112 protein-coding genes and 1 tRNA gene (1 of these 113 only partly in view) are annotated in these 111,727 nt (G+C 62.8%); 59 read left to right on the forward strand and 54 right to left on the reverse strand.

All coding sequences use genetic code 11. From position 1 onward, the window contains the following. The 4 genes from NKH30_RS15990 to dapD form a co-directional block, all read right to left on the reverse strand. A protein-coding gene (locus tag NKH30_RS15990) for a diguanylate cyclase domain-containing protein (RefSeq protein WP_352996119.1) crosses the window boundary here: on the reverse strand, window positions 1-1,070 show its 5' portion. It extends 31 nt beyond the left edge of the window; only the first 1,070 of its 1,101 coding nucleotides appear in the window; the start codon lies at window positions 1,068-1,070; the stop codon falls past the left edge of the window. Window positions 1,071-1,405: 335 nt separating this feature from the next. Beyond that, window positions 1,406-2,194 carry a hypothetical protein gene (locus NKH30_RS15995; RefSeq protein ID WP_352455973.1) on the reverse strand — a complete coding sequence of 263 codons (789 nt, stop codon included), beginning with the start codon at window positions 2,192-2,194 and terminating at the stop codon, window positions 1,406-1,408. 21 nt (window positions 2,195-2,215) lie between these two features. Then, window positions 2,216-2,593, reverse strand: coding sequence for a DUF805 domain-containing protein (locus tag NKH30_RS16000; RefSeq protein WP_352996121.1), 378 nt, complete (start codon window positions 2,591-2,593; stop codon window positions 2,216-2,218). A gap of 30 nt (window positions 2,594-2,623) precedes the next feature. Then, window positions 2,624-3,478: a 2,3,4,5-tetrahydropyridine-2,6-dicarboxylate N-succinyltransferase gene (gene dapD, locus NKH30_RS16005; protein WP_352455975.1), complete on the reverse strand. Its 855-nt coding sequence runs from the start codon at window positions 3,476-3,478 to the stop codon at window positions 2,624-2,626. Between the two features lie 145 nt (window positions 3,479-3,623). Between dapD and NKH30_RS16010 the strand changes: the two genes are divergently transcribed. After that, window positions 3,624-4,463, forward strand: a complete 840-nt coding sequence (locus NKH30_RS16010; RefSeq protein WP_352455976.1) for an LOG family protein — start codon at window positions 3,624-3,626, stop codon at window positions 4,461-4,463. A 34-nt stretch (window positions 4,464-4,497) separates the two neighbouring features. On the opposite strand, the gene NKH30_RS16015 is transcribed toward NKH30_RS16010, so the two are convergent. Further along, window positions 4,498-5,205, reverse strand: a complete 708-nt coding sequence (locus NKH30_RS16015) for a pyrimidine 5'-nucleotidase (RefSeq protein ID WP_352455977.1) — start codon at window positions 5,203-5,205, stop codon at window positions 4,498-4,500. Between the two features lie 161 nt (window positions 5,206-5,366). Between NKH30_RS16015 and NKH30_RS16020 the strand changes: the two genes are divergently transcribed. Continuing rightward, entirely contained in the window at window positions 5,367-6,128 is a 762-nt protein-coding gene (locus NKH30_RS16020) for a GGDEF domain-containing protein (protein WP_023677477.1), read from the forward strand. A gap of 49 nt (window positions 6,129-6,177) precedes the next feature. Here the strand turns inward: NKH30_RS16020 and NKH30_RS16025 are convergent, their stop codons facing one another. Continuing rightward, complete coding sequence (locus tag NKH30_RS16025; RefSeq protein WP_352472352.1) at window positions 6,178-6,345, reverse strand: hypothetical protein; 168 nt, start codon at window positions 6,343-6,345, stop codon at window positions 6,178-6,180. 93 nt (window positions 6,346-6,438) lie between these two features. Here NKH30_RS16025 and NKH30_RS16030 point away from each other — a divergent pair, with 93 nt between their 5' ends. Further along, complete coding sequence (locus tag NKH30_RS16030; RefSeq protein ID WP_352996123.1) at window positions 6,439-6,939, forward strand: MarR family winged helix-turn-helix transcriptional regulator; 501 nt, start codon at window positions 6,439-6,441, stop codon at window positions 6,937-6,939. On the opposite strand, the gene phhA is transcribed toward NKH30_RS16030, so the two are convergent. Then, complete coding sequence (gene phhA, locus NKH30_RS16035; RefSeq protein WP_352615014.1) at window positions 6,934-7,767, reverse strand: phenylalanine 4-monooxygenase; 834 nt, start codon at window positions 7,765-7,767, stop codon at window positions 6,934-6,936. The two genes, NKH30_RS16030 and phhA, sit on opposite strands and share 6 nt — an antisense overlap. Before the next feature lie 140 nt (window positions 7,768-7,907). On the opposite strand from phhA, the gene NKH30_RS16040 reads away from it, so the two are divergent. Together NKH30_RS16040 and bchE are read left to right on the forward strand one after the other, a co-directional pair. Beyond that, entirely contained in the window at window positions 7,908-8,384 is a 477-nt protein-coding gene (locus NKH30_RS16040; RefSeq protein ID WP_352615012.1) for an Lrp/AsnC family transcriptional regulator, read from the forward strand. A 102-nt stretch (window positions 8,385-8,486) separates the two neighbouring features. Further along, complete coding sequence (bchE, locus tag NKH30_RS16045; RefSeq protein ID WP_352996125.1) at window positions 8,487-10,025, forward strand: magnesium-protoporphyrin IX monomethyl ester anaerobic oxidative cyclase; 1,539 nt, start codon at window positions 8,487-8,489, stop codon at window positions 10,023-10,025. 19 nt (window positions 10,026-10,044) lie between these two features. Here the strand turns inward: bchE and argB are convergent, their stop codons facing one another. Both argB and NKH30_RS16055 read right to left on the reverse strand, forming a co-directional pair. After that, window positions 10,045-10,938: an acetylglutamate kinase gene (gene argB, locus NKH30_RS16050; protein ID WP_352769623.1), complete on the reverse strand. Its 894-nt coding sequence runs from the start codon at window positions 10,936-10,938 to the stop codon at window positions 10,045-10,047. 96 nt (window positions 10,939-11,034) lie between these two features. Beyond that, a complete protein-coding gene (locus NKH30_RS16055; protein WP_352996128.1) occupies window positions 11,035-12,531 on the reverse strand; it encodes an amidase in 1,497 nt (498 codons plus the stop codon). Window positions 12,532-12,657: 126 nt separating this feature from the next. Here NKH30_RS16055 and NKH30_RS16060 point away from each other — a divergent pair, with 126 nt between their 5' ends. The 4 genes from NKH30_RS16060 to msrB all read left to right on the forward strand — a co-directional run bounded on the left by NKH30_RS16060 (window position 12,658) and on the right by msrB (window position 15,335). Then, the gene (locus NKH30_RS16060; protein WP_352540035.1) at window positions 12,658-13,197 is read left to right on the forward strand and encodes a sigma-70 family RNA polymerase sigma factor; all 540 of its coding nucleotides are present in this window, start codon (window positions 12,658-12,660) and stop codon (window positions 13,195-13,197) included. Further along, the gene (locus tag NKH30_RS16065) at window positions 13,194-13,898 is read left to right on the forward strand and encodes an anti-sigma factor (RefSeq protein WP_352472348.1); all 705 of its coding nucleotides are present in this window, start codon (window positions 13,194-13,196) and stop codon (window positions 13,896-13,898) included. Before NKH30_RS16060 ends, NKH30_RS16065 begins: the two co-directional genes overlap by 4 nt. Window positions 13,899-14,102: 204 nt before the next feature. Further along, the gene (locus NKH30_RS16070; protein WP_352539955.1) at window positions 14,103-14,660 is read left to right on the forward strand and encodes a fasciclin domain-containing protein; all 558 of its coding nucleotides are present in this window, start codon (window positions 14,103-14,105) and stop codon (window positions 14,658-14,660) included. 174 nt (window positions 14,661-14,834) lie between these two features. Further along, window positions 14,835-15,335, forward strand: a complete 501-nt coding sequence (msrB, locus tag NKH30_RS16075) for a peptide-methionine (R)-S-oxide reductase MsrB (protein ID WP_352615007.1) — start codon at window positions 14,835-14,837, stop codon at window positions 15,333-15,335. Window positions 15,336-15,461: 126 nt separating this feature from the next. Here msrB and NKH30_RS16080 read toward each other — a convergent pair whose 3' ends face one another. Together NKH30_RS16080 and NKH30_RS16085 are read right to left on the reverse strand one after the other, a co-directional pair. Then, on the reverse strand, window positions 15,462-17,015 hold the full coding sequence (locus NKH30_RS16080; protein WP_245274730.1) for a DHA2 family efflux MFS transporter permease subunit: 1,554 nt from the start codon (window positions 17,013-17,015) through the stop codon (window positions 15,462-15,464). Window positions 17,016-17,082: 67 nt separating this feature from the next. Further along, complete coding sequence (locus NKH30_RS16085; RefSeq protein WP_352539957.1) at window positions 17,083-18,261, reverse strand: HlyD family secretion protein; 1,179 nt, start codon at window positions 18,259-18,261, stop codon at window positions 17,083-17,085. Window positions 18,262-18,404: 143 nt separating this feature from the next. On the opposite strand from NKH30_RS16085, the gene NKH30_RS16090 reads away from it, so the two are divergent. Then, entirely contained in the window at window positions 18,405-19,154 is a 750-nt protein-coding gene (locus NKH30_RS16090) for a TetR/AcrR family transcriptional regulator (RefSeq protein WP_352539958.1), read from the forward strand. A 21-nt stretch (window positions 19,155-19,175) separates the two neighbouring features. Here the strand turns inward: NKH30_RS16090 and yihA are convergent, their stop codons facing one another. From yihA to rpmH, 5 genes are all read right to left on the reverse strand, one after another. Further along, entirely contained in the window at window positions 19,176-19,835 is a 660-nt protein-coding gene (yihA, locus tag NKH30_RS16095) for a ribosome biogenesis GTP-binding protein YihA/YsxC (RefSeq protein ID WP_031193748.1), read from the reverse strand. Beyond that, complete coding sequence (locus NKH30_RS16100) at window positions 19,832-20,470, reverse strand: CatB-related O-acetyltransferase (RefSeq protein WP_023677492.1); 639 nt, start codon at window positions 20,468-20,470, stop codon at window positions 19,832-19,834. Before NKH30_RS16100 ends, yihA begins: the two co-directional genes overlap by 4 nt. Window positions 20,471-20,614: 144 nt before the next feature. After that, complete coding sequence (gene yidC, locus NKH30_RS16105; protein ID WP_352539959.1) at window positions 20,615-22,438, reverse strand: membrane protein insertase YidC; 1,824 nt, start codon at window positions 22,436-22,438, stop codon at window positions 20,615-20,617. A gap of 13 nt (window positions 22,439-22,451) precedes the next feature. Then, entirely contained in the window at window positions 22,452-22,805 is a 354-nt protein-coding gene (rnpA, locus tag NKH30_RS16110) for a ribonuclease P protein component (RefSeq protein ID WP_352539960.1), read from the reverse strand. 23 nt (window positions 22,806-22,828) lie between these two features. Further along, window positions 22,829-22,963, reverse strand: a complete 135-nt coding sequence (gene rpmH / locus NKH30_RS16115) for a 50S ribosomal protein L34 (protein WP_008833937.1) — start codon at window positions 22,961-22,963, stop codon at window positions 22,829-22,831. A gap of 335 nt (window positions 22,964-23,298) precedes the next feature. Between rpmH and NKH30_RS16120 the strand changes: the two genes are divergently transcribed. The 3 genes from NKH30_RS16120 to NKH30_RS16130 all read left to right on the forward strand — a co-directional run bounded on the left by NKH30_RS16120 (window position 23,299) and on the right by NKH30_RS16130 (window position 26,134). Then, complete coding sequence (locus NKH30_RS16120) at window positions 23,299-24,786, forward strand: ATP-binding protein (protein ID WP_352455990.1); 1,488 nt, start codon at window positions 23,299-23,301, stop codon at window positions 24,784-24,786. Between the two features lie 310 nt (window positions 24,787-25,096). After that, window positions 25,097-25,173: transfer RNA gene (locus tag NKH30_RS16125), tRNA-Arg, on the forward strand. 646 nt (window positions 25,174-25,819) lie between these two features. Beyond that, window positions 25,820-26,134: an antibiotic biosynthesis monooxygenase family protein gene (locus tag NKH30_RS16130; RefSeq protein ID WP_352619465.1), complete on the forward strand. Its 315-nt coding sequence runs from the start codon at window positions 25,820-25,822 to the stop codon at window positions 26,132-26,134. 46 nt (window positions 26,135-26,180) lie between these two features. Here NKH30_RS16130 and NKH30_RS16135 read toward each other — a convergent pair whose 3' ends face one another. Both NKH30_RS16135 and NKH30_RS16140 read right to left on the reverse strand, forming a co-directional pair. Continuing rightward, a complete protein-coding gene (locus NKH30_RS16135; protein ID WP_352919930.1) occupies window positions 26,181-27,323 on the reverse strand; it encodes an alpha-hydroxy acid oxidase in 1,143 nt (380 codons plus the stop codon). A 69-nt stretch (window positions 27,324-27,392) separates the two neighbouring features. After that, entirely contained in the window at window positions 27,393-28,415 is a 1,023-nt protein-coding gene (locus NKH30_RS16140; protein ID WP_352996191.1) for a LacI family DNA-binding transcriptional regulator, read from the reverse strand. A 538-nt stretch (window positions 28,416-28,953) separates the two neighbouring features. Here NKH30_RS16140 and NKH30_RS16145 point away from each other — a divergent pair. From NKH30_RS16145 to NKH30_RS16160, 4 genes are all read left to right on the forward strand, one after another. Continuing rightward, complete coding sequence (locus tag NKH30_RS16145) at window positions 28,954-29,916, forward strand: sugar-binding protein (RefSeq protein ID WP_352614994.1); 963 nt, start codon at window positions 28,954-28,956, stop codon at window positions 29,914-29,916. 112 nt (window positions 29,917-30,028) lie between these two features. Continuing rightward, window positions 30,029-31,573 (forward strand): sugar ABC transporter ATP-binding protein, encoded by a 1,545-nt coding sequence (locus NKH30_RS16150; protein ID WP_352614992.1) that lies wholly within the window; start codon window positions 30,029-30,031, stop codon window positions 31,571-31,573. 23 nt (window positions 31,574-31,596) lie between these two features. Then, window positions 31,597-32,592 carry an ABC transporter permease gene (locus tag NKH30_RS16155; RefSeq protein WP_023677502.1) on the forward strand — a complete coding sequence of 332 codons (996 nt, stop codon included), beginning with the start codon at window positions 31,597-31,599 and terminating at the stop codon, window positions 32,590-32,592. Window positions 32,593-32,745: 153 nt separating this feature from the next. After that, complete coding sequence (locus NKH30_RS16160; protein WP_352472336.1) at window positions 32,746-33,276, forward strand: DUF2231 domain-containing protein; 531 nt, start codon at window positions 32,746-32,748, stop codon at window positions 33,274-33,276. Between the two features lie 91 nt (window positions 33,277-33,367). On the opposite strand, the gene phnN is transcribed toward NKH30_RS16160, so the two are convergent. The 9 genes from phnN to NKH30_RS16205 form a co-directional block, all read right to left on the reverse strand. Beyond that, window positions 33,368-33,997 (reverse strand): phosphonate metabolism protein/1,5-bisphosphokinase (PRPP-forming) PhnN, encoded by a 630-nt coding sequence (gene phnN / locus NKH30_RS16165; RefSeq protein ID WP_352472335.1) that lies wholly within the window; start codon window positions 33,995-33,997, stop codon window positions 33,368-33,370. Next, complete coding sequence (locus NKH30_RS16170; protein ID WP_352682268.1) at window positions 33,994-35,133, reverse strand: alpha-D-ribose 1-methylphosphonate 5-triphosphate diphosphatase; 1,140 nt, start codon at window positions 35,131-35,133, stop codon at window positions 33,994-33,996. The genes phnN and NKH30_RS16170 overlap by 4 nt, the downstream gene beginning before the upstream one ends. A gap of 79 nt (window positions 35,134-35,212) precedes the next feature. Next, window positions 35,213-35,920, reverse strand: coding sequence for a DUF1045 domain-containing protein (locus tag NKH30_RS16175; RefSeq protein ID WP_352996131.1), 708 nt, complete (start codon window positions 35,918-35,920; stop codon window positions 35,213-35,215). Window positions 35,921-36,068: 148 nt separating this feature from the next. After that, window positions 36,069-36,881: a 5-deoxy-glucuronate isomerase gene (gene iolB, locus NKH30_RS16180; protein ID WP_352832629.1), complete on the reverse strand. Its 813-nt coding sequence runs from the start codon at window positions 36,879-36,881 to the stop codon at window positions 36,069-36,071. 2 nt (window positions 36,882-36,883) lie between these two features. Further along, complete coding sequence (locus tag NKH30_RS16185; protein WP_352453009.1) at window positions 36,884-37,102, reverse strand: DUF3329 domain-containing protein; 219 nt, start codon at window positions 37,100-37,102, stop codon at window positions 36,884-36,886. Window positions 37,103-37,143: 41 nt separating this feature from the next. Next, the gene (gene iolE, locus NKH30_RS16190) at window positions 37,144-38,061 is read right to left on the reverse strand and encodes a myo-inosose-2 dehydratase (RefSeq protein WP_352996133.1); all 918 of its coding nucleotides are present in this window, start codon (window positions 38,059-38,061) and stop codon (window positions 37,144-37,146) included. 44 nt (window positions 38,062-38,105) lie between these two features. Beyond that, window positions 38,106-39,950, reverse strand: a complete 1,845-nt coding sequence (gene iolD / locus NKH30_RS16195; protein WP_352996135.1) for a 3D-(3,5/4)-trihydroxycyclohexane-1,2-dione acylhydrolase (decyclizing) — start codon at window positions 39,948-39,950, stop codon at window positions 38,106-38,108. 34 nt (window positions 39,951-39,984) lie between these two features. Next, the gene (locus tag NKH30_RS16200; RefSeq protein WP_352996137.1) at window positions 39,985-41,919 is read right to left on the reverse strand and encodes a bifunctional 5-dehydro-2-deoxygluconokinase/5-dehydro-2-deoxyphosphogluconate aldolase; all 1,935 of its coding nucleotides are present in this window, start codon (window positions 41,917-41,919) and stop codon (window positions 39,985-39,987) included. 199 nt (window positions 41,920-42,118) lie between these two features. Continuing rightward, on the reverse strand, window positions 42,119-42,847 hold the full coding sequence (locus tag NKH30_RS16205; RefSeq protein WP_352996139.1) for an SDR family oxidoreductase: 729 nt from the start codon (window positions 42,845-42,847) through the stop codon (window positions 42,119-42,121). A gap of 138 nt (window positions 42,848-42,985) precedes the next feature. Here NKH30_RS16205 and NKH30_RS16210 point away from each other — a divergent pair, with 138 nt between their 5' ends. Beyond that, window positions 42,986-43,876, forward strand: a complete 891-nt coding sequence (locus tag NKH30_RS16210) for an AraC family transcriptional regulator (RefSeq protein ID WP_352996140.1) — start codon at window positions 42,986-42,988, stop codon at window positions 43,874-43,876. On the opposite strand, the gene NKH30_RS16215 is transcribed toward NKH30_RS16210, so the two are convergent. Further along, window positions 43,873-44,718, reverse strand: coding sequence for a MurR/RpiR family transcriptional regulator (locus NKH30_RS16215; RefSeq protein WP_352540037.1), 846 nt, complete (start codon window positions 44,716-44,718; stop codon window positions 43,873-43,875). The two genes, NKH30_RS16210 and NKH30_RS16215, sit on opposite strands and share 4 nt — an antisense overlap. Window positions 44,719-44,871: 153 nt before the next feature. Here NKH30_RS16215 and NKH30_RS16220 point away from each other — a divergent pair, with 153 nt between their 5' ends. Then, window positions 44,872-45,981, forward strand: a complete 1,110-nt coding sequence (locus tag NKH30_RS16220) for a Gfo/Idh/MocA family protein (protein WP_352769550.1) — start codon at window positions 44,872-44,874, stop codon at window positions 45,979-45,981. A gap of 226 nt (window positions 45,982-46,207) precedes the next feature. On the opposite strand, the gene NKH30_RS16225 is transcribed toward NKH30_RS16220, so the two are convergent. From NKH30_RS16225 to NKH30_RS16255, 7 genes are all read right to left on the reverse strand, one after another. Continuing rightward, window positions 46,208-47,299: a 3-deoxy-7-phosphoheptulonate synthase gene (locus NKH30_RS16225; RefSeq protein WP_352996141.1), complete on the reverse strand. Its 1,092-nt coding sequence runs from the start codon at window positions 47,297-47,299 to the stop codon at window positions 46,208-46,210. 348 nt (window positions 47,300-47,647) lie between these two features. Next, window positions 47,648-48,442, reverse strand: a complete 795-nt coding sequence (locus NKH30_RS16230; RefSeq protein ID WP_352996143.1) for an SDR family oxidoreductase — start codon at window positions 48,440-48,442, stop codon at window positions 47,648-47,650. A 23-nt stretch (window positions 48,443-48,465) separates the two neighbouring features. Next, on the reverse strand, window positions 48,466-49,467 hold the full coding sequence (iolG, locus tag NKH30_RS16235) for an inositol 2-dehydrogenase (RefSeq protein WP_352970134.1): 1,002 nt from the start codon (window positions 49,465-49,467) through the stop codon (window positions 48,466-48,468). A 68-nt stretch (window positions 49,468-49,535) separates the two neighbouring features. Beyond that, window positions 49,536-50,303, reverse strand: coding sequence for an ATP-binding cassette domain-containing protein (locus NKH30_RS16240; RefSeq protein WP_023677519.1), 768 nt, complete (start codon window positions 50,301-50,303; stop codon window positions 49,536-49,538). A 2-nt stretch (window positions 50,304-50,305) separates the two neighbouring features. Then, window positions 50,306-51,382, reverse strand: a complete 1,077-nt coding sequence (locus NKH30_RS16245; protein WP_292655972.1) for an ABC transporter permease — start codon at window positions 51,380-51,382, stop codon at window positions 50,306-50,308. A 114-nt stretch (window positions 51,383-51,496) separates the two neighbouring features. Then, window positions 51,497-52,438, reverse strand: coding sequence for a sugar ABC transporter substrate-binding protein (locus tag NKH30_RS16250; protein WP_352451673.1), 942 nt, complete (start codon window positions 52,436-52,438; stop codon window positions 51,497-51,499). Window positions 52,439-52,747: 309 nt separating this feature from the next. Beyond that, window positions 52,748-53,779, reverse strand: coding sequence for a LacI family DNA-binding transcriptional regulator (locus NKH30_RS16255; RefSeq protein WP_352996145.1), 1,032 nt, complete (start codon window positions 53,777-53,779; stop codon window positions 52,748-52,750). Window positions 53,780-53,913: 134 nt separating this feature from the next. On the opposite strand from NKH30_RS16255, the gene NKH30_RS16260 reads away from it, so the two are divergent. The 3 genes from NKH30_RS16260 to NKH30_RS16270 are packed head-to-tail and all read left to right on the forward strand — an operon-like array spanning window position 53,914 to window position 56,631. After that, complete coding sequence (locus tag NKH30_RS16260) at window positions 53,914-55,044, forward strand: fatty acid desaturase family protein (protein WP_352615143.1); 1,131 nt, start codon at window positions 53,914-53,916, stop codon at window positions 55,042-55,044. Window positions 55,045-55,084: 40 nt separating this feature from the next. Next, entirely contained in the window at window positions 55,085-55,399 is a 315-nt protein-coding gene (locus NKH30_RS16265) for a MocE family 2Fe-2S type ferredoxin (RefSeq protein ID WP_023677524.1), read from the forward strand. Between the two features lie 2 nt (window positions 55,400-55,401). Further along, window positions 55,402-56,631, forward strand: a complete 1,230-nt coding sequence (locus NKH30_RS16270; protein ID WP_352832667.1) for an NAD(P)/FAD-dependent oxidoreductase — start codon at window positions 55,402-55,404, stop codon at window positions 56,629-56,631. 33 nt (window positions 56,632-56,664) lie between these two features. On the opposite strand, the gene NKH30_RS16275 is transcribed toward NKH30_RS16270, so the two are convergent. The 5 genes from NKH30_RS16275 to hslV form a co-directional block, all read right to left on the reverse strand. Continuing rightward, on the reverse strand, window positions 56,665-57,624 hold the full coding sequence (locus NKH30_RS16275; protein ID WP_023677526.1) for a DUF1402 family protein: 960 nt from the start codon (window positions 57,622-57,624) through the stop codon (window positions 56,665-56,667). Window positions 57,625-57,806: 182 nt separating this feature from the next. After that, window positions 57,807-59,120: an ATP-dependent protease ATPase subunit HslU gene (hslU, locus tag NKH30_RS16280; RefSeq protein WP_254815924.1), complete on the reverse strand. Its 1,314-nt coding sequence runs from the start codon at window positions 59,118-59,120 to the stop codon at window positions 57,807-57,809. A 4-nt stretch (window positions 59,121-59,124) separates the two neighbouring features. After that, window positions 59,125-59,721, reverse strand: a complete 597-nt coding sequence (locus tag NKH30_RS16285; RefSeq protein ID WP_352490480.1) for a DUF2585 domain-containing protein — start codon at window positions 59,719-59,721, stop codon at window positions 59,125-59,127. 4 nt (window positions 59,722-59,725) lie between these two features. Then, window positions 59,726-60,253, reverse strand: a complete 528-nt coding sequence (locus NKH30_RS16290) for a GNAT family N-acetyltransferase (RefSeq protein WP_352996147.1) — start codon at window positions 60,251-60,253, stop codon at window positions 59,726-59,728. Beyond that, window positions 60,243-60,794, reverse strand: a complete 552-nt coding sequence (gene hslV / locus NKH30_RS16295; protein WP_352472584.1) for an ATP-dependent protease subunit HslV — start codon at window positions 60,792-60,794, stop codon at window positions 60,243-60,245. Before hslV ends, NKH30_RS16290 begins: the two co-directional genes overlap by 11 nt. Window positions 60,795-61,019: 225 nt before the next feature. Here hslV and hisB point away from each other — a divergent pair, with 225 nt between their 5' ends. From hisB to NKH30_RS16365, 14 genes are all read left to right on the forward strand, one after another. Continuing rightward, entirely contained in the window at window positions 61,020-61,619 is a 600-nt protein-coding gene (hisB, locus tag NKH30_RS16300) for an imidazoleglycerol-phosphate dehydratase HisB (protein ID WP_352769582.1), read from the forward strand. Between the two features lie 4 nt (window positions 61,620-61,623). Then, window positions 61,624-62,097: a DUF2628 domain-containing protein gene (locus NKH30_RS16305; protein ID WP_352451667.1), complete on the forward strand. Its 474-nt coding sequence runs from the start codon at window positions 61,624-61,626 to the stop codon at window positions 62,095-62,097. A 1-nt stretch (window position 62,098) separates the two neighbouring features. Next, window positions 62,099-62,749, forward strand: a complete 651-nt coding sequence (gene hisH, locus NKH30_RS16310) for an imidazole glycerol phosphate synthase subunit HisH (RefSeq protein WP_023677533.1) — start codon at window positions 62,099-62,101, stop codon at window positions 62,747-62,749. Window positions 62,750-62,752: 3 nt separating this feature from the next. Next, complete coding sequence (locus NKH30_RS16315) at window positions 62,753-63,043, forward strand: DUF1330 domain-containing protein (protein ID WP_352472581.1); 291 nt, start codon at window positions 62,753-62,755, stop codon at window positions 63,041-63,043. 2 nt (window positions 63,044-63,045) lie between these two features. Next, window positions 63,046-63,795 (forward strand): 1-(5-phosphoribosyl)-5-[(5-phosphoribosylamino)methylideneamino]imidazole-4-carboxamide isomerase, encoded by a 750-nt coding sequence (gene hisA / locus NKH30_RS16320; protein WP_352996149.1) that lies wholly within the window; start codon window positions 63,046-63,048, stop codon window positions 63,793-63,795. Next, a complete protein-coding gene (locus NKH30_RS16325; protein WP_352996151.1) occupies window positions 63,792-64,628 on the forward strand; it encodes an arginase family protein in 837 nt (278 codons plus the stop codon). The genes hisA and NKH30_RS16325 overlap by 4 nt, the downstream gene beginning before the upstream one ends. Further along, the gene (gene hisF, locus NKH30_RS16330) at window positions 64,625-65,419 is read left to right on the forward strand and encodes an imidazole glycerol phosphate synthase subunit HisF (RefSeq protein WP_352454842.1); all 795 of its coding nucleotides are present in this window, start codon (window positions 64,625-64,627) and stop codon (window positions 65,417-65,419) included. The genes NKH30_RS16325 and hisF overlap by 4 nt, the downstream gene beginning before the upstream one ends. 36 nt (window positions 65,420-65,455) lie before the next feature. Continuing rightward, the gene (locus tag NKH30_RS16335; RefSeq protein ID WP_352451663.1) at window positions 65,456-65,782 is read left to right on the forward strand and encodes a phosphoribosyl-ATP diphosphatase; all 327 of its coding nucleotides are present in this window, start codon (window positions 65,456-65,458) and stop codon (window positions 65,780-65,782) included. A gap of 18 nt (window positions 65,783-65,800) precedes the next feature. After that, window positions 65,801-66,760 (forward strand): type I pantothenate kinase, encoded by a 960-nt coding sequence (gene coaA / locus NKH30_RS16340; RefSeq protein ID WP_352977525.1) that lies wholly within the window; start codon window positions 65,801-65,803, stop codon window positions 66,758-66,760. Between the two features lie 77 nt (window positions 66,761-66,837). Then, a complete protein-coding gene (locus tag NKH30_RS16345; protein WP_352454814.1) occupies window positions 66,838-67,845 on the forward strand; it encodes a glycosyltransferase family 2 protein in 1,008 nt (335 codons plus the stop codon). Continuing rightward, entirely contained in the window at window positions 67,845-68,615 is a 771-nt protein-coding gene (locus NKH30_RS16350; protein ID WP_352996153.1) for a class I SAM-dependent methyltransferase, read from the forward strand. Before NKH30_RS16345 ends, NKH30_RS16350 begins: the two co-directional genes overlap by 1 nt. A gap of 7 nt (window positions 68,616-68,622) precedes the next feature. Next, the gene (locus NKH30_RS16355) at window positions 68,623-69,018 is read left to right on the forward strand and encodes a GtrA family protein (protein WP_352682232.1); all 396 of its coding nucleotides are present in this window, start codon (window positions 68,623-68,625) and stop codon (window positions 69,016-69,018) included. Continuing rightward, window positions 69,008-70,606, forward strand: a complete 1,599-nt coding sequence (locus NKH30_RS16360; RefSeq protein ID WP_352996156.1) for a hypothetical protein — start codon at window positions 69,008-69,010, stop codon at window positions 70,604-70,606. Before NKH30_RS16355 ends, NKH30_RS16360 begins: the two co-directional genes overlap by 11 nt. Window positions 70,607-70,673: 67 nt before the next feature. Beyond that, on the forward strand, window positions 70,674-72,287 hold the full coding sequence (locus NKH30_RS16365) for a hypothetical protein (RefSeq protein ID WP_352996158.1): 1,614 nt from the start codon (window positions 70,674-70,676) through the stop codon (window positions 72,285-72,287). Here the strand turns inward: NKH30_RS16365 and NKH30_RS16370 are convergent. From NKH30_RS16370 to NKH30_RS16380, 3 genes are all read right to left on the reverse strand, one after another. Beyond that, window positions 72,250-72,867, reverse strand: coding sequence for an alpha-ketoglutarate-dependent dioxygenase AlkB family protein (locus NKH30_RS16370; RefSeq protein ID WP_352996160.1), 618 nt, complete (start codon window positions 72,865-72,867; stop codon window positions 72,250-72,252). The genes NKH30_RS16365 and NKH30_RS16370 overlap by 38 nt on opposite strands. 131 nt (window positions 72,868-72,998) lie before the next feature. Continuing rightward, a complete protein-coding gene (arfB, locus tag NKH30_RS16375) occupies window positions 72,999-73,436 on the reverse strand; it encodes an alternative ribosome rescue aminoacyl-tRNA hydrolase ArfB (protein ID WP_023677545.1) in 438 nt (145 codons plus the stop codon). A 79-nt stretch (window positions 73,437-73,515) separates the two neighbouring features. Continuing rightward, entirely contained in the window at window positions 73,516-75,126 is a 1,611-nt protein-coding gene (locus NKH30_RS16380; protein ID WP_352871947.1) for a phosphoenolpyruvate carboxykinase, read from the reverse strand. 342 nt (window positions 75,127-75,468) lie between these two features. On the opposite strand from NKH30_RS16380, the gene NKH30_RS16385 reads away from it, so the two are divergent. The 13 genes from NKH30_RS16385 (at window position 75,469) to NKH30_RS16445 (ending at window position 93,646) form a co-directional block, all read left to right on the forward strand. Continuing rightward, complete coding sequence (locus NKH30_RS16385; RefSeq protein WP_023677547.1) at window positions 75,469-76,170, forward strand: response regulator transcription factor; 702 nt, start codon at window positions 75,469-75,471, stop codon at window positions 76,168-76,170. A gap of 22 nt (window positions 76,171-76,192) precedes the next feature. Continuing rightward, the gene (locus NKH30_RS16390; RefSeq protein WP_023677548.1) at window positions 76,193-77,977 is read left to right on the forward strand and encodes a sensor histidine kinase; all 1,785 of its coding nucleotides are present in this window, start codon (window positions 76,193-76,195) and stop codon (window positions 77,975-77,977) included. Between the two features lie 31 nt (window positions 77,978-78,008). After that, window positions 78,009-78,455, forward strand: a complete 447-nt coding sequence (locus tag NKH30_RS16395; protein WP_352996162.1) for an HPr kinase/phosphorylase — start codon at window positions 78,009-78,011, stop codon at window positions 78,453-78,455. 164 nt (window positions 78,456-78,619) lie between these two features. After that, window positions 78,620-79,021, forward strand: a complete 402-nt coding sequence (locus NKH30_RS16400) for a PTS sugar transporter subunit IIA (RefSeq protein ID WP_023677550.1) — start codon at window positions 78,620-78,622, stop codon at window positions 79,019-79,021. Continuing rightward, on the forward strand, window positions 79,018-79,314 hold the full coding sequence (locus tag NKH30_RS16405; protein WP_023677551.1) for an HPr family phosphocarrier protein: 297 nt from the start codon (window positions 79,018-79,020) through the stop codon (window positions 79,312-79,314). Before NKH30_RS16400 ends, NKH30_RS16405 begins: the two co-directional genes overlap by 4 nt. A 411-nt stretch (window positions 79,315-79,725) precedes the next feature. Further along, window positions 79,726-81,126, forward strand: coding sequence for an adenosylhomocysteinase (gene ahcY, locus NKH30_RS16410; RefSeq protein ID WP_023677552.1), 1,401 nt, complete (start codon window positions 79,726-79,728; stop codon window positions 81,124-81,126). A 188-nt stretch (window positions 81,127-81,314) separates the two neighbouring features. Further along, window positions 81,315-83,876, forward strand: a complete 2,562-nt coding sequence (locus tag NKH30_RS16415) for a sensor histidine kinase (RefSeq protein ID WP_352996164.1) — start codon at window positions 81,315-81,317, stop codon at window positions 83,874-83,876. An 8-nt stretch (window positions 83,877-83,884) separates the two neighbouring features. After that, on the forward strand, window positions 83,885-85,396 hold the full coding sequence (gene tsaE, locus NKH30_RS16420; protein WP_352996166.1) for a tRNA (adenosine(37)-N6)-threonylcarbamoyltransferase complex ATPase subunit type 1 TsaE: 1,512 nt from the start codon (window positions 83,885-83,887) through the stop codon (window positions 85,394-85,396). Window positions 85,397-85,452: 56 nt separating this feature from the next. After that, the gene (locus tag NKH30_RS16425; protein WP_352996192.1) at window positions 85,453-86,196 is read left to right on the forward strand and encodes a nucleotidyltransferase family protein; all 744 of its coding nucleotides are present in this window, start codon (window positions 85,453-85,455) and stop codon (window positions 86,194-86,196) included. Next, complete coding sequence (gene addB, locus NKH30_RS16430) at window positions 86,193-89,330, forward strand: double-strand break repair protein AddB (RefSeq protein ID WP_352996168.1); 3,138 nt, start codon at window positions 86,193-86,195, stop codon at window positions 89,328-89,330. The genes NKH30_RS16425 and addB overlap by 4 nt, the downstream gene beginning before the upstream one ends. Further along, the gene (gene addA / locus NKH30_RS16435) at window positions 89,327-92,839 is read left to right on the forward strand and encodes a double-strand break repair helicase AddA (protein WP_352970103.1); all 3,513 of its coding nucleotides are present in this window, start codon (window positions 89,327-89,329) and stop codon (window positions 92,837-92,839) included. The genes addB and addA overlap by 4 nt, the downstream gene beginning before the upstream one ends. A gap of 73 nt (window positions 92,840-92,912) precedes the next feature. Further along, on the forward strand, window positions 92,913-93,236 hold the full coding sequence (gene trxA, locus NKH30_RS16440) for a thioredoxin (protein WP_023677558.1): 324 nt from the start codon (window positions 92,913-92,915) through the stop codon (window positions 93,234-93,236). Between the two features lie 128 nt (window positions 93,237-93,364). Next, entirely contained in the window at window positions 93,365-93,646 is a 282-nt protein-coding gene (locus tag NKH30_RS16445; protein WP_023718287.1) for a cupin domain-containing protein, read from the forward strand. A 48-nt stretch (window positions 93,647-93,694) separates the two neighbouring features. Here NKH30_RS16445 and NKH30_RS16450 read toward each other — a convergent pair whose 3' ends face one another. The 6 genes from NKH30_RS16450 to NKH30_RS16475 form a co-directional block, all read right to left on the reverse strand. Further along, on the reverse strand, window positions 93,695-94,114 hold the full coding sequence (locus NKH30_RS16450; RefSeq protein ID WP_352996170.1) for a VOC family protein: 420 nt from the start codon (window positions 94,112-94,114) through the stop codon (window positions 93,695-93,697). 61 nt (window positions 94,115-94,175) lie between these two features. After that, the gene (locus tag NKH30_RS16455) at window positions 94,176-95,501 is read right to left on the reverse strand and encodes a bifunctional folylpolyglutamate synthase/dihydrofolate synthase (RefSeq protein WP_352472565.1); all 1,326 of its coding nucleotides are present in this window, start codon (window positions 95,499-95,501) and stop codon (window positions 94,176-94,178) included. Between the two features lie 55 nt (window positions 95,502-95,556). Then, window positions 95,557-96,483: an acetyl-CoA carboxylase, carboxyltransferase subunit beta gene (accD, locus tag NKH30_RS16460; protein WP_352682217.1), complete on the reverse strand. Its 927-nt coding sequence runs from the start codon at window positions 96,481-96,483 to the stop codon at window positions 95,557-95,559. A 95-nt stretch (window positions 96,484-96,578) separates the two neighbouring features. After that, window positions 96,579-97,418 carry a tryptophan synthase subunit alpha gene (trpA, locus tag NKH30_RS16465; protein WP_352996172.1) on the reverse strand — a complete coding sequence of 280 codons (840 nt, stop codon included), beginning with the start codon at window positions 97,416-97,418 and terminating at the stop codon, window positions 96,579-96,581. A 2-nt stretch (window positions 97,419-97,420) separates the two neighbouring features. After that, window positions 97,421-98,671 carry a tryptophan synthase subunit beta gene (gene trpB / locus NKH30_RS16470; protein ID WP_352505958.1) on the reverse strand — a complete coding sequence of 417 codons (1,251 nt, stop codon included), beginning with the start codon at window positions 98,669-98,671 and terminating at the stop codon, window positions 97,421-97,423. A gap of 33 nt (window positions 98,672-98,704) precedes the next feature. Next, window positions 98,705-99,364, reverse strand: a complete 660-nt coding sequence (locus NKH30_RS16475) for a phosphoribosylanthranilate isomerase (RefSeq protein ID WP_352616834.1) — start codon at window positions 99,362-99,364, stop codon at window positions 98,705-98,707. 162 nt (window positions 99,365-99,526) lie between these two features. On the opposite strand from NKH30_RS16475, the gene NKH30_RS16480 reads away from it, so the two are divergent. After that, window positions 99,527-99,745: a hypothetical protein gene (locus NKH30_RS16480; protein ID WP_254815955.1), complete on the forward strand. Its 219-nt coding sequence runs from the start codon at window positions 99,527-99,529 to the stop codon at window positions 99,743-99,745. A 73-nt stretch (window positions 99,746-99,818) separates the two neighbouring features. Here the strand turns inward: NKH30_RS16480 and NKH30_RS16485 are convergent, their stop codons facing one another. From NKH30_RS16485 to NKH30_RS16500, 4 genes are all read right to left on the reverse strand, one after another. Further along, window positions 99,819-100,577, reverse strand: a complete 759-nt coding sequence (locus tag NKH30_RS16485; RefSeq protein ID WP_352996174.1) for a M48 family metallopeptidase — start codon at window positions 100,575-100,577, stop codon at window positions 99,819-99,821. Between the two features lie 97 nt (window positions 100,578-100,674). Further along, on the reverse strand, window positions 100,675-101,163 hold the full coding sequence (locus tag NKH30_RS16490; RefSeq protein ID WP_352451639.1) for a DUF2852 domain-containing protein: 489 nt from the start codon (window positions 101,161-101,163) through the stop codon (window positions 100,675-100,677). 116 nt (window positions 101,164-101,279) lie between these two features. Continuing rightward, window positions 101,280-102,422, reverse strand: coding sequence for a benzoate/H(+) symporter BenE family transporter (locus NKH30_RS16495; protein ID WP_352472562.1), 1,143 nt, complete (start codon window positions 102,420-102,422; stop codon window positions 101,280-101,282). Between the two features lie 4 nt (window positions 102,423-102,426). Continuing rightward, window positions 102,427-103,194, reverse strand: coding sequence for an alpha/beta hydrolase (locus tag NKH30_RS16500; protein ID WP_352996176.1), 768 nt, complete (start codon window positions 103,192-103,194; stop codon window positions 102,427-102,429). 215 nt (window positions 103,195-103,409) lie between these two features. Between NKH30_RS16500 and infC the strand changes: the two genes are divergently transcribed. The 9 genes from infC (at window position 103,410) to NKH30_RS16545 (ending at window position 111,128) form a co-directional block, all read left to right on the forward strand. Beyond that, entirely contained in the window at window positions 103,410-103,946 is a 537-nt protein-coding gene (gene infC / locus NKH30_RS16505; protein ID WP_023677573.1) for a translation initiation factor IF-3, read from the forward strand. A 202-nt stretch (window positions 103,947-104,148) separates the two neighbouring features. Next, window positions 104,149-104,790 (forward strand): methyltransferase family protein, encoded by a 642-nt coding sequence (locus tag NKH30_RS16510; protein WP_352996178.1) that lies wholly within the window; start codon window positions 104,149-104,151, stop codon window positions 104,788-104,790. 178 nt (window positions 104,791-104,968) lie between these two features. Further along, window positions 104,969-105,172 (forward strand): 50S ribosomal protein L35, encoded by a 204-nt coding sequence (gene rpmI, locus NKH30_RS16515; RefSeq protein ID WP_006201248.1) that lies wholly within the window; start codon window positions 104,969-104,971, stop codon window positions 105,170-105,172. Window positions 105,173-105,319: 147 nt separating this feature from the next. Further along, window positions 105,320-105,721 (forward strand): 50S ribosomal protein L20, encoded by a 402-nt coding sequence (rplT, locus tag NKH30_RS16520; RefSeq protein ID WP_006201247.1) that lies wholly within the window; start codon window positions 105,320-105,322, stop codon window positions 105,719-105,721. 96 nt (window positions 105,722-105,817) lie between these two features. After that, entirely contained in the window at window positions 105,818-106,903 is a 1,086-nt protein-coding gene (gene pheS / locus NKH30_RS16525) for a phenylalanine--tRNA ligase subunit alpha (protein WP_352451635.1), read from the forward strand. A gap of 106 nt (window positions 106,904-107,009) precedes the next feature. Continuing rightward, window positions 107,010-109,418 carry a phenylalanine--tRNA ligase subunit beta gene (gene pheT / locus NKH30_RS16530; RefSeq protein ID WP_352996180.1) on the forward strand — a complete coding sequence of 803 codons (2,409 nt, stop codon included), beginning with the start codon at window positions 107,010-107,012 and terminating at the stop codon, window positions 109,416-109,418. A gap of 12 nt (window positions 109,419-109,430) precedes the next feature. Beyond that, entirely contained in the window at window positions 109,431-110,015 is a 585-nt protein-coding gene (locus NKH30_RS16535) for a prolyl hydroxylase family protein (RefSeq protein WP_352996182.1), read from the forward strand. Between the two features lie 28 nt (window positions 110,016-110,043). Further along, complete coding sequence (locus NKH30_RS16540; protein ID WP_352996184.1) at window positions 110,044-110,394, forward strand: hypothetical protein; 351 nt, start codon at window positions 110,044-110,046, stop codon at window positions 110,392-110,394. A 131-nt stretch (window positions 110,395-110,525) separates the two neighbouring features. Next, window positions 110,526-111,128: a nucleotidyltransferase family protein gene (locus tag NKH30_RS16545; RefSeq protein WP_352501131.1), complete on the forward strand. Its 603-nt coding sequence runs from the start codon at window positions 110,526-110,528 to the stop codon at window positions 111,126-111,128. A 295-nt stretch (window positions 111,129-111,423) separates the two neighbouring features. On the opposite strand, the gene NKH30_RS16550 is transcribed toward NKH30_RS16545, so the two are convergent. Then, window positions 111,424-111,727, reverse strand: a 304-nt coding sequence (locus NKH30_RS16550) for a transposase (protein ID WP_352996186.1), incomplete at its 5' end; no start/stop codon positions are given.

Raw genomic sequence — 111,727 nt, forward strand, 5'->3', positions numbered from 1 at the left:
CGGCCCTTGCCGGTGCGCTTGGCTTCGTACAGCGCATGGTCGGAACAGGTGAGCAGGATTTCCGGATCGCCGCCGTCGGCGGGTGCGAAGGCGCTGCCGACGCTCAAGCCGACATGGATGGCGGAACCGACCCCGAGGTCGAAAGGCACCGAGACCTTTTCGATGGCCCGCTTTGCCAGGTAGGTGGCCTCGATCTCCGAGGTTGCGGGCAAAAGGATGACAAATTCATCGCCGCCAATGCGGAAGACCACGTCCCCCGGACGGAAGCCCCGCTTCAATCGTTCGGCCACCTTGCGCAGCAGCACGTCGCCGACGGCGTGGCCAAAACGGTCGTTGACGTGTTTGAAACCGTCGAGATCCATGCTGAGCACTGCAAACGGCTTGCCGCCATTAGCGGCCGGCGCCGCAAGGTCGCGGCACATGTCGCGCAATTTCTCCTGCAGGAAGATGCGGTTTGGCAGGCCGGTCAGCGCGTCCTTGATGGCCAGGTCGCGATTGTCCAGTTCGGCGCGGATCATGCGGGCATTGATTGCGTGGTTCTGAAGCAGCACGATGATGACGCCGACCACATAGAACGGCGTTTGAATTCCGACGATCGGCATTCCGGGCGCCGCAGAAAACAATGCACCGACCACGTAAGGCAGGCTTACGGCCAACATGACGAATATGGCGAAGCGCGGGGTCGCCGCATTGCGTGACGACACCACGCCGACGACGCCTGCGACATTCAAGGCGGCAAGTACGGAAAGCGCCATATTCCCGCTGGCAACACAGCCATAGCAGCCGAGGCCGAAAACGACCGACCAGACGCCGCTGGCTGCCATCAGGCCCGCCAGCGGCCCTTTCGAGCCGCGCCTGCGGGCCTGCTCGCATTCCCGCATCAGCAGAACGCGGACGGTGAAAAGCATCAGGTCGGCGGCAATCCAGGCGTAGGGCCACCAATCCCGGGTGGCAAGAGCGGCGCTGACTGCAACCAACAGAACGCTGATGGTGCCGAACAGGACTGCGAATTTGCGGTCGAAGGTGGTGTCGAGAAGCCGGGCGCGGACAGCTTCCGGTTCCAATTTCATCGGCGAAGAGAACCAGGCAAAGAGGCGAGCGGCGGCGCTCCACGTTTTGCGCGGCTCCTTGGTGATCAGGGATAGGTCGCTTGCCAGTCGAGCGCTCCGTGCCGGTCGACACAGTCTTCGCCGGCATGCTGGGCCAGGGTGATTAACATTCGCTTAGAGCATCCGGCGCAAACCGGGCTTTCGGAACTCCCCGCTCCGCCGCTCTGGAGCAATTCCAGGAAAAGTGTGGAACGGTTTTCCGTCTGGGATTGCGTCAAAACAAAAAAGATAGAGCGGTTCGGCGTTTCTGCGAAACGATGAACCGCTCTAGCGGATCTGCCGCCGGGTTGCCGGTTTTAGCTTGCCGGCCCCGGTCGTCTGCGGACTGCAGGCCGGCGCGGCGGGCCCGGCTCGGGATCGGTCTTCGCCGCACGTGCCGGCTGCCCATGAGGGGTTTCGATCAGCGTGATCTTCTGCCAGATCTTTCGCGAGAGGTTCGAAGCCAGGTTCTCGATGTCATTGACGCCGTCGATGACCACGGCGTCATTCACCGATTGCGCGAACAGCGCGGCGATCTTGCCGGTGATCGACAGCATTTCGGAGCAGTAGTCGAGATAGCGGGCAAGGTCGGCGGCGTTGGTGATGCGGGCTGGCGAATGCGCAGTCGGCTTGAAACTGGCTGAAAGCGTTGCCGGATCCTTGGTCAGCTGGTGCATGTCGATGACGTGGATCAGCGACCGCAGCCCGTGGAGCTGGCGAAACACCCGCTTGCGCTTGATCCGCTCCTCGGAGCGAATCAGGGCCAGGAAGCCCAGCACCGCGAGGATGATCATGTTGAGGGAGGCTTCGATGCCTTGCACCGACTGGAAGGCATCGTGGTTTCCCGAGATGCGGCCGAGCGGCAGGATTGTGCCGACGAACAGGAACATCAGCGCTCCGACGACGAAGGCGGCGATGATGAGGCCGCGCAGCCACCAGATCGGCGCCTCCAGCGCCTTGGCTGCCTTTGCCAGATCGCGCGACAGCGACACGAGCTCGGCGGCGACGCCGCGCAAGCCTGCATCGGGAAAGCGCTCGGCGACGCGCCCTTCCAGCCGTTCGGCGGTTTCGAGGATCAGTTTCGGATCAAGCGAGCGGTAGCGCATGACGAAATGTCCGATCGGTGCTCAGGGTTCGGCCGGGGCGTTGGTGCGCTTGCCGTAGCGGTTGGGGCCGGGTTGCCCTGGAAACAGGCAAAGCACGAGGAAAGCGATGATCGAGACAACCGGCACGAACAGCACCAGCGCCGCAACGCCCGGCTTGTCGAGGTCGTGCAACCGCTTGACCGCCAGCACCACGTTCGACCAAAGCGAGGCAATGAAGGCGATGAAGAAAATGAACGACCACATGTTGCTCTCGGTGGTGCCCTCCGGCACCAGCGTGAAACGGTAGAGCGGCAAGGCCTGTATGATGGCCACCAGCAGTCCTCCAAGAAAATAGGCCGCGCGGCTGACGCGGCCCGAAGCTTTGAAGAAAAGCCAGATGAGGTCGGATCTTTCAGGCAAGCGAATTCCGTCCGTGTTCGTTGAGAAAGATCAATCGCGAAGCAATTCGTTGATCGAGGTCTTGGACCGGGTCCTGGCGTCGACCCGCTTGACGATGACGGCGCAGTAGAGGCTGGGGCCGGGCTCGTTGTTTGGAAAAGGCTTGCCCGGCAGCGAGCCGGCGACGACGACGGAATTAGGCGGCACCTCGCCGTAGAAGATCTCGCCGGTGGCACGGTCGACGATCTTGGTCGACTGGCCGATGAAGACGCCCATGCCGAGCACCGAGCCTTCGCGAACGATGCAGCCTTCGACCACTTCGGAACGGGCGCCGATGAAGCAATTGTCCTCGATGATGGTTGGGCCGGCCTGCATCGGCTCCAGCACACCGCCGATGCCGACGCCGCCTGACAGATGCACATTCTTGCCGATCTGGGCACAGGAGCCGACCGAAGCCCAGGTGTCGACCATGGTGCCGCTGTCGACATAGGCGCCGACATTGACGAAGGACGGCATCAGCACGGCGCCGGGCGCGACGTAGGCGGAGCGGCGCACGATCGACGACGGCACGGCGCGGAAGCCCGCCTTCTCGAAATCGACGGCGCTCCAGCCGTCGAATTTTGAGGGCACCTTGTCCCACCATACCGCCTGACCGGGACCGCCCTCTATGATCTCCATCGGGGTGAGCCGGAAGGACAGCAGCACCGCTTTTTTCAGCCACTGGTTGACGTGCCATTTGCCGTCGGCCTGCCGCTCGGCGACGCGTGCGACGCCCCGGTCGAGCAGGTCGAGCGCCGATTGGATGGCCTCGCGCGTCTCGCCGCGGGTTGCGGTCGAAATCGTGTCGCGTTCCTCGAAGGCGTTCTCGATAATCTCCTCGAGGCTCGCGAGATCGGGCTTCGACATGAATTCGCTCCATTACCAAGCTGTTAAGGGCCGGCGCCTTAACCTGTTTGAAAGTCGCGCGGACCCTATGTGAAGGCTTGGGGAGGGTCAATCGCGGCAGCGTCACGGGACGGCGCAGGTGAATGATTGGACGGGTAAAGCAAATATGACTCCCATGGAAAAGGCGGGATGGACGCCGCTGCCGCATTCGGACGAGGATCTGGAGCGGTCGAGAAGCGTGCCGGACACGCCGCAAACGCGCGCGGAGACATATCGGCTGGCCTGGAACGATCCCGATTTCATGACGCGGCGCGAGTTGCGTGCGGTCAGACTGCAGCTCGAACTGCTTAAACCGGAGATGATCCTGGCCGAGCGCGGCATCCAATCGACCGTCATCCTGTTCGGCGGCGCCCGCATTCCCGAGCCCGGCGGCGAAGCCTGGGCGGCCAAGAACGAGACGCAGAAGAAGAACCTCGAGCAAAACAGCAAATATTACGAGGAGGCGCGCAAATTCGCCCGCCTCTGCTCACAGCAGTCGGCCACCTCGTACTATCGCGAATTCGTCGTGGTGACTGGCGGCGGGCCGGGTGTCATGGAGGCCGGCAATCGTGGCGCCGACGATGTTGGCGCGCCGTCGATCGGTCTCAATATCGTGCTGCCACACGAGCAGGCGCCAAACGCCTACGTGACGCCGGAACTCTGCTTCAACTTCCACTATTTCGCGGTCCGCAAGATGCATTTCGTCATGCGTGCCAAGGCCGTTGCGGTGTTTCCAGGCGGCTTCGGCACGATGGACGAGTTTTTCGAGACGCTGACCCTGATCCAGACCGGCCGCATGGAACGCGTGCCGGTCATTCTGTTCGGCAAGGCTTTCTGGGCAAAGGCGATCGACCTCGATTTCCTCGCCGAGCAAGGCACGATCACACCCGGCGATCAGGATATCATCGATTTCGTCGACACCGCTGACGAGGCCTGGGGGATCGTCAGCCGCTTCTATAAACTTTGACATGCAAGCAAGGACTTGAAGCGCGCCGGCTGCCTCAAGCAGGGACTTCCACGATCGCCGTGAGAAAGCTGGCGAGGTCGTCGGTGACGAAGTCCACATCGTCCTCGTTGGCCGGGTCGCGTTCCCAGATTTCCGAGAAGGTCGGCTCGAAATTGCGCGGCACCACCAGCACCGTAGTCATGCCCAGCGATTTCGGCACCGACAGGTTGCGGGCAAGATCTTCGAACATCACCGCATTTTGTCCGGTAACGGCGTGGAGTTCGGCAAATTTCTCATAGGATTGCCGCGCCGGCTTCGGGTTCAGTCCGGCTGCGACGATATCGAAAATATCATCGAAATGCTCGAGAATGCCCAACTGCCGCGCGGTGCGTTCGGCATGCCGGCGATCCCCGTTGGTGAAGATGAATTTACGGCCGGGAAGCTGGCGAATGGCGGTGCCTAGGACGGGATCTGGAACCAGCCAGGAATAATCGATGTCGTGCACTTTCTCGAGAAAATCGTCGGGGTCGATGCCGTGGCGCGTCATCAATCCGTTCAGCGTCGTGCCATATTCGCGGTAGAGCTCCTTTTGCAGCTTGCGTGCTTCCTCGCGCGGCAGCGTCAGCAATTCTCCGACGTAGGCGGTCATCTTCACATCGATCTGCGAGAACAGATTCGAATGATGCGGATAAAGCGTGTTGTCGAGATCGAACACCCAGTCGGTGACATGGGCAAAGCGGGCGGGGTCGGGAAGTGTCGTCATACGTCCTTATGGCACGAAACGATCTTTCTAACAGGAGGTTTATCCACAACCTATGCGCGCCCTGGGTGGTAAAAATGGCGCCATGATTAAAATCTTAAGCATCGCCGAAAGGTGACATTCAGCGCTTTGCTGGAACCAAGACGGACCAGTGGGAGCAAGCGATGAATCGCATATTTCTAAAGTCTGCCGCCATCGCTTTCGCCTCCGTCGCGGTCTCGCTTTTGCTGACGCTGATCGTCGTGCCGGCAATGGGGTTTCCGATCAATCGCACCATCTGGCTGACATCCACCGTGTGCCCGCTCGCGCTGGCCTGGAGCGTCGGCGCCTATACGTTCTGGCAGGGCGAAAGGTTGCAGACCGCGCATCGCGAGCTCGCCCGCGCCCATGCCCAACTCGCCGCCGCGCACAGGCGCTTGGCGGAAAAGGCGAGCCGCGACGACATGACCGGCATGCTCAACCGCGAAAGTTTCTTTGCCGCTCTCGACGGCTCCCGGCGCAAATCCGATCGCGGGGCATTGCTGATCGTCGATGCCGACCATTTCAAGACCATCAACGACAGCTACGGCCATCTGATCGGCGACGATGCGCTGCTCCTGATTGCAAACGCGATAGAGCGTGGCGTGCGCAGCGGCGACGTGCTTGGCCGCATCGGCGGCGAGGAATTCTGCGCCCTTCTGATTGGTGCCACCGAACACGAGGCCAGGCGCATCGCCGAGCGCATCCGCCGTGAAGTCGAGCGTATCCGTTTCCGGCCCGTCGACGAACGAACGGTTCCGCTGACAGTCAGTATTGGCGGCATCACCTGCGGCAGAGACGCCGCAGTGTCGGAGCTAATGCGCGCCGCCGACCAGCGGCTCTACGAGGCCAAGCATCGCGGCCGGAATCTGTCGATCATCGACCGCGATATTTCCGAAGCCGCCTGAGCTCGGCCCTAAGCCTTCTGCTGCATTCAACCGCGCCGCTGCCAGACTGTCAAAATCCGACGATGGCGATGCGGAACAGCAGGGCGGCCGCCGCCAGCGCCACCAGAGCGATGCCAAGGCCAATGGGAGAGCCCCAGCCATACCACTCCATCGCCAGCTTGGCATATCTGAACTCCTCGGCCGGTGTGAATGGGCCGCGCGTTGGGGTCTGATTCATGTTTCACTCCTTGCAGGCTGCGACAGGCCTTGCCTTGCGCCTGATGCAGCATATTACTATAATGGCCGTAATGTTAGGCAAATTGATAGTTAGATGATCGAAATAAATTCGTCAAGCATGAATCGGGCCGACATGAAGACCGCCATCAGCCTTGCCATTATGGGCTGGCAGGACGCGACGCAGGCTTATGACGAGGCAGTGGGCGATAGGCTTGGGCTGAGTATGGCGGAACGCCATTGCCTGGCGCTGCTCTATGGCGGCCCGCGATCGGCTGGCGAGGTCGCGGCCGCAACAGGGTTGACGCCGGCCGCGGTCACCGCGCTGATCGACCGGTTGGAGGCACGCGCCCTGCTGACACGAACGCGCAGCCTCGAGGACAGGCGCAAGGTGGTCATAGAGGCGACGGAACTCACGCGAGAACTATCGACGCGCTATTATGGCGCGATCGCGCAGGAGGGGGAAAAGGTGATCGCCACATTCAGCGACACTGAACTCGCCACGATCCTGCGCTTCGTCACGGCGTCGCTCGACCTTCAGCGCGACCAGCTGGCCCGGCTGAAGGCCGAGGCTTTGGAAACAGCCGACAGCCTATAGGCTCGCCGGGTCGAGCGCTGGCTCGCCTTTGCGGCGCGCCACGATCGCCGCAAGATCGGCGGTCTCGAAAGCATCACGCAGGGCGTCGAACGACGGCAGCACGAAATAGGCACGCTGGAACTTGTCGATCTCGTAGCCGGTGCGCATCACGGTTTCCAGGTCGAACGGGACATGGTGCGCCTCGCCGCCTTCGACCGCGAACTGAAGCTCCGTGAAGGATGACATCAGCCCGGCGCCGAAAGCCTTCAGCGGCTGGCCCGGCTCGCGTATCAGCCCGTATTCGACGGTGTACCAGTAAAGCCTGGTGATCATCTCGTCGCCGCCGAGCGCAATCACGCTATCGGCCTTTTTGCCATACATCTGCATGAAGTCGGCAAAGACCGGCTGCGTCAGGATCGGCACGTGACCGAAGAAATCGTGGAACATGTCGGGCTCGACGATGTAGTCGAGCTCCTTTTGGGTTCGCAGCCAGTTGGTGACCGGGAAGCGGCGGTTGGCGAGGTGGTCGAAGAACGGCTGGGCGGGGATGAGCCCCGGCACGGCGACGATCTCCCAGCCGGTGAACTTGCGCAGCTTCTCGCTGACCGCACCGAAATCCGGGATCTTGTCGAGAAGGCCGAGCGCCGCAACGCCATCGAGATAGGAATGATGGGCGAGCTTTCTGGTCAGCTTCGTCTGGCGGTCGCACAGTGTGCGCCACACCGCCTGTTCTTCGTCGTTATAATTGTAGCCCTGCGCCACGGTGAAATCGGCACGGCAGACCGAATAATCGCCGCGAAGACCTCGCGCCGCGCATTCGCGGGCATAGTCGGCAACGTTCATTGTCATGGCTTGCTCTCCCTGGAAATCATGATCAGCGGATTGCCGGAAATTCTAGCCGGATGGCGCGAGGCAAATCAGCTTTGATGGTGGCTCAAACGCAGGGTTGGAGGTAAAAGGCTCCACGATCGAGCTTTGGGAGAGTGAAAATGCCTCAGTTTGACGAATTCGAGATCAAGATGCTCGACATCCTGCAGCGCGACGGTCGCAAGCCGGTCTCCGAATTGGCGCATGAGATCGGCCTGTCGACGACACCTTGCGCGCGGCGCTTCGAGGCTCTTCAGCAGGCGGGCATCATCAAGGGCTTCGCCGCGGTGCTCAGCCGCCGCGCCGTCGGTCTGATGGTCGAGGTCTTCATCCAGGTGCGCCTCGTAACCCACAGCGACGGCTCGCCCGAAAACTTTATCGCCGCCGTGCAGCGAATGGACGAGGTGTCGTCGTGCTGGACGATGACTGGAGACTACGATTTCCTGCTGCATGTCATGGTGCCGTCGGTCGACGAACTCAATGCCTTCGTCATGCACCGGCTGATGCGGCTCGAAGGCGTGCGCGACGTACACACGCAGCTAGTGCTGCAGAACATCAAGGGGCCCGGCCATGTGCCGCTGGCACATCTCAGACGATAGGCATTTCTGCGGAAAAGCTGCACACAAACTGCTGAAGCGAGCCAATCTCCAGAGCTAGATCGCCGACTACGACATGCGGACCGCCATTGCATAAGGCCCGCCATGAAAATCGTCCTGATCAACCCGCCACATACAGCTATCGGCAGCCGCGTGCCGGACGACCATCTGCCGCCGCTCGGTTTGCTGGCACTGGGCGGTCCGCTGATCGACGCGGGACATCAAGTGCGGCTTGTGGACGCCGAATTCGGGCCGATGGCGCTTGCCACGCTGGTCCGGGACGCCTTGAGCGATCATCCCCACTGCATTCTGATCGGCCATTCCGGCTCGACCTCTGCGCATCCGACAGCCCTGCTGATCGCCGGCATGGTCAAGGACATCCAGCCAGCGACAATCCTGATCTATGGCGGCGTGTTTCCGACCTATCATTGGCGCGACATACTGGCTGAAACGAATGTCTTCGACTTCATCGTGCGCGGCGAGGGCGAGGCGACCATCGTCGCGCTGGTCGAAGCGCTTGAAAACCGCAAGCCGCTGTCGGATGTGGCGGGCGTCGCCTTTCCTGACGATTTGCGGCGGCCCTTCGCCACCAAGCCGGCAAGGACGATCGCCAACCTCGATGACTACCGCGTCGGCTGGGAACTGATCGATGTCAGCCGCTACAGCTATTGGGGAGGCAAGCGTGCGGTGGTCATGCAGTTCTCGCGAGGCTGTCCGCATCTGTGCAACTATTGCGGCCAGCGCGGCTTCTGGACGCGCTGGCGGCACCGCGACCCCGTGAAGTTCGCGCGGGAGATTGCCTGGCTATACCGCGAGCATGGCGTCGAACTGATCAACCTTGCCGACGAGAACCCGACGTCGTCCAAAAAAGCCTGGCGCGCCTTTCTCGATGCGATGATCGCCGAGAATGTGCCGGTGCTGATCGTCGGCTCCACCCGCGCCGACGACATCGTCCGCGACGCCGACAGTCTGCATCTTTATCGCCAGGCCGGCGTCATCCGCTGGCTGCTTGGCATGGAAAACACCGACGAGCAGACGCTTGCATTGATCCGCAAGGGCGGCAGCACCTCATCCGACCGCGAGGCGATACGGCTGCTGCGCCTCAACGGCATCTTGTCGATGGCGACCTGGGTGGCCGGTTTCGAGGACGAAGGCTTGCGCGACCTCTGGCGCGGCTTCCGCCAGCTGATCGCTTATGACCCCGACCAGATCCAGGCGCTCTATGTGACGCCGCATCGCTGGACGCCGTTCTTCAGGATTGCCAGGGACCGCAAGGTGATCCAGCTGGACGCCCGCCTGTGGGACTACAAGCATCAGGTCCTGCGGATGACCCGCCTCAAGCCGTGGATGCTGTTCTTCGCCGTCAAGCTGATCGAACTGGCGGTGCAGTCGCGGCCCAAGGCCTTGGCGCGCATCCTGTTCCACAAGGATCCGGAGCAAAGGCATTCGATGCGCTGGTACACCAGAATGGGCCGCCGCGTCTGGTTTCGCGAAGTCTGGGGCTTTCTGGTCCGCGACCGCCGCCTCAAAAATGGCCCGACGCTCGCCGAATTCTGGGGCGCGCCGCAAGACGAGGAAGAGGAATCGATGGTTGTCGAACGCCTGCCGCGTAAGTCCGTGACCGCTATTTCGTCAAACGCTTGAGCCCCTCAGACACCCGGCCTCACGGCACGATCAGCGTGCCGGCGCCGTGTTCGGTGAACAGCTCGAGCAGCACCGCATGCGGCGTCTTGCCGTTGAGGATGACGACGCCTGCGACGCCGCGCTCGATTGCCTCGATGCAGGTCTCGACTTTGGGGATCATGCCGCCCGAGACCGTGCCGTCCTTGATCAGGGCCTTGGCCTCGGCCACGGTCAGCTCGTCGATCAGCTTCTTGTCCTTGTCGAGCACGCCGGGCACGTCGGTAAGGAACAGCAGGCGCGTCGCCTGGCAGGCGCCGGCGATGGCGCCGGCAAAAGTGTCGGCGTTGATGTTGTAGGTATGGCCGTCGCGGCCGGGCGCCACCGGCGCCAGCACCGGGATCATTTCGGACCGCGCCAGGAGGTCGAGCAATGTGCGGTCGACCTCGACAGGCTCACCAACGAAGCCCAGGTCGAGCACCCGTTCGATGTTGGAATCCGGATCGATCATGGTCTTTCGCGCCTTTTCGGCAAACACCATGTTGCCGTCCTTGCCGCACAGGCCGATCGCCCACTCGCCCTCGGCATTGATCAGCGCGACGATCTCCTTGTTGATCGACCCGGCCAGCACCATCTCGACAATCTCGACGGTCTTCTGGTCGGTGACGCGCAAGCCGCCCTCGAATTTGGATTCGATGCCCATCTTGCTGAGCATGGCGCCGATCTGCGGCCCGCCGCCATGCACGACGATCGGGTTGACGCCGGATTGTTTCAAAAGTGCGATGTCGCGGGCGAAAGCCTTGCCGAGCGCGATGTCGCCCATCGCGTGGCCGCCATATTTCACCACGACCGTCTTGTTCTCGTAGCGCTGCATGTAGGGCAGCGCCCTTGAAAGCAGCGCGGCCTGCATTTCGGCGGTGGCGGCGATATCCGTCATCGGCGTGGTTCCCAGCTTGGCATGAACGGCGGCGTCTTAGCGGGAATTAGACGACGGGGCAAACGGCTTTGCTGTCACGATCGATCAAATCACCGCCTATGCCGGCCGCTGCAGCGGCGCCCGTCGGCCCAGCCAGCCCGAGATCCTTTCCATCTGCGCGGCGAACGACAAAAGCGTTTCCTCGTCGCCGGGGCGGCCGGCGGCCTGGACGCCGAGCGGCAGGCCGGCATCGGTGACGTAAACCGGAAGCGTGATCGACGGTTGCCCGCTGACGTTCTGGATCGCCGGCCAGTGGGTGAACCACAGGCTCTTGTCCATCAGCTGGCCGAATAGCGGCTTGAACTTCAGCAGGCCGGCGAGGCGCAGTCTGTCCAGGACATTCTCGATGAATTCGTCGGCGCCTTTCGGGTCCATGGTGCCGCAGGCGAGCGGCGGGTGCGCGATGACAGGCATCAGCACTGCATCATAGTGCGCGGTTTCGGTGATAAGCCGGCGCGAGGTTGCGTGCAGCCGCTGCAGGCCGGCATAGATTTCGCCGGCCGAGAGGATTTCACCGAACCGGCTCATCACGCGCGTGGCGCGTTCGATGTCGCCTGAGATGGAGCGGCCGACGCGCAAGGCCTCGCCACGCATCGTGCCGGCCACCGCCGCGGCGACGGTTCTGGCGAAATCGGCGATGAAATCACGATCGATATAGGGCAGGTCGATCTCCTCGACGCCGTGCCCGCCTTCGCGCGCCAGCGCAATCGCCGCATCCAGAGCTTTCAACGTCTCTTCGGATATCGGCAAGCCGAGCGGCGATTTTCGATAGAAGGCGAGCTTGAGCTTGCCCGGATCGCGCCCGGCGGCCGCAGTGAAACTGCCGTTCGGCGAGGGTGCCGCGTAGGGCGACAGCGGGTCGGGCCCGTGGGTCAGGTCGAGCAGCAGGGCCGTATCGCGCACGGAGCGGGCCAACGCATGGTCGACGACGAAGCCGTACCAGCTTTCGGTGACGAGCGGCGTCAAGGGTACGCGGCCGCGCGAGGTTTTCAGCCCGACCAGCCCGGTGCAAGCGGCAGGCACCCTGATCGAGCCGCCGCCATCCGAGGCATGCGCCACCGGCACGACGCCGGCCGCGACCAGCGCAGCCGCACCGCCCGAGGAACCGCCGGTCGTATGCGCGGTGTCCCATGGATTGCGGGTGACGCCGTAAGCCACCGACTCGGTCACCAGCCTCAGCCCGTGTTCGGGTGCGGTGCTGGTGGCGATCGGGATCAGGCCGGCGGCCAGATAGCGTTCCGTCATCACCGAACTGAAATCGGGGGTGAAAGCTGGGATGCGGCTGCCGCCATGCGTCGGCACGCCTTTCATGGCGATGCCGAGGTCCTTCAGCGCAAAGGGCACTCCGGCAAGCGGCAGCTTGTGGTCGACGGTTTTCGCTCGCGCCCGCGCCGCCTCAAAAAGCGGTTCGGCGATGGCGTTGATCTCCGGCAGGGTGGCCTCGGCCCGGGCGATCGCCGCATCGACGAGATCTTGCGGTGTGATCTCTCCCTTGTGCACGAGTGCGGCCTGGCCGGTTGCGTCATGCTCCCACAGAACCCGCTCGATCGACATGGTCGCCCTCCCGCTCATTGCAAGCTAGCGGGCGGCGATTTCATTGGCAATCGACGCTGGCGCTGCCGGTGCGCAAGACCATTTCAGTCGTTGCAAATACATTACAATCGCCTAATTTGGCGGCGAATGACGCCGCAGGACATCAGCAACCTGATTGTCCGGACTTCGATGAAGGACCGGGCTGCGTTCGATCTGCTCTACCGGCAGACCAGCGCGAAACTTTTCGGCGTCTGCCTTCGTGTATTGAAGGATCGGGGAGATGCTGAAGAAGCGCTTCAAGAGGTCTTCGTCAAGATATGGACGAAGGCGGACCGTTTCGCCGTTTCGGATCTGAGCCCGATCTCCTGGCTGGTGGCCATTGCGCGCAATCATGCGATCGATCGGATCAGGGCGCGGCGAGAGCCTGCCGCCTATATCGATGCCGCGCTCGACGTGGCCGATCCGGCGCCGGGGCCGGAGACCATGGCCGTGGCGGGCGGTGAGTCCGAACGCATCTACCATTGTCTCGAGGAATTGGAGAAGGACCGGGCGGCGGCCGTTCGGGGCGCCTATCTGGATGGCAAAAGCTATGCCGAACTGGCGGAGCGCTATGGCGTACCGCTGAACACGATGCGGACCTGGCTGCGGCGCAGCCTGTTGAAACTGAGAGAATGCCTGGAGAGATGACGCTGGCTGACGACAATGGACCGGAACGTGGGGGCGACGACCTGTTCGCCGCCGAATACGTTCTTGGCGTTCTGGCCGCCGATGAACGCGAGATCGCGTCGCGCCGCATTGATGCGGACGCCGCCTTCGCGCGCCTTGTCGATGCCTGGGAGGCGCATCTTTCGCCGATGGCCGCCGCCTATCCGGAGACAGAGCCTCCGATCAGGGTCAAGGAAGCATTGGACCGCCGGCTTTTCGCTGCAGAGCCGCGCGCCGGCCTGTGGTCGAGCCTTGGCTTCTGGCGCGGTCTTGCCGCCGCCGCCATTGCGGCGCTGGCGATCTACATCGCCGTGCCTTACTTCCGCCCGTCCACCGAGCCGCCGCAGGCGCGGCTTGTCGCCTCGCTGGCGGCCGAAGGCAGCGACGTCAAATATCTCGTCGTCTACGATGCCGCCCGTCACGAGGTCGGTCTTTCCCACGTTTCCGGCGAGCGGGCCGCCGGCAAGGACTTCGAGCTGTGGATGATCGAAGGCAAGAAGGCGCCGGTGTCGATGGGCGTCATCCCGGCCGGTGCGACCGCGCATTTGGCCATCCCGCCCGCCGTCCAGGAGAAATTGGCGCAAGGCGCCGTGCTTGCGGTCAGCGTTGAGCCGGCCGGCGGTTCACCGACCGGCCAGCCGACTGGACCGGTGGTCGCAGCGGGCGATCTGAAGAGCATCTGACCGCTTCTCATCGCGGGAAGCAGACCTGAAATCTATCTCCCGCGATGTAGACGCCTGCAAAGCTTGTTGGCGGCTGTCGATCCGAGCCCGGCAAATTGCAGCGACAAATATTTTTTTGCGGAGAGGGCGAAACTCCAGCATTTCTATCGCGTATCTCCTTGCGTTCCCAAATGAGGGGAACGATAACCCGAGGAGGTTGAAATCATGCGTAAATTCGCCACCCTTTTGCTTGCCGGCACGGTCGCCATTTCCGCGCTCGCCACCATTGCCTATGCTCAAAATCCGATGGTCGGCGGCGCCGCCATGTATGCCCAGAAAAACATCGTCGAAAATGCTATCAACTCGAAGGACCACACGACGCTGGTCGCTGCCGTCAAGGCAGGCGGCCTGGTCGATACACTGCAAAGCGCTGGCCCCTTCACTGTGTTCGCGCCGACCAACGAGGCCTTTGCGGCACTTCCAGCCGGCACGGTGGAGACGCTGCTCAGGCCTGAAAACAAGGACAAGCTTGTCAAGATCCTGACTTGCCATGTCATCGGCGCCAAAGCGATGGCCGCCGACGTCGCCAAGATGGTCAAGAACGACGGCGGCACCCACAAGGTCAAGACGGTCGGTGGTTGCGAACTGTCGCTCAAGGCCGACGGCGGCAAGGTCACCGTGACCGACGAGAACGGCAACGTCGCCAATGTGACGATCGCCGATGTCGAGCAGTCCAACGGCGTCATCCACGTCGTCGACAAGGTTCTCCTGCCGAAGATGTAACAAACGCACGCTGCCGGCGAAGATATCGCTAAGGGCCTCCCTGCGCACGCTCCGCGCCGTTCACGCAAGATGTGGATAGGCGCGGAGTCCCGCTTTGAGGACAGCGATCGTCACCGGCTTTTGATTTCCGTGTGGCGGTCGAATTTGGCACAAGCAATGACAGGAGGAATGGCCATGAACCGTCGCGAGCTTCTTTTGAGTGGTGCGGCAGCCATTGGCGTTGTCGCAGGCGCCACCGCGCTGCGCATGGGCGGAGCCCAGGATGCACGCGCGGCTGAGACTTTCGAGGTTACCAAGACCGAAGCCGAGTGGCGCGCCATCCTGTCCGACGCGGCCTTCAATGTGCTGCGCAAGGAGGGCACGGAATACCCGGGCACCAGTCCGCTGCTCAACGAGCACCGCAAAGGCATCTTCGCTTGCGCCGGCTGCGGCCTGCCGGTCTATTCGTCAGAGACCAAGTTCGATTCCGGCACAGGCTGGCCGAGCTTCTGGCAGGAAATCCCGAATTCCGTCGGCAAGACCGTGGACAGGTCTTTGGGCATGACCCGCACGGAGGTCCATTGTCGCCGCTGCGGCGGCCATCTCGGCCACGTATTCGACGACGGTCCGCCGCCGACCGGGTTGCGACACTGCATCAATGGCGTTGCCCTGACCTTCAAGCCGGCGACCGGGTGAGGACGGCTGCGACCCTGACTTTGTCGGAGCGCGAGAGGACTTCGTAATGGTTGATTTTGCGCATGACCCCGAAAATCGCTTTTCGGGGTCATGCGCGAGGGCGCCAGGCGGGGGATCCAGCGCGCCTCAATGGCCTCCGCCACCGCCGCCCTGAGCGGCTGGCTTGCGGATCACCAGGGTGAAGAGCCCAAGCGTCGCGAACAAAACCGTCAGCATGAAGAATACGTCCATGAACGACAGCAGCGACGCCTGCTGCTGGACCATGCCTGACAGTTTGGAGATGGCCGCCTTGGAGGCGTCTAGCCCGGCGGTCTGCTCGAAGTTGAGCGTCATGTTCTGCAGCTTCTGCTGCGCAGCGGCACTTCCCCATTGCACGTGCTCGGAAAGCCTGGCGTAGTGGAAGGCATTGCGGTCGATCAGCACGGTGTTGATGACTGCCAGGCCGACGGCGCCGCCGAGATTGCGGGTCAGGTTGAACAGGCCAGACGCATTCTTCAGCCGCTCCGGCGGCAAGGTTCCGAGCGCAATGTTGTTGATTGGCACCATACAAAGCATCATCGAGCAGCCGCGCAGGATCTGCGGGATCAGCAGTTCATAGAAATCCCAGTCGGCGGTGAGATGCGTCATCCACCAGGTCCCCGTGGCGAAGCCGAAGAAGCCGATCATCATCATGATGCGCGGGTCCATCTTGTTCGACAATATGCCGGAGATCGGCGCAGTGAAGAACATGGCTAGGCCGCTGACGAACAGCGCCTCGCCGATCATCATCGAATCGTAGCCGCGGATCCGCCCCAGGAACACCGGATAAAGATAGGTCAGACCGTAGAGGCCGATGCCGACGACGAAGGAGAACAACGAGCCGAAGGCAAAATTGATATTGCTGAAAGCCCTCAGATCGACAATCGGCTCCTCGGCGGTGAACACGCGCCAGAAGAACAGCACCGCGCCGAAGGTCATGATGACGGCGCAGATGAACACCGCCTGATCCTGCAGCCAGTCGTTGTTGGGACCCTCCTCCAGCACATATTCCATGCAGCCCAGGAAGGCGGCCATGCCGGCAAGCCCCCACCAGTCGAACTTGCTGAACAGCTTGAGATTGGGTTTGTCGAAGTCGATCAGCGACCAGGCGGCCGTCGTCACCAGAATGCCGGGCACGACGTTGACCAGGAACAGCCAGTGCCAGGACATGGCATGGCTGATATAGCCGCCGACGGTCGGGCCGATGGTTGGCGCCAGCGTCGCCACCAGGCCGATCATCGGCGAGACGATGGCGCGGCGCGACGGCGGGAAGATGGTGAAGGCGGCTGCAAAGACGCTCGGGATCATGCCGCCGCCGATGAAGCCCTGCACGGCGCGGTAGACGATCATCTGGTCGATATTGGTTGCGGTCGCCGCCAGCGCGCTGGCCGCCGTGAAACCTGCCGCCGAGATTGTGAACAGCACCCGCGTCGACAGCATCCGGCTGAGGAAGCCCGACAGCGGGATCATCACCACCTCGGCAATCAGATACGCCGTCTGCACCCACGGAATCTCGTCCGAACTGGCGCTCAGGCCCGCCTGGATCTCGGCCAGCGAGGCCGAGACGATCTGGATGTCCAGGATCGCCATGAACATGCCGAACACCATTGCCAGGAAGGCGATGACGCGGCGCGTCGAGATGTGGTCGACCGGCACCGGCATGGCTGGCGCCGGCGCCGATCCTGCAGTTAGGGTTGCGGTCGCCATGACCCTTGCTCCCGGTTCCGCTTTACTTCGATGCCGAAGGCGCGGTGCGGCTGTCGACGGCGACGACGACGCTCAGGCCGGCGCGCAGCTTGCCCGTCTTCAGCACATCCGCGGGCACGTCTATGCGAACCGGAACGCGCTGCACCACCTTGGTGAAATTGCCTGTGGCGTTTTCCGGCGGCAGCAGCGAGAACACTGCTCCCGAAGCCGGGGCCAGCGACGACACGGTACCCTCGATGTCCTGACCGTCGATCGCGTCGACCGACACTCTGACCTTTTCACCAGGCACCAGCCGGGCAAGCTGGGTCTCCTTGAAGTTGGCAACGATGTAGAGCTTGTCCATTGGCACGATGACGGCGAGCTTCTGTCCGGGGCTGATCAGGTCGCCCTGCTCGACCGAGCGGTTGCCGACCACGCCGTCATAGGGTGCGCGCAGCACGGTGAAGGACAGATCCCGCACCGCCTTGTCGTGGGCAAGCTGCAGCGAGCCCAGCGTGCTTGCCGATTCCGCCCGCTGCGCCTGGAGCACGCCGATATTCGCCTGAGCCGCCGCGATCTGCGCGTCGGCGCCGGCTAGTGCGGCATTGGCTTGCTCGACCGCCGTCTGGGCATCGTCCAACTGGGCCTGGGTACCGACGCGGGTCTTGAGCAACTGGGCGGCACGAACCTGAGCTCGCTTCGCATTATCGGCCGCGGCCTGGTCGGCGGTCTTCTGCGCCTGCGCCTGCTTGAGCGAGGCGCGCGCCGCCTCGGTCTGGGCATCGATGCGGTCGAGCGTCTTGCTCAACGTGGCGATCTGCGCCTCGGCCTGGGCAACGGCTATCTTGTAGTCACCGTCATCGACGATCAGCAGCGGGTCGCCGGCCTTCACCTGCTGGTTCTCGGTCACTTTGACCTGATCGACATAACCCGAGATTTTTGGCGAGATGAACGCGGTGTCGGCCTGGACATAGGCATCGTCAGTCGTGATCATGAAGCGCCCGTCGGTCCAGTAATCATAGCCATACCAGGCGCCGGCGCCCAGCAGGGCCAGGCCGATGATGGGCAACAACATCGAGCGCATCGAGCGCTTCTTCTTGGCGGGAGCCAGCGGGGTGACGTCGGCGGGCTTGAGAGGGGTTTCCGGCGCTTCGATCGCAGGCTGGACCTTGGCACTGGGGAAGGGGCGGACTTCGGCACTGGTGGGCGCGTTCGAGGACATGATATCTCTCTAAATTAACTGGCGCTGAATTTTGTCAGACTGAACCGTTCGGTTCGATCTCGACGTTGACTTAGCGCTTAAAGAGGACCATATCAAGAGCAATCGAACCGGATGGTTCGAATTATTTTACGAGGTGTGACATTATGGCCGAAGCCCCCAAGGCCGCTCCTTTGCCTGATTCAGGCCCATTGCCCAGCGCTGGCAAGGACCAGTGCGATCTGCTGGACAGCCTGCCGCGCGGCCGCCCGGCCGCGGGTCAAGACCCGGTCAAGCGCAGCCAGATCATCGACGGTGCGCGCCGTGTCTTCATCGAAAAGGGCTTCGAAGCCGCGTCGATGAACGACATTACGCGCGAGGCCGGCGTGTCCAAGGGCACCATCTATGTCTACTTTGCCAACAAGGAAGAGCTCTTCGAAGCGCTGATCGAGGAAGAGCGCGGCACGATTTTCAAGAACATGTATGAGGTGCTCGACCAGATCGGCGACCTTCGCCAGACGTTGGTGAAGTTCGGCATCGTGCTGTCCATGAAGATCACTTCGGCGCGGGTCATCCTGGCGCAGCGGACGGTGATCGGCGCGTCGGAACGCATCCCGGAGCTTGGTGCCCGGTTCTACGAACGCGGCCCGAAGCGTGGCCATGACAGGGTCGTCGTTTTCCTCAACATGGCTATCGAACGCGGCCTGCTGAAGATCGACGACGTCGAGCTTGCCGCCTATCAGTTCACCGAACTGTGTCTGGCCGGTCTTTTCCGCCAGTGCATTTTCGCCTATCGCACCAAGGCGCCAAGTGTGGCCGAGATCGAACACATCGTCAGGTCGGGCGTCGATGTGTTCCTGAAGGCCTACGGCACCGAACAGCTTGCAGAGCAGGAACGGGCCTCCAGCCCCGCCTGACAGGCTGCCAGGGTCGGTGGCCTATCCGCCATTGGCGGCGAGCACGATCGCCGCACGCAGTTCCTCGAGACCCTCGCTCTTTTCCGACGACGTGGCGAGCACGAAGGGAAAGGCCGCCGGGCGTTTCTTGATCTTCTGGAGCGTTTCCTCGATCAGCCGCGGTACCCCCGCCGCTTTGATCTTGTCGGTCTTGGTCAGCACGATCTGATACGACACCGCCGCCTTGTCGAGCAGCGACAGCACCTCGTCGTCCTTGGCCTTGATGCCATGGCGGGCATCGATCAGCACGTAGACGCGCTTCAGCGTCACCCGGCCCTTGAGATAGTCGAACACGAGCTTCGTCCACTCGTCGACCTTTTCCTTCGGCGCCGTGGCGTAGCCATAGCCCGGCATGTCGACCAGCGCCATCGGCGGCAGGTCGGCGCCCTCTCCCGAAAATCCGCCCGGCACGAAATAGTTGAGCTCTTGCGTGCGGCCCGGTGTGTTGGAGGTGCGCGCCAGCCCCTTCTGGTTGACCAGCGCGTTGATCAGCGACGATTTGCCGACATTGGAGCGGCCGGCAAAGGCGATCTCGGGCGGTCCCTCCGGCGGCAGGAATTTCATCGCCGGCACGCCGCGGATGAAGATCCAGGCTCGCGTGAACAATTCGATGCCGATCGTGGTCTTGTTCAACGCGTTCAAACCGCCGCCTCCAGAAGAAAAATGTTGCTGCCACGAATAGCATCGAGATTGCGGCTGATCTTTTCCACTGGCCAGTGCCACCACGCCAGCGCCAGCAGCCGCCGGATGGTCCTGTCATCGAAGCGCATCTTCACCACTTTGGCCGGATTGCCGGCGACGATCGCATAGGCCGGCACATCGTGCGTCACCACCGACTTTGCCGCGACGATGGCGCCGTCGCCGATCTTCACGCCCGGCAGCATAACCGCTTCCATGCCGATCCAGACGTCGTTGCCGACGATTGTGTCGCCACGCACCTCCTTCGACCATGTCGCCGGGTCGAAGCCTTCCTCCCAGCCGTGACCAAAGATGTTGAACGGATAGGTCGAAAAGCCGGACATGGCGTGATTGGCGCCGTTCATGATGAAGCGCGCGCCTTCGGCAATGGCGCAGAACTTACCGATGATCAGCCTGTCGCCGATGAACGGATAATGATGCAGCACGCATTTTTCGGCGAATTTGTCGGGTCCGTCAGGGTCGTCATAATAGGTGAAGTCGCCGATCTCGATATTCGGCGCCGTCACCAGCGGCTTCAGAAAGCCGACGCGCGTGTGCAACGGGATCGGATGCTTGATCGATGGATTGGGTCCGGTCATATCGAGCTCCGTCGGGCAACTGCCAGCCAGGTCAAAATAGCGCGATCCGTCCGGCAGTACCAATCGCTTAATCCAGGCGGGCAGCCTGTGCAAAAAGCCCCGGACGAACCGGGGCTTTCTGGTTTCGCACTATCGGAGCGCCGGCTATTCCGCCGGCGACGGTTTCTTGCGGAACAGCGCGACCAGATTGTCCCACAATTCGATCTTGGCGCCCTGCCGCTTCATGATCACGCCCTGCTGCAGGATCGACAGCGTGTTGTTCCAGGCCCAGTAGATAACGAGGCCGGCCGGAAAACCCGCCATCATGAAGGTGAAGATCACGGGCATCCACGTGAAGATCGCCGCCTGCGTCGGGTCCGGCGGCGTCGGGTTCATGCGCATCTGCAGGAACATCGTCACGCCCATGATCAGCGGCCAGACGCCGATCATCAGCATGTGCGGCAAGGTAACGGGGATCAGCCCGAACAGGTTGAAAATCGATGTCGGGTCCGGCGCCGCCAGATCCTGGATCCAGCCGAAGAACGGCGCGTGCCGCATCTCGATGGTGATGTAGAGCACCTTGTAGAGCGAGAAGAACACCGGGATCTGCAATGCCACCGGCCAGCAGCCGGCGAGCGGATTGATCTTCTCGGTCTTGTAGAGCTCCATCATCGCCTGCTGCTGCTTCATCTTGTCGTCCGCGTATTTCTCGCGGATCTCGAGCATCTTGGGCTGCACCTTCTTCATGTTCGCCATCGACGCATAGGACTTGTTGGCGAGCGGGAAGAACAGCGCCTTGACGATGACGGTGGTGGCGAGGATCGCCAGACCGAAATTGCCGAAGAATTTGTAAAGCGTGTCGATCAGCCAGAACATCGGCTTGGTGATGAAATAGAACCAGCCCCAGTCGATCAGCAGATCGAACTGGCGGATATGACGGTCCTTTTCATAGGCGTTGATCGTCGAAACTTCCTTGGCGCCGGCGAATATCTCCGACTCCACGGTCGTCGATTGCCCGGGAGCGATTGTGACCGGATCGGACAGGAAATCGGACTGGTAGCTGTGCGGATGGGGCCCGCTTTTGAACTCGAAATAAGAGAATTTGGGCTGAAATTCGCGGCCGCTCGGCGGCACCAGGGTCACCGCCCAGTATTTATCGGTGATGCCGAGCCAGCCGTCGGTCGACTTGCCTGGCTTGAATTCTCTCTCCGATTCGACCTTGGAGTATTTGTACTCTTGCAGGCCTTCGCTGCCGGTAACACCGATCAGGCCTTCGTGCAGCACATAAGTGCTGGCGATAGCCGGCTTGTCGAAACGGGTGACGCGGCCATAGTTCGACAACGTCGCGGGTGCCGAGCCCCCATTCTGGACCGTGTCGGACACGGTGAACATATATTGGCTGTCGACAGAGAAGGTGCGCTTGAAGGTCAGGCCCTTGTCATTGGTGAAGGTCAGCGTGACCGGCGTCGCTGGCGTCAGAGTCGCATTGCCATCGGTCTGCCAGACCGTGTCAGGGCCGGGCAGCCTGCCCACATCCGGCGTGCCGGAAAAGCCGATCTCGGCGAAATAGCCGTTCGGCAGGGACGCCGGGTTGAGCAACGCGATCTCGGGCGAAGTCTTGTCGACCGTCTCCGTGTAGTGCTTGAGCCGGAGGTCGTCGAGGCGCGCACCGGTGAGGTTGATCGAGCCTTCGAGGCTCGGCGTGTCGATCTTGACGCGGCTGGTCGAGGCAATCGCCTGGTCGCGGCCGGCCGCGGTGACGGCTTCGCCGCCAGGCGCGTTCGGAATGGCGCCCGGCTGCACCGGTGTTTCGCTGGCGCCCGGGCTGGTGCCTTGGGCGGCCTTCTTCTGCTCCGCCACGCGCTGCTCTTCGATGCGGGCGGCTTCGCGCTGCATCTCGCTGCGCGGCATCACATAGAAATATTGCCAAAGCGCCAGGATCAGCACCGACAGTGCGATGGTGATGAAGAAGTTGCGGTTGTTTTCCATCGAAGCCCTTGGCCTATCGTGTTCCACGCAATCTGCGGGAGAGTTCGGCCTTCAACTGGCCGAACGGAGTGGTAAGCACGTCTTCGCGCCCGACGATGACATAATCATTGCCGGGCGCCATGTCATCGGCGGCATGCGTGCGCACGGCCTCTCTGAGCCGCCGCCGGATGCGGTTGCGAACGACGGCGTTGCCGACCTTCCTGGTGACGGTGTAGCCGACGCGCGGCGCCTCGCTGTCGCCGCGGCCCAGGACCTCGACGAGGAAAAGCCGCCCGCGGCGCTTTTCGCCGCGGCGGACAGCCAGGAATTCCGCGCGCTTCAGAAGCCGCTTGGGATGGGCACCCGTTGGCTTGCCGGTTGCGGGCAACGATCTTGTCTCTCGCTTGGTGCTCAGGCGCTGAGACGCTTGCGGCCGCGGTTGCGGCGGGCTGCGACGACGCCGCGGCCACCTTTGGTGGCCATGCGGGCGCGGAAACCGTGCCTGCGTTTGCGGACGAGTTTGGACGGCTGGTAAGTACGCTTCATTTGTTTAAATACCGCGGGGTGCGGCCCTTCTTGATTCTGTCACTTTGTAACAGGAGCTTTGCCGGGCCGGTTTTGGCGCGATCGAAACCGCGCCGGGACGAATGGCCCGAGCGTGAGCGGGCTTATAGAAAGAAGGGTTTTGGAAGTCAATCCAGCGTGTCGGGCCGGCGTTGTCGGACCGGCAGGGAAGTCCTTGCGGCCCTTTGTCCGGCTTCGACCAAGGATGAATTTGGCAAAAAAGCCGCAATCGCCTAATCTTGCCCGATCAAGCGATCGTGAAGACGAGCAGTCCCTAAGACAAGCAGCCGTGATGACAGGCAGCCGTGACGACGAGCATGAGTGAAGTCCCAGCAACCGACGAAAGCATCGCCCAGGCGAAGGCCGCCACCCGCAGGGTGCCGCTGGCGCGCGGCCTGTCGACCAAGTTGCTGCTGCTCACCATCGTCTTCGTGCTGTTGGCCGAAATCCTCATCTTCGTGCCCTGGATCGCCAGCTACAGGCTGAGCTGGCTGAAGGAGAGGCTGAGCACCGCCGCCGCGGTGTCGATCGTCCTGGTACAGGGCGAACCTGCCTCGCTGTCGCGTGCCGCCCAGAACGACGTACTGATGGCGATCGGCGCCAAGGCGATCGCCGTGCGCGACGGCGGCGTCTCGCGGCTTCTGGTCGTGGCCGAAATGCCGCCGCAGGTCGACGAGCATATCGATATCGCCAATGTCGGCATGATCGAGGGCATGACCGGCGCGCTGGACACGCTGTTTTTCGGCGGCAAGCGGATGCTGCGCGTTTTCGGGCCGGTCGGCGACAGCGACAAAGAATTCGAGCTGATCATGCCCGACCACCGCCTGCGCAATGCCATGCTGATCTATTCGCGCAACGTCGCCTTCGTCTCGCTGCTGATCTCGCTGTTCACCGCCATGCTGGTCTACGCCGCGATAGACCTGATCATGATCGGCCCGATCAGGACGATGACACGCTCGATGCTGTCCTTTTCCGAGGCGCCCGACGATCCCGGCCGCATCATTCACCCCGCCGCCCGGGCCGACGAGATCGGCGTCGCCGAACGCGAGCTGTCGCAGATGCAGGAGCGGCTGCAGAAGATGCTGACCGAGCAGAAGCACCTGGCCGATCTCGGCCTGGCCGTGTCGAAGATCAACCACGACATGCGCAACATCCTCGCCTCGGCGCAGCTCATGTCGGACCGCCTGCGCCAGGTCAAGGACCCGACCGTGCAGGCGTTCGCGCCAAAACTGCTGCGCGCGCTCGACCGTGCGGTGTCCTACTCGGAGGGCGTGCTGGCCTATGGCCGCACCCAGGAGCCGCCGCCGTCGCGCCGCAGACTGCGGCTGCGCCAGCTGGTCGAAGACGTCCAGGGCCTGCTCGACATCGAATGCGGCATCGAATTCGTCAACGCCGTCGACCCGGTGCTCGAGGTCGATGCCGATTCCGACCAGCTGTTCCGCGTGCTCACCAATCTTAGCCGCAACGCCGTGCAGGCGATGGCGGCGGACACCGAGAGCGCCGTGGTGCGCCGCCTGACCATATCGGCCGAGCGCATCGGCAGCGTCAGCCGCATCGTCGTCACCGACACCGGCCCCGGCCTGCCGCCAAAGGCGCGCGAAAACCTGTTCGCGGCATTTCGCGGCTCGGCCCGCAGCGGTGGCACCGGCCTTGGCCTGGCGATCGCCCATGAATTGATCCGCGCCCATGGCGGCACGGTGGAGCTGGTCGAATCGATCGGCGGCCGCACCACATTCGCGGTCACCATTCCCGACCAGCCGGTTCGGCTCGACCAGGCCCGCAACGGGCTGCGCCGCCCGGCGTAACGAACCGTTTCGTTACGGATCGTTTCAATCACAAAGGGTTGGTCCGAGACTACGAGCCATCGACTCGGCCGCCGTGCAACGGCTCGTTTCGTTACGGACCGTTCCGATTGGCAAATGACCGATCCAAGACGACGACATATCGGCTCGGCCGCTGCGTGAAGTGATCTTGCCTTCGCCGGCCGGCGCATGACGGCAAAACTTTTGGCCAGGATCGGCTTGCTTTTCGTAAATTCAGTCGCTAGGGAACACGTCACATCGCGGCCGGTCACCAGGATCGGATCGCGGGGCTATGCAAAGCATGGCCTGTTGCGCGCCCGTAGCTCAGCTGGATAGAGCACCAGACTACGAATCTGGGGGTCAGGAGTTCGAATCTCTTCGGGCGCGCCATTAAACTCAATGTACGGCCCGGGGACATAGGTAACAGAATCTGCCGCCACTGGCCGGAAGGTTGCCTTGAGTGAGCGCCGTCCTTGCAAAGAGCGGATGGTCCGCTGATGCTACTCAGTCGGCCTGCTTAATCTCCGGGCCCGGTTCAGTCGGCGGGCCTAGCGTGCAATCCTGGCCGGTGCATTCCTGCACCGGATCCTTCGCCGGCGGCAGACAATTTTGGCCTTCACAATGAACGGGCGGCTGCGCTGTTGCGGCTTTATTGTTCTGCGGCACAGGCCGATCCTCAGCGCGAACGGCCGGTATTCCAAGGTCGATCACGGCCGTGCACAAGAGCGCAATCCGAAGCAAGTTCATTTTCGCCTCCGCAACTGACAGCGAGACGCAGATTATATCTTCGAACTGCGGCCAACATCCTGTCACCCGCGAACGGCGTTAACAGTGCGTTTCATTGCCGGTCGGAAGGGTGTACCGATTGAGATCGAGCGTCATCCTCTTCCTGGCGAAATAGCGCCAGAAACGGAGCTTTCGGCCAGAGGTGACTGAAGCCAACCTTCCGATTTTTCTGTACACCTGTTCGAAGGGTTCGAGGTGCGTTAGGGCCTCGCATATTCGAGGTTTTCAGTTCTTTCACGGGGGAACGTAGATGACGGCATTCAACAGCGTCCGTTTCCGGGTCAAGCCGGGTAGTGAAGACGAATTCGTCGAACTGTTCAGCAGCGCTCCGCGCAATTTCGAGGGATTGCGAAAAATGGCTCTCATCAAATCGGGAGATGGCGCCTTCTTCTCGATTGGAGAGTGGGACACGTTTCAGCATATGGTCGATGCCAGGCCCAAAATGCTGGGCAATCTTGATCGGTTCCGGCATACGTTGCAGCAGCTTGAGGGCGGATATACGGATGCTGTTTCCGGCGAGGCTGTCTTCGAAACGGACGGCAGGAGCAGCGGCAGGTCGGTATAGTTTCGCACTTCGAAAAGCTTATGCCGTGCGCCACTTCCCGGCTCTATTACCTAAACCGCACATTCCCCCTGGAAAGCTCTGCCACTGACCTGCATCCCATCAGCCGCATGTCGCGTTCGATCTCGGTTCGCATCAGGCCGAGCGCCCGTTCGACGCCGGCCTGCCCGGCGGCTGCCAGCGGGAAGAGATAGTAGCGCCCGACGCCGACGGCCTTGGCGCCCAACGACAGGGCCTTCAGCACATGCGTGCCGCGCTGGACGCCGCTGTCGATGATCACGTCGATCTTGTCGCCCACCGCGTCGACAATCTCCGCCAGTTGGTCGAAGGGGCTGCGCGAGCCGTCCAGCTGTCTGCCGCCATGATTTGACAGAACGATGCCGGTGCAGCCGATGTCTACCGCCTTTCTGGCATCGGCGACGCTCATGATCCCCTTCAGGCAAAACTGGCCGTTCCAGAAGCGGACCATGTCTTCGACGTCCTTCCAATCCAGCGATGGATCGAGGATCTCGGTGAAATAGCGGCTGATGGAAAGCGCTCCGCCACCGAGATCGATATGGCCGTCCAACTGCGGCAGGCTGAATTTTTCGTGCGTCAAATAGTCGATAGCCCATCTCGGCTTGATCGCGAACTGCATCATGCCGCCGAGCGTAAGCCGAAAGGGGATGGAAAAGCCGGTCCGCAGGTCACGCTCGCGGTTTCCGCCGGTGACGCTGTCGACCGTCAGCATCATCACCTCGACGCCGGACGTCTTGGCGCGCTCCATCATGGCGCGGTTCAGGCCGCGATCCCTGTGAAAATAGAACTGATAGACCTGCGGCGTCCTGTGCTTGCGGACTTCCTCCAGGCTGATCGTGCCGAGCGACGAGACGCCGAACATCGTGCCGAACTTCTCCGCCGCCGCGGCGACGGCGCGCTCGCCGCTATGGTGAAACAGCCGCTGGAGAGCCGTCGGCGAACAATAGACCGGCATCGCCAGCTTCTGGCCCATGACGGTGACCGACATGTCGATCTGTCCAACGCCGGCAAGGACGTTGGGGACGAGATCGCAGTCCTCGAACGCCGCCGTGTTGCGCCGCAGCGTCGTCTCGTCGTCCGCGCCGCCATCGATATAATTGAAGATCGGACCTGGCAGGCGCTGTTTTGCCAGCCGGCGGAAGTCCTGAAAATTGTAGCAGCTTTGCAATCTCATGAAATCAATCGGGTATATGCCGGGCCCGATGTCAAGCCTGTGCCATTGTCGATCGCCGGCGCTCTCGCCTCAGCCCGCCAGAGCGCCAACCGACTCCCGCTCCACCAGCGGGCATTCGAGCTTGGTGATGGGATAGCGGCCACGACCGGGAGCAGCGGGGACTTCGAGCTGCTCGATCGCCCATTGTCCCATCGCCATATGCGGCAGGATCGACGTCGTCAGCGGCGGGAACAGATGCCGCGCGATCTCCTCGTCGTCATAACCGATCACCGAAATATCCCGGGGGATGTGCAGGCCGGCCTCCTTCAGCGCCTCGTAGCAGCCGATTGCGGTGCGGTCGTTCTGGCAGAAGATCGCGGTCGGCCGGTCCTTCAGCGCCAAGAGCTTGACGGTCGCGGCATAGCCGGCGCTCGCCGACCAGTCGCCTTCGACGACCAGCGCCGGGTCGAACGGAATGTCGGCCGTCGCCAGCGCCCGGCGGTAGCCCTTCAGGCGGTCCTGCGCCGCTTGCATCCAGGGCTCTCCGGTGATGGTGGCGATACGTCTGTGCCCATGGCTGATCAGGTGCCGGGTCGAGCTCTGGCCGCCGGCGATCTCGCTCGGCACCACGGCGGGGAAGGCATAGTCGGCGGTGTAGCAGTTGAGCAGGATGACCGGAATGTCGAGGCCGTAGAGATAGTCCGGCGCGACGATCTCGCGGGTGAAAATGGTCATGTAGATCAGCGCCGAAATGCCCCGCTTGGTCAGTGCCGCGATGGCCCGGGGCTCCATCATCTCGTCGCCCATGGTCTGCGCCACCAACACTACATTGCCGGCGTTCCACGAGGCTTGCCGCGCCCCTTCAATGGCGACGACCGCCTCCGGGCTGGTCGCCAACTGATCGACGGCGAAGCCGATCACGCCATCCAGCCCGTCGAATGCGGCAACAGGGGCTCGCAAGGCAGAAAACACCGGCGGCGAATAGCCCAGCGTTCGTGCGGTCTCAATCACCCGCTCTCGGGTTTGCTGCGACAGCCTTATGCCCGGCGTGTTGTTGAGGACGAACGAGACCGTCGCCTGCGAACAGCCTGCGGCCCTGGCGATGTCGGTCATGGTGACGCGGCCCTTGGGGTTTTTCCCGGACGGCTTTCGCCGTCTGGTACCCTGAAGGACCGCATCCCGAAGTGGTTCGTTCACGTCGTTAGTCCCTCGAATTTCGCATTTATAAGGCAAAGCGCTACTAATAGATATAATCTACCCTCTTACGCGATTTAGTCGCCAATCCCAAGCGGCAACGATTGGAAGACCTCTCTTTTGTGGCGAGGATCCCCCGATCCACTAATACTCTTTACTAATATCTGGCATCCCTATAACGTCAATCCATCATGCCCGGACGACATCGGACCGTGCGTGTTCGGAATGCAAGCCAGCCTGGTATCGGACGGTTCCCGTCAGCCGAAGTTCGCCTGCCGTTTCGGGAAATGTCAGACAAATCGGACTATTTACGAACGGCGAATGAGTCTCTAAAGTCGATGATCGCGGCTGGAATGGCGTCGTTCCTCGCTGCCGGAACCCTGAGGAGGAGGGCGTCCAAGCCGCGTCGGCACGTTCATCATCAGCGAAAATTACTAAGTCAAATGGGAGGTTGAATATGAAATCTGTAATACGAAATGCGTCCGTCGCCGCTGCGGCCCTGCTGCTCGGCCTGTCCGTCAGCGCAATTGCGCGGGCCGACGACAAGCCGACACTGGCCTTCGTCGTCAACGGCGCTTCCGATTTCTGGAAGGCGGCCGAAGCCGGCGTCAAGAAGGCTCAAGGCGAACTGCCCAAATACAATCTGGAGCTCAAATATCCGGAGCAGTCCTCGGTCGCCATCCAGCAGCGCCTGATGGACGATCTGGTGACGGCCGGCGTGAAGGCGATCATGGTCTCGGCCGTCGATCCCAAGACGTCGACCGACGGGCTGAACAAGATCGCCTCGGAAACGGCGTTGTTCACCACCGACAGCGACGCACCGCAGACCAAGCGTGTCGCCTATATCGGCTCTTCCAATGTCGATGCCGGCAAGCAGGCGGCAGAGATCGCCAAGAAGGCAATGCCTGACGGCGGCAAGTGCCTCGGCTTCGTTGGCCTGCTCGGCGCCGACAATGCCAAGGAACGTATCCAGGGCATGAAGGAAGGTCTCGCCGGCACCAAGATCGAATTGGTCGACGTGCGCGGCGACGACATCGATCAGGCTCGCGCCAAGAAGAACGTCGAGGACGCGCTGGTCGCCAGCCCTGACGTCACCTGCATGGTCGGCTTCTATTCCTACAACACGCCGCGCATCTATGAAGCGCTGCGCGATGCCGGCAAGCTCGGCCAGATCACCGTCGTCGGCTTCGACGACGATCCGATCACGCTGGGCGGCGTCAAGGAAGGCACCGTCGCCGCCACCGTCGTGCAGCAGCCCTTCGAATGGGCATATCAGGGCATGAAGCTGATGGCTGCCTATCTCGAGGGCGATAAGTCGGGCATTCCCGCCGATGGCCTGATCATCATCCCGACCAAGATCATCGGCAAGGACGATGTCGACGCCTACGCCGCCAGCCTCAAGGCGATGTCTGGAAACTGAGCAAATTAGGTTGCGCCGGCTCAAGGTTCGTCTTGAGCCGGCGTTCTATTGACGGGCCTCGCGAGGCCCGTCAGTCTGAGACCAAACGGCTCACCGGCTGCTGTCAGGCGTGATGAATTATTCCGACCCATCCATCGTTGCATCCACGGCCGCTCCGTTCCTGAGCCTCGACGGTGTGCGCAAGACCTATCCCGGTGTCGTCGCGCTGGACGGATTCTCGATGGACGTAAGGCCCGGCGAGGTCATCGGCCTGGTCGGCGAAAACGGCGCCGGCAAATCGACGCTGATGAAGATCCTCGGGGGCGTGACCAGGCCGGACACCGGCACCATCACCGTCGATGGCGTCGCCCATGACGGGCTGACTGTCGAGGCAAGCATCGGCTCGGGCATCGCTTTCGTCCACCAGGAACTCAACCTGTTCGAAAACCTCGACGTGGCCGCCAATATCTTCTTTGGCCGCGAACCGCTGCGCGCCGGGCCGCTCAAGCTCGTCGACCGCGCCAGGCTGCGAGCGCAGGCGGCGCCGCTGCTCAAACGCGTGGGCGCCAATTTCTCGGCCGATACGCCGGTGTCGGCGCTGTCGCTGGCGCAGCAGCAAATGGTCGAGATCGCCAAGGCGCTGTCGATCGAGGCAAGGCTGGTTATCCTCGACGAACCGACCTCGAGCCTGCCGATCGCCGAAACCGACAAGCTGCTCGGCGTCATCAAGGCGCTGAAGGCAGACGGCATCAGTGTCATTTTCATCTCGCACCGCCTTCACGAGGTCGAGCGCGTCGCCGACCGCGTCGTCGTGCTCAGGGACGGAATGCTCGCCGGAACCTTGCCGAAGAGCGCGATCAATCACGACCAGATGGTCAAGCTGATGATCGGCCGCATGCTGAAGGAGCGCGAGAAGGCCGCGGAATCGGCGCGCCCGCCGGGCTCTGTCGCGCTGTCGGTCAAGGCCATTCGCACCGCTGCCTATCCCGACCGGCCCGTCGACCTCGATGTCAGGCATGGCGAGATCCTCGGCCTCGCCGGTCTCGTCGGCTCCGGCCGGACGGAGCTGGCGCGCGTCCTGTTCGGCATCGACAAGAGCTTTGGCGGCTCGTTCCAGCTTGACGGAAAAGATCTGGTTCTTGGTTCGGCCGCGGACGCAGTGGCCAACGGTATTTTCCTCGTCCCCGAGGATCGCAAGCTGACCGGCATCCTGCTCGACCTGTCGATTGCCCAGAACATTTCGCTGCCCAATCTGCCGGCGCATTCGCGGCGCTCGCTGGTCTCGGCCGGCGCGGAATCCGCCACCGCCGAGAAGCAGAAGACCGATCTCGGCATCAGGGCGCCCTCCGTCCAGACGCGCACCGGCACGCTGTCCGGCGGCAACCAGCAAAAGGTCGTGCTGGCCAAATGGCTGGCGATGAAGCCGAAGGTGATGATTCTTGACGAACCGACCCGCGGTATCGACATCGGCGCCAAGGCCGAGATCTACGGGCTGATGCGGGCGCTGGCCGATGCCGGCGTCGCCGTGCTGATGATCTCCAGCGACATGGAGGAGGTGATCGGCGTTTCCGACCGCATTGCCGTCATGCATGAAGGCCAGATCTCGGGCATTCTCGACAAGGACCGGTTCAGCCAGGAAAACGTGCTGCTGCTGGCGGTCGGCAAGCAGCCGAAGTAGTTCGCAGGCACTGGGAGAAGACGATGAGCAAGAAAGATCTCGGCCTGCTGATCCTGATCCTGGTGGTCGGCGCGGTGGTGGCAATCATCAACCCACGCTTCCTGCTGCCGATCAATCTCGCCAACACCTCGAACCTGATCGGGTTGTTCGGCATCCTGTCGATTGGCCAAGCCTTCGTCATCATCACCGGTGGCATCGAATTGTCGGTCGGCTCGGTGGTTGCGCTGCTCGGCGTGCTGTTCATCGACTTCATCGCCACGCGCGGCATGGCCTGGCCGGTCGCCCTGCCGCTGATCCTGGTGCTCGGCGGCATCATCGGGCTGGCGCATGGCTGGCTGATCACCCGGCTCAAATTGCAGCCTTTCGTGGTGACTTTGTGCGGCCTGTTGATCTATCGCGGCGTGGCGCGCTTCTACACCGCCGACGGCACCGCCGGCTTTGCCTTCGGACAGAACTTCCCGGAACTCGAGTTCCTGACGGCGGGGCGGTCCTGGGGCGTGCCGAACAGCTTCATCGCGCTGATCGTCATCGCCGTCGTCATGTGGGTGGTGTTGCACCGGTCGGTGTTCGGGCGCTATCTCTATGCCATCGGCAAGAACGAGGAAGCGGCAAAATATTCCGGCATCCGCACCGGCCGCATCGTCATGGCCGCCTATGTCATCTGCGGCGTGCTGACGGCGCTGTCAGCTATCTATTTCGCCATGTACACACGCTCGATCTCGCCGGCGAGCCACGGCCAGTTCTACGAGCTCTATGCCATCGCGGCCGCGGTGCTCGGCGGCTTCTCGCTGCGTGGCGGCGAAGGCTCGCTGATCGGCGTCCTGCTCGGCACCGTGCTGCTGCAGGAGCTGCAGAACCTCGTCAACCTGCTCGGCATCCCGTCCTCGCTCAACTTCGCCGTCATGGGCGGGGTGATCCTCATCGGCGTGCTGGTCGACCAGCAATGGGGCGTGTTCAGGGCGCGGCGGCGGATGCTGGAAGCCACACGCAAGGGCGTGGCGGGTGCTGCCGCTGAGTGACGCAAAAATAGCTGGATGAAATACGCCGACTGCCATGGCAGGTGGCGTGAGAGAGTCAGCCGGAGCTTCGCGACAGCAGTTCAGGTCGGTCTCTATTTGGAACGAAACCCGTATCTGAGCGTTTATTTAAGCTTTGCTGCGCGGAGGCCTCCCATGCCCACGAATCCAGTTAGTACCGCCAAAGTAGGAACTCACCCCCTCCACCCGATGCTGATACCTTTTCCTGTCGCGTTTCTTGTCGGTGCGTTTGTCACCGACCTGGTTTTCTGGGGGACTGCCGATGCCTTCTGGGCACGGGCATCGATGTGGCTGATCGGGGCAGCCATCGTAATGGCCCTTCTCGCTGCGACAGCCGGTTTTATCGACTTCCTCAACGAGCCGCGCATTCGCGCCTTGTCCGACGCCTGGTACCACATGCTGGGCAACTTGACCGCGGTCGTTGTGGCACTGATCAATTTCTACCTTCGCTATGCGCAAGGCGCCGAAGCCGCGGTCCGCCCATGGGGTGCGCTCTTGTCGTTCATAGTGGTCTGCATACTGCTGTTCACCGGCTGGAAGGGCTGGGAGATGGTGTATCGGCACCACGTTGCAGTTCTGGATACACCAGCGGATGCGCCAGCGAAGCCTTCGACAACCACTGCCACGGATACTCGTCACGCTGGTCGGGACCGGCACGCCGCATGAGGCCATAATCCCGAAAACTGGATACCGATTTCCAAAAAGATATCGGTTAGACAAGTAGCGCCCATACCGAATGCATCGGATGGGCTCTACTTCAGATAAGGCCCGACATGTCGGAGAAGGCCATGGCCTTGCGCAGCACCTCGGCGAAGCGCTCGCCGGCGGCTTCACGAGGGCCGCTATTGTCGATCGAGGTGACACCCGGTCCGGACAGCGCCACATTGGCACTGCGCGCCAGCCGTGCCAGCACTTCGCCGCGCGATTCGCGACCCCGCAATGCCAGCCGCTCGGCCAGGATATCCGGTGTAGCCGTGATCTCGACGACCGCCAGATTGGCGTAGCGCTCCCGCAGCGCCGGGATGATCGCGCGCGAGACGTTGGCGATCGCGACACGGCCGTTTGAGACCGACCAGTCGACTTCGGCCGGGATGCCATAGCGCAGGCCATGCGCCTCCCAGGAAATCGCGAAGGCGCCATCCGCTTCGGCCTCGACGAAGGCAACGTCGGCGAGCGTGTCGTGATCCTCGGTGGCCGCATCGCTCGGCCGGGTGATCACCCGGCGCACGAACTCCAGCCGGCTCTCGTCGGCAAACACGGCGCGCGCATAGCCGATCACCGTGTCCTTGCCGGCACCGCTCGGCCCGACGACGGCGACGAAGACACCGTCGCGGATCGGAAATCTCGCGGCGGACAATTCACGCTCGACCGATGCCGACACCATCATGCGACCCGGCGTCCCTGCCGCCAGACCGTGCGGACGACCGGGACATGGTCGTCGACGCGCACGCGAACCAGATCGGCGCGCCGGCCGGGCTCGATGACACCGCGATCGGTGAGGCCGACCGCCTCGGCCGGGTTCTTCGAGACCATCGCCACCGCCTGTGGCAAGGAAATGCCCTCGACCACGTCGCCGAGGAAGAAGGCTGACTGGATCAGACTGAAGGGAATGTAGTCCGACGACAGGATATCGAGCAGGCCATCGCCGGCCAGCGTGCGGGCCGAGACATTGCCCGAATGCGACGCGCCGCGCATGACGTTCGGCGCGCCCATCAATACGCCGAGCCCTGCCTTTTTCGAAGCCCGTGCTGCCTCCTCGGTGGTCGGGAACTCGGCGACGCGCACACCTTGCTCGATCGCTTCGTCGACATGGCCGACGGTCGCGTCGTCATGGCTGGCGAGCACGATGCTGCGCTCATGACAAGCCGCGGCGATGAAGCTGCGGTTCGGGCTCGAATTCCTCGCCGATTCCGCCATCCGCTTTTCGCAGAATTTCTGGAAATCGCGATCGGTCAGCTTCAGCTTGCGCTGGTAGTAATAGGCGTAGGTTTCCAAATTGACGAACTGGCGCTGTCCGGGCGCATGGTCCATCAGCGACGCCAGCCTGACCCGCTCGTCGCCGTCGAAATTGGCGAAGGCCGTGAGGCAGTCCGGCGCCGAAACCTCGCAACGCAGATGGAGGAAATGGTCGGCCCTGAGCCGGTCCTGCTGTACGCTGTCCTCGATCGCGTCGGCCAGCTTGCGTATGTCGGCGGCCGTCAGGTCGGCATCCTCGTCCATGCCGACACGCAAGGCGTCGAGCACGGTGGTAATGCCGGCGGTCGCCACCTGGGCGTCATGCGCGAGCACGGCTGCGATCGGGTTCCAGCGCACTTTCGGCCGCGGCGCGTAATGGCCTTCGAGATGGTCGGTATGGAGCTCGACCAGGCCAGGGATGATGAAGTCGCCGCCCATGTCCTCGCCGCTGCGGCCAGCGCCGGGATCGATGGCGGCGATCACCCCGTCGCGCAGCACGATCGACCCTTCGACGATCTGGTCGGCCAGCACGATACGGGCATTGTCAAGAACGGTCTCGGCAGTCATTTCAGGCAGTCCTTGCAGCATTTTGCAGCCAATTGAAAATGAATTGGCGTCGCACTATCCGGTTAAAGCAAATAGCCATTTAGGCAGTTCTTCTGGCCGGGTGGCGCCCGAGCGCGTGATGCGACAGCACCATGAACGGCGCACCCGGTTCAGTTTCCACAAACAGCGTCAGCGCGTCCACCGCCACCGGCCATTGCAGCACGTCCGTAAACAGGCTGTCGATTGCTAGGCGAAGACGAGGGCTTTCCTGTGACGACACCCGGCCGGACAGCGTCATATGGAAGCGAAACGTCTCGAAGACATAGGGATAGCCCCACTGGCAGAGATTGCGGAACTCGTCGGGCTTCAGCGAATCGGGGCTGCGCCGTTCGATCTCGGCTTCCGTCAACGGCGCGCGGAAGCGGTCGAAGTCGCGCACAACGTCGTCGGCGAAGCGGTTGAGCGCCGGCAGCGGTGCTTCCGGCACCAGCGCGAAGAAGCCGTCGATCTGGCTGACGACGAGGCGCGGGATCGTAACCAGCGGCGTCGCCTCGGCAAAATCGTCGAGTGCTGCACGAAGCGACGTTTCCGTCTCGTTGGAGGCCAGTCTGAAGGGCGCCTTCAGTGTCGCATGAAAGCCATAGCGGCGCGCCGAGGCGGTATGGAAGGCAACTTCTGCCGCCGACAACTCGCCCGCAGCCTCGACCGGCTTTGTGGCGGCACCGAATGGGTCGCGGGCGAGCCAGTCGGCAGCGATCCGTGCCAGCGGTTCGTCCTGTCGGGGGGTGAAATAGATCGCGTAGCGCATCGAAAGTCCTCGTCAGCCCCGCTGCCATAGGTGATTTCCATGACGAATTGACGAAGCTTTGCGGCGTTTTCGGTAACAAAACCACACAGCCGGGTCGTTAGCCGACGATTTTTCGCTTGGACCAGCGGTTGGGGCGAAGGGGAAGTGGTTAGGCCTTCATCAGCCATTCGTGCTCGGGCGCGTTGTGGAATTTCCACGTCCGCTTCGGTCCGGCCATGACGTTGAGATAATAGAGATCATAGCCGTGGCAGGCGGCGCAGGGGTGATAACCCTTGGGGACCAGCACGACGTCGCCGTCCTCGATCGCCATCGCCTCGTCGAGCGAACGAGCACCGTTCTCGTCGGCATCGGTGTAGACGCGCTGGAAAGCAAAGCCCTGTGGCGGGTTGAGACGGTGGTAATAGGTCTCCTCGAGATAGGATTCAGCCGGCAGATTGTCCTGGTCGTGCTTGTGCGGCGGATAGCTCGATGTGTGGCCGCCGGGTGTGATGACCTCGACCACCAGCAAGGAATCGGCCGGCTTGCCCTCCGGCAGGATGTTGGTGACATAGCGCGTGTTGGTGCCTTTGCCGCGAACCTCCTGGCCGAGATCGTCGGGCGCGATGACACGGACCTGCAGACCGCCGCCCAGTCCTGGCGCTGAACAGACGGCAAGTTCGAGATCGGTATCGGCGCTCACCGACCACTCCGACCCCTGCGGCACATAGACCGACCAAGGCTTGCCTTCGAACGGCGACATGCGTTCGCCCAGCAAGCCGAGATCCTTGCCGCCGGCCTTGGCCTTGCCCTTGCCGGTGACGAACACCAGGCAGACCTCACGATCCGCGGTTTGCCCGGAAGCGCTCTCGCCGGGCCTGAGCCGATGCAGATCGAAGCCGACATAGGTCCAGCCGGCGTTTTGCGGCGTCACATGAGCGACGCGGCCGTGGCCCTTATTGGCTTTGACGAGCAGCTTCGACATGGTCATTCCTTCGGTTCGGCGTCCGCCGATGACTTGTCCTCGTCAGCCGGCTTGTAGAGATAGAAGAATTGCCAGACGGCATAGCCGGCGAAGCCGAGCGCGATCACGCCCCAGAACGGCGTGCCGGTGGCGAATTCGATCACCGACCAGACCAGGCAGACCGCGACAACGGCAACGCGCCGCCACAGCGGCCGGAAAAACGGGTGCTCGGAGTCTTTCATCGGATCACCCCCGGCATCGGATCAGCCCTTCCTCGCGAGCCTCAAGCATTGGGAAAGCCCTGTGTCTCCACCGTATAGCCGGCCGCTGTCATCACCCGCATCAATTCCTTGTAGCCGACCTGCGCCATCTTGAGCGGCGGGTTCTTCTTCGGATCCTGCTCGGCCTCGACCACGAACCAGCCCTCATAGCCATGGTCGGCGAGCCTCTGGACGATGGCGCCAAAGTCCAAGGAGCCATCTCCCGGCACGGTGAAGGCACCAAGCGCCACCGCATCGAGAAAGGATTGCCTGCTACGATCCAGCTTGTTGATCACCTCCATGCGTACGTCTTTCACATGCACGTGGTTGATGCGCCGGTGGTGGTTATCAATAGCGCGCAGCACATCGCCGCCGGCAAAGGCCAGGTGACCCGCGTCGAGCAGCAATGGAATGCCTTCTCCCGAATAGCGCATGAAGGCATCTAGCTCTGGCTCGGTCTCAACTACTGCCGCCATATGATGATGGTAGGAGAGCGGCATGCCTTGCTCTGCACACCATTCGCCGAACTGCGTGAGCCGCCGGGCGTAGGCTTTCATTTCCTCGTCCGAAAGCCTGGGCTTGCCGGCGAGCGCCTTCGAGCGGTCGCCCTGGATGGAGCGGCCGACTTCACCATAGACGATGCATGGCGCGTTCACCGCCTTGAACAGGTCGATCATCGGCTGGATACGATCCTTGTTCTTCGCCATGTCTTCGTCGACCAGCGTCCCCGAGAACCAGCCGCCGCAAAGCGTCACGTCGGCCTCTTTCAGGATCGGCAGCATGATTTGCGGATCGTTGGGAAAGCGGCGGCCCATTTCCATTCCGGTAAAGCCAGCCGAGCGCGACTGGCGCAGGCACTCCTCCAGCGACACATCATCGCTGAGTTCGGCAAGATCGTCGTTCCACCATGCAATGGGGGACATGCCCAGTTTGGCTTTCAAGTCGTCACTCCAGTTTCAGACATTCGAGGCGCGTTCGCGGATGGCTAAAGAACCCGCCCGCTCAGCGCTTCCTCATATTTCTTGCGCGCCGCATTCACTTGCGGCCGTGCCGAGACTTCCGGCACTGCGACATCCCACCAGCTTCCACCGGCCTCGGTCGAAACCAGCGGGTCGGTGTCGATGACCAGCACGGTCGTTCGCGTGTTCTTCTTCGCTTGCGCCAGCGCCGTTTCCAGCCCGGCGATCGATGGCACTTTTTCGGCAATCGCACCCATGCTCGCAGCATGCGCGGCGAAGTCGATCTCGGGCAAGGTTTCGTGACGGGCGTCCTTCAGCAGATTGTTGAAGTTGGCGCCGCCGGTCGCCATCTGCAACCGGTTGATACAGCCATAGCCGCGGTTGTCGAGCAGCACGATGGTCAGCTTGAGGCCGAGCATCACCGAGGTCGCGATCTCGGAATTGAGCATCAGGTAAGAGCCGTCGCCGATCATGACCACGACCTCTTCGTCCGGCTTGGCCATCTTGACGCCAAGCCCGCCGGCGATTTCATAGCCCATTGTCGAGAAGCCGTATTCTGCGTGGTAGGAGCCGGGCGCGCCCGCCTGCCATAGCTTGTGCAATTCGCCGGGCAAGCCGCCGGCCGCATGAAGCAGTACCACGCCGGAGCCCATGGCGCGCTGTACTGCGCCGATCACTTGCGCGTCGGACGGATAGGCGGCATTGGTCGACGCCGTCACCTTGTCGGCATCCGCTTGCCAGCTCTTCTTGCCCGTGATCGCATTGTCGGTCCAGCCTGAAGGGGCTTTCCAGCCTTTCAGCGCCGCAGCGAGTTCGGCGAGCCCTTCCGCCGCATCGGCGACCAGCGGCAGCGCCTGGTGCTTTCCGGCGTCAAAAGGCTGCACGTTGAGCCCGATGATGGTCCTGCCGGCATGCTTGAACAATGCCCAGGAGCCGGTGGTGAAATCCTGCAGTCTGGTGCCGACGGCAAGCACGACGTCGGCCTCTTCGGCCAGCCTGTTGGCCGCCGAAGTGCCGGTAACGCCGACCGCGCCCATGTTCAACGGATGATCGTCCGGGAGCGAGGATTTGCCGCCTTGCGTCTCACAACCTGGAATGCCGGCGCCTTGCACCAGTTTTGCCAGCTCCTCGGATGCCTGCGAATAGAGTACGCCGCCGCCCGCGATCACCAGCGGCTTTTTCGCCGCTTTGAGTACCGCGACTGCGGCCGCCAGTTCGTTGCGGTCCGGGCGCTGCCGTCGCGGCGTCCAGAGTCGCTCGGCAAAGAAACTCTCGGGGTAGTCATAGGCCTCGGCCTGCACGTCCTGGCACAGCGCCAGCGTCACCGGGCCGCATTCGGCGGGATCGGTCAGCACCTGCATGGCGCGGTTGAGCGCCGGCATGATCTGCTCCGGCCGCGTGATGCGGTCGAAATAGCGCGACACCGGGCGGAGGCAGTCATTGACCGTCGCCGTGCCATCGGAAAAATCCTCGGCCTGCTGCAGGACGGGATCGGGAATGCGATTGGCGAAGACGTCGCCAGGCAGAAACAGGACAGGCAACCTGTTTACATGCGCAAGTGCCGCAGCGGTCACCATGTTGAGCGCGCCGGGGCCGATCGAACTGGTCGCGGCCATGAAGCGGCGGCGGAAATTGGCCTTGGCGTAGGCGATCGCCGCATGCGCCATTGCCTGCTCGTTATGGGCACGGAAGGTCGGCAGTTCGTCGCGAACCTGGTAGAGCGCCTCGCCGACGCCGGCGACATTGCCGTGGCCGAAGATCGCCCAGACTCCGCCGAAGATCGGCACTTTCTTGCCGTGCATCTCGGTCATCTGTCGGGCAAGAAAGCGGGTCAGCGCCTGCGCCATCGTCAGGCGGATTGTCTTGGTCATGTCGGTTCCTCCGCAGTGCTTATGTCGCGCCTTCTTATGCTGCTTTGCGACCGCGCGCGGCAAGCCATGCCTCGGTCAGTTTTTCGAAACGCGATGCCATGTCGGCCACCGCCTCCTCGTCCGACATCTTGCCGGCAAACCATTGTTCGGCCGCGTTAATGAAGATGGTGCGGCCGACAGCGAAGCCTTTGACGATAGGCGCCTTGGCGGTGGCGGCGAAGGCCGCTTCCAGCTCGTCCTGCGGCGCTTCCAGGCCAAGCAGCACAATTCCACGGCACCACGGATCGTGCTTCAGGATCACCGCCTCGATCTTTGCCCATGCGCCGGCCGATGCCTGCGGTTCGAGCTTCCACCAATCGGGCTTGATGCCGAGTGCGTAGAGTTCCTCGAGCGCGCGCGGGATGGTCATGTCGTCGAGCCTGCCGTGCTTGCCGGCGATGATCTCGACCAGAAGTTCTCTGCCCACTTTCCGCGCGGCCTCGAACAAAGCGCGCAGTTTCTGCTGCTGTTCGCTCTTCAGCGCCGCGGGATCGTCGGGATGATAGAAGCACAGGCACTTGATGCAGTGGTCGACCGGCCATTCGGCCAGTTGCGAACCTATGTCTTGCGAGAACTCGAAGCGAAGCGGCCGCGAACCCGGCAACTCGACCGGCCGGCCGAGCCAGGCGAAGGAATGGTGGGCGAATTCGAACATCGCCTCGCGTCCGTATTTTTCGTCGAGCAGCATGCCGTAGCCGGCGCGGCCAGCCGCAACCTTGGCCGCAGCCTTGACCGTCAGCACCTTGAAAGCCGGGATTCGCGACGGATCGGCGCCGGCTTTTGCCGCGACATCCTCCAGCTGGACGCGGTGGTCGCAGGCGAACGCCATCAGCGAGGGGATGTCGCGCCGGCGCGTGGTCGCCCAATGGATGTGATTGATCGCCTCGTCCTTGCGCAGCGCCAGATGCTTGCTGCCGTTTTTCAGGAAGAACTGCAATTCCTCGAAAGTCGGGTATTCCGGTGCGCAGAGGAGCCGCGACACGGCAAAGGCGCCGCAGGCATTGGCCCAGGTCGCCGCCGTCGCCAGGCCTTCCTCGCCGAGCCAGCCGCGCAGGAAGCCCGACATGAAGGCGTCGCCGGCGCCGAGCACATTGTAGACCTCGATTGGAAATCCCTTGCCGACGATACCGTCCTCGAGGTCGTCGCTGATCGGCCCGTCATAGACGATGCAGCCCATGGCGCCGCGTTTCAGCACGATGGTTGCCGCCGACAGCGAGCGGATGGTTTTCAGCGCGCTCAGGCAATCGTCTGCGCCCGAGGCGATCATGATTTCCTCTTCGGTGCCGACGATGAGATCGCAATCGGGCAGCACCGTCTTCAACTGCGCCGAGACGCGGTCGGATTTCACATAGCGCTCGAAGCCTTCGGCGTGGCCGGCGAGACCCCAGAGGTTGGGGCGGTAGTCGATGTCGAACACCACCTTGCCGCCCTTGGCTTTCATGACACGGATCGCCTTGCGCTGGGCGGCGTCGCTGTTGGGCCGTGAAAAATGCGTGCCGGTGACGACGACCGCGCGTGCCGAAGCGATAAACGCCTCATCGATATCGTCTTTCGAAAGCGCCATGTCGGCGCAATCGCTGCGATAGAAGATCATCGGCGAGACGCCTTCATCCTCGACCGACAGCAGCACCAGGGCGGTCAGCCGCTCTGGATCGGTCTTGAGACCTTGGACCGAAACGCCCTCGCGGGTCAGCTGCTCGCGGATGAAGCGGCCCATCTGCTCATTGCCGACGCGGGTGAGCAGCGCCGAGCGCAGGCCGAGCCTGGCAGTACCGACCGCGATATTGGCCGGACAGCCGCCGACCGACTTGGCAAAGGAAGTAATGTCCTCGAGGCGCGAGCCGATCTGCTGGCCGTAGAGATCGACGGAAGCGCGGCCGATGGTGATGATGTCGAGCGGCGCATGTCTCGCTTCCACGGCTTCGCCCATTCGAACCTCCCATCGGCTTGTTGTATTGGGTAACACGCGCGAGCGGCAGCGTGGCGCCGGCAATATGAAATAATAATTCCAATCCATAGTCAATATGGAACGAGCATTCCCAAGGCTGAAAAGTGCTGTGCAAGGCTCGCGCGTTCAGAAACTTTGAAGTCAGACGAACGTCAAGTGTCTACCACTGAAACCAGCTGATTTACCAAGGAAGCGGGCCATCATCGTTGAAGTACCCGGCGGTCGGGCCATCGGCGTCCAAGGTCGCCAGGTGAATGACGATCTCGGCCGCCTGCTGCACCGTGCGGTGACCTTTATACCCGTTGAGATCGGTGGCAGTGTAGCCGGGCGCCGCGGCGTTGACCTTGATGCCTTGCGGCGCGAGCTCCCTGGCGAATGCCACCGTGATGGCGTTCAAGGCTGTCTTGGAGCTGCCGTAGCCCATCATGTTAACGGCGTGGTTCGCAGTGGCGGGATCGAGCGCCCGGCCGATGGACCCGGTGGAGCTGCTCACCATCACGATCCGGGCAGCAGGTGCTGCTAGCAGCAGCGGCAGGAATGCCTGGGTCACGCGGATCGGGCCGAAGACATTGACGTCGTAGGTGGCCTGGATGTCGGCGATCCGCTGCTGGCTCGGCGGCAGGTCGTAATTGATGGCGACGCCGGCGTTGTTCACCAGCACGTCGAGGCAGGGGCTGGCCTGCCTGAATGCCTCGGCTGCCGCCTTCACACTGTCATCCCGCGTGACTTCCAGCTCAAGCCACTCCACGTCGAGGCCTTCGGCGCGCAATGCCTGCGCCGCCGCCATGCCGCGTTCGGCGCTCCTGGCGCCGAGCCAGACCTTGAAGCCCATGGTCGCCAGTCGCCGGGCGATTTCACGGCCTATACCCTTGTTGGCGCCGGTCACCAGCGCGCTTTTCGATGTTCTCATAATCGGTGTCTCCATTTTTCTTGTGGAAGACCCACAAATGGTGCGAGGCAGCGGGGGTTGCGCGCCGGAAATTCTCCGGCTCTTGCCTAATCCTCTCACGCTGTTGCGCCGCCGGTGCGAATGCGCGATGCTGGCGCAATGAGCGAAGCGCTGCAGGAGTTGATCGAGATCGCCAGCCGCCATGCGCGCGGGCGACGAACAAGAACGGCGGTTCCCCGCGTTTCGATCGGCCGCAGCGAAGTCGCCACGCCGCCATTGTCAGGGGTGTGGGGGTCGGGGATCTTATTCGTACTGCAGGGCGCGAAGACGGTTCTGATCGGCGACCGGGCTCTTCGTTACAATCCGGCCAGCTATTTCATCTATACTGTCGAGACGCCCACCATCAGCCAGATAATCGAAGCGAGCGCGGCGCGTCCTTACCTGGCCATTGGCTTGACCCTTGACCTGCAGGCCGTCGCCGCGCTCCTCGTCGAGCACGCGCCGGCCCTCAGTGGCGACAGTTTCTCCACCTCTCCCGCTGATGACGATCTGCTCGACGCGTTGCGTCGAATGCTGCGGCTGCTTGACCGGCCAGCGGAGATTCCCGTGCTCGCGACCATGATCGAGCGAGAGATGCTGTTTCGGCTCCTGCAAGGCCCCCAAGGCGGAAAGCTTCGTGAACTTGCGCGCGCCGATGGCCATCTGTCCCGGATTGGCCGGGCGATCGCCTGGATCCGTTCGCATCCCCATCAGCCGGTCCGGGTCGGCGATCTGGCCGAGATTGCCCGTATGAGCAGTGCTGCGTTTTATCGTCACTTCAAGGCGGCAACGGCCATGAGCCCAATCCAGTATCAAAAGCAAATCCGCTTGCTGGAAGCCCGCCATCTGCTGATTGCCCAGCCGGGCAACGTCGCACGTGTCGCCTTCGCCGTCGGCTATGTGAGTGCTTCCCAGTTCAGCCGGGAGTATGCCCGCCAGTTCGGGTCGCCGCCTGTACGCGACGCAGCGCGGCTTTCGGCAGAAGGCGAAACGGCAATAGAGGTGATCTAAGGCTTGCGCTTGCGGCCGCTATCGCGCCGCTTCTCGCCGACCGCGACGGTCAGCGCCATAGCCAAAGCCATCGTCGCCGACAGCGAGCGGAAGCCGGCGAAATCGGCCTCGGCGACCTCGAACCAGACCCTGGCGAATTGAGCGAGTGGCGAAAAGGAGCTGTCGGTAATCGCCACGATCGGCACGCCTTGCTCCGAAATGACGCGCGCCTCCTCGATGGTGGCCGGGGCATAGGGCGAAAAGCTGATGGCGATCACGGCGTCCCTTGGAGAGGCAAAGCCGATCATCTCTGCATTGAGGCCGGCGGCCGATTCGATCAGCTGGTTGCGGATCTTGAGCTTGCCCAATGCATAGGCGATATAGGAGGCGACCGGGTAGGAGCGCCGCTTGGCCAGCACGTAAATGGTTTCGGCCTTGGCCAGCACGGTGATCGCATCTTCGAAATGGTCTTCATTCAGCGTGCGCGAAATGTCGTTGAGCGAGGTACTGGCTGCGGCAACAAAACCGTCGAAAATCGCGCGGTGGCCGGCGCCTTCCTCGGCCTTGGCGCGCAATGCCGCCAGCCTTTCATCATAGGATGAGTTGCGCTCGCGCAGGCGCTCGCGAAACACCAACTGCAGGCTGGTGAAACCATCAAAACCAAGCTGCTGGGCAAAGCGGATCAGGGTCGAAGGCTGGACACCGGCGGAAGCGGCGATGCTGGCAGCGGTGCCGAAGGCGATATCGTCTGGGTTGTCGAGCGCATAGGCGGCGATCTGGGCGATACGTTTCGGCAGGCTCTGACGCCGCTCCAGTATCGTCGCCCGCAGCGTCTCGAAATCGCGCGGCACCCGTTCGTCCATCGTCGCTCCGCCCAGGCTCATCGTCTGGTTCCCTCTGTGGCCCATCATAGCGGGCCTGTGCAAGAACACCATAAAAAATGAGACAAGCGTTCCATCTGCAGACAAAATGGACTAATTCATCCACACAAATTTTGCGCACAGGGAGGCAAGCGGATGGTCGGGGTAGGTCTTATCGGCACGGGTTTCATGGGCAAGTGCCACGCCATTGCCTGGAACGCGGTCGGCACCGTCTTTCCCGATGTGGCCAAGCCAAGGCTGGTCCATCTGGGCGAGGTCAACGAGGATCTTGCCAAACGCCGTGCCAGCGAATTCGGCTTCGCCAAGGCGTCCGGTGACTGGCGCGCTGTCGTCGACGACCCGGATGTCGATGTCATCTCGCTGACCACGCCGAACCAGTTCCACCCGGAAATGGCCATCGCCATCCTCGAAGCCGGCAAGCATCTGTGGTGTGAAAAACCGATGGCGCCGAATTTTGCGGAGGCGCAAGCAATGGCTGCGGCGGCCCAAAAGTCCGGCAAGGTCGCCGCGCTCGGCTATAACTACATCCAGAACCCAGCGATCCGCCATATCGGGGCGCTGCTCGACGAGAAGATCATCGGCGAGGTCAACCATCTGCGTATCGAGATGGACGAGGACTTCATGGCCGATCCGGAGGCGCTGTTCTTCTGGAAGCACGAGGCGGCGTCCGGCTACGGCGCGCTCGACGATTTCGCCGTGCACCCGCTGTCGCTCATCGCCATACTGTTCGGCCGCGTTGCCCGCGTCATGTGCGACATGGCCAAACCCTATGCCGACCGCCGCGTCGCCTCGGGCGGGCGCCGCGCGGTCGAGACCTACGACATCGCCAGCATCCTGATGCATCTCGAAAACGGCATCGCGGGCACGCTGCTGGTCAACCGTTCGGCCTGGGGCCGCAAAGGCCGGATCGCCATCCAGATTTTTGGCTCGAAGGGCTCGATACTGTATGACCAGGAGCGGATGAATGAGTTCCAACTCTATTTGACGGCCGACCGGCCGACCGAGCAAGGGTATCGCACCATCCTCGTGGCGCCGCATCATAAGCCTTATGATGCCTTCCTGCCGGCGCCCGGCCACGGCCTTGGCTTTAATGACCTCAAGATTATCGAATGCCGGGAACTGTTGACGCGACTTGCCGGCAAGCCGGCGCGGATCATCGATTTCGACGAAGGCCTGGAGATCGAGCGCACGGTGCACGCGATGGCGCGCTCGTTCGCGGAACAGCGCTGGGTGGAGGTGCGGTAGTAAGCCCGCGCTGGTCTCCCCTTCTCCCCTTGTGGGAGAAGGTGGCCGAGCGAAGCTCGGTCGGATGAGGGGTGTTGGACGGATCGCTACAGCGAAGAAATAACCGCTTAAAATCCCTCAATATTTTACGCCGAGTTTCTTCCAGCACCCCTCATCCGGCTCGGCGCTGCGCGCCGATCCACCTTCTCCCACAAGGGGAGAAGGGCCAGGGCCGGCATTGGCTGCCTCAGGCGGCTCCTGGCCGGCCGGCGATCATGGCGCGGCGCACCGACCGGCGCTGCTCGACGGCGTCGGCAAGGCCGTGCAGCACGGTCTCGGTGGTCGCCCAGTCGATGCAGCCATCGGTGATGCTCTGGCCATAGAGGAGCGGCTTGCCGGGCACGACGTCCTGCCGGCCGGCGACGAGGTTGCTCTCGATCATGATGCCGATGATGCGCTCGTCGCCTGCCGCGATCTGGCCCGCCACGTCAGCCGCCACCAGCGGCTGGTTTTCCGGCTTCTTGTTGCTGTTGGCATGACTGACATCGATCATCAGCCGAGGTGCCACGCCGATCCGGCCGAGCTCAGTGGAGGCAGCAGCTATGCTTGCCGCGTCGTAGTTGGGCACAATGCCGCCGCGCAGGATGACGTGGCAGTCCTCGTTGCCGGTGGTCGTCGCGATGGCGCTGCGCCCACCTTTCGTCACCGCCATGAAATGGTGCGGCTGGGCGGCGGATTTCACGGCCTCGGCCGCGATCCGCAAATTGCCGTCGGTGCCGTTCTTGAAGCCGACCGGGCAGGACAGGCCTGATGCGAGTTCGCGGTGGATCTGGCTCTCGGTCGTGCGCGCGCCGATCGCTCCCCAGGCGACGAGGTCGGCAATATATTGCGGGGTGGCCATGTCGAGGAATTCCGTCGCCGCCGGCAGGCCGAGATTGTTGACGGCGGAGAGCACGTTGCGTGCCATCCTCAGGCCCTTGTCAATGTTGAAGCTGCCGTCGAGGTCGGGATCGTTGATCAGGCCCTTCCAGCCGACCGTCGTGCGCGGTTTCTCGAAATAAACCCGCATCACGATCTCCAGCCGGTCCGACAGGCTTTCACGCAGCGATGCCAAACGGCTGGCATAGTCTACGGCAGCGGCCGGGTCGTGGATCGAACAGGGGCCGACGACAACCACCAGCCGGTCGTCGGCGCGGGTCAGCACGGCGTGGATGGCATTGCGTGATGCGGCAACGGTGCGCGTCGCCGTCAGCGTGCGCGGTATTTCCCGCATCACCTCGTCGGGTGTGCTCAGTTCTCTTATTTCTTTGACCCGAAGATCGTCTGTGGTCGTCAACACGGCTTATGCTCCTGATTGGGGAGACCTGCCGGCTGAACAAAAAAGCCGCCAGGTCTGGCGGCTGTTCGGATAATGTTGCTGCAATCTTCAGATTGAGCGCAATCCTCCCGCCGCCAGCGAGTAGCTAAAGTACCAAAACGAGGCGGTCAGGTGGATCATCCGGAACATATAGTCGAAGCGTAGGCGCTTGTCACGTGTCTGGTGAGGAGGAGGTTTACTCCAGCCCATTCGCGATTGGCTGAAGCCCCCCGAACTTCGTCATCCTCGGGTCTGCGCCGCGTCGCTGCGCTCCTTGCTCCGCCCGTGGATGACGAAGTGATGGGCGGCGTTCTGCTAGACTTGCCGGCGTTATTCCGGCGACGACCCGGCGACGCTCTGGTCGTAATCGACCAGCGACCCGGTCATGACGCCGGACTGCGGGCTGATCATATAGCTGATCAACCGGGCAAGCTGTGCCGGCTTCACCAATTGACCCATCGGCTGCGCGGCCTCGGCCCTTTCCAGCCAGTCGTCCGGCGCGTCGTGCCATTTCTTCTGCACGATCGCCTCGCCCTCGGTGTCCATCCAGCCGGGCAGCACCGCATTGCAGCGGATGCGATTGCCGCGATAGGCATTGGCGACATTCTTGGTGAGTGTCGCCAGCGCTCCCTTGCTTGACGAATAAGGCGCCAGGAACGACTGGCCGCAATGCGCCGACATCGACAGCACGTTGACGATCGAGCCCGGTGCCTGGCGCGCCAGCAAATGCGCCACCACGCCCTGCATCAGGAAAAACGGGCCGCGCACATTGGTCTGGAATATCTGGTCGAACAGATCCTCGGAGGTCTCGACCAGCGAGCCGCGAGCCGAGGTGGCAGCGGCGTTGACCAGCGCGTTGACGGTACCAAAATGGCCAATCGCGGTTTCGACCGCACGCTTGCAGTCGGCCACTTTTGAGACGTCGGCGCTGATGAAGATGGCATCGACGCCTGCCCCCTCGAGGATGGCGACAGCCTTGTCGCCCTTCTCCTGCGAGCGGCCGATCAGCGCCAGCGCCCGGCAGCCCTCATCGGCCAGCGCTTCGGCGACGGCAAAGCCGACGCCTTGTGCGCCGCCGGTGACGATGGCGCGTGTTTCGGAATTGCGACCGGCTGAACCGTTCATCGCCTTGCTCCTGTGCTTGATAGTCAGATTGTTTTGTCGAGGCGGACGGTCTTGCCTTCCTTGGCCGATTTCAGCGCCGCATCCGCCAGCCTGAGCGCCACCAGCCCGTCCTTGCCGCTCGGCGTCGCCTTCTTGCCTGACGTCGCTGCCGCGATGAAGGCAGCGATCTCGTTGGCATAAGCGTCGAGATAACGGGTCATGAAGAAATCGTGCAGCGGCGGCCGCGTATAGCCTTTCTCATTGGCCAGTTCGATCGACACCGGCCGCTGGTTCTCGGCCGCAATCATGCCTTTCGAGCCATGCACCTCGATGCGCTGGTCGTAGCCGTAGGTGGCGCGGCGCGAGTTGGAGATAACGCATTGCTTGCCGGAGGCAGTTTCGAGGATGACGCTGACGCTGTCGAAGTCGCCGGCCTCGCCGATCTTCTTGTCGACCAGCACCGAAGCGTGAGCGCTGACCGCCACCGGCTCCTCGCCGAGCAGGAAGCGCGCCATGTCGAAATCATGAATGGTCATGTCGCGGAAGATGCCGCCCGAGCGGCCGATATAGTCGAGCGGCGGCGGGCCGGGATCGCGCGAGGTGATTGTCACCATTTCGACAGTGCCGATGGCGCCGTCGTCGATCGCCTTGCGCACGGCGGCAAAATGCGGATCGAAGCGGCGGTTGAAGCCGACCATCAGCGTGGCGCCGGCCTTGTCGACGACGGCCAGGCATTCTTCCACTCTGCCGGCGTCGAGGTCGATCGGCTTTTCGCAGAAAATCGCTTTACCCGCTTTGGCGAAGCGTTCGATCAGATCGGCATGAGTGTCGGTCGGCGTGCAGATGACGACCGCGTCGATATCGCCGGCCTTCTCGATGGCATCGATGCTGCGCACTTCGGCGTCATAGGCAGAGGCCAGATCGGTCGCCGCCTTCTCGAAGGCGTCGGCAACTGCGACCAGCCTGGCCTCAGGATTGGAACCGACGGCGCGAGCATGGACCTTGCCGATACGGCCGGCACCGAGAAGAGCAAAGCGAAGAGGCATGAAGAGTTTTCCTTTGAGGATGGTTCGGAAGGGAGGGCGTGTCAGCGCCTGTGGCTCGGCGTTGGCCGTTACGCCGCAAGTTCCGCCTGCCCGGTCTTGGCGCCGGTGATGTAGGAGACGATATCGTTGCCGTCGGTGTCCTGCTTGCGCAAATTGGCGACGATGCGGCCGCGCCGGAAAACGACGATGCGGTCGACCAGGTCGAACACCTGGCGCATGTTGTGAGAGATCAGGATCAGCGGTTCGCCATTCTCCTTCAGCGTGCGGATGATGTTTTCGACCTGCATCGTCTCCTGCACGCCGAGTGCCGCCGTCGGCTCATCCATGATGATGAGCTTGGAAGCAAAGGTCGCGGTTCTGGCAATTGCTACGCACTGGCGCTGGCCGCCCGACATGTGGCGGATAGTATTGGAAAGATTGGGGATCTTGACCGCTGTGCGGACCAAGGCTGCCTCGGTCGCCTTGCGCATGAACTTGCGATCGAGGATCGAGAAGGGCCCGAGATTGAACAGCACCCGCTCGCGGCCGAGGAACAGGTTCGACGGCACGTCGAGGTCGTCGGCGAGCGCCAGGTTCTGGAACACCGTCTCGATGCCTGCCTCGCGGGCTTCGATGGGGCCGGCAAAATTCACTTCCTTGCCGTCGAACCACATCCTGCCACTGGTGCGCTGCTCGACGCCGGTGATCTGGCGTACGAAGGTCGATTTCCCCGCGCCGTTGTCGCCCATGATAGCGACATGCTCGCCCTTGCGCAGCTCGAAGTCGGCACCCTCCAGCGCATGGACGCCGCCATAATACTTGGTCAGGTTTTCGGTCTTCAGGACGATGTCCGACATGATCAAGCCCTCATTGCCCGCAGGCGTTGGCGCCACTGGTCGAGAACGACTGCGCCGACGATGATCACGCCTTTGACCATCTCCTGATAATAGGCGTCGAGGCGCAGAAAGGTGAAGCCGGAGATGATCACGCCGAAGATCAGCGAGCCGATCACCGTTCCGATGATCGAGCCGCGGCCGCCCGACAGCGAGACACCGCCGATAACCGCCATGGCGATCGCATCGAGCTCGTACATTACACCCATGCCGGCTTGGGCGGTGAGATTCTTGGAGCTCAGCACCACGGCGGCGAGCGCGGCGAGGACGCCGGCAATGACGTAGACGAGGATCTTGTGGTTGGCGATGTTGATGCCGGACATGCGCGCGGCGTCCTCATTGGAGCCGATCGCATAGCAGTGCTTGCCATATTTGGTGTAACTCAGGATCAGCTGGAACAGCACTGCGAGCGATATGAAAATGATGACCGGCATCAGCCCCTTGCCGATGGCGGCGAAACTCTCGGTCGGAAACGAGATCGGCTGCCCCTTTGACCACCATTTGGCGATGCCGCGCGCGGTGACCATCATGCCGAGCGTGGCGATGAACGGTGGGATGCGCGTGTAGGCGATCAAAGCGCCGTTGACCAGGCCGGCCAGCAGGCCGCAGCCGATCGCGACCAGCACGGGCACGATCACCGGCAGGTCGGTCCAGCCCTGGGCGATGAACATCGCCTTGGGGTTCGGGTTGCCGTTGACCGTCGCTACCTGGGCGAAGCTCATGGCTATCATCGCCGTGGCGCCGACGATCGAACCTGAGGACAGGTCGATGCCGCCGGTAATGATCACCTGCGTCACGCCGATGGCAATAATGCCGACGATCGACACCTGCAGGATGATGATCTGCAGGCGCGCTTCGTTGAAGATCGCATCGATATTGTCGCGGGTATTGAAAAGGAAGCTGTCGCCCAGGAAAACCCGGCCGATCAGCTCGAAAGCGCCGACCAGGATGACGAGCGCCAGGAAGACGTTGAATTCGGCCGGCCATGCGCGCCGCTTCGCATCATAGCTGAGCCCGCCGACGCCGTGAGATGTCTGTGCCAATCGTGCTTCCTCCGTCAGCCACGGTCTCCACTCGGCGCTGTTCAGGCCGAGAGGGAAAAAGCGGAGCGGCGCTGTCTTACTTTGGCGCGCCGCTCCGTATCGGACAGGTCCGCCTCAGTTCTTCTTCAGGAACTTGTCGATATTCGCCGGCGTGACCAGCTGGAACGGGATGTAGACCTTGTGCTCGACCTTCTCGCCCTTCGCCAGCTTGAGCGCTGCGTCAAGCGCGCCGGCACCCTGGCCGGCCGCGTCCTGGAACACCGTCGCATCGAGGTCGCCCGCCTGCATCGCGGCAAGCGCATCCTGGGTAGCGTCGACCCCGCCGACGACAACCGACTTCATGTCGATGTTGGCGGCCTTCATCGCCTGGATGGCGCCGATGGCGCTTTCGTCATTATTGGCGATGACGCCGTCGAACGGCTTGCCGGTCGACAGCCAGTTGGTCATCAGGTTCTGCGCTTCTTCGCGCTTCCAGTTCGACGTCTGCTTGTCGATGATCTTGATGAAGCTGCACTCCGGTGTGGCGATCACGTCATCAATGTCCTTGGTGCGCTGCACCGCTGCCTGGTTCGACAGCTCGCCCATGATCACATAGACATTGGCTTCAGTCTTGCCGGCCTCCTTGAACAGGCGGCAGACCTCCTTGGTCTCGAGCGTGCCGGAATCGGCTTCGTTCGAGGCGACGAAGGCCTGGTTTTCGGGCAGCGTGTCGACGTTGACCGGCTCGCGATTGACATAGACCAGTGGAATCTTGGCAGCGGCGGCTGCGTCCGACATTGCCTGGGTCGCCGAGGTGTCGACCGGGTTGACGATGATGGCGTCGACGCCTGAGGCGGCGAAGTTCTTGATCTGGTCGAGTTGCTTGGCGACGTCGTTCTGCGCATCCTCCACCTGCAGCTCGACGCCGTCCATGCCCTTGGCCTGTTCAATCATGCCGTTGCGCAGCACGGTGAGAAAATTGTCGTCGAACAACGCCATCGACACGCCGATCTTGGCGGCAAAGGCGGACGAACTCATCAGCGCCGCGAAAGCGACGCCCAAAAGCAGTTTCTTCATTTTATTTCTCCTCCACATTGGTGTCCGGCTGCACCGATCTACCCGGAATCCCCGATCTCGCAGGGAATTCTCTCCCGATTGCCATTTTTGGTTCCAGAGGCATTTGCCTGAAACAGATCTTCCGGAACGAAAGAACCAAAATGCTCAGATGGTGAAATATTTATTCCATTTCGCGTGGGCGTCAAGCGAGATTTCGCCATGAGGAATGGATTTTCGGCATTTCGAGCGCTTTTGGACGGACGCTCAGGCAAGCGAGGCCTGAAAGCGTTCTGATAGATTACATCATGTCTGCCGCCGATGACCGCGACGTCAGATGTTTTCTGGCAGATAAATGTCGAAGGGCAGAAAGGTCTGGCCCGGCGCATTCGCAGCGCCGGTCTCGATGGCATGCGCCATCAGCCCGACAAGCTCGCGGCAAAGCGCCGCCAGTGGCGTCGAGATCACCATGGTCAGGAAATTATCCGCCAGCGCCGCGCGGGAGTCGGGCGTGATCTCGTTGCAGACGACCGCCGGCATCTCAGCCGGCTTTGCCTCCCTCAGCGCCGAGATCGCGCCTTCCATGCCGCCACCGGCGACATAGCAACCGGCGAGATCAGGGTGGCGGGCCAGAAGCTCGATCATTGCATCATGCGTGATCTGGTTCGCTTCCAGATTGACCAACGTCTCGAGGAGAGTGAATTCCGGCGCCTGCTCGCGAAAGAAGGAGCGAAAACCGATCTCGCGAAGCTCATGGCCATGGAAGCGATGGCTGCCGACGAAGAGGGCAACCTTGCCAGGTCTCTTCGCGGCCTTCGAGATCATCCAGGCAGCGGTGCGGCCGACCTTGCGATTGTCCAGGCCAACATAGCCCTCGCGAATACCGGACGCAAAGTCGGAAAGCAGGGAGAACACCGGTACGCCATTGGCTTTCAGAGCCTCGACGGCGACCGTCAGCGCCGGGTGATCAGGCCCGACCAGGGCGACGGCCCTGGATTTGGCGGCCAGCTTGCGCATCCGCTCGACGATCTCGTCCGGCGCCAGCGAAGCGGCGAAGTCGATGGTCGCCACGCCGCGAAAGCGCGGCGACTGCGATACCGCCAGTTCAAGCTCGCGGGCAAATTCGCTGTAGAAGACGTCCTCCCGCCTCAACAGCAGGAACCCGAGCCGGTATTCGGGCAATTCATGGCGCATCCGCTGCTTGATCAATCCGGCTGCGTGATAGCCGATGCTGGTCGCGGCCTCATAGACGCGGCGCGCGGTTTCCTCGCGCACCGGCAAGCGGTTGTTCAGCACTCGATCGACGGTGGCAACGCTGACCCCCGAAATGCGCGCCAGGTCGGTGATCGTCGGCCGTTTCGCCATCGCTGCCTCATTCCACTGTTTGGCCCTTTTACACCATTCTGATGGAAAATGAAAGAAACTATCTTTGTGATATTGAGCCTATCAGGGCTCGGCGTTATTTTGAACGCTGACCGAATATGATCGAGGCCTCCGCTATGGTGGATATTGGACTCCGAACCGGGAATACGAGCTCCGCAGCAGCGTCCCGACGCGACTACAGCCTGATCGGCCGCGACGCGAAGCTTGCCGTCGAGAGCGGGCTGGCGGCGGCCGAGTGGTATCACACCGACGTGCCGCGCAAGCAGATGAAGGAGCTGATGCAGCGCTCCGACGGCCCGGCGATCCGCGACACCATCATCTGGCTCGGCACCATGATCCTCAGCGGCGCCGGCGCCGCCTGGTTCTGGGGCAGCTGGTGGTGCGTGCCGTTCTTCTTCGTCTACGGCGTCCTCTACGGTTCCTCCACCGACTCACGCTGGCACGAATGCGGCCACGGCACCGCTTTCAGGACGCAGTGGATGAACGACGTGGTCTATCAGGTCGCCTGCTTCATGATCATGCGCAACCCGGTGACCTGGCGCTGGAGCCACACGCGACATCATACCGATACCATCATAGTCGGCCGCGATCCGGAGATCTCGGTGATGCGTCCGCCCGATCTGCTGCGCGTGGTGCTCAACTTCGTCGGCATTCTCGACGCCTGGCATGCGATGAGCGACATGCTGCGCAATGCAGCCGGTATCGTCAGTCCGGCCGAAAGAACCTTCATTCCCGACCAGGAGCAGCCGAAGGCAATTCGCATTGCCCGCATCTGGACGACAATCTATGCCGCGACCATTGCGCTGGCGCTCTATACCGGCTCGTTCCTGCCGCTGATGCTGGTCGGTCTGCCCAGGCTTTACGGTGCCTGGCACCATGTCATGGTCGGCCTGCTGCAGCATGGCGGCCTGGCTGAAAACGTCACCGATCACCGGCTCAACAGCCGCACCGTCTACATGAACCCGATAAGCCGCTTCATCTACTGGAACATGAACTACCATGTCGAGCATCACATGTTTCCCATGGTGCCCTATCACGCGCTGCCCAGGCTGCACGAACTGATCAAGCACGATCTGCCGGCGCCGACACCGTCCATCCTGGCCGGCTACCGCGAGATGATACCGGCTTTCCTGCGCCAGCTGCGCAATGAGGATTATTTCATCAAGCGCGAACTGCCGCCGACGGCGAGGCCCTATCGCGAGGATTTCCACAGCGATAACGCTGCTGTTGCGGTGGCTGCCGAATGACAAGCCCATGCCAAGGCACCAAACATCGAGGGACCCGTAAATGAGCGACTGGGTCGAGGCCTGTGACGCCGAGGACATCGACGAAGAGGACGTGATGCGCTTCGACCATGGCGGCCGCACCTTTGCCATCTATCGCAGCCCCGACGACGAGTATTTCGCCACCGACGGGCTTTGCACGCATGAGAAGGTGCATCTGGCCGACGGGCTGGTCATGGACGACATCATCGAGTGCCCGAAGCACAATGGCCGCTTCAACTACAAGACAGGGGCTGCCAGGGGCGCGCCGGTGTGCGTCGATCTAAGAACTTATCCGGTCAAAGTCGACGCCGGCAAAGTCCTTGTCCGGATCGGTTGATGATGACGAAGGGAATGGTCATCATCGGCGCCGGCGAATGCGGCGGGCGCGCCGCCCTTGCGCTGCGCGAGCTCGGCTATGATGGCCCGGTGACGCTGGTCGGCGACGAGCCGCATCTGCCCTATGAGCGCCCGCCGCTGTCGAAAGACGCGATGGTTGCCGACGCGCCCCTGATCAAGGCGATCGCCAGCGACGCGATCCTGGCCGAGCGCTCTATCCGGCATATCCATTCGGTTTTGGCTGTGGCGATCGACCGCACGGCGCATGTCGTGCGCCTGTCCGACGGTTCCGCCCTGGCCTACGACAAGCTCCTGCTGGCGACCGGTTCGGTGCCGCGCAAGCTGCCTATGCCGGGCCTTGGCGGGCGCTGCGTCTACCTCCGGACCTTCAACGACGCGCTGGCCATTCGCGCCCATCTCAGCGCCGGAAATCGCATCGCCATAGTCGGCGGCGGCTTCATCGGGCTTGAGCTTGCCGCGGCGGCACGCAGACTGGGTGCCGCGGTCACCATCATTGAGGCGCAGCCGCGCATCTTGATGCGCGGCGTGCCAGCCGAGATCGCTGAGGTCATCCATCAGGCGCATGAAGCGGAAGGCGTGAAAATCCTGTGCGGCGAGGGCATCGCCGCCATTGCCGATGATGGCGCCGAAGTGCGCATCGCGCTCGCCGGTGGACGCGACATTGTCGCCGATCTAGCCGTGATCGGCATCGGCGCCGTGCCGGTGACCGGACTTGCCGCGGAGGCGGGGCTGACCGTCGACAATGGCATCGCCGTCGACGCCGAGCTTCGCACCAGCGACCGGGATGTCTTTGCCGCCGGCGATTGCTGTTCGTTTCCGCTCGCCATCTATGGCGGCCGGCGCGTGCGGCTCGAAGCCTGGCGCAACGCACAGGAGCAGGGCGCGCTCGCCGCAAGGAATATGCTTGGCGCCGGCGAGTTCCATGCGGCGGTGCCGTGGTTCTGGTCGGATCAGTACGGCCTGACCTTGCAGATCGCCGGCCTGTCGGACGAAGGCCGCAGCATCGTGCGCCGCGACCTCGGCGACGGCGCCTTCATCCTGTTCCACCTCGCCGAAGACGGCAGGCTGGTTGCGGCAAGCGGCATCGGCGCCGGCAACGCGGTCGCCCGCGACATAAGGCTGGCCGAGATGCTGATTGCGAAGCAGGCAAGGCCGGCGCCGGAAGCGCTGGGCTCGCAGGCGATCAAGCTGAAGTCGCTGCTGGCGGCATGAACGCCGCGTGGATAATTGGCCGAGCGCGTTCGGCTAAAACAGCGCCTTCAGCTCCGGCAGCTTGTCGTTGACCAGCCAGCCATAGTAATTTTCCTCGGGCAGTTTTTCCGGCTCGCCCGCAGCGCGGCGCTTGTCGTTCTCGGCCTTCAGCGCATAGGCGCGCTGTTCGGGGTTGCCGACATTGTAGAGCGTCGACGTGATGCCGGGATTGCCTGAGATGTCAAAGCCGGCAATGCTTCTATAGGCGTCGATCGATTTCCGGATTGTTGCTGCGACATAAGGCAGTGTCAGGTCAGGATCCATGATGGTCTTGTAGACCGCGTTGGGATCGCCGACGTCGAGTTCCGGCAGGCCGGAAACCTTGTGCACGAGGTCGCTCATTTGCAGTGCCGTCAGCGGATTGAGCTGGCCAAGGCCAAAAGTCTGGCCGGCATAATAAGGCTGGAAGAAAGTGGCGCCTAAGCGGTCGTTGGGAAAGCTCTCGCCGTCGACGGTCTTGCCGCGGAACGACCGGTTCCACACCTGTTCGCGGCACTCCCACAGATCGTAGCTGTCGGACTTCCCTGCGCATTTCGCAAATTGCGGCCGCTGCACGAAATCGGAGATATCCTCGCCATCATAGGCAAAGGAGAGCTTGCTCGACAGATACGAAATCGCCTTGACGTAGTAGGTCTGCAGCCGGTCGTAGGCATCGACATTGTAGGTGTGCTCGCCGACGATGGCGCCGACGATATGCATTGGGTCGATGCCATAGGCCGCGGCTGCCTGCTTGATCTTGCCGCGCAACTCGGCATCGTTCTGGAGCAGCGCAAAGACTTTGCGGTATTTCGCCTGGAAGGTGGTGTTGGTCGCCTGGGTGCGCCGGCTCGAAGCGCCCGGTATGTCCGGCTGCTCGGTGTTGCGGTTGCCCGGCGGCACCATCGTTGCCGCTTGCGCGGCGAACATGGCTGCCGCCAGCGTCAGCCCCAAAATGACGAGGATCAGTTTTTTCATGCGCCGCCGCCCAAATAGTCGCCGGCAAACTAGGTAATGCTCCACCGGGAGTCGAGAGACGCCTGCACCCGACGGGACGAAAGCTTGCCGGATGCTTCCATTTGGCCACACATCGGGAATGCTGGGCCAAACTGGGGAGGCCGGGAGCAATTCCCCGACCCTCTTCGAGAATGAAGCGTCTCCTACAAGATGAAACGCGACAAGTCCGTGTTTCTGGAGAGGTCGCCGACATGCTTCTCGACATAGGCGGCATCGATGGTCACCGAGGTGCCGTTGCGGTCCGGCGCGTCATAGGAGATATCGTCCAGCACCCGTTCCATCACCGTCTGCAGCCGCCTGGCGCCAATGTTCTCGACGCTGGCGTTGAGATCCACGGCGATGCCGGCCAGCGAATCGATCGCGTCATCGGTGAAGACCAGGTCGACGCCCTCGGTCTTCATCAGCGCGATATACTGCTTGATCAGGCTGGCTTCGGTCTCGGTGAGGATGCGGACGAAATCGTCCTTCTCCAGCGCCCGCAGCTCGACGCGGATCGGCAGGCGACCCTGCAATTCCGGCAGCAGGTCGGAGGGCTTGGCGACGTGGAACGCACCCGAGGCGATGAACAGGATGTGGTCGGTCTTCACCGGTCCATATTTGGTCGCAACCGTGGTGCCTTCGACCAGCGGCAGCAGGTCGCGCTGCACACCTTCACGCGAAACACCGGCACCGATGCCGCCTTCGCGCGAGGCGATCTTGTCAATCTCGTCAAGGAAGACGATGCCGTCATTCTCGGTCGATTCGAGTGCCCTGCGCACCACTTCGTCCTGATCGAGCAGCTTGTCGGACTCGTCGCTGATCAACAGCCCGTAGGACTCCTTGACGGTCGTCTTGCGCAACTTGGTCTTCTTGCCGCCCATCGCCTTCGACAGCATGTCGTTGATGTTGAGCACGCCGATATTGGCGCCTGGCATGCCGGGGATCTCGAAGCCAGGCATGCCGCCATTGCCGGTATCGGCAACTTCGATCTCGATCTCCTTGTCGTCGAGCTCGCCGTCGCGCAGCTTCTTGCGGAAACTGTCGCGGGTGGCCGGGCTCGCCGTCTTGCCGACGAGCGCTTCGAGCACCCGTTCCTCGGCGTTGATGTGGGCACGCGCCTTGACGTCCTCGCGCATCTTCTCGCGCACCAGCCCGATGGCGATCTCGACCAGATCGCGGATGATCTGCTCGACATCGCGGCCGACATAACCGACCTCGGTGAACTTGGTGGCTTCGACCTTGACGAAAGGCGCACCGGCAAGGCGTGCCAGGCGGCGTGAAATCTCGGTCTTGCCGACACCGGTCGGGCCGATCATCAGGATGTTCTTCGGCATCACCTCTTCGCGCATCTGGCCCTCGAGCTGCTGGCGGCGCCAACGGTTGCGCAAGGCAATCGCCACGGCACGCTTGGCGTCTTTCTGGCCGATGATGAAGCGGTCGAGTTCCGAAACGATTTCGCGGGGAGAGAAGGTGCTCATGTCACTAAATTCCACTTTGCCACTGCCGAATGGACTCGAACGGATGCAGCAGCATGATCACGTTGAGTGTCAGATTGTCCCGGATGAGATAGCCGACACCGAATTCGAAGATGAGGGCGAGGGTCACGATCACCCATATAGGAAGCCTTCGCGCCATGACAAACCCCAGCACCATGGCCAGCGTGTCGGACACCGAATTGATGATGCTGTCGCCATAATAGTCGAGCGAGATTGTGCCGGCGCGGTAGCGGTCGATGATGAAAGGGCTGTTCTCGAGCAACTCCCAGCCGCCCTCTATAGCCACCGCAAAGGCCAGCCTGAGCCCGATCGGCGAGCGCGGGAAAAGGAACCACGCCAGCGCATAGAACAGGAAACCGTGAATGATGTGCGAGAAGCTGTACCAGTCGGAAATATGCTGGGAATTTTCGGAGCTCTGCACAATGCCGTGCCACAGCTTGACATAGCCGCAGGTACAGATCGGCGTCCGCCCCATGCCGTAGAGGACCCCGGCCTGGAAGATGACCAGGCCGAGGACCAGCAGAAGCCCCATTCGCCAGCTGTCTTCGTAGGCCGAGACGGTTTTGTCGCTGGATACGCTCATCCTGCTATTGCCCCTCTTTTGCGTCACCCTCTGGGGCATCAATAGCCATCAGCACGGCATCGCCATATTCCGACTTCCTGCGATCGATAGCCCTGAAACCGGCCTTTTCATAGGCACGGATAGCCCGTGCATTGGCGGGGTCCGGGTCGATGATGACGCGCGGCGTACCTTCCTCGAAAAGCTGCTCGACGAACTGCCGGACGATCGCCGAGCCGTGGCCGACCCCGACAAGCCCCGGCACGCCGATCGACAGATCGATGCCGAGCGTGCCGAACGGCTGGTCGCTATAGGGATGGCCGTCCTCCAGATGCGGATCGTAGCTCTGCAAATAGCCGATGGGCTTTCCGTCGAGCTCGATAATCAGCGGCTCGACCGAAATGCTGTCGATATGCTCGCGGATCTCCGCAATCTCGGTCTCTGGGTCGTTCCACCATTCGGCGACATGCGGCTCGGCAAGCCAGCCGGCGATCATCGGCAGGTCCCTCTGGATCACCGGCCGAAAACCATAGCGGAGGCTCCGCTCAGGCGGCATCGAGGGTTTCGACGACGAAGTTGTTGTTTGTGTAGACGCAAATGTCTGACGCGATCTGCATCGCCTTGCGGGCGATCTCCTCTGCGCCCTTGTCGCTGTCCATCAAAGCGCGTGCCGCTGCCAGCGCGTAATTGCCGCCGGAGCCGATGGCCATGACGCCAAATTCGGGCTCCAGCACGTCGCCGGTGCCGGTCAGCGCCAGCGACACCGACTTGTCGGCCACCAGCATCATTGCTTCCAGCCGGCGCAAATAACGGTCGGTGCGCCAGTCCTTGGCGAGCTCGACGCAGGCACGTGTTAGCTGGTCGGGATATTGTTCGAGCTTGGCTTCGAGCCGCTCCAGCAGCGTGAAGGCATCGGCGGTGGCCCCGGCGAAGCCGGCAATGACGTTGCCGCTTTTGCCGATGCGGCGCACCTTCTTGGCGTTGCCCTTCATGATGGTCTGGCCGAGGCTGACCTGGCCGTCGCCGGCGATCACCACCTTGCCGCCCTTGCGCACGGTCAGGATGGTCGTGGCATGCATGGTCAGTTCATTCGACATTTTCTGCTCCGATCAGCACCGATCCCATCGAGGCGATCGGCGCGTTACGAGTGACTTGATCGGCCATATGTATGCATAGGCCGGATGATTGCAAACCGGCCATCCGCCGGGCCGGACTGTGCTCCGCAGCGGTAACTGGCAATCGCCGGATCATGCTGCTAGAAGGCTTTCGTTTTCAGGCATGTGAACGCCTGAACCGTGCAAATCTGAGACAAGGATGAGGTCATGGCGCCCCGTTCCGCCGAGATAAGCCGCAAGACCAGGGAAACCGACATCGCCGTGTCGGTTCAGGTCGACGGCTCGGGCAAATCCGACATTTCGACGGGCGTCGGCTTCTTCGACCATATGCTGGACCAGTTGTCGCGCCATTCGCTGATCGACATGACCGTGAAGGCCAAGGGCGACCTGCACATAGACGACCACCATACGGTCGAGGATACGGGCATCGCGCTCGGCCAGGCGCTGGCCAAGGCGTTGGGCGAGCGGCGCGGCATCATGCGCTACGCCTCGATCGATCTCGCCATGGACGAGACACTGACGCGGGCGGCAATCGATGTCTCCGGCCGGCCTTTTCTGGTCTGGAATGTTTCGTTCTCGTCGCCGAAGATCGGTACGTTCGACACCGAGCTGGTGCGCGAATTCTTCCACGCATTGGCGCAGAATGCCGGCATCACGCTTCATGTCACCAATCATTACGGCGCCAACAACCACCACATCGCCGAGACCTGCTTCAAGGCCGTGGCGCGTGTGTTGCGTTCGGCGCTTGAGCGCGACCCGCGCCAGCCGGACGCGGTTCCCTCCACCAAGGGATCCCTGAAAGGATAGCGTCATGGCCATCTATGTCGTGATGAAGCCGCCAGGCCGCAGCGAAAGCGTAGACACTACCTTTATCCGTGACGGCTTTGCCTGGCTCGGCTTCCTAGTGCCGCCGCTGTGGCTGGCCTGGCACCGGCTGTGGGTCGAGGCGGCATTGGCGTTTGTCGCCATGGGCCTGCTCTCGATGCTAGGCGAAAGGCTGGACCTGGAAACAACCGGCTCGCTTTTATCCCTGCTTGTCATGCTCTTTGTCGGACTGGAAGGGCAGGGCTTGCGGATCGCAGCCCTGCGCCGTCGCGGCTGGCATGAATGGGGCGTGGTCGAGGCCGACAGGCTCGACGACGCAGACCTCCGCTATGCATTGGAAGCCGATGCTCAGTCGGATGAACAACCGACGGTGCAACGCATCGTCCCAGACGCAGCACATGCCCGGTCGGCGCAGATGGGCCTGGCGCTGGGGCTGAACCATATTCCGGGAAAGCCCTGAGATGAGGGTAGCGATCATCGATTACGGGTCGGGCAATCTGCGCTCGGCCACCAAGGCCTTCGAGCGTGCCGCGCATGAAGCCGGTATTGCCGCCGCGATCGAACTCACCGCCGATGCCGAGCGGGTCAGGACCGCCGACCGCATCGTCCTGCCCGGCGTCGGTGCCTATGCCGATTGCGCCGCTGGACTGCGTGCGGTCGCCGGCATGTGGGAAGCGGTCGAGGAGGTGGCGATCGCCAAGGCTCGGCCGTTCCTCGGCATCTGCGTCGGCATGCAGCTGATGTCGGAGCGAGGCCTGGAAAAGACCGTCACAAAGGGCTTTGGCTGGGTCGCCGGCGACGTCAAGGAGATCACGCCGGCCGATCCGACACTGAAGATCCCGCAGATCGGCTGGAACACGATTGACCTGAAGCGCAAGCATCCGCTGTTTTCCGGCATTGCGACGGGTGGCAAGGGACTGCATGCCTATTTCGTCCACTCCTACCATCTCGATGCACGGAAGGAGGATGAGGTGCTGGCGGTTGCCGACTATGGCGGCCCGGTAACGGCCGCTGTCGCTCGCGACAACCTCGCCGGAACGCAATTCCACCCCGAGAAGAGCCAGGCGCTGGGCCTGGCGCTGATCACCAATTTCCTAGGCTGGAGGCCCTGAACCATGAGCAAGAAGGGCTATTGGATGGCAATGGTCGATGTCCGCGATCCCGAGATCTACAAGCGATATATCGAGGCCAATGCCGCGGCTTTCGCGAAATACGGCGCGAAGTTCCCGGTGCGCGCCGGGCGGTACACCAGCCCGGAAGGACCGGCAGGCAATCGCCACGTGCTGGTGGAATTCGAATCCTATGAAAAGGCGCTGGAATGCTACGGCTCGCCTGAATACCAGGAGGCGTTGAAGTACAGGCTCGCCGGCTCGACCGGCCACTTTGTCATCGTCGAAGGCGCCTGAAGGTGTTTCTGTTTCCGGCGATAGACCTCAAGGACGGCAAATGCGTGCGCCTCAGGCATGGCGACATGGCGACCGCCACCATCTACAATGACGATCCCGCCGCTCAGGCGCGCGTCTTCGAAGAGCAGGGCTTCGAATGGTTGCACGTCGTCGACCTCAACGGCGCCTTCAAGGGCCAGAGCGTCAACAGCGCCGCGGTCGGCGCCATCCTGAAGGCGACGAGCAATCCGGTGCAGCTCGGCGGCGGCATCCGCACCCTGGCGCAGATCGAGGACTGGCTCGACCGTGGGCTGGCCCGCGTCATTCTTGGCACCGTGGCGGTCCGCGATCCGGATCTGGTCAGGCAGGCCTGCAAGGCATTCCCGGGCAAGATCGCTGTCGGCATCGACGCCAAGGGCGGTAAGGTCGCGGTCGAAGGCTGGGCTGAGGCCTCGAGCCTCGGCGTCATTGAACTGGCGAGGAAATTCGAGGGTGCCGGCGTCGCCGCCATCATCTACACCGATATCGACCGCGACGGTGTGCTGACTGGCATCAACTGGGACGCCACCATCGATCTCGCCGACGCGGTGTCGATCCCGGTTATCGCCTCGGGCGGGCTCGCCTCGATCGCCGACATCGTGCGCATGACCATGCCCGATGCCCGCAAGCTCGAAGGCGCGATCTCCGGCCGCGCCCTCTACGACGGCCGCATCGACCCGGCCGAGGCATTGGCGATCCTGCGTGGCAAACCGATGGCAGGGAGTGAAACGTGAAGGTCTCGATTATCGTTGCTCCCTACGACAGCGGGCATTATCACGAGGGGTGCGGCCAGGGGCCGGACGCCATCGTCGGCGGTAGGCTGGTCGAAGCCCTGACCGTGGCTGGCCATGACGTCGCCGTCGAAGATATCGGCAAGGTCGGAGACGAGCAGGGGCGCGAAATTGCAACCGGCTTCGCCGTCTGCAACGCCGTCGCGACCAAGGTTAACCTCGCCCGCGATGGAGGACGCTTCCCCATTATCCTTGCTGGAAATTGCCTGACCGCCGCCGGTGCGGTTGCCGGCGACGCTGCGGATTCGATCATCTGGATCGACCAGCATGGCGATCTCAACACGCCGGAGACGTCGGCCTACGGCTTTCTCGACGGCATGGCGCTGGCGGCGACGCTCGGGCTCTGCTGGCATCCGATGGCGGCAGCAATTCCGGGGTTCCGGCCGATAGACCCGGCGCGCTGCATGCTGGTCGATGCCCGCGACCTCGATCCCGACGAAAAGCGACTGCTGGAAACTTTGCCGATCGTGCGCACCGAATGTGCCGGTGCACTCGATATGATCGGAAAGCTCACGGCGACAGGGACTGTGCGGGCGCATCTGCATCTCGACCTGGATGTCCTCGATCCGGATGTGCTGCAGGTGAACCGCTACGCGCACCCGGGCGGCCCGAGTCCGGAACAGCTGCGGCAGCTTGCCTGCGGACTGGCCAGGTCAATCCCAATCGTCGGCGTGACGCTCTCGGCCTACGACCCGGCCTTTGATTCCCAGTCCGAAGTTCCGCCCGTCGTCGGCCAGCTGCTTGTCGACTTTCTTGCGGCGATCGAGAGGATCTGATGCTGAAAGCCCGCGTCATCCCCTGTCTCGACGTCAAGAACGGCCGTGTCGTCAAGGGCGTCAATTTCGTCGACCTGGTCGATGCCGGCGATCCCGTCGAAGCGGCAAAAGCCTATGACGCGGCCGGCGCCGACGAGCTCTGCTTTCTCGACATCACCGCCTCGTCGGAAAACCGCGAGACCATTTTCGATGTCATCGCCCGCACCGCCGAACAATGTTTCATGCCGCTGACCGTTGGCGGTGGCGTCCGTCAGGTCGCCGACATCAGGAAGCTGCTACTGGCCGGCGCCGACAAGGTGTCGATCAACACGGCGGCGGTGAAGACCCCAAATTTTGTCGCCGAGGCTGCCGACAAATTCGGCAACCAGTGCATCGTCGTCGCCATCGATGCCAAGAAAGTGTCCGCTGCGAGCGAGGCTGATCGCTGGGAGATATTCACCCATGGCGGCCGCGAGAAGACCGGCATCGACGCCGTCGAGTTCGCTCGGCAAGTGGTCGATCTCGGCGCCGGCGAGATCCTGCTAACATCGATGGACCGCGACGGCACCAAGGCCGGCTACGACATAGCCCTTACCCGCGCGGTCGCCGATGCCGTACGCGTGCCGGTCATCGCTTCCGGTGGCGTCGGCACGCTCGACCACCTTGTCGAAGGCATTCGCGACGGCCATGCCGGCGCGGTGCTGGCGGCGTCGATCTTCCATTTCGGCACCTACAGCATCGCCGAAGCCAAGCTGCACATGGCTCAGGCCGGACTGCCGATGCGGCTGGACTCGCCGGGTAATCGGTCCTAGAGCCTTTCCGGCTAAGAAGAGGCTGTAAACGCCGTCATGACCGAGTTCTCGCTCTCCGATCTGGAGAAGATTATTGGCGAACGCGCACGTTCCGGCGATCCGGATTCGTGGACGGCCAAGCTCTTTCAGCGTGGCATGAGCAAGGCAGCGCAGAAACTCGGCGAAGAGGCGGTCGAAACGGTGATCGCAGCCGTCAGCGCCGACCGGGACGCGCTTGTTTCGGAAAGCGCCGATCTCATCTATCATTGGCTTGTCGTTCTTGGCGTAGCGGGCATTCCGCTGAGCGATGTGCTCAACGAGCTTGAACGCCGCACCGGTCGTTCGGGCATCGCCGAAAAGGCGTCTCGGCTGGACCGGGGCTGATCGCTGCGGAGGAACTCGATGGACCAGCTCGCTCCTACCGAGAAGTATTCACCCTATCGTTTCTTCTCGGCCGAGCAATGGTCGCGGTTCCGCGCCGATACGCCGATGACGCTGACCGCAGACGAGATCCATCGTCTGCGGTCGCTGAACGATCCGGTCGATCTCCACGAGGTCGAGCGAATCTATCTTTCGATGTCGCGGCTGTTGTCGGCTCATGTCGAAGCCAGTCAACTCCTGTTCAGGCAGCGCCAGGCCTTCTTCAACGCGCTGGACGCGGCCAAGACACCGTTCATCATCGGCATTGCCGGTTCCGTCGCGGTCGGCAAATCGACCACGGCGCGCGTGCTGAAGGAGCTGCTGGCGCGCTGGCCGTCGAGTCCCAAGGTCGACCTGGTCACCACCGACGGTTTCCTGCTGCCGAACGAAGTCCTGCGCCGCAACAACCTGATGGAGCGCAAGGGCTTTCCGGACAGCTACGACGTCGGCGCGCTGCTGCGCTTCCTGTCCGGCATCAAATCGGCGCAGCGCAACGTCCGCGCGCCGGTCTATTCGCACCTGACCTATGACGTCATTCCGGGCGCGTTCCAGACCATCGACCGGCCCGACATCCTGATCTTCGAAGGCATTAATGTCCTGCAGCCGGGCAAGCTGCCGAAGGACGGCAAGATCGTGCCTTTCCTGTCGGATTTCTTCGACTTTGCCATCTACATCGATGCCGAGGAGGCGCTGATCCATCACTGGTATATCGCCCGCTTCATGCGGTTGCGCGAAACCGCCTTCCGCGACCCGGCCTCCTTCTTTCACCGCTATTCGCAACTTTCCGAGGATGCGGCCCGCGCCATCGCCGAGGGTCTGTGGACCAACATCAACCTTAAGAATCTGCGCGAGAATATATTGCCGACCCGCGCCCGAGCCGATCTCATCCTGCGCAAGGGCGCCAACCATCTGGTCGAGGAAGTGGCGCTCAGGAAACTGTGAAATCCCGGGACATTCCTTAAAGTCATCTTAACCCAGTCTTTCTATTGTCGGGCCTGATCTGCGGGCTCGGCAAACAAATGAATGCGCCATTCCTAAACATCGATCGGCCGGCAGCTGACCGCATCGCACGTCCGGGCAGCGGCGGCGCAACGATTGCCTTGATCGTGCCTGTCCACAATGAGGAAGGCGCAATTGCTCCATTCCTGAAGGCGGTATGCGAAAGCACCGCGCCGCTGAAGGACAAAGGCGTTGCCCTCGAGTTCATCTTCGTCAACGACGGCAGCAGCGATACGACGCTCGAAAAGCTGATCGAAGCCCAACAAACCGATCCACGCATCCACGTAATCGACCTTTCACGCAATTTCGGCAAGGAAGCCGCGATGACCGCGGGGCTCGACAGCTGCGATGCCGATGCAGCGATCCCGATGGATGTCGATATGCAGGATCCGCCGCATGTCATTCCGCTGCTTGTGGAAAAGTGGCGCGAGGGTTTTGAGGTTGTTCTGGCCAAGCGAGCCAATCGGTCGAGCGACAGCTTTCTCAAGCAGCGCTCCGCCTCGATGTTCTACCGCGTTCACAACTGGATCGCGCAGCAGAAGATCCCGCACGATGTCGGCGACTTCCGTTTGATCGACCGCCAGGTCATCCAGGCGCTGCGGTCTTTGCCCGAACGCCGTCGTTTCATGAAGGGCCTGTTCGCCTGGGTCGGGTTCCGTACCGCAAGCGTCGAATATGTCCGCGATCAGCGCATCGCCGGCCAGTCGAAATTCTCCGGCTGGAAGCTGTGGAACTTCGCGCTCGAAGGCATCACCAGCTTCTCCACCGCTCCGCTTGAAATCTGGACCTATGTCGGCGCGACGATTTCCGCGCTGTCGTTCCTCTACGGCCTGCTGATCGTCGCCAAGACAATGATCTTTGGCGTTGATGTGCCCGGCTACGCCTCCCTGCTGGTCAGTGTTCTTTTCCTTGGCGGCATCCAGTTACTCGGCATCGGCATCATCGGACAATACCTCGGCAGGGTCTACGCCGAGATCAAGCAGCGTCCGATCTATATCGTGCGCCGCAAATATGAGGGAATGAGCTGATGGAGATCGACGCTTACCGACAGATGGCCGCCACCGAAGACGAGCATTGGTGGTTCTGCGGGCGTCGCGCCATCGCCGAGGCGGTCATTCGCAGCATCGGCCTGCCTGAAAACGCGCGCATCGTAGAGATCGGCGCCGGCACCGGCGGCAACATCCGGATGCTGGAGCAGTTCGGCGCAGTGACGGCAGTCGAGATGAGCGATCTCGCGCGCAGGATTGCCTGGGAAAAGACCGGCCGCGACTTCCTCGCCGGCCATCTGCCGGACAACATTCCTGTCGCGCCGCAAAGCTGCGACCTCGTCTGCCTGTTCGACGTGCTGGAGCATGTCGCCGAAGACGAGGCGTCGCTTGCCGCGATCCGCCAAGTGCTGAAACCGGGCGGCAGTGTCGTCCTCACTGTGCCCGCACACCAATGGCTGTGGAGCACGCATGATGTTGGGCTGCATCACATGCGGCGCTATTCACGCAATCTGCTGCGTGAACGAATTGAAAAGGCTGGTTTCGCGATCGACCGGCTGAGCTACACAAATGCCGCGCTCTTCCCGGTAGCGGTGCTGGCACGACTGGTGGACAGGTTGCGCAAGTCGGCCTTGCCAGCTGGCCATGCCACGCCGCCAAAACCACTGAATGCGGCGATGAAGGCAGTGTTTTCGGCGGAAGGCCGCATCATACCAAATGCAAGCTTGCCCTTCGGGGTTTCGCTGCTGGCGGTATTCCGCAAGGACAGCGCCGTCGAAACCGCTCGCCCCGACGAGAAATTGGCAGCTTGACCGCGTCATGGGCACTGGCTCGTATCGTCGACTATCGCGCTTTGCGCTGATTGGCATCGCGTCGACGCTGATCTACGCCGTTTGCGCTTTTCTGCTGTCGCGTGGACAGGCAACGGCGGCCCTGCCGGCGGCGCTCACATCGTTTGCGGCCTACGCCGTCGCCGCGCTGTTCTCCTACACCGGGCATAAATATTTCACGTTCACCTCGGGCGGCAGCCACGCTATGGAATTGCCCCGCTTCCTCCTGCTCACCGCTTCCGGCCTCGCCGTCGCGATCGCCCTGCCGGGGCTTTTGACCCAGATGCTCGGCATCCCTGCTGCAATCCCGATCCTGCTCACCTGCATTGCCGTGCCGGTCATCAACTATGTCGTACTTGGGCGGTGGGTGTTTCGTGGTCTCTAGCGCGCGATCCCTCAGTGAACTGCTGCCCGGCGCCAACCGCTTCTCGCCCTTCGTGGGCGTAGCGGGTGCTCCGTTGCTGCTGGCCAGTCTGGTCGTCACATACGCCGTCTGGCTATCGACCGTTGCAATTCCGACCAATGTTGACGTGTCATGGCTTCTGGTCGTCTGCGACCGCCTGCTTGGCGGAGAGCGGCTCAACACCGACATCGTGGAGACCAACCCCCCTTTCTCGATCTGGCTCTACATGCCGTTCATGCTCCTGGAAAAGCTCACTGGCATGCGTGCGGAATTCTGGCTGACGCTTGGCGTCGTTTGCCTGAGCCTGGCCAGTCTTTTCGTTTCCGTCCGCATTCTCGCGCGCGATGAACCGGTCTACCGGCAGCCCCATGCGCTGTGGGCGGCAGCCGCGGCCCTGTTTTTGATCCTGTGTTTCATGCCGGATCAATTCGGCCAACGCGAGCACTTCGCATTGATTGCCATTCTGCCTTGGGTGGCGTTGCAATGCACACGTCAGCGGAACCTGGATTTCAGCGCGGGCTCGCGCCTGGAGCACATGGTCGCGGGTTTCGGCGCGGCGGTCGTGGTCATGGTCAAGCCGCCCTATTTTGTGCTGGCCTTCATGTTGCCGTCGCTCTGTCTTGCGCTTGAAAGGCGGTCGCTGAGACCGCTCTTCGTCGCAGAGAACCTGGTGGGCGCTGCGATCGTGGCCGCCTATATAGCGTCCATCGCGCTCTTCGACCGCGCTTACGTCAGCGACGTCCTGCCCTTGGTCAGGGAGGTCTATCTTCCGTTGAGGGCCTCTGCCGCCGATATGCTGGCAAACTGGCCGAAAGTGGTGCTGCTTCTGGCCGCCGCCACCGTGCTTGCGGCCGGCGGCCTGAGAAAGACGAACTGGGACGTCAGGATTCCGCTCCTGACCGCCCTGGGGTTCATTCCGGCCTTCATCGTCATGGGCAAGGGTTGGCCCAATCACGCGCTGCCGATGGTCGTTGTTGCGACACTTGCATTTGGCATCCAGCTTGTGCGGTTCGGCACATTCGGCAGTGCAGGCTTCGTTCGCAAGGCCGCCCTGATCTTCGGCTGCGTGCTGGTGCTGCAAATAGCGGTCAGGGCACAGTACGCGGCGCTGACGACGGATAACGGCCCGATCGCCCGGTCTGTCGCCGCGATCCGCGCAACGGTCGAAACCCCGACCGTCATGTCGATTGCCGACCAGATGCAGGTTGCCCATCCCCTCGCCAGGCTGGTCGGCGGCAGGTTCATATCACGCCATCCGAGCGCCTGGGCGGTCTCCAACGCGGACACGCTCGCCCGCGTCACCGGCGATCTCGAACGGAGACCGGAACTTGAAAGCATCCGCGATCGGGTGATCGGCGAAAACGCCGCCGAGATATCAGCGAAGAAGCCCGATATCGTGCTGTCAGGCTCGCCGGCGTGGACTGCCCTGATGCTGCAGGACAAGCGGATCCAGGTCGCCTTGGCCGACTATCGTCTGCTGCACGCCGAGCCGGAAATCACTGTCTATCTGCGTTACACGGCGCCTGCGCCGCTCCAAACCGATAGAGCAGGAGCCCCCGGAAACCCATGACACGGCTGGATCCAATCGCTCCACTGGACGACATATGGCTCGATCTCGAGAGCCTCGGTGCAACAGCATGAGCGTCTCGAACGACATTGGCGGCTTGAGCCGCTGGCGCGACCGGGATATTGCGGCGTCGCTGCTTCCTAGCCGCAATGTCCTGGCCATTGCCGCAGTCACCGTCTTCTCGATCTTCTGGCAGCGACGTTGGGGGACTGTTCCCGACACTAGCTGGCTGATCACGGTCTGCGAGCGTATGCTGTCCGGTGAGCGGCTTTACTCGCAAATCTACGAGACCAATCCCCCATTCAGCGTCTGGCTCTATCTGCCGCCAGTGGCTGCGGCCAGATGGCTGGGCACCGCCCCGGAAATCCTGGTTGAGGCCTGGACATACCTTGCCGTGCTTATCGGACTTTCGCTCTCGGGCGTGATCGTCAAGCGTGCGGGTTTCACTGAAACTGCATCATTGTTTGCACTGGGGCCAGCGTTTTGCGCAATGTTGGTGGTCTTCCCCGGAAATGCCTTCAGCGAGCGGGAGCATATCGGCATGGCACTTTTCATGCCGCTGCTTGCGCTTCATGCCTGGCGCGCGCGCAGAGATGCAGCTGCCCAACCAGACCCCGGGCTCGCCGTCCTCGCCGGCCTGTCGGGCAGCATTCTGCTGCTGGTCAAGCCCTACTATGCGATCATGGTGTTGGCGCCGGCGCTGGTCGTTGCAGTGCGCCGGCGCAGTCTGAAATCGATCTTCGCCCTGGAACACTGGGTCATTGGCGGCATCTGCGTTGTCTATCTCGGCACGGTCACGCTGATCCATCCGGAATTCGTGCGCGACATCTATCCCCTCTTGGCGGACGTTTATGCAAAGATCGGCATCTTTTGGCCGATTGTGATCGGCTACGGTTTCTCGTGGTGTTTCCTTGTCTTCCTGATCTGGTGGCTGTGGCCTGCCAGACAGTTTCCAGAGCTGGCGGCGGTAGCGTTGGCTGCATCGATCGCCGGCATGTTTCCCCTGTTCTACCAAGCCAAAGGCTGGTCTTATCATGCCTATCCCGCGATCTTTTGCGCTGTGGCAGCCATTTTCTGCCTGTTGGCACTGCCCAGGATCGTGCAGCGGCCGTCGAAGCTGTTGACGTTCGTGACGGCTCCTTCGCGAGCTTGGGCATTGGCGGCGGTGGCAATCGCTTTCTTGCCGTACTGGAGCACCCAGAAACCAGGGCCGGCGCTGGTTGCTGCAATTCGCGCCGCCACCGATCGGCCGACCGTAGCGTTGGTTAGTTCGGATATTTCCTCGGGACATCCGTTGAACCGTATGATCGATGGGCAGTTCGTTTCGACCCACGTCAGCGATTGGCTTGGAGCGTTCGCACTTTCCCTGTCCCGGCAGGCAGCTCTCTCGGGTGACACCGCCGAAGCCATGCGTTACCGAGCCATCATGGCGCGCTACGTCGAAAGCAAACGCGAAGAGTTCGTGCGTCTGCGCCCGGATATCGTCGTCTTCAAGAAAAACAACACGATGTGGACAAGCCAACTGATGGGGCATTTTGGCTTTGACGCCATCCTGGCGCACTACCGCATTCTTATCGAGGACGAGACCGAGCGCATCTATCTGCGCGACGATTATGTCCGCCCGGGCCGCCGGCCACCTGAACAGCCTATTTCGGCATCGTCACCCGTCGCAGCGTCAGATTGATGCGGCCGCCACTCCTGAGCAATGCCGAGGTCGACGGGTAGATACGGTCGACGCCGTGAAAGCAGAGCCGCCCTTCGCCGCCAAGCACGACGACGTCGCCGCTCCTCAGCCTGAACGATTTGGTGGCGCCGTCGCGCGTCGTCTGGCCGACCCGGAACAGGCAATCGTCGCCGAGCGACACCGAGACGACAGGCGCGGAGAAATCGCTCTCGTCGCGGTCCTGGTGAAGACCCATCTTGGCATCCTGCGAATAGAAATTGACCAGGCAGGCTTCCGGCAGGTGCGCATAGGCAGATACATCCCGCCACAGTTCGAGCAGCATCTCCGGGATCGGCGGCCAAGGCCTTCCGGTCACCGGGTGGGTCGGCTGGTAGCGATAGCCGTGCTCCTTGTCGGTGACCCAGCCCAGCGGACCGCAATTGGTCATGCGCACGCTCATCTCCTTGCCGGTACGCGGCATCGCCGGCACGAACAGCGGCGCGTTCTGCACGACCTGCCTGATATCTTCCACCAGCACTTCCTGCATGGCGCGCGACAGGTAGCCGGGCATATGGCGGACGCCTTTGGGCAGTACGAGCATCGCGTCGCTTAATCCGTTGGTCTGGAGAAATCAGAATGCCACCGTCAAATGAAAACGGCGACCCGAAAGCCGCCTCCGACGGTGGCTGCGCGCTTTAACCGGCGATCTGAGATCCGAAGCCGCTTCGGCTGTCACTCATCCCCGACCCGGCCGCGCAGTTTCTTGATCGAGCCGCGCCCGGCCTTGCTCTTGAGCCGTCTTTCGACCGCGCCTTTAGACGGCCTGGTCTTCTTGCGCGGCGGCGGTGGTGGTTCGGCGGCCTTGGCGACCAGTGCCGTCAGCCGCGCCCGGGCGTCCGCCCGGTTCTGCTCCTGGGTGCGGAAGCGTCCGGCTTCGATGACGATGACGCCGTCCTTGGTGGCGCGCTGGCCGGCAAGCTTGATGGTCCGTTCGCGCACCCGCTCCGACAGGCCAGCCGCATTGGCGGCATCGAAGCGCAATTGCACTGCCGTCGCCACCTTGTTGACGTTCTGGCCGCCCGGGCCGGACGAACGGATGAAGTCCTCGTGCAGGTCGCCCGGATTAATCACCGCATCGTCGGTAATGATGATCTTGTCGTCGGCGTTCATGCCGCACTCATGGCGCGGCAGGCGAAAAAAGAAAAGGCCCGATCGAAGCCGGGCCTTGAAGCATCACCAGGGGCGACGGCTATTCAGCCGCTACCTGCATGCGTGGTGCGGCGCCGAGCACGGTGGCGTCGACATGGGCTTCGAACTTTTCGAAATTGTCGACGAACATGCCGACCAGCCTTGCCGCCTGCCGGTCGTAGGCGGGCTTGTCGATCCAGGTCGATCTAGGGTCGAGAATGGCGCGGTCGACGCCGGCAACCGTCACCGGTACGTCGAAACCGAAATTGGCGTCGGTGCGGAAGTCGGCCGCTTTCAGCGAGCCGTCGAGCGCCGCCGCAAGCAGCGCCCGCGTTGCTTTGATCGGCATTCGCTTGCCGGTGCCGTAGGCGCCGCCGGTCCAGCCGGTGTTGACCAGCCAGCAATCGACGCCGTGGCGGGCGATGAGCTCGCGCAGCAGATTGCCGTATTCCGACGGATGCCGCGGCATGAACGGTGCGCCGAAGCATGTCGAAAATGTCGCTTCGGGTTCCGTAACGCCCTTCTCGGTCCCCGCCACCTTGGCGGTATAGCCGGAGAGGAAATGGTACATGGCCTGCGCCGGGGTCAACCGCGCGATCGGCGGCATCACACCGAATGCGTCGGCGGTCAGCATGATGATGTTCTTCGGGTGGCTGGCGCGCCCCGTCTTGCTGGCATTGGGGATGAAGTGGAGCGGGTAGGCGCAGCGTGTGTTTTCGGTCAGCCCGCCATCGTCGAAATCCGGCACGCGGCCTGCGTCGAGCGCCACATTCTCCAGCACCGTGCCGAAGCGCTGGGTGGTGGCGAAGATCTCCGGCTCGGCTTCGGCCGAAAGCTTGATCGTCTTGGCATAGCAGCCGCCCTCGAAATTGAAGATGCCGTGCGGTCCCCAGCCATGCTCGTCGTCGCCGACCAGCGTGCGCGACGGGTCGGCCGACAACGTCGTCTTGCCGGTCCCGGAAAGGCCGAAGAAAACGGCCGCGTCGCCGAAGGGCCCTTCATTGGCCGAGCAGTGCATCGGCATCACACCCTTTGCCGGCAGCAGATAGTTGAGCACGGTGAACACCGACTTCTTCATCTCACCGGCATACGAGGTACCGCCGATCAACACGATCATGTGCGAAAGATCGACGGCAATCACCGTTTCGCCGCGCGTGCCGTGGCGGGCGGGATCGGCGCGAAACGACGGCAGGTCGATGATCGTCAAATCGGGCATGAAATGCTCGAGTTCGGCGGCGGCCGGTCGGATGAGCAGATTGCGGATGAACAAGGAGTGCCAGGCAAGCTCCGTGATCACCCTGGTCGGCAGCTTCAGTTCCTCGTCGGCGCCGCCGACCAGGTCCTGCACATAAAGGTCCTTTCCAGCCGCGTGGGCGCGAAAATCGGCAAGCAGCGTATCGAACTGGATCGGCGAAATCGCTTTGTTGTTGTCCCACCATATATGCGGCGCGGTGCTTTCGTCGCGCACCACGAATTTGTCCCTGGGCGAGCGGCCGGTGTGCTGCCCGGTCTCGGCGGCAAGCGCGCCATGCGCGGTGAGTCGGGCCTCGCCACGGCGGATTGCCTCCTCGTAGAGCGCGGCCGCGCCGAAATTATAGCGTACCACGCCCGTGGTTCTCAGGCCGATGCGATCGATTGCACATGCAGGATTGCGTTTGCCGGCTTCCGACATGGGTGTCCCTTCTTCGATTTACCGCGTCTTTACCGGCGAATTCCGGAACCCCCATTGCAGGAGCTAAAAACGTCAAAACCAGAAAAGGCGAATGATATCAAATCATTAATCGATTTAAATATTTTGAAAGTTGTTTAAATCGTTTATATGTGCAAAAACACTGATGGTTGCCCAAAGGATTGGCGATGTTCATTCGTCCAATCCATATCGAGGTACAATTGTAGCCGTCGACATGCCGCGCGTGACAGCGGATACAGCCTGTGCCACATTTTGTACCTAATTTGTCCTGCAAAAGCCCCTTCTCGACGAAAGAAGGGACAGCTCATGAGGGAGCCGCTTGAAATGGCAACAATCGCGCTTGTCGACGACGATCGCAACATTCTGACTTCGGTTTCGATCGCCCTCGAATCCGAGGGTTATCGGGTCGAAACCTACACGGATGGGGCATCGGCGCTGGAGGGACTGGCGGCGCGCCCGCCGAACCTCGCCATCCTTGACATCAAGATGCCGCGCATGGACGGCATGGAGTTGCTGCGCCGGATGCGTCAGAAATCCGACCTGCCAGTAATCTTCCTGACCTCCAAGGACGATGAGATCGATGAACTGTTCGGCCTCAAGATGGGCGCCGACGACTTCATCCGCAAACCCTTCTCGCAGCGTCTTCTGGTGGAGCGCGTCCGCGCCGTGCTGCGCCGCGCCAGCACCCGCGAGGCGGCGGCCAAGGCGCCCAACCAGCAGGCCCGGTCGCTTGAGCGCGGCCAGCTTGTCATGGACCAGGAGCGCCACACCTGCACCTGGAAGGGCGAGCCGGTGACGCTTACCGTCACCGAGTTCCTCATCCTGCATTCGCTGGCACAGCGTCCGGGGGTCGTAAAAAGCCGTGATGCGCTGATGGATTCGGCTTATGATGAGCAGGTCTATGTCGATGACCGCACCATCGACAGTCACATCAAGCGGCTGCGCAAAAAGTTCAAGGCCGTCGATGATGACTTCGAAATGATCGAAACCCTTTACGGAGTCGGATATCGGTTCCGCGAAGCTTGAGTCGAGCGGGAGCTGCTATTCGATGGCAGTGCAAGTAGAGCGAGTGAGACGGTCGGGCGCCGCCAGGCGCCCGCCGCGGATTCTGCCCGCCTTCGTGTCGAAAATTACGGTGCCGATGCGCCGGTTTCTCGGCCATCACATCTTTTCCAGCCTGACGCGGCGTATCCTCTTTCTCAACCTTGCCGGCCTTGCCGTCCTGGTCACCGGCATTCTCTATCTCAATACCTTTCGCGACGGGCTGATCGACGCCCGTGTCGAGAGCCTGATGACTCAAGGCGAGATCATCGCCGGCGCGATCGCCGCCTCGGCGACGGTCGAGACCGATTCGATCAGCATCGATCCGGAGAAGCTGCTCGAGTTGCAGGCCGGCGAAAGCCTCGGCCCGGGTTCCGATCAGCTCGACAATCTCGATTTCCCGATCAATCCGGAGCGCGTGGCGCCGGTGCTCAGGCGGTTGATCTCGCCGACGCGCACACGCGCCCGCATTTACGACCGCGACGCCAACCTGCTGCTCGATTCCCGCCATCTCTATTCGCGCGGCCAGATCCTTCGCTACGACCTGCCGCCGGTCGAAGAGGAACAGCCAGACCTTCTGGAGCGCATCCAGAAATTCGTCTTCGATTTCTTCCGCAACAAGCAGCTGCCCGTCTATCGCGAGCAGCCGGGTGGCAACGGCGCCGCGTTTCCGGAAGTGGTCAAGGCGCTTACCGGCAGCCCGTCGACGATCGTGCGGATCTCGGAGCAGGGCGAGCAGATCGTTTCAGTGGCGGTACCGATCCAGCGCTTCCGTGCCGTTCTCGGCGTGCTGATGCTGTCGACCGAAGGCGGCGACATCGACAAGATCGTCGCGGCCGAGCGCAAGGCGATCCTGCGCGTGTTCGGCATTGCCGCCCTGGTTACCGCCATCCTGTCGATGCTGCTGGCCTCCACCATCGCCAACCCGCTGCGCCGGCTTTCCGCGGCGGCCGTCAGGGTTCGCCGCGGCGTCAAGAACCGCGAGGAAATCCCCGACTTCTCCGACCGCCAGGACGAGATCGGCAATCTGTCGATCGCCGTGCGCGACATGACCAATGCGCTCTACGCCCGCATCGAGGCGATCGAAAGTTTTGCCGCGGATGTCTCGCACGAGTTGAAGAACCCGCTTACCTCGCTGCGCAGCGCGGTGGAGACATTGCCGCTGGCCAGGAACGACAATTCGCGCAGCCGGCTGATGGATATCATCCAGCACGATGTGAGGCGGCTTGACCGTCTCATCACCGATATTTCCGATGCCTCCCGTCTCGATGCCGAGCTGGCGCGGGAAGATGCGGGAACCGTCGACCTCAAGAAGTTCATCACCGATCTGGTCGCCGTCTCGCGCGAGGCCACGCGCAACAAGAAGGCGGTCGAGATCGAATTCAAGGTCGCCAAACTGCCACAGGGCGTGAAAGGCTACTTCGTCGTCGGTCATGATCTGAGGATCGGCCAGGTGATCACCAACCTGATCGAGAATGCCCGCTCGTTCGTTCCCGAGGAACGTGGCCACATCACCATATCGCTGGCGCGCGCCGGCAAGTTCAACATCGTCACCATCGACGACAATGGACCCGGTATCCGGGCCGATAACATCGATCGCATTTTCGAGCGGTTCTATACCGATCGGCCGGCCGGCGAGGCGTTCGGTCAGAACTCGGGCCTTGGCCTGTCGATATCCAGGCAGATCGTTGAAGCCCATGGCGGCACGCTGAGCGCCGAGAACATCCCGGGCACCAAGCCTGGCGAGATCAAGGGCGCGCGCTTCGTGGTGACGCTGCCGGCGGAAGGCTGACGGATGAATTCCAATCACGCCTGGTCCTATTGTGCAGCCTGAAAATATTCACGGCACCGCGATCCTGATAGGTGATCGCGGCATTCTCATCACCGGACCGTCCGGTTTGGGCAAGACGACGCTGGCGCTCGCCCTGATCGATCATTGCAGCCAGCGTGAGCTGTTTTCCCGGCTGATCGGCGATGACCAGCTCTATGCTGCAGATTGCGACGGGCGGCTGGTCTGCCGCGCACCAGCCAGCATAGCCGGCCTCGTCGAGGTGCCGGGATTCGGCCCCAAACCGATACGGTTCGAGCCAAGCTGCGTGATCGACCTCATTATCCGGCTGGTGCCAGCCGGCAAAATGGCCCGCTTCCAGGAAGACTGCAGCGAACTCGTTGTCGGCGTACCAGTGCCGCGCATCGATCTTGCCGGGCGCAATGTAGCGGCGGCCTTGCCGGCAGTGATGTCGCGCCTGTCGATTGCGCCTTTCCTGTGATCCGATTTCGATTTTTTGCTGCAATGCGTCAAATTGGCTTGGGCCGGCGCAATTTTGGGCTTGTCAACGGGCCTTGCGTCGACAAGATAGCGCTCCCGCCACCTGGAACGGTCGGCGAGCATAAAATGCGCCTGTGAAGCGGCGATGACGGGAGCCACCAAAGAATGATCGGACTCGTGCTTGTAACGCACGGTCAACTGGCCGCCGAGTTCCGCAATGCCGTGGAACATGTCGTTGGGCCACAAGACAATTTCGAGACCGTGGCGATCGGTGCCGACGACGATATGGAACAGCGCCGCCGCGACATTATCGAGGCAGTCGGCCGCGTCGATACGGGATCAGGCGTCATCGTTTTGACCGACATGTTCGGCGGCACGCCCTCTAACCTCGCCATTTCCGTGATGGAATCCGGGCGTATCGAGGTCATTGCCGGCATGAACCTGCCGATGCTGATCAAGCTGTCCAGCGTTCGCAAGGGCGACAACATGACGGCCGCGCTGGATGAGGCGCAGGCTGCCGGCCGCAAATACATCAATGTCGCCAGTCAACTCCTGAGCAGCAAATGAGCGCGCTGTTGCCGGAAAAGGACAAGATCGTTCGCGACTTTCCAATCGTCAACCAGCGCGGCCTGCATGCGCGCGCCTCGGCCAAGTTCGTTCAAATCGCCAGCGGCTTCAACGCCACGGTCCAGGTCGAGAAGGACGGTGTCAAGGTCGGCGGCACCTCGATCATGGGCCTGATGATGCTGGCGGCGAGCCCCGGTTATTCGATACGCGTCACCGCCACCGGCCCGGAGGCCGAAGAGGTGATCGATGCGCTGGAGCAACTGGTTGCTTCCCGTTTCGGCGAGGAGTGCTGACGGCTTCGCCGACGGCACCTGCTACGGCATGTTCGGGCGCAACCTTGCGGCGGTGAAGGAAATCGCATTTTTGCGCGACCGTCGCGTATTTTGTTCTTGCTTTGTGCCGGCAGCTATGCTACTAATTTCGCTATAGTGCCAATTGGCCCCGAAGACCCGCCCGCCGAGGCGGGTTTTTGTTTCCGGCTTTGAAAGTGTTGCCGATCTGAGGTCTGAGGGACGGCCACCTTGGACAGCACCCCTTCTGCGCGCTCTCATGGCCGCCGCCGCTGAAGACATGCACGGATAAAGATTTCTTTATATCCCATTGTCGTCCCACTCCCGATCTGCTAGTCAGGCCGGCAACTCGCGCCCTCCGAAATGCCTTCGGGGCGGGCGCGTCCCGCAATCAATTCGCATCGGAGCACTGCCATGACGGGTAGCAAGGACTATGTGGTCGCTGACATCGCGCTTGCCGGCTGGGGCCGCAAGGAGATCGAGATCGCCGAAACCGAAATGCCCGGCCTGATGGCCTGCCGCGAGGAATTCGGCGACAAGAAGCCGCTCAAGGGCGCGCGCATCACCGGTTCGCTGCACATGACCATCCAGACGGCGGTGCTGATCGAAACGCTGAAAGCGCTCGGCGCCGACATCCGCTGGGCTTCCTGCAATATCTTCTCGACCCAGGACCACGCTGCCGCGGCCATTGCCGAGGCCGGAATTCCGGTGTTTGCCGTCAAGGGCGAGACGCTGGAGGATTATTGGGTCTACACCGACAAGATCTTCCAGTGGGCCGATGGCGGCACCTCCAACATGATCCTCGATGACGGTGGCGATGCCACCATGTACATCCTGATCGGCGCCCGCGCCGAGGCCGGCGAGGATGTGCTGTCCAATCCGGGCAGCGAAGAGGAAGAGATCCTGTTTGCCCAGATCAAGAAGCGCATGCAGGCATCGCCCGGCTTCTTCACCAAGCAGAAGGAAGCGATCCGCGGCGTCACCGAAGAGACGACGACCGGCGTCAACCGGCTCTATCAGTTGCAGAAAAAAGGCCTGCTGCCGTTCCCGGCGATCAACGTAAATGATTCCGTCACCAAGTCGAAATTCGACAACAAATATGGCTGCAAGGAATCACTTGTCGACGGCATTCGCCGCGGCACCGACACGATGATGGCTGGCAAGGTCGCGGTTGTCTGCGGCTATGGCGACGTCGGCAAGGGCTCGTCGGCTTCGCTCAAGGGCGCCGGCGCCCGCGTCAAGGTCACCGAGGTCGATCCGATCTGCGCGCTGCAGGCGGCGATGGACGGTTTCGAGGTGGTCACGCTCGAAGACGCGGCGCCGACGGCCGACATCGTCATCACCACCACCGGCAACAAGGACGTCGTTACCCTCGACCACATGCGCCTGATGAAGGACATGGTGATCGTCGGCAACATCGGTCACTTCGACAACGAGATCCAGGTGGCCTCGCTGCGCAACCTGAAGTGGACCAACATCAAGCCTCAGGTGGACATGATCACCTTCCCGGACGGCAAGCGGATGATCCTTTTGTCGGAAGGCCGTCTGCTCAACCTCGGCAACGCCACCGGCCATCCGAGCTTCGTCATGTCGGCGTCCTTCACCAATCAGGTGTTGGCCCAGATCGAGCTGTACACCAAGCCCGGTCAGTACGAGAACCAGGTCTATGTCCTGCCGAAGCATCTCGACGAAAAGGTCGCGCGCCTGCATCTCGACAAGCTCGGTGCCCGCCTGACCGAACTGTCCGGCGAACAGGCCGCCTATATCGGCGTCACTCCGCAGGGACCGTTCAAGCCGGAACACTACCGCTATTAACCACGGCGAAACTTGCCACTAGATATTGAAGCCGGGCGATTGACTTTTCGCCCGGCTTTATTTTTGCGCTGATTGATTCTTCACGCCGATTCGCGCAAGCGCTATGGTGCTGATTCGCGGTCCGGGGACGAGGCCCGGGCGCACGCATCAGGGCGGTCTTGCATTCAGGCGGCGAAGAGGACCAAGACATGCCGGGGGATAACCCGCCTTGCGCGGGACAGGCCGTTTCCGGCGGCCATAACGATTCGATCACGGGCTCCGCTGCCAGAGGCGGCAGCCTTCTATGGCGCGCCGGCAGCCGTGTCGGGGTGCTGCTTGCTTCTTCCGCGCTGGTTGGTCCGCTGCTTGGCTTTACTGCACATGCCCAAACCCGCGTGGCGCAAAAGGCCGGGCTGTCGGTCAGCACGGTCGAGGTCATGCAACTCGCCATGTTCGTCGGCGTCATGGGGGCGGCATTGCTGTCGGCCATCTTTCTGATCCGCGAACGGGCGCGCACCGCGGCGGAAAATGCCGAGCTCAGGACCCGTATCGCCGACGTCAATGCCGCGCTGCAGCGCTCGGAGGCGCTGCTCCATTCCCGCGATCAGCGCGTGGTGGTATGGGCGGCCGAGAACAAGAAGCCCGAGCTTGTCGGGACATTGCCGATCGAGAGCGGCGCGCCGGAGGACCGGGCGGCCTTCCTGGCTTTCGGCCGCTGGCTGATGCCGCGTTCGGCGGCTGCACTCGAACATGCCGTCGCGGCACTGCGGGACAAGGCAAAGCCGTTCGATCTGGTCATCGAATCGCAGGCCGGCCAGCCGCTCGAGGTTCACGGTCGCAAGAGTGCGGCGCATGTGCTGGTTCGCTTCGTCTCGCTTTCGGAGACACAGCGAAGCCAGGCCAGGCTGAAGATCGAGAACCAGCGCTTAACCGCCGACCATGAGACGCTGATCGGTCTTCTGGATGCGCTCAAGATGCCGTCATGGCTGCGTACTGTCGACGGGCGGCTGAAATGGGTCAACCGCGCCTATGCCGAAGCGGTCGAGGCCGAGAATGCCGAAGCGGCGGTCCGCGATGGCAAGGAATTCCTCGGCGGCCAGGCGCGCGACACGATCGCTGCGCAGCACAAGTCGCGCGCGGTCTTTGAACAGACGCTCTCCACGGTCATCGAGGGCGACCGCCGTATGTTTGCCGTGACCGATTTTGCCGGAGCGGATGGTTCGGCTGGTCTTGCCTGCGACATCAGCGCTATCGAGGCCATTCGCGCCGAATATGAGCGGACCATGCAGAGCCACGCCGACACGCTCGATCAGCTCAACACCGCCGTGGCGATTTTCGACACCGACGAGAAATTGCGGTTTTTCAATCAGGCGTTCCAGAAACTATGGGGCCTCGACAGCGGCTTCCTGCACAGCGCGCCGGACAACGCCTTGCTGCTCGACCGCCTGCGCAGCGAAGGCAAGATCGCCGAGCAGCCCGAATGGCGGCGCTGGAAAGAGAGCCTGCTCGGCGCTTACCGCGCGGTTGAATCGCAGGAGCATTGGTGGCATCTGCCGGACGGCAAGACCATTCGCGTCGTCGCCAATCCGCAGCCCAAGGGCGGCGTCACCTGGGTGTTCGAGAACCTGACCGAGAAGATGGACCTTGAAAGCCGCTACCAGACCGCCGTCCGGGTCCAGGGCGAGACGCTCGACAACCTCGCCGAAGGCGTCGCTGTGTTCGGCCCCGACGGCAGGCTGAGACTGTCGAACCCGGCGTTCGCGGCATTGTGGGGGCTGGATGCCGATGCCTCAAAACCCAACGTCCATGTCTCGACGATCCGCGACCTTTGCGACCGCCGTGCCGTCGACAGTCCGTGGGGCGGGTTCGTTGCCGCCATCACCGGCTTCGACGACGAGCGCCGCGACCGCCACGGCCAAACCGAATTGAACAACGGCACCGTTTTGCGCTACGCCGTCATCCCTTTGCCCAACGGCCAGGTGATGATGACCTTCGTCGACGTTACCGACAGCGTCAATGTCGAGCGGGCGCTGAAGGACAAGAATGAGGCGCTGCAAAAGTCCGACCAGATCAAGAACGAATTCGTGCAGCACGTCTCCTATGAGCTGCGCTCGCCACTCACCAACATCATCGGCTTTACCGAGCTTCTTTCACTGCCGTCGACTGGTCCGCTGAACCAGAAGCAACGCGAATATATCGGGCATGTCGGCTCGTCCTCCTCGGTCCTGCTCACCATCGTCAACGACATCCTCGACCTGGCGACGGTGGATGCCGGCATCATGGAACTCGACATTTCCGAAGTTCACATCGATCGAACCATTACGGCTGCCGCCGAACTGGTCGCCGACCGGCTGGAGGAACATGCGATCAAGCTCAGGATCGACGCGGCGGCCGCGCCGAAAACCTTCCACGGCGACGAGATCCGCGTCCGCCAGATCCTCTTCAATCTGCTCAGCAATGCCGCCAATTACGCGCCGGAGGCGAGCACCATAACGCTCGCCTGCCGCCAACTTGCCGACGGCGTAGAATTTTCCGTTCACGATGACGGCCCCGGCATGCCGCCGGACCTGCTTGACTCAGTGTTCCGGCGCTTCGAGCCGCGCACCAATGGCGGCCGCCGCCGTGGCGCCGGGCTCGGCCTGTCGATCGTCAAGAGCTTTGTCGAACTGCATGGCGGCAGCGTCCGCATCGAGACCGGCAGGGATAAGGGCACCACGGTTGTTTGCGCCTTTCCCGACACGCCGTCCGGCATCCGCGCGGCGGCCGAGTAGCGCGTTCGATGGCGGTATTGGTGCTGGAGCGTTTTCTCGCCGACGAGGCTGCGACGGCAAGGTTCGGCGAGGATCTCGCCATGTCGCTGCGCATTGGCGACGTGCTCGCCCTCAAGGGCGATCTCGGCGCCGGCAAATCGACCTTGGCACGGGCGCTGATCAGGGCACTGGCCGACGATGCCGGGCTCGACGTGCCGAGCCCGACCTTCACGCTGGTCCAGAGCTACGACACGCGTGTGCCGGTTCATCATTTCGATCTCTACCGCTTGGGCACGGCATCCGAGCTGGACGAGCTGGGCTTCGACGAGGCGCTGACGCAAGGCGCCGCGCTGGTCGAATGGCCGGAGCGGGCAGAGGCATATCTGCCGAAAACCTCGGTGCTGGTCGAACTTCTCCAGCAGGGCGACGGCCGACTGGCGAGACTATCGGGAGAGGGCGCCGCCTTCGAGCGCGCGGCGCGATCGCTGGCAATGCGCGATTTTCTCGGGCAGGCCGGTTGGGGCGAAGCGCAGCGACTATATTTCATCGGTGATGCCTCGGCTCGCTCCTACGAGATCGTCACGCTCGCCGGATTTCCGCCGCGCGTGCTGATGAACTCGCCAAGGCTGGTGCTCGGACCGCCAGTCCGCGACGGCAAACCCTATGCCGAGATCGCTCACACCGCGCAATCCGTTTCGGCGTTCGTCGCCATCGACCGGGCCTTGCGGGCCGGCGGCGTCAGCGTCCCGGAAATCCATGCCCAGGATCTCGAGCAGGGTTTTCTCCTGCTGGAGCATCTCGGTTCCCAAGGCTTCCTCGACAAGCGCGGCCAGCCGGTGGCCGCGCGTTATGCGGCGGCGGCCGAACTGCTTGCCATGATGCACGGCAAAACATGGCCGGCCCGCATGCAGGCCGGCCCCGGCGTCTTCCACGACGTGCCGCCTTTCGACCGCGACGCCATGATGATCGAGGCCGAATTGCTGGTCGACTGGTATGTCCCGGCGATATCAGGCGCTTCGCCAAGCGAGGCGTTGCGCGCCGGTTATCGCAGCGAATGGAGTGCGGTGGTCGATCGGCTCGAGGGGCGCGAATACACGCTGATGCTGCGCGACTTTCATTCGCCCAACCTGATCTGGCGCGCTGACCGTTTCGGTCACGACCGCCTCGGCGTCGTCGATGTCCAGGATGCGCTGATCGGTCCGTCAGCCTACGACGTCGCCTCGCTCGCCATGGACGCGCGCGTCACCATCTCACCTGAAATCGAAAAGCACACGCTCGCCGCCTACATCGCCGCGCGACGTGCTGCCGGTGCCTTCGATGAGAACGAATTCCGCGAAACCTATGCAATCATGGCCGCACAGCGCAATTCCAAGATCCTCGGCATCTTCGTGCGGCTCGAAAAACGCGACGGCAAGCCTTATTATCTGAAGCATCTGCCGCGCATCCGCGACTATCTTCGCCGGGCACTGGCGCATCCGGCGCTGGCCGGGCTGCAGGATTTCTACATCGCCCACGGCTTCCTGGAGGAACGCTCGATTTGACGGCTAAGGATTTGGGCCTGAAGGCGGCGGATGAGCAGCCGATGCCGACGACCGCCATGGTGCTCGCCGCCGGGCTCGGCAAGCGCATGCGGCCGATCACCGACACCATGCCGAAGCCGCTGGTCAAGGTCGCCGGCAAGACATTGCTCGACTGGGGGCTGGACTGCCTAGCCGGAGCCGGCGTCGCCAAGGCCGTCGTCAACGTCCATTACCTCCCGCAACAGATCGTGGACCATGTAGCCCGCCGCAGTGCGCCGAGAATCGTCATCTCGGATGAGAGTAGGGGCTTGCTTGACTCCGCCGGTGGTATCGTCAAGGCATTGCCCAGGTTAGGGGCGCCCTTCTATGTGCTCAACGCCGACACCTTCTGGATCGACAGCGGCGTTTCCAATCTCAGGCGACTTGCCCTTGCATGGGAGGGCGCGACAATGGACATTCTGCTGATGCTTGCGGATCTCCAGTCGGCAACCGGACATAGCGGCGGCACCGATTTCCTGATGGCGCCGGACGGCGCCTTGCGGCGTGCGAACAACGATCCGGCCGGCCTGATCTATGCCGGCGCCGCAATCGTCCATCCGCGCATCTTCAAGGATGCGCCGGCCGGTCCACACTCTCTCAACGCCTATTTCGATGCGGCAATCGCCGCCGGCCGCCTGTTCGGCATGAAAATGCAGGGTCACTGGATTACTGTCGGCACACCTGACGCGATCCCGCGGGCGGAAGCAGCGGTCGCCGCCGCGCTTGCCGGCACGCCCAATGCTGTCGGTGAGGCACCCGGCGCTCTTACCGAGTCGAAATGAGCGGCTCCCGCCGCGTTTTCTCGATCCCGCCCGGAGCGCCGTTCCTGCCGACGCTGGCCGAGGCGCTGCTTGCGGGGCGCTTGGTTCCCGGCTTCGCCTATGACGGCGATCCGCTGGCGCTGGCCGATCTCACCATCTATGTGCCGACGCGCCGTGCGGCGCGGGCGCTTCGCGGCGTCTTCGTCGATGCTCTCTCGCGCTCGGGAAGCCGCTCGGCGATCCTGCCGGTCATCCGCCCGCTTGGTGAGTTCGATGAGGATGAAGCCGCCTTCGAGGCAGGAGGTTCGGCCGCCATCGACCTTGCGCCGCCGATCGCCGCGGTCGAGCGTCTTCTGCTGCTTGCGCCGCTGGTGCGGGCGTGGAAACGCCGCCTGCCGGCACATGTCGCGGCATTGTTCGACGAGGAGATCGTCATACCGGCCTCCGCCGCCGACGCCATCTGGCTGGCGCGCGACCTTGCACGCCTGATGGATGAGATCGACACCGAAGGCACGGATTGGGCAAGGCTCGCCGACCTTGTAACCGGCAATCTTGCAGGCTGGTGGCAGGTGACACTCGACTTCCTGACCATCGTGACGGAGAACTGGCCGAACCTGCTCGAGGAACGCCATCGTTCCAATCCGGCCGCGCATCGTAATGCCCTGATAAGGCTGGAGGCGGCGCGGCTGAAGCGTAATCCGCCAGCCGGACCGGTGATCGCCGCCGGTTCCACCGGCTCCATTCCCGCCACGGCCCAGCTGCTTGCCGTGATCGCCGGTCTGCCCAATGGCGCCGTTGTGCTGCCCGGGCTCGACCGGGCATTGGACGAGCCATCCTTTGCCGCGATCACCACACCGGGCGCGCGCCCAGCCGTGCTTGGCCACCCGCAATACGGCCTGGCAAAGTTGATCGGCAAGATCGGCGTGCCGCGCGCCGATGTCGAGGAGCTTGCTGTTGCGCCGCGACCGCTTGCGCTGCGCGCCGCACTTGTCGGCGAAGCGCTGCGCCCGGCGGAGACCACCGAGCTCTGGGCCGAGACGCGCGCCCGCTTTAGGGCCGGCGATATTGCCGAGGCCTTCGCCGAGGTGACGCTTCTCGAAGCCGCCAGCGAACGCGACGAAGCCGTGGCGATCGCCGTCGCGCTCAAACAGGCTGTCGAACGGCCCGGCCAGCGCGCCGCACTCGTCACCGGCGACCGCGCTCTGGCGCGGCGCGTCTCAGTCGAGCTGCTGCGCTTCGGCGTTGCCGCCGACGATTCCGGCGGCACGCCGCTGATCAACACACCAGCCGCCAGCCTGCTCAGGCTGGCGCTTCAGGCAGCCTTCCGCCCGGGCGACCCCGTCGCCCTGCTGTCGCTGCTCAAGCATCCCCTGCTTGGCCTCGGCCTGGAGCGGGCAAGCGTGCGCCATGCGGCCGAAATCGTCGAACTTGTGGCGCTGCGCGGTGGCACAGGGCGTCCGGACGTGGCGTCGCTGCCGCAGCTCTTCGACACCCGGCTCCTCGAATTCGACGGCAGCGGCAATCGCCGCCCACCCTTCTGGTGGCCGCGGCTTTCGGTCAGGCGCATCGAACAGGCGCGCGACCTGCTGATCCGGCTAACGGCCGCGCTGGCGCCGCTGGTTGCTTTTCGCGGCGACGAGAATGCCGATCTTGCCACCCTTGTGCGCGCCAGCGTCGTTGCGCTCGAAAGTCTCGGCCGCGCCGCTGACGGCAGCCTGAGCGAACTCTATGCGGGCGATGCCGGCGAAAAGCTCGCCGAGCTCTTGCGCGGGCTGGTCGCGGCCTCGGTGTCGTTCTCCTTCGCCGCTGACGAATGGCCTGACGTGATGGAGGCGCTGATCGCGCCCGAGACGGTCAAGCCGGCGCAGGGCACCGACAGGAACATCGCCATCTGGGGTGTGCTGGAAGCGCGGCTTCAGGATGTCGACACGCTGGTCGTCGGCGGCCTCAACGAAGGCGTGTGGCCGCGCAAGCCGGAGAGCGACCGCTTCATGTCGCGGCTGATGAAGACCGGCATCGATCTTGAACCGCCCGAGCGGCGCATCGGCCTTGCCGCCCATGATTTCCAGATGGCCATGGGCGCCAAAAAAGTGGTGCTGGCTCGCTCCGGCCGCTCCGGCGATGCACCGTCGGTACCTTCGCGCTGGCTGCAGCGCATCCTTACATTCGTCGGCGAGGACCACGCTGCTGCACTTCGCCGGCGCGGCGACGAACTGCTTGCCTGGGCGCGTGTGCTCGATGCCGGCGAAAAGCAGGACTTTGCGCCGCGGCCGCAGCCGAAACCGCCGCTCGCCGCGCGGCCGCACCACTTCTCGGTCACCGAGATCGAAACGCTGCGCCGCGATCCCTATGCGGTCTATGCCAGAAGGATACTCGGCCTGATGCCGCTCGATCCGGTCATTCGCGATCCGGGCGCTGCCGAGCGTGGCACGCTGTTTCACGCCATTCTGCACCTCTTCTCGGCGAGGGTGGCCGACCCGCGCGCGCCAGAGGCGCTGGACGGGCTCATCGCCGCAGGCCGCTCCTGCTTTGCCGAGGCGGCGCTGCCGGCCGATGTCGAGGCGGTGTGGTGGCCACGCTTCGAAAAGCTTGCCGTCGGCATCATCGAATGGGAGCGCGGCCGGGCCGCAGCCGTGGCACGGCGGTACGCCGAGGAACGCGCCGAAAAGACCGGTGTGGGCCGATCCGGTGTGACCCTGTCCGGCTATGCCGATCGCATCGATCTGCTGGCCGGCGGCATGGCCGACATCCTCGATTACAAGACCGGCTCCTCGCCATCCAAAGCACAGGCGCACACGCTGCTCGCGCCGCAACTGGCACTCGAGGGCGCGCTGCTCAGGCGCGGCGCTTTCAAGGAGCTTGGCGCATGCGAGCCGTCGCAACTGGCCTTCGTGCGGCTGAGGCCGAATGGCGAAGTGTTCGAGGAATCCATCCTCGAATACAACCGCAAGCCGCGAACCGCCGCCGATCTCGCCGAAGAAGCGTGGGCGCGGCTGGAAAAACTGCTGATCCACTACGCCGACCCGGCGACCGGCTATCTGTCGCGGGCGCTGCCGTTCCGCGAGGGCGAGACCGACGGCGACTACGACCATCTCGCCCGCGTGCTCGAATGGTCCGCCGGCGGCGACGCCGATGACGAGGGAGGGGAGGCATGAAAAAGGCCTACCCCATTCCAAGCGACACTGCCGCCAGCCAGGCAAGCGCGTCCGACCCGCGCAATTCCGCCTGGGTGTCGGCCAATGCCGGATCGGGCAAGACCCATGTACTCGCCCAGCGCGTTATCCGGCTGTTGCTGCGCGGCACCGATCCGTCCAAGATCCTGTGCCTGACCTATACGCGTGCCGCCGCCGCCAACATGTCGAACCGGGTGTTTTCGACGCTGTCGCAATGGACGGCCCTGGGCGATGCCGAGCTCTCGACACGGATAGAGGCGCTGGACGGCCGCCAGCCCGACCGCGAAACCATGCGCCGGGCGCGGCGGTTGTTTGCCGGGGCGCTGGAAACACCGGGCGGGCTGAAGATCCAGACCATCCACGCCTTCTGCGAATCGGTGCTGCATCAGTTCCCGCTGGAAGCCAATATCCCTGCGCATTTCGAAATGCTCGATCCGCAAATGGAGGCTTCGCTGTTTGCCGCCGCCCGCCGCGACATGATTTCGGGCGGCGTTGCAGGCGATGCGGCATTGTCCGAGGCCTTCGCCACCGTGCTGGAGCGCGGCGGCGAGCATGGGCTCGACGCACTGCTGGCCGAGATCGTGCGCAAGCGCGATGGTTTGCGTGCGTTCATCGCCGCGGCCGGCGGCGATGGTTTTCAGGCGCTGTTCGACGAGTTCCATTTCCGCGCCGGCCAGACGGCCGAAGGTATAGCCGCCTCGGTCTGGCCGCTGCCCGGCTTCCTGCCGGATTATCTCGTCACCTTTTCACGGGCAGCCGAGGCCGCCGATGCGCGCATCCTGCTGAACAATCTGCTGCCATACGCCCGCCTTGCCTTTGCCGAAGAGGATCCGGTACGTCGCCTGAATTTGCTCTCCAAGGCTTTCCTGAGGGCCGACGGCGAGCCTTACGATCCGGCAAAGACGTTTAAAAGGGCATTGCTTCACCGGTTGCCCGATCTTGCCGAACGATATCTGGCGGCGGTCGACGCCATTCTTGAAATCTCCGACCGGCTGGCCTTGTTCAGGATGCTGGAAGGCACGCGTGCGGCGCTGACCATCGCCGACTGGCTGATCGCCCGCTACGAGCAATTGAAGCGCGCGCGCGGCTTCCTCGACTTCAACGACCTGATCACCCGCACGGTCCATCTACTGGCGCGGCCCGACGCCGGCCCATGGGTGCAGTACAAGCTCGACCAGGGCATCGACCACATCCTCCTCGACGAGGCGCAGGACACCAGTCCCGACCAGTGGGAGGTAGTCAAGCGGCTGGCGGAGGAGTTCTTTGCCGGGCTCGGCGCACGCGACGCCGTCCACCGCACCATCTTTGCGGTCGGCGACGAAAAGCAGTCGATCTATTCCTTCCAGGGAGCCGCCCCGGACTCCTTTGCCGACAGCCGGCTTTTGTTTGCCGGCAAAGTCAGATCCGCCGCCGCCGCCTTCGCCGATCTCAAGCTAACCTGGTCGTTTCGCTCGACCGACGACGTGCTTGCGGCGGTGGATCGTGTCTTTGCTGACCCGAACGTGCGGCGCGGCATCAGCCACGATCCCGATCCGCTCGACCACAAGGCGATCCGCAACGATGCGCCGGGCTATGTCGACGTCTGGCCCTCGCTCGGCGCCGACATCGTCGACGAACCGGACGACTGGACGCAAGCGGTGGATCACGCCCACGCACCGGCGGTGCGCGTTGCCGAAAACGTTGCAGCGACCATTGCCGGCTGGATCGGCGGCGGCGAGGTCATCGAAGGGCGTGGCAAGAAACTCCGGCCCGGCGACGTGCTGGTGCTGGTGCGCAAGCGCGATCGCTTCGTCCATGCGCTGACGCGGGCGCTGAAGCGCCGCGACATCCCGGTGGCCGGCGCCGACCGGCTCAGCCTGCCTGGCCATATCGCGGTGAAGGACCTGATCGCACTCGGTCACTTTCTCATCCAGCCCGAGGACGATCTGTCGCTGGCCGCCGTGCTGCGCAGCCCGATCTTCGATGTCTCGGAAGAGCAGCTTTTCGCGCTTGCTGCGGAGAGGCCATCGAGCGTCTCGCTGATCGCCTCGCTGCGCCGGCATGCCGGCGAAAGCGAGGCGTTGGCCGCCGTCGTCAGCCGGCTCGGCACATGGTCGAACGAGGCCGCATTCAAGCCGGTGTTCGAATTCTATGCTGCAGCTCTCGCCCGCGACGGCCTGCGCAAGAAGATGATCGCGCGGCTCGGGCCGGAGGCCGGCGACGTCCTCGACGAATTCCTGAATTTCTGCCTGGCCGAGGAGCGGACCGGCCTGCCGGGACTGGAATCCTTCCTGTCGACGTTGGAAAACGCCGGCCCCGAGATCAAGCGCGAAATGGACCAGACCCGCGACGAGGTTCGCGTCATGACCGTGCATGCCGCCAAAGGCCTGGAGGCGCCGGTGGTATTCCTTGTTGATGGCGGCTCCGCGCCGTTCAGTGACCAGCATCTGCCGAGATTGATGCCGTTCGAAGGCTCGGGCGACTGCTGGGAGGGCAAGGGCTATCTCTGGCGTTCGGCCAGCGATGTCGCAAATGGGTTTTCACGCGCCGCATCGGCCCGCGCCCGCGAGCTCGCCGACGACGAATACCGCCGGCTGCTCTATGTCGGCATGACCCGCGCCGAGGATCGGCTGATCGTCTGCGGCTACCACGGCAAGCGGGCGCCGAATATCGGTACCTGGCATTCGATCGTCAGCCGCGCACTGGTCGGTGCCGCAGAGAGCGAAGAACGCCGGCATCCCGCCACTGGCGAGACCGTGCATCGTTTCCAGGTGACGAAACTGCCGCCCATGCCACCGGCGTCAGTGGATGAGGCACGACAGACTGAACGCTTTGCGCCATTGCCGGAAACCCTGTTCCGGCCTCTGCCGCCCTTCGAGGAATTGCCGCGGCCGCTCTCGCCGTCCGGCGCCTCGGTGCTGATCGACGAGGCGCGGCAAGCGGTGGCCGACACGCGTTCGCCGGTGCTGGATGCCGACGCCGAGCCCGGCTTTGCCGTCGTGCGCGGGCTGGCGCTGCACAAATTGCTGCAGATGCTGCCCGGCATCGCCGAGGGAACACGCCGGGATGCCGCCGAACGCTATCTGGCAAGAGCCGGCGCGGCATGGCCCGACGACGAGCGCGACAAGGCCCTGGCTGGCGTTTTCAGAATTCTTGCCGACAGCCGCTTCGCGCCGCTGTTTGCGCCAAACTCGCGCGCCGAAGTCGCCATCATGGGCAGCCTGGAGGTAAGGGGCAAACTGCGCTCGATTTCCGGCAAGATCGACCGGTTGGCAGTAACGCCGGACAAGGTTTCGATCGTCGACTACAAGACCAATCGGCCAGCGCCAGCTACGCTCGCCGAAGTGCCGCAAGCCTATGTTCTGCAGCTCGCACTTTATCGCGCGCTGCTTCAGCCGCTCTATCCGGGACGCGAGGTCTCGGCGGCGCTGCTGTTCACCGAGGTGCCGCGGCTGATCGAGCTGCCGGCAGCGGCCATGGACGACGCGCTTGCTAGACTCACGGGAGCGTGACACAACACTTGCTTGAAGACGGACACGATCACCACCACATTTGGTGGGACGAATAAATCGAAAGGATCTCAGCATGGCCACCGTCAAGGTCGACAAGAGCAATTTCCAGGCCGACGTGCTCAACGCCAAGGAGCCGGTCGTGGTCGATTTCTGGGCGGAATGGTGCGGCCCGTGCAAGATGATCGCCCCGGCGCTCGAGGACATCGCCATCGAACTCGGCAGCAAGATAAAGATCGCCAAGCTCAACATAGACGAGAATCCTGAGCTGGCCGCGCAGTTCGGCGTGCGCTCGATCCCGACGCTGATGATCTTCAAGGGCGGCGAAGTCGCCGACATGAAGGTCGGTGCTGCGCCGAAAACTGCATTGTCGCACTGGATCAACGGCAGCCTCGCCTGATCCGATCAAAATTTTGCAGAAAAGCCCGGCCTCGCGCCGGGCTTTCTTGTGGCGTCACCGATCCGCAGATCTGGCACTCGCCACTTGCAGTCTCATGCTCTTGTCTGGCTTAAAGCAGGAGAAGCGATATGACCGGATCCGCCAAGGCCACCGTCTTCATCGACAATGAGCGCGTCATCGTCACCGAATACCGCTTCGCCCCGGGCGACAACACCGGCTGGCACCGCCATGGCCACGACTATGTGATCGTGCCGTTGACCGACGGCAAGGTGAAGCTCCTGACCAAGGATGGCGAATCCTTTGCCGAGATGAAGAAGGGCGCCCCGTATTTCCGCAACGAGGGCGTCGAACATGACGTCATCAGTGCAAACGATGGCGAATTCGCCTTCATCGAGGTCGAGCTGAAGTAGTCCACCAACCATCGGCTGCGCCGCTACAATTGTCCCGGCGAGGCGCGATCACCAATCCGCGATACGATCGCCGCCGACGAATTGTGCGCTTTTTTCAGTGTATTCGAACAGTTCTATCCTCACGCCGTTGGGGTCGCGGATCCAAGCCTGGTAGGTGTCATCGCACGCGCGTTTCTTGGAAGTGACATCAACCCCCTTTGACCTCAGATGGGCGATCGCGGCGTCGATGTTTTCCACTTCGAGGCAGAAGTGGTTGATCTGGTTCAAGTCGCCATAGCTGGCGCCGTCTTCCTGGAACACCTCGACATGGCTACGGCTGCCGCAATTGAGGTAGAAGCCGAAAATCTTCCCGTCGCGCAGGAAATTGAACTGGGTGTCCATGCCGAGGACGTCCCGATAGAAGCTTCGCGTCATCTCCAGGTCATTCGCGAAAATGCAAACGTGTGCGAGCTGCTTTACCTTGATCATGATTGGCTCCTCGCGGTGGTCTGACAAGTGTGGCGTCACCGTGGCCCGGCTGAAGCACGCCTCAAACCGGCGGCGTGCCGTTTTCGGCCAACACCGCGCCGGCCAGGTAAAGTGACCCGCCGATCAGGATGCGCGGCGGCGGTCCGTCCCATGTGTCGCGCAGCAGCATCAGCGCATTGGCGACGGAACTGACCGGTTCGGCCGACAGGCCGGCCTCGATGGCGCGGGTCGCCAGCTCGTCGTTCGGCACGCCCGCGTCGCTCAGGCTCACCGGCACGGTGTAGACATGCCGGACCAGCCCTTTGAAGGCGCGGAAATAGCCGCTCTGGTCCTTGGTGTTGATCATACCCGAGATCAGGAACAGCGGACGCGGGTTCTTTTCCTCCTGCTCGGCCAGCGCCTCGGCGACGACCACGCCAGCGCCGGGATTGTGGCCGCCGTCGAGCCAGATGTCGGCGCCCTTCGGCGCCAGTTCGCTCAGCCGTCCTTGCGGCAGCTTTTGCATGCGGCCCGGCCAGGCAACATTCGCCATCGCCTTCTCGGCAGCGCGGTGGCTGATCTCGAAGCCCGCCGCCTTGACCGCCGCGATCGCCGCCGCCGCATTGGCGAATTGATGGCGCCCCGGCAGGCGCGGCGGCGGCAGGTCCATCAATCCGTCTTCGTCCTGATAGACCATGCGCCCGTTTTCCTCATAGGCAAGGAAATCCTGGCCATAGACGAAGGCGGGGCAGTCGAGCCGCTCGGCGGTTTCGATGAGCACCTGCTGGGCCGTCTCGCTTTCCTGCGCGCCGATGACGACCGGGCATCCGCGCTTGATGATGCCGGCCTTTTCGGCGGCGATCAGCTCGACGCGGTCGCCGAGATAGGCTTCGTGGTCGAGCGACACCGGCATGATCACCGACACGGCCGGCTCGGCGATGACATTGGTGGCGTCGAAGCGGCCGCCAAGGCCAACCTCGAGGATGACGGCATCGGCTGGATGTTCGGAAAACAGCAGGAAGGTGACGGCGGTGAGGATTTCGAAGACGGTGATCTTCTGGCCTTGATTGGCTTTGGCGACGCGGGCGATGGCTTCGGCGAAGACCTTGTCGTCGACCAGCCTGCCGCCGCCATCTGCGGCCAGCCGGTAGCGCTCGTGCCAGTTCACCAGATGTGGCGAGGTGTGGACGTGGACGCGGTAGCCGGCGGCTTCGAGCAGCGCCCGTGAAAAAGCAGCACAGGAGCCCTTGCCGTTGGTGCCGGCGATGTGGATGACCGGCGGCAGCTGGTCCTGCGGATTGCCGAGCCGCTCGAGCAGCCGCGAAATGCGGTCGAGCGAAAGGTCGAAGCCCTTCGGATGAAGCGCCATCAGGCTTTCGATTTCGCGGTCGGCGGCAAGCGTGGTCATGGCGAATCCTAGGCGCGCCGCGGACGGCGCGCAATCGCAGTTCGTGGCGAATGCGTCAGGCGTGCGGCCGGGCTTCGGCCGGAATCACCGACGGCGGCAAGATTTCCGGTTCCTGAGATTTTTGCTCCTCCGGCAGCTTGAGCAGCATTCTCAGCAGCCGTGCAATGGTCTGGCGCATCTCCAGCCGTGACACCACCATGTCGACCATGCCGTGTTCCATCAGATATTCGGCGCGCTGGAAGCCGTCAGGCAGCTTTTCGCGGATGGTCTGCTCGATGACGCGCGGGCCGGCAAAGCCGATCAGGGCGCCGGGCTCGGCAATATGCACGTCGCCCAGCATCGCATACGAGGCGGTGACGCCGCCGGTCGTCGGGTTGGTCAGGACGACGATGTAGGGCAGGCCGGCCTCCTTCAGCCTGTCGACGCCGACCGTGGTCCGTGGCAACTGCATCAGCGACAGGATGCCTTCCTGCATACGGGCGCCGCCGGAGGCCGCAAACAGGATCAGCGGCCGCTTGCGCTGCAAGGCGACCTCGAAACCATGCACGATGGCGTCACCTGCCGCCATGCCGAGCGAGCCGCCCATGAAGGCAAAATCCTGCACCGTCACCACCACCGGCACGCCCTCGACCGTGCCCAGCGCATTGATGATGGCGTCTTCCATGCCGGTCTTGGCTTTGGCATCCCTCAGCCGGTCTACGTAGCGCTTCTCGTCGCGGAACTTGAGCGGATCCTGAACGACCTTGGGGTTTTCCAGCGTCTCGTATTTGCCGTCGTCGAGGAAGAATTTCAGCCGTTCCTTAGCCGATATCTTCATATGGTGGCCGGAGGACGGGATGACGAATTGGTTCTGCTCCAGATCCTTATGGAACACCATTTCGCCGGTCTCGGGATCCTTGATCCACAGGTTTTCCGGCATGTCGGTGCGGCGGCCGAGCATCGAATTGATCTTCGGGCGGACGTAATTGGTGATCCAGTTCATCGCTTCGGCTCCTGTCCTTACGAAGAGTTAGACCATGATCCCGAAAAGTGGAAACCGGTTTTCGCTGGAGATCATGGCCAACCAGAAGATCAAGATTATTCGGCGGCAGCAAGGCGAGCCGCGCGAACCCCTTGCGAAAGCCCGCTGACCAGCGTGGCGACGGCCTCGGCCGGATCGGCGGTCTTTTCGCCCTTCGGCCCCAGCACGTTGGCGATTGCATTGACAATCGCGGTGCCGACAACGACGCCGTCGGCCGACGCTCCAATGGTGCGCGCCTGCTCGGCGGTCTTGACGCCGAAGCCGACGCAGACCGGCAGGTCGGTATGGCTCTTGATGCGCTTGACCGCTGCCGCCACCTTGCCGGTGTCGGCCAGCGCCGAACCGGTAATGCCGGTCATCGACACATAATAGACGAAGCCGGACGTGTTCTGCAGCACCTTGGGCAGGCGCTTGTCGTCGGTGGTCGGCGTCGCCAGCCGGATGAAATTGATGCCGGCCTTGAGTGCCGGGATACAAAGTTCTTCGTCCATCTCCGGCGGCAGGTCGACGACGATCAGCCCGTCTATACCGCTGGCCAGCGCATCGCTCAGGAAGCGCTCGACCCCGTAGATGTAGATCGGATTGTAATAGCCCATCAAGACGATCGGCGTTTCACTGTCGCCGGCGCGGAATTCCGAGGCCATCTTCAGCGTCTTGACCAAGGTCTGGCCGCCCTTCAGCGCCCGCAGGCCGGCCGCCTGGATCGCCGGGCCGTCGGCCATTGGATCGGAAAACGGCATGCCTAACTCTATGATGTCGCTGCCGGCGCCGGGCAGCGCCTTCATGATCGACAGGGACGTGTCGTAGTCCGGATCGCCGCCCATGAAATACGTGACGAGTGCCGGTCGCCCCTCGGCCTTCAGCTTTGCCATGCGGCGGTCGATACGGGTGGCCATGATCAGATCTCCATGCCCAGCATATTGGCCACCGTATGCACGTCCTTGTCGCCGCGGCCGGACAGGTTGACGATGACGATCTGGTCCTTGTCCATGTCAGGCACGATCTTCACCGCCTGTGCGATGGCATGGGCCGATTCAAGCGCCGGAATGATGCCCTCGACGCGTGTCGTCAACTGGAACGCCTCCAGCGCCTCGCTGTCGAGGATCGGCACATAGTCGACGCGGCCGGAATCGCGCAGCCATGAGTGCTCGGGACCGACGCCCGGATAGTCGAGGCCGGCCGAGATCGAGTGACCGTCCATGATCTGGCCGTCGGCGTTCTGCAGAAGGTAGGTACGGTTGCCATGCAGCACGCCGGGCGCGCCGGCACTCATCGAGGCGCAATGCTCGATGCCGTCGAGCCCGCGGCCGCCGGCTTCGACGCCGATGATGCGCACCTCACTGTCGTCGAGGAAGGGATGGAACAGGCCGATAGCGTTGGAACCGCCGCCGACACAAGCGATGATGGTGTCCGGCAGCCGGCCTTCCTGCTCGAGGATCTGGGCGCGCGCCTCGGTGCCGATCACCGACTGGAAGTCGCGCACCAGCTCCGGATAGGGGTGCGGGCCGGCGGCGGTGCCGATCAGGTAATAGGTATCCTCGACATTGGTCACCCAGTCGCGCAGGGCCTCGTTCATGGCGTCCTTCAGCGTCCCGTGGCCGGCCGTCACCGGCCGCACCTCGGCGCCCAGAAGCTTCATGCGAAAGACGTTGGGGCTTTGCCGGGCGACATCGGTCGCGCCCATATAGACAATACAGGGTAGGCCGAAGCGCGCCGCCACTGTAGCGGACGCGACGCCATGCTGGCCGGCGCCGGTCTCGGCGATGATCCGCGTCTTGCCCATGCGCTTGGCGAGCAGGATCTGGCCGAGGCAGTTGTTGATCTTGTGCGAGCCGGTGTGGTTCAGGTCCTCGCGCTTGAAATAGACCTTTGCGCCGCCGCCGAGGCCCTTCGCCGAGGACACCTCACGAAGATGCCTGGTCAGGCCTTCGGCGAAATAGAGCTTCGACGGCCGCCCGGCGTAATGCGTCGAGAGATCGGTCAGTTCGGCCTTGAAATCCGGGTCGTTCTTGACCTCGTTCCAGTGCCGCTCCAGCTCAAGGATCAGCGGCATCAGCGTTTCGGCAACGAAACGACCGCCAAAAATGCCGAACATGCCCTGCTCGTCGGGGCCGGTGCGGAAGGAATTCGGTATCGCCGGCTTGTCCATCGCCGATCTCCTGGTCTGTGGTTTGAAGCGTGGTCAGGCGGCGCGGTTGTCGCGTGCTGCCCCGACGGCGCGGAAAAATTGTTCGATCAGCGCCGGTTCCTTGACGCCCGGCGCGCTCTCCACGCCCGAGGAAACATCTATTCCGGGCGGGTTCGCCAGCCGAAAGGCGTCGCCGATATTGCCGGCATTGAGCCCTCCGGAAAGCATGTAATCGACGCCGGCGTCAAGGCCAGCCAGAATGCGCCAGTCGAAGGCAAGACCGTTGCCGCCCGGCAATTCCGAACCCTTAGGCGGCTTGGCATCGAACAGGAAGCGGTCGGCAATGCCGATGAAGGGCTTGACTCGCCCGAGATCGGCGGCCTCGCTGACCGGCAGCGCCTTCATCACCGGCAAGCCGTAGCGGGCCTTCACCTCGGCCACCCGCTCGGGAGGCTCGGCGCCGTGAAGCTGCAGCATATCGGGCTGCATCTTTTCGACGATGTCATCCAGGAACGCATCGCTGGCGTCGACCGTCACGGCAACCGCCTTGGCCTTGCCGCGCGCCGCTTCGCGCAGGCGGCCGGCTTCCGCCGGCTCGACATAGCGCGGGCTTTTGGCAAAGAAAATGAAGCCGACATGGCTGGCGCCGCCGGCCAATGCCGCAGCCAGTGCCTTGTCGGTCTTCAACCCGCATATCTTGATGTCCAGCGCCATGGCGCGGGATTGGCATGAAACGGCCAAAGAGTCGAGAAAAAGCATCCTGTTTGCCGCCAGCGCGGAACGCGCTACCTTGCTAATGTAAGAGCGGAACGCGCTACCTTGCTAATATAAGCGCAACGCTACTTGCTCAGGCACAGAGGCGGGAGAACAAAGATCATGCCGGAAAAGACCGTCGCGGAACTCAGGCAAAAGCTGGCGCAGGCCCATGAGGTCATCGCTCATTTGATGGACAAGGCAGCCTTCAACGGCGCCGAGGCGCACCGGGCGCTGGCTTATTTCAGCAACGAGACCTTCGAGAAGGATTTCCTGCCCTGGCCGCGCCATGTCGATGAGGGGTTGCGGCCGGAGGAGTTGAACGCGGCCAATGACGATTGATCGGCAGTGCAGAATCTATTGAGGCCGGCGCGAAGGATCGCTACAGTTTCCATTTCGTGCCCCTACAAGCATCCTACTCGAACGCGATCGCCTGCAGCGCGCCGCCATTGCGCTTGAGCCAGTCCTTGCAGCGCTCGGTATCCGGGCAAAGCTGCTCGCATAGTTTCCAGAATTTCGGGCCGTGGTTCATCTCCTTGAGATGCGCCACCTCATGCGCGACGAGGTAGTTTATCACCGGCCGCGGCGCCATCATGATGCGCCAGGAAAACGACAGATTGCCGTCCGACGTGCACGATCCCCAGCGGCTCGACGTATCCTTGAAGCGGATCGCCTTGGCGCGCTTGCCGACCGCAGCACTGTGCTTGGTCACCAGCGCTTCGATCTCGCGCTTGGCTTCGCGCTTCAGGAAATCGGCGATGCGGCGCGGCAGATGCACACGCTCGCCATGCACGATCATCAGCGGTCCGCGCTCGTCGCGCGACAGCGTGACGGTTCCGCGTTTCGACGGTTCATGGACGATGCGATGCGGCACACCGCGCACCGGTACCTTGATGCCGGGCCGCACCTGCGGCCGGTTGGGTACCTTGGCCAGCCTTTGCTCCAGCCAGTCCTGATGGCGGTCGAGGAATTTGTCCACCTCGCCGCGGCGCAGCCCCGGCGGCACGGTGATGCGCAAACCGCGGCCGCCGGAATCGATGCGCAGCGTCAGGCGCCGCGCCCGGTCGTTCTCGACGATCTTGAGCGGCAGCGTGCGGCCGGCAACGCAATGCTCGCGCTCCACGACGGGCGTGGGCTTGGGTTTCGTCGGGGTGCGGAAGAAGCCGAAGGACATTCCGGGACGATACGTGATTCGAGGGAAACGACTAGAACAAAAAAGAAACGGCGCCGCTGACGCGACGCCGTTGGATTATCTATCTGGGCACGGGACCTTACTCGTCGAGCAGGCCTGGCGTGGAGTTGCCGCCGCGTTTGTTGTTCGTCGTCGAGCCAGTTGACCCACCCGTCGTGGGCGACGTCGACTTGTTGCGGTTGGCCATGAAGCGATCGAACTCTTCCTGGTCCTTGGCGCGGCGCAATTCACGGGCATATTCATCGAACTCGCTCAGCATCTCGTCGAGCTTGCGGCGTTCCTCGGCAAGCCGCTCGAGTTCCTTTTCGCGCCAGTCGTCGAAAGCGACGTTGCCGGTGCGTGCAGAGCCATGGCCCCAGCGCGCGGCCCTGTCGGAACCGCGGCGGCAACCGGCGAAGATGCCGTCGGTGGCGCGGTTGACGTCGCGCTTGAAGCCCTCGAGCCGATCGCCCCAGATGATGTAGGCGAGCATGGCTAAGCCGAGCGGCCAGAACACCATGAACCCGATCACCATCAACGCGATGGTCGCCGGCGTCCAGGCCGGACGGATCAATGCAGATGTGTTCATTTCTTCCAATCCTTCAGTTGGAGACAGCCAAATCCGGCTGCGTGCAATCGAAATGGGATGAAGAAAACGGCGATTCAAGACAGCAGCCGCCAAAACCGGACAAGCGGCTGAAATGATTATCGCTTTTTGAGCATTTCAAGGAAAAGCACGACCAATCCGGCGATCAGGCCCCAGAACGCCGCACCGACGCCGAACAGCGTCAGCCCCGATGCGGTGACGGCGAAGGTGACGGTGGCGGCCATCCGCTCGTCCTCGTCTTTCAAGGCGATCGACAGTGCATTGGCGAGCGGCGCCATCAGCGCCAGGCCGGCGACCAGCGCGATCAGGCTCTGCGGCAATACGGCGAAGATCGCCACCAGCGAGGCGCCGAACAGGGCAAAGACGAGATAGGCCAACGCATAGAACGGCCCGGTCTTCCAGCGCTCGGCCGGATCGGGATGCACGTCGGGCCCGGTGCAGATCGCCGCCGAGATTGCCGCCAGATTGGTGGTCGAGGCGCCGAGCGGCGCCGTCAGCAGCGAAAACAGGCCGGTGACGCCGATCAGCGGCCCTGGTTCGGGATGATAGCCGGCTGCCCTCAGCACGGCGAGGCCGGACAGGTTCTGCGAGGCCATGGTGACGAGATAGAGCGGCAAGGCGAGGCCGATGATCGCAGTGGCGGTGAACTGCGGCATCACCAGCGTCAAGCTCGAGAGTTCCGGTGCCGGCAGACCGCCGACCCGGCCGGTGAGGAAGGCGGCGAGACCGCCGCCGATCAGCACCAGCAGCACCGAGAGGGCCGGGTTGAACAGGCGGATGACGAAGAACGCCGCAACCAGCGGCAGGATCAGCCAGGGGTCGACGGGAACGGTTTTCACCGCATTGATGGCGAAGGTGACGACGATGCCGGCCAGCATTCCGGACGCGACGGACGCCGGTATTCTGGCGATCAGCTTGGTCAAGGGCCCGAACAGGCCGGTGGTGATCAGCAGGACCGCGGTGACGACGAAGGCACCAACCGCCTCACCCATCGAAAAGCCGGTCGACGCGGCGATCAGCGCCAAGCCTGGCGTCGACCAGGCGGTGATGACCGGCATTTTCGTACGCCAGGACAGCCACAGGCTCTCGATCGCCATCGCCAGGCAAAGCGCCGTCACCCAGCTTGCGGTCTCGACCTGCGTTGCGCCGACCGCCTTGGCGGCGGCAATGACGATGGCCAGCGTACCGCCGAAGCCGACGATCGCCGCCACGAAGGCGGACACCGGAATGGAAATGCGCATGTCTCTATCCCGCCTGCCGCACCATAGCGTCCACCGCCCGCACCAGCATGTCGAGATCCTGCGGCCGCGACAGGCGGTGGTCGCCGTCGGGAATGAGCGACAGCGTGACGTCGTCGGCCGGCAGCAGGCTGACCAGCTTCAGCGCATGGCTCGACGGCACGTCGGGATCGGCCAGGCCTTGCAGGATGTGGACCGGACAGTGCGTGTCGATCGGCCCGGTCATCACCCGGTTGTTGCGGCCGTCCTCGATCAGTGCGCGCGTGTAGATGTACGGTTCGGCGGAATAGTCCGACGGCTCTTCGAAAAAGCCCTTTTTCCTGAGGTTGCGCTTCTGCGCCCCGGTCAGCACCGGCTCCACCAGTTCGAATGTGAAATCGGGCGCCGGGGCCAGCAGCACAAGACCTGCGATGCTGTTCTCGCCCGCCTTGCGCAATTCCTGCACCATGCGCAGCGCGATCCAGGCGCCCATCGAGGAGCCGACCAGGATCTGCCTGCCCTGGGTGAAGCGGCGGAAAACCGCCAGGCTCTCGCCCAGCCATTTCGAGATGGTGCCGTCGGCAAAGGCGCCACCCGATTCGCCGTGGCCGGAATAATCGTGGCGCAGAAAGGCGCGACCTTCTTTGCGCGCCCATTCCGACAACGTTTCGGCCTTGGTGCCCAGCATGTCCGATTTGTAGCCGCCGAGCCAGACGATGCCGGGCTCGGCACCTGTCGCATGCCTGACGGCGATGCTCGTCCCGTCGACGTCCAGAAAGATCGGGGTGGTGCTCATGGTGTATTCCCTCACGCCGGTCTTTTGGCACAGCAAGGCATTCAACGAAAAGTGCTCCGCCACTTTCTTCGCTTGGTGCAGAGGAGCATTCCATCGAGCAGGTGATTTCCTGAGAATGCTGTGCTATTGACTCCGACCGCGCGCTCACCACATTGCGCGTTCGCAATTCTGAACTGAAGAACCCCTTAACGAAACGGCTCAAGGAGACCACGACCATTCGCAGACCTTTCAAAGCAGCGGCGCCCACCAAGGAAGGCCCGCGCTCCAACCGTGACATCCGGGTTCCCCGGGTCCAGCTAATCGACGCCGAAGGCCAGAACCGCGGCGATGTCTCCATCAACGATGCATTGCTGCTCGCCGAAGAGGCGGGGCTCGATCTGGTCGAGATATCGCCCAATGCAGTGCCGCCCGTCGTAAAAATCCTCGATCTCGGCAAGCTGAAATACGCCAACCAGAAGAAGGCGGCCGAGGCGCGCAAGAACCAGAAGGTCATCGAGATCAAGGAGATCAAGATGCGCCCGAACATCGACAGCCACGACTACGAGACCAAGATGAAGGCCGTCCGGCGCTTTTTCGAGGAAGGCGACAAGGTCAAGCTGACATTGCGCTTCCGCGGTCGCGAGATGGCGCATATGGAACTCGGTATGCAGCTTCTGAACAAGGTTCGCGAGGAAGTGGCGCCGATCGCCAAGGTCGAAGCCGAACCGAAGCTCGAAGGCCGTCAGATGATGATGGTGCTGGCGCCCCGCTAAAGCGCGTTGCGCTTTAGTTCTGTTTTGTGCATGTCGTTGTCGCAAAACCGCTGCGCACTTTTGGGCGACGTGCATAAAATCCGCCTGAATCATGTTGCAAGGCGTCCCGGCGATCGGCGGGGCGCCTGTTTTCTTGGCCAGACGCTGCGATCGCCGGCGAGAGCAAAGACGCTCTGGTTCCCTCGACGATCGGATTCCCGACATGGTCAATGACGTCAAGCATTCGGAAGCCAAATATGGGCTGGGCAGCTACCAGCACACGCGCAGGATGGTGCTTGCCGTTCTGATCGTGGTGATGTTCGCGGCGCTGCTGTTCGGCCAGTCGGTTTTCCCGCCCGATACGCCAGTGCATGAAACGATCGAAATGGTCGGCGTCCTGCTGATCTTTCTCGGCGTCGTCGGGCGCTTGTGGTCGACGCTCTATATCGGCGGCCGCAAATCCTCCGAAGTGGTGACCGGCGGACCGTATTCGATCACCCGCAACCCACTCTATGTCTTCTCTACTTTAGCTGCCGCCGGTGTCGGCGCACAGATCGGCTCCATCACCGCCACGATCGGCTTTGGAGCGCTCTGCGCGGGTGCCTTTTACATCGTTATCCTGCGCGAGGAGAAATTCCTCAAGCAGGCTCTCGGCGCGCCATACCAGGCCTACCTGGCGAAAGTGCCGCGCTTCTTCCCGAAACTGTCGCTGTATCAGGAAGGCGACACCGGTAGCTTCAAGCCGCGCCTGCTGCGAACCACGTTACTGGACGGGCTGGTGTTCCTCGTTGCCTTGCCGGCTTTCGAACTGATCGACGGCGCCCAGCAGTCGGGCATATTGCCGGTGCTGTTCCGTTTCCCCTGAGCACTACAAGGTTGCTGAGCACTGGGTGTTGCGCGCGCCCTCGCTTTGACGTATACGACCGCGTTCCAAAAAAACCGCCCGGCAGGGCATGCCGTGGCGGTTTCATTTGCTTTTCGGGCTTTGGTCGGCCTGAAGCGAACAAAAAGCGCATTGGTGCGCATATAAACGGAGTAGCAAAATGCCCAAGATGAAGACCAAATCGGCCGCCAAGAAGCGGTTCAAGATCACAGGTACGGGTAAAGTTCTGTCGGCTGCGGCCGGCAAGCGTCACGGCATGATCAAGCGGTCCAACAAGTTCATTCGAAATGCCCGCGGCACGATGGTTCTGGCTGAACCGGATGGCAAGAAGGTCATCAAGAATTTTCTGCCGAACGGCCTCTAGGGCATGATGCCAAAAAGTTGCAGACTTTTTGGAAACATCATGCGCCAAAATAAGAGCATTCGGTCTGGACACGCATTTGTTTTACGCAATTCCGAACGGAAAACCGCCAGGCACTTTTCCTGGAATTGCTTTTAAGGAGATCATGACATGGCACGCGTAAAGAGAGGCGTCACCTCGCACGCCAAGCACAAGAAGGTCCTGAAAGCCGCCAAGGGTTTTTACGGCCGCCGCAAGAACACCATTCGCATCGCCAAGCAGGCGGTGGAAAAGTCGCTGCAGTACGCCTATCGCGACCGCAAGAATCGCAAGCGTTCGTTCCGCGCGCTGTGGATCCAGCGCATCAATGCGGCGACGCATGAGCATGGCCTGACCTATGGCCGTTTCATCGACGGTCTCAACAAGGCCGGGATCGAGATCGATCGCAAGATCCTGTCGGACATGGCCATCCACGAGCCGCAGGCCTTCGCCGCACTCGTGGCCAAGGCCAAGGTCGCGCTCGAATACCTGAAGAATACCACGCCGAATGCTTTTGAAAGCGCTGTCGCTTAAGACCAGCGCTTCCCAAGCTATTCGACACTTGATTTGGGAAACCCGCGCTGGCAGGGCTGGCGCGGGTTTTTCTTTGCTTCCAATCGGATCTGGAACATGAGTGACATGGAAACTCTCGAAAATTCCCTGATGGCCGAGATCGCGTCGGCCGCCGACGAGCAGGCGATCGAGGCGGTGCGTGTCTCTGCCCTTGGCAAGAAGGGCTCGGTTTCCGAGATGCTGAAGACACTCGGCTCGATGAGCGCCGAGGAGCGACAGGTCAAAGGCCCGGCAATCAACGGCCTCAAGAACCGCGTCACCGAGGCACTTTCGGCGCGCCGCGCCGAGCTGAAAGATGTGGCGATCACGGCACGGCTTGCCGCCGAGAAGGTCGACGTCAGCTTGCCGGTCAGGCAATCGCCGGCCGAGCGCGGCCGCATCCATCCGATCAGCCAGGTTATCGACGAGATCGCAGCGATTTTCGGCGATCTCGGCTTTGCCATCGCCGAAGGTCCCGACATCGAGACCGACTATTACAATTTCACCTCGCTGAACTTCCCGGAAGGCCACCCGGCGCGCGAGATGCACGACACGTTCTTCTTTCAGCCGGACGAGCAGGGCGAGCGCAAGCTTTTGCGCACCCACACCTCGCCGGTGCAGATCCGCACCATGGAGATGCAGAAGCCGCCGATCCGCATCGTCATCCCCGGCAAGACCTACCGGCAGGATTCCGATGCCACCCACTCGCCGATGTTCCATCAGGTCGAGGGGCTGGTGATCGACAAATCGGCCAACGTCGCCAACATGAAATGGGTGCTGGAGGAGTTCTGCAAAGCCTTCTTCGAGGTGCCGAGCGTCAAGATGCGCTTCCGGCCGTCTTTCTTCCCGTTTACCGAGCCCAGCCTCGAGGTCGACATCCAGTGCGACCGTTCGCGGCCCGGCGAGGTGCGCTTCGGCGAAGGCTCGGACTGGATGGAGATTCTCGGCTGCGGCATGGTCCACCCCAATGTGCTCCGTTACGGCGGGCTCGATCCCGACGAATACCAGGGCTTCGCCTGGGGCATGGGCATCGACCGTATCGCCATGCTGAAATACGGCATGCCGGATCTGCGCGCCTTCTTCGACGCCGATGTGCGCTGGCTGTCGCATTACGGTTTTAGGCCGCTTGACATGCCGACGCTGTTCGGGGGCTTGAGCGCGTGACGACCGGGCCGCAGCAAATCCGCAGGCAGCTCGCCTTCCTGCACATGTCCGACGCGCGGGCGCATAGCTTCAAGTGCAACATGCCCAGACCAGACGGAACACAGTCATGAAACTCACCCTCTCCTGGCTCAAGGATCATCTCGAGACAGACGCCTCGCTGGCGGAAATCGTCGAGCGTCTCACCTCGATTGGCCTCGAGGTCGAGCATGTCGACGACCGGGCGAGCCTGGCCCCCTTCGTCATCGCCAAGGTGGTGACGGCGGTCCAGCATCCCGACGCCGACCGGCTTCGCGTGCTGACCGTCGACACCGGCGACGGCAAGCCGCCGGTGCAGGTCGTGTGTGGAGCGCCGAACGCCCGCGCGGGCTTGGTCGGCGCCTTCGCAGCACCGGGCACCTATATTCCCGGCATCGACGTGACGCTGACCGTCGGCAAGATCCGCGGCGTTGAAAGCCACGGCATGATGTGCTCCGAGCGCGAGCTCGAATTGTCCGAGGAGCATGACGGCATCATCGACCTTCCGGCCGATGCGCCGGTCGGTACCAGCTTCGCCGCCTATGCCCATCTCGACGACCCGCTGATCGAGATCAATCTGACGCCGAACCGGCCGGATGCGGCCAGTGTCCATGGCATCGCCCGCGATCTGGCGGCGAGCGGGCTCGGCACGCTGAAGAGCGCGCCGATAGAGCCGATCCCCGGCAAGGGCGAGACGCCGGTCAAGGTGACGATCGAAGCGCCGGAGCTCTGTCCCGGCTTTGCGCTGCGCCTGGTGCGCGGCGTCAAGAACGGACCGTCGCCGAAATGGCTGCAGCAAAGGCTTCTCGCCATCGGCTTGAGGCCGATCAGCGCGCTCGTCGATATCACCAACTACGTCACCTTCGACCGCGGTCGGCCGCTGCATGTCTTCGACGCTGCGAAGGTCACCGGCAATCTCGCCGTGCGCCGGGCGCGTGATGGCGAAAAGGTGCTGGCGCTCGACGGCCGCGAATACACGCTGACGCCGGAGATGTGCGTGATCGCCGACCAGGACGGCATCGAATCGATTGCCGGCATCATGGGTGGCGAGCATTCCGGCTGCGACGAGAACACCACCGACGTGCTGATCGAGGCGGCGCTTTGGGATCCGATCGCGACTGCCCGCACCGGCCGCACGCTCGGCATCATCACCGATGCACGCTACCGCTTCGAGCGTGGCGTCGACCCGGAAATGATGGTTCCCGGCTTGGAGCTGGCGACGAAGCTGGTGCTCGATTTCTGCGGCGGTACGCCGGCGCAAACCGAAGTCGTCGGCTATGCCGGCCATCAGCCGAAGATCGTCTCGTTCCCATTGTCGGAAGTGAAGCGGCTGACCGGCATCGAAGTGCCGCGCTCGACAAGCCTCGACATTCTTGCCCGCCTCGGCTTCAGGCCGGAGGGCACGGGCGATGTCGTCAATGTGGCGGTCCCGTCCTGGCGGCCGGATGTCGACGGCAAGGCCGACCTGGTCGAGGAGGTCATGCGCATCCACGGCGTCGACAACATCGCGCCGCAGCCGCTCGGTTCGCACGATGCGGTCAACGCCAGGATCCTGACTGTGCTGCAGATCCGCACCCGCGCCGCCAAGCGGGCACTTGCCGTGCGCGGCATGATGGAGGCCGTCACCTGGTCGTTCATTCCGGCAAAACACGCCGAATTGTTCGGCGGCGGCCAGCAGGCGCTGAAGCTTGCCAACCCGATCGCCACCGATATGTCGGACATGCGGCCGTCGCTGCTGCCGGGGCTGATCGCGGCAGCGCAACGCAATGCCGACAGGGGCATCGGCGATGTCGCGCTGTTCGAAGTGTCGGGCACCTATGAGGGCGCCGGCGCCGACCAGCAGCGGCGTGTTGCCGCCGGCGTGCGGCGCGGCACCGCCAAGCTCGAGGGCTCCGGCCGCCATTGGGCCGGCAACGCCGGCGCCGTCGGCGTCTTCGATGCCAAGGCCGATGCGATCGCCGCACTCGAAGCCTGCGGCGCGCCGGTCGAGCGGCTGCAGATCGAGGCCAGCGGCCCGGCCTGGTATCACCCCGGCCGCTCCGGCACGATCAAGCTCGGGCCGAAGGTAATCCTTGGCACGTTTGGCGAGTTCCACCCGAAGACCCTGGAGAGGCTTGACGTCTCCGGCCCGCTTTGCGGCTTCGAAGTGTTCATCGATACCGTGCCCGAGCCGAAGGCCAAGCCGACGCGGACAAAGCCGAGACTGGATCTGTCCGCCTTCCAGGCGGTCAAGCGCGATTTCGCCTTCGTCGTCGACAAGGCGGTCGAAGCCGGCACACTCGTTCGCGCCGCCCTTGCCGCCGACCGAAAGCTGATTTCCGGCGTCTCGGTGTTCGATGTTTTCGAGGGTGCAGCGCTCGGCGCGGCGAAAAAATCGATCGCCATCGAAGTGTCGATCCAGCCGGTCGAAAAGACGCTGACCGACGAGGATTTCGAGGCGCTGGCCAAGCGCATCGTCGAGAATGTTGGCAAGCAGACCGGCGGCGTGCTGCGGATGTAAGGGGATGCTCTGATGGACCACAAGCTCTCCATCAACCGGCTGGCAACGCATATCGGGACGATCGACGGGTTCTTGGATGACCAGGAATGCGCCGATCTGATCGCTGACAGTGAACGGCGCGGTTTCGAGGCGGCCAAGGTGAACAGCTCCGGCGGCGCCACCGTCCTGAAGGAGCTTCGCAATAACGACCGGGTTGTCTTCGATGACGAGGACCTTGCGGATTTGCTCTTCGCACGGGCGCGGCCTCTGCTCTATCGTGGTCTCGGCGACTGGCGCTTGACCGGGCTGAATGAGCGTTTCCGTTTCTATCGCTATGGGCCGGGCCAGAAGTTCGATTGGCACCATGACGGCTATTTCGAGCGCCACGCCTTGGAGCGCAGTCAGTTCACGTTCATGATTTATCTTTCAGATGGATTTGAAGGGGGAGGAACCTCGTTTCGCGGCGAGATGCCGGGCTATGCCGGTAGCAGTCTTCTGGTGAAGCCGAAGAAAGGAATGGCACTGGCGTTCTACCATCCGATCGAGCATCGCGGCGACGAGGTGCTGTCGGGGCGCAAGTACGTCATCCGAACGGACGTGATGTACAAGCGCCAATGAAACGCTGTCCGTTCTGCCGCTGAGCTAAATGCACCTGACCCCGCTGGAAGTGTTTTTCGTCAAGGAGTTCTGCCGTTCCGCCGGCGTTTCTCCTGACATGATGCCTGCGCTGAAAGTCAAAGAACGCAGCCGCGATCCTGTAGGATTCATGACCAGAGTCACTCCCTCATCGGTTTCCCCGGAATTGCGCTTTGAGAGTCGAGTGTTCAGTTCGCTTCGGGTAGCGTGCGTTGGACCTGATCAGCTTCTTTGCGGCATGGTGCTGTTCTTCGATGGGATTGAAGGAAAGCTAGAGGCGATCGAAGGCTTTGTGTGTATGGCGAAGAATGGCCGTCAATCGAGGAGCCAGTCTTCTGGTCCGAGACCGACCGAACAATGAGCCTTGGACGGGAGGGAAACTAGCCTGCAGAAATGGGCGTCACGACGCCCTTTCCGATAATTGCACAACGCATGGCGCGTTGACGATCTAGAGGGGTTGCCGGCAGGTGACGAATCGCCGTCCAAAGGGCGATGGACCATTTGCGCTATTGCGGGCTGTCTTTCGAGAAACAGCGTGCAGCCTTTCTCGATATCGTCTCGGCCGATCCGCTGATTGCCGAGACGCTGTCGCGGGTACGGGTGCTGGGCCTGCCGGACTGGCTGGTCGTGTCCGGCGCGCTTTACAACAGCGTCTGGAATCATCTGACCGGAAAGCCCTCGGGGTACGGCATCCGGGATGTCGACCTGTTCTATTTCGATGAGAGCGATCTGTCCTATGAAGCCGAGGACAGTGTGATCGCCCGCGCCGCGCCGGTCTTTGCCGATCTGCCCCTACCGGTCGAGATTCGCAACCAGGCGCGGGTGCATCTATGGTATCCGTCCAAGTTCGGACGGTCCTGTCCATGTTATTCCAGTTCCAGCGACTCGGTTCGCTTCTTCGCCTCGAAGACCCATGCGGTCGGTGTCCGCTTCGATACGGACGGGCGACTTGATCTCGTCGCGCCGTTTGGCCTGGACGACATCTTCTCGTTTCGCATCACGCCGAACCGGGTACTGGACAGTCGCCAGACGCACGAGGCAAAGGGCGCGCGTGCCAGGGAGAACTGGCCGGAGATCAGTGTCGTGCCTTGGTAGGAAATGTCGGCGCGAGGCACCCCCCTCTGCCCTGCCGGGCATCTCCCCCTCAAGGGGGGAGATCGGATGTCGCCTCGGCTTTCGCCAATCACTGGCGCCGGAAGGGCGGGCAGGGCGCGGGAACTGCCAATCTCCCCCCTTGAGGGGGAGATGTCCGGCAGGACAGAGGGGGGTGCCTCGCGCCGAGGTCAGTTGTGTGCGTCAAGTTCTGCAAAATGGCGTGGCATCGCGGTGACGTCGGCGTGTCCGCCGCGCAGCCCCCGTGTTTAGCGGAGCGGCGGACACATGACGGTGCTCAGGCGGCCAGGGCCCTCAGGCTCTCCTTCTTGTGCTCGCGCAGATGATCCATGTTGAGGTAGCGGGTCGCCTCGAGCCAGTTCTCGTGGATCTCCACCGCCAATGCCCGAACCAGCCGCAGACAGCTCCGCGGGTTGGGGAAGATGCGAACGACCAGGGTGCGCCGCTTGATCTCCTGGTTCAGCCGCTCCAGCATGTTCGTCGACTTCATGTGCTTGTGGTGAGCTAGCGGCAGCCGATAGAAGCTCAGCGTCTCCTCGATGTTATCTTCCACCCAGTTGACCAGCTTCGGGTATTTGGCC

The sequence above is a fragment of the Mesorhizobium sp. M1273 genome (assembly GCF_040318195.1).
GTDB lineage: Bacteria > Pseudomonadota > Alphaproteobacteria > Rhizobiales > Rhizobiaceae > Mesorhizobium.

Bases quoted from the DNA above. Each gene is read 5' to 3' on its own strand.
- NKH30_RS16355 (WP_352682232.1), top strand. From the start codon at position 68,623: ATGGGCACTGGCTCGTATCGTCGACTATCGCGCTTTGCGCTGATTGGC.
- rplT (WP_006201247.1), top strand. From the start codon at position 105,320: ATGGCACGCGTAAAGAGAGGCGTCACCTCGCACGCCAAGCACAAGAAG.
- hslV (WP_352472584.1), bottom strand. From the start codon at position 60,794: ATGTCGAATGAACTGACCATGCATGCCACGACCATCCTGACCGTGCGC.
- msrB (WP_352615007.1), top strand. From the start codon at position 14,835: ATGAACCGTCGCGAGCTTCTTTTGAGTGGTGCGGCAGCCATTGGCGTT.
- NKH30_RS16210 (WP_352996140.1), top strand. From the start codon at position 42,986: ATGAGCGAAGCGCTGCAGGAGTTGATCGAGATCGCCAGCCGCCATGCG.
- hisB (WP_352769582.1), top strand. From the start codon at position 61,020: ATGGCGCCCCGTTCCGCCGAGATAAGCCGCAAGACCAGGGAAACCGAC.
- NKH30_RS16080 (WP_245274730.1), bottom strand. From the start codon at position 17,015: ATGCCGGTGCCGGTCGACCACATCTCGACGCGCCGCGTCATCGCCTTC.
- NKH30_RS16350 (WP_352996153.1), top strand. From the start codon at position 67,845: ATGGAGATCGACGCTTACCGACAGATGGCCGCCACCGAAGACGAGCAT.
- NKH30_RS16480 (WP_254815955.1), top strand. From the start codon at position 99,527: ATGCCGGAAAAGACCGTCGCGGAACTCAGGCAAAAGCTGGCGCAGGCC.
- NKH30_RS16500 (WP_352996176.1), bottom strand. From the start codon at position 103,194: ATGAGCACCACCCCGATCTTTCTGGACGTCGACGGGACGAGCATCGCC.
- arfB (WP_023677545.1), bottom strand. From the start codon at position 73,436: ATGAACGCCGACGACAAGATCATCATTACCGACGATGCGGTGATTAAT.
- NKH30_RS16085 (WP_352539957.1), bottom strand. From the start codon at position 18,261: ATGTCCTCGAACGCGCCCACCAGTGCCGAAGTCCGCCCCTTCCCCAGT.
- addA (WP_352970103.1), top strand. From the start codon at position 89,327: ATGAAAAAGGCCTACCCCATTCCAAGCGACACTGCCGCCAGCCAGGCA.
- NKH30_RS16140 (WP_352996191.1), bottom strand. From the start codon at position 28,415: ATGACCGACATCGCCAGGGCCGCAGGCTGTTCGCAGGCGACGGTCTCG.
- NKH30_RS16230 (WP_352996143.1), bottom strand. From the start codon at position 48,442: ATGAACGGTTCAGCCGGTCGCAATTCCGAAACACGCGCCATCGTCACC.
- NKH30_RS16015 (WP_352455977.1), bottom strand. From the start codon at position 5,205: ATGACGACACTTCCCGACCCCGCCCGCTTTGCCCATGTCACCGACTGG.
- NKH30_RS16495 (WP_352472562.1), bottom strand. From the start codon at position 102,422: ATGCGCATTTCCATTCCGGTGTCCGCCTTCGTGGCGGCGATCGTCGGC.
- argB (WP_352769623.1), bottom strand. From the start codon at position 10,938: ATGACGGATATCGCCGCCACCGCCGAAATGCAGGCCGCGCTGCTTTCA.
- NKH30_RS16285 (WP_352490480.1), bottom strand. From the start codon at position 59,721: ATGAGCGTATCCAGCGACAAAACCGTCTCGGCCTACGAAGACAGCTGG.
- iolD (WP_352996135.1), bottom strand. From the start codon at position 39,950: ATGACCAAGACAATCCGCCTGACGATGGCGCAGGCGCTGACCCGCTTT.
- NKH30_RS16510 (WP_352996178.1), top strand. From the start codon at position 104,149: ATGGTCAATGACGTCAAGCATTCGGAAGCCAAATATGGGCTGGGCAGC.
- NKH30_RS16380 (WP_352871947.1), bottom strand. From the start codon at position 75,126: ATGTCGGAAGCCGGCAAACGCAATCCTGCATGTGCAATCGATCGCATC.
- NKH30_RS16030 (WP_352996123.1), top strand. From the start codon at position 6,439: ATGATCGAAATAAATTCGTCAAGCATGAATCGGGCCGACATGAAGACC.
- NKH30_RS16175 (WP_352996131.1), bottom strand. From the start codon at position 35,920: ATGCGCTACGCGATCTATTTCACCCCCCGACAGGACGAACCGCTGGCA.
- NKH30_RS16200 (WP_352996137.1), bottom strand. From the start codon at position 41,919: ATGGGCGAAGCCGTGGAAGCGAGACATGCGCCGCTCGACATCATCACC.
- coaA (WP_352977525.1), top strand. From the start codon at position 65,801: ATGGACCAGCTCGCTCCTACCGAGAAGTATTCACCCTATCGTTTCTTC.
- NKH30_RS16055 (WP_352996128.1), bottom strand. From the start codon at position 12,531: ATGTCGATCGAGCGGGTTCTGTGGGAGCATGACGCAACCGGCCAGGCC.
- NKH30_RS16485 (WP_352996174.1), bottom strand. From the start codon at position 100,577: ATGTCCTTCGGCTTCTTCCGCACCCCGACGAAACCCAAGCCCACGCCC.
- phhA (WP_352615014.1), bottom strand. From the start codon at position 7,767: ATGACAATGAACGTTGCCGACTATGCCCGCGAATGCGCGGCGCGAGGT.
- yidC (WP_352539959.1), bottom strand. From the start codon at position 22,438: ATGGAAAACAACCGCAACTTCTTCATCACCATCGCACTGTCGGTGCTG.
- NKH30_RS16205 (WP_352996139.1), bottom strand. From the start codon at position 42,847: ATGAGAACATCGAAAAGCGCGCTGGTGACCGGCGCCAACAAGGGTATA.
- NKH30_RS16150 (WP_352614992.1), top strand. From the start codon at position 30,029: ATGAATTATTCCGACCCATCCATCGTTGCATCCACGGCCGCTCCGTTC.
- NKH30_RS16025 (WP_352472352.1), bottom strand. From the start codon at position 6,345: ATGAATCAGACCCCAACGCGCGGCCCATTCACACCGGCCGAGGAGTTC.
- NKH30_RS16335 (WP_352451663.1), top strand. From the start codon at position 65,456: ATGACCGAGTTCTCGCTCTCCGATCTGGAGAAGATTATTGGCGAACGC.
- NKH30_RS16370 (WP_352996160.1), bottom strand. From the start codon at position 72,867: ATGCTCGTACTGCCCAAAGGCGTCCGCCATATGCCCGGCTACCTGTCG.
- NKH30_RS16415 (WP_352996164.1), top strand. From the start codon at position 81,315: ATGCCGGGGGATAACCCGCCTTGCGCGGGACAGGCCGTTTCCGGCGGC.
- NKH30_RS16290 (WP_352996147.1), bottom strand. From the start codon at position 60,253: ATGCCGCCTGAGCGGAGCCTCCGCTATGGTTTTCGGCCGGTGATCCAG.
- NKH30_RS16385 (WP_023677547.1), top strand. From the start codon at position 75,469: ATGGCAACAATCGCGCTTGTCGACGACGATCGCAACATTCTGACTTCG.
- dapD (WP_352455975.1), bottom strand. From the start codon at position 3,478: ATGTCGAAGCCCGATCTCGCGAGCCTCGAGGAGATTATCGAGAACGCC.
- NKH30_RS16100 (WP_023677492.1), bottom strand. From the start codon at position 20,470: ATGACCGGACCCAATCCATCGATCAAGCATCCGATCCCGTTGCACACG.
- phnN (WP_352472335.1), bottom strand. From the start codon at position 33,997: ATGATGGTGTCGGCATCGGTCGAGCGTGAATTGTCCGCCGCGAGATTT.
- NKH30_RS16475 (WP_352616834.1), bottom strand. From the start codon at position 99,364: ATGGCGCTGGACATCAAGATATGCGGGTTGAAGACCGACAAGGCACTG.
- NKH30_RS16060 (WP_352540035.1), top strand. From the start codon at position 12,658: ATGACGCCGCAGGACATCAGCAACCTGATTGTCCGGACTTCGATGAAG.
- addB (WP_352996168.1), top strand. From the start codon at position 86,193: ATGAGCGGCTCCCGCCGCGTTTTCTCGATCCCGCCCGGAGCGCCGTTC.
- NKH30_RS16070 (WP_352539955.1), top strand. From the start codon at position 14,103: ATGCGTAAATTCGCCACCCTTTTGCTTGCCGGCACGGTCGCCATTTCC.
- NKH30_RS16275 (WP_023677526.1), bottom strand. From the start codon at position 57,624: ATGAAAAAACTGATCCTCGTCATTTTGGGGCTGACGCTGGCGGCAGCC.
- iolG (WP_352970134.1), bottom strand. From the start codon at position 49,467: ATGCCTCTTCGCTTTGCTCTTCTCGGTGCCGGCCGTATCGGCAAGGTC.
- NKH30_RS16265 (WP_023677524.1), top strand. From the start codon at position 55,085: ATGAGCGACTGGGTCGAGGCCTGTGACGCCGAGGACATCGACGAAGAG.
- trpB (WP_352505958.1), bottom strand. From the start codon at position 98,671: ATGGACAAGCCGGCGATACCGAATTCCTTCCGCACCGGCCCCGACGAG.
- NKH30_RS16455 (WP_352472565.1), bottom strand. From the start codon at position 95,501: ATGACCACGCTTGCCGCCGACCGCGAAATCGAAAGCCTGATGGCGCTT.
- iolB (WP_352832629.1), bottom strand. From the start codon at position 36,881: ATGTCGAAGCTGCTCGTCAAAGCCAATAAGGGCCACGGCCGCGTCGCT.
- NKH30_RS16250 (WP_352451673.1), bottom strand. From the start codon at position 52,438: ATGAAGAAACTGCTTTTGGGCGTCGCTTTCGCGGCGCTGATGAGTTCG.
- NKH30_RS16270 (WP_352832667.1), top strand. From the start codon at position 55,402: ATGACGAAGGGAATGGTCATCATCGGCGCCGGCGAATGCGGCGGGCGC.
- trpA (WP_352996172.1), bottom strand. From the start codon at position 97,418: ATGGCCACCCGTATCGACCGCCGCATGGCAAAGCTGAAGGCCGAGGGG.
- NKH30_RS16090 (WP_352539958.1), top strand. From the start codon at position 18,405: ATGGCCGAAGCCCCCAAGGCCGCTCCTTTGCCTGATTCAGGCCCATTG.
- NKH30_RS16390 (WP_023677548.1), top strand. From the start codon at position 76,193: ATGGCAGTGCAAGTAGAGCGAGTGAGACGGTCGGGCGCCGCCAGGCGC.
- NKH30_RS16365 (WP_352996158.1), top strand. From the start codon at position 70,674: ATGAGCGTCTCGAACGACATTGGCGGCTTGAGCCGCTGGCGCGACCGG.
- ahcY (WP_023677552.1), top strand. From the start codon at position 79,726: ATGACGGGTAGCAAGGACTATGTGGTCGCTGACATCGCGCTTGCCGGC.
- NKH30_RS16345 (WP_352454814.1), top strand. From the start codon at position 66,838: ATGAATGCGCCATTCCTAAACATCGATCGGCCGGCAGCTGACCGCATC.
- NKH30_RS16535 (WP_352996182.1), top strand. From the start codon at position 109,431: ATGGACCACAAGCTCTCCATCAACCGGCTGGCAACGCATATCGGGACG.
- NKH30_RS16130 (WP_352619465.1), top strand. From the start codon at position 25,820: ATGACGGCATTCAACAGCGTCCGTTTCCGGGTCAAGCCGGGTAGTGAA.
- NKH30_RS16305 (WP_352451667.1), top strand. From the start codon at position 61,624: ATGGCCATCTATGTCGTGATGAAGCCGCCAGGCCGCAGCGAAAGCGTA.
- NKH30_RS16010 (WP_352455976.1), top strand. From the start codon at position 3,624: ATGACTCCCATGGAAAAGGCGGGATGGACGCCGCTGCCGCATTCGGAC.
- NKH30_RS16445 (WP_023718287.1), top strand. From the start codon at position 93,365: ATGACCGGATCCGCCAAGGCCACCGTCTTCATCGACAATGAGCGCGTC.
- NKH30_RS16545 (WP_352501131.1), top strand. From the start codon at position 110,526: ATGGACCATTTGCGCTATTGCGGGCTGTCTTTCGAGAAACAGCGTGCA.
- rpmH (WP_008833937.1), bottom strand. From the start codon at position 22,963: ATGAAGCGTACTTACCAGCCGTCCAAACTCGTCCGCAAACGCAGGCAC.
- NKH30_RS16065 (WP_352472348.1), top strand. From the start codon at position 13,194: ATGACGCTGGCTGACGACAATGGACCGGAACGTGGGGGCGACGACCTG.
- NKH30_RS16155 (WP_023677502.1), top strand. From the start codon at position 31,597: ATGAGCAAGAAAGATCTCGGCCTGCTGATCCTGATCCTGGTGGTCGGC.
- NKH30_RS16135 (WP_352919930.1), bottom strand. From the start codon at position 27,323: ATGAGATTGCAAAGCTGCTACAATTTTCAGGACTTCCGCCGGCTGGCA.
- NKH30_RS16405 (WP_023677551.1), top strand. From the start codon at position 79,018: ATGAGCGCGCTGTTGCCGGAAAAGGACAAGATCGTTCGCGACTTTCCA.
- NKH30_RS16490 (WP_352451639.1), bottom strand. From the start codon at position 101,163: ATGAACACATCTGCATTGATCCGTCCGGCCTGGACGCCGGCGACCATC.
- NKH30_RS16315 (WP_352472581.1), top strand. From the start codon at position 62,753: ATGAGCAAGAAGGGCTATTGGATGGCAATGGTCGATGTCCGCGATCCC.
- NKH30_RS16145 (WP_352614994.1), top strand. From the start codon at position 28,954: ATGAAATCTGTAATACGAAATGCGTCCGTCGCCGCTGCGGCCCTGCTG.
- pheT (WP_352996180.1), top strand. From the start codon at position 107,010: ATGAAACTCACCCTCTCCTGGCTCAAGGATCATCTCGAGACAGACGCC.
- hisH (WP_023677533.1), top strand. From the start codon at position 62,099: ATGAGGGTAGCGATCATCGATTACGGGTCGGGCAATCTGCGCTCGGCC.
- NKH30_RS16400 (WP_023677550.1), top strand. From the start codon at position 78,620: ATGATCGGACTCGTGCTTGTAACGCACGGTCAACTGGCCGCCGAGTTC.
- NKH30_RS16120 (WP_352455990.1), top strand. From the start codon at position 23,299: ATGAGTGAAGTCCCAGCAACCGACGAAAGCATCGCCCAGGCGAAGGCC.
- trxA (WP_023677558.1), top strand. From the start codon at position 92,913: ATGGCCACCGTCAAGGTCGACAAGAGCAATTTCCAGGCCGACGTGCTC.
- NKH30_RS15995 (WP_352455973.1), bottom strand. From the start codon at position 2,194: ATGCGCTACCGCTCGCTTGATCCGAAACTGATCCTCGAAACCGCCGAA.
- pheS (WP_352451635.1), top strand. From the start codon at position 105,818: ATGAGTGACATGGAAACTCTCGAAAATTCCCTGATGGCCGAGATCGCG.
- NKH30_RS16220 (WP_352769550.1), top strand. From the start codon at position 44,872: ATGGTCGGGGTAGGTCTTATCGGCACGGGTTTCATGGGCAAGTGCCAC.
- tsaE (WP_352996166.1), top strand. From the start codon at position 83,885: ATGGCGGTATTGGTGCTGGAGCGTTTTCTCGCCGACGAGGCTGCGACG.
- bchE (WP_352996125.1), top strand. From the start codon at position 8,487: ATGAAAATCGTCCTGATCAACCCGCCACATACAGCTATCGGCAGCCGC.
- rpmI (WP_006201248.1), top strand. From the start codon at position 104,969: ATGCCCAAGATGAAGACCAAATCGGCCGCCAAGAAGCGGTTCAAGATC.
- hslU (WP_254815924.1), bottom strand. From the start codon at position 59,120: ATGAGCACCTTCTCTCCCCGCGAAATCGTTTCGGAACTCGACCGCTTC.
- NKH30_RS16160 (WP_352472336.1), top strand. From the start codon at position 32,746: ATGCCCACGAATCCAGTTAGTACCGCCAAAGTAGGAACTCACCCCCTC.
- NKH30_RS16170 (WP_352682268.1), bottom strand. From the start codon at position 35,133: ATGACTGCCGAGACCGTTCTTGACAATGCCCGTATCGTGCTGGCCGAC.
- NKH30_RS16540 (WP_352996184.1), top strand. From the start codon at position 110,044: ATGCACCTGACCCCGCTGGAAGTGTTTTTCGTCAAGGAGTTCTGCCGT.
- NKH30_RS16260 (WP_352615143.1), top strand. From the start codon at position 53,914: ATGGTGGATATTGGACTCCGAACCGGGAATACGAGCTCCGCAGCAGCG.
- NKH30_RS16040 (WP_352615012.1), top strand. From the start codon at position 7,908: ATGCCTCAGTTTGACGAATTCGAGATCAAGATGCTCGACATCCTGCAG.
- NKH30_RS16215 (WP_352540037.1), bottom strand. From the start codon at position 44,718: ATGGACGAACGGGTGCCGCGCGATTTCGAGACGCTGCGGGCGACGATA.
- NKH30_RS16255 (WP_352996145.1), bottom strand. From the start codon at position 53,779: ATGGCGAAACGGCCGACGATCACCGACCTGGCGCGCATTTCGGGGGTC.
- NKH30_RS16425 (WP_352996192.1), top strand. From the start codon at position 85,453: ATGGTGCTCGCCGCCGGGCTCGGCAAGCGCATGCGGCCGATCACCGAC.
- NKH30_RS16020 (WP_023677477.1), top strand. From the start codon at position 5,367: ATGAATCGCATATTTCTAAAGTCTGCCGCCATCGCTTTCGCCTCCGTC.
- NKH30_RS16450 (WP_352996170.1), bottom strand. From the start codon at position 94,114: ATGATCAAGGTAAAGCAGCTCGCACACGTTTGCATTTTCGCGAATGAC.
- NKH30_RS16185 (WP_352453009.1), bottom strand. From the start codon at position 37,102: ATGAAAGACTCCGAGCACCCGTTTTTCCGGCCGCTGTGGCGGCGCGTT.
- NKH30_RS16240 (WP_023677519.1), bottom strand. From the start codon at position 50,303: ATGTCGGACATCGTCCTGAAGACCGAAAACCTGACCAAGTATTATGGC.
- accD (WP_352682217.1), bottom strand. From the start codon at position 96,483: ATGAACTGGATCACCAATTACGTCCGCCCGAAGATCAATTCGATGCTC.